The sequence below is a fragment of the Actinoallomurus acanthiterrae genome, assembly GCF_054775715.1.
The window spans coordinates 6,110,947-6,223,681 of record NZ_BAAHCO010000001.1; the positions used below are offsets into that span (position 1 = coordinate 6,110,947).

The 112,735-nt window shown below is 70.4% G+C and carries 108 protein-coding genes, 2 pseudogenes and 1 riboswitch (2 of these 111 running past the window's edge); of the genes and pseudogenes, 51 read left to right on the forward strand and 59 right to left on the reverse strand.

The window, feature by feature from the left end; all coding sequences use genetic code 11:
• Positions 1-209, reverse strand: the 5' end (the start) of a protein-coding gene (locus ACYVF7_RS29025) for a PadR family transcriptional regulator (RefSeq protein WP_460346993.1). 430 nt of this gene lie to the left of the window's left edge; the window shows 209 of its 639 coding nt (coding positions 1-209); it begins with the start codon at positions 207-209; its stop codon lies off the left edge, out of view.
• Positions 210-297: 88 nt separating this feature from the next.
• Here ACYVF7_RS29025 and ACYVF7_RS29030 point away from each other — a divergent pair, with 88 nt between their 5' ends.
• Positions 298-1,128: a MerR family transcriptional regulator gene (locus tag ACYVF7_RS29030; protein WP_460346995.1), complete on the forward strand. Its 831-nt coding sequence runs from the start codon at positions 298-300 to the stop codon at positions 1,126-1,128.
• Between the two features lie 38 nt (positions 1,129-1,166).
• Here ACYVF7_RS29030 and ACYVF7_RS29035 read toward each other — a convergent pair whose 3' ends face one another.
• Together ACYVF7_RS29035 and ACYVF7_RS29040 are read right to left on the reverse strand one after the other, a co-directional pair.
• Entirely contained in the window at positions 1,167-1,532 is a 366-nt protein-coding gene (locus ACYVF7_RS29035; RefSeq protein ID WP_460346997.1) for an alpha/beta hydrolase family protein, read from the reverse strand.
• A gap of 123 nt (positions 1,533-1,655) precedes the next feature.
• Entirely contained in the window at positions 1,656-2,033 is a 378-nt protein-coding gene (locus ACYVF7_RS29040; RefSeq protein ID WP_460346999.1) for a DUF6069 family protein, read from the reverse strand.
• A 131-nt stretch (positions 2,034-2,164) separates the two neighbouring features.
• On the opposite strand from ACYVF7_RS29040, the gene ACYVF7_RS29045 reads away from it, so the two are divergent.
• Together ACYVF7_RS29045 and ACYVF7_RS29050 are read left to right on the forward strand one after the other, a co-directional pair.
• Positions 2,165-3,289, forward strand: coding sequence for a sensor histidine kinase (locus ACYVF7_RS29045; RefSeq protein ID WP_460347001.1), 1,125 nt, complete (start codon positions 2,165-2,167; stop codon positions 3,287-3,289).
• Positions 3,277-3,930 carry a response regulator gene (locus ACYVF7_RS29050; protein ID WP_460347003.1) on the forward strand — a complete coding sequence of 218 codons (654 nt, stop codon included), beginning with the start codon at positions 3,277-3,279 and terminating at the stop codon, positions 3,928-3,930. Before ACYVF7_RS29045 ends, ACYVF7_RS29050 begins: the two co-directional genes overlap by 13 nt.
• A gap of 21 nt (positions 3,931-3,951) precedes the next feature.
• Here ACYVF7_RS29050 and ACYVF7_RS29055 read toward each other — a convergent pair whose 3' ends face one another.
• Positions 3,952-4,506: a carboxymuconolactone decarboxylase family protein gene (locus ACYVF7_RS29055; RefSeq protein WP_460347005.1), complete on the reverse strand. Its 555-nt coding sequence runs from the start codon at positions 4,504-4,506 to the stop codon at positions 3,952-3,954.
• A 58-nt stretch (positions 4,507-4,564) separates the two neighbouring features.
• Here ACYVF7_RS29055 and ACYVF7_RS29060 point away from each other — a divergent pair, with 58 nt between their 5' ends.
• Positions 4,565-5,041 (forward strand): MarR family winged helix-turn-helix transcriptional regulator, encoded by a 477-nt coding sequence (locus ACYVF7_RS29060; protein ID WP_460347007.1) that lies wholly within the window; start codon positions 4,565-4,567, stop codon positions 5,039-5,041.
• Between the two features lie 35 nt (positions 5,042-5,076).
• On the opposite strand, the gene ACYVF7_RS29065 is transcribed toward ACYVF7_RS29060, so the two are convergent.
• The 5 genes from ACYVF7_RS29065 to ACYVF7_RS29085 form a co-directional block, all read right to left on the reverse strand.
• On the reverse strand, positions 5,077-5,829 hold the full coding sequence (locus ACYVF7_RS29065; protein WP_460358168.1) for an amino acid ABC transporter ATP-binding protein: 753 nt from the start codon (positions 5,827-5,829) through the stop codon (positions 5,077-5,079).
• Positions 5,830-5,858: 29 nt separating this feature from the next.
• Positions 5,859-6,722, reverse strand: coding sequence for an amino acid ABC transporter permease (locus ACYVF7_RS29070; protein ID WP_460347009.1), 864 nt, complete (start codon positions 6,720-6,722; stop codon positions 5,859-5,861).
• Positions 6,723-6,816: 94 nt separating this feature from the next.
• Positions 6,817-7,755, reverse strand: a complete 939-nt coding sequence (locus tag ACYVF7_RS29075) for an ABC transporter substrate-binding protein (RefSeq protein WP_460347011.1) — start codon at positions 7,753-7,755, stop codon at positions 6,817-6,819.
• Between the two features lie 12 nt (positions 7,756-7,767).
• Complete coding sequence (locus ACYVF7_RS29080) at positions 7,768-8,559, reverse strand: nitrilase-related carbon-nitrogen hydrolase (protein ID WP_460347013.1); 792 nt, start codon at positions 8,557-8,559, stop codon at positions 7,768-7,770.
• Positions 8,556-9,500: a substrate-binding domain-containing protein gene (locus tag ACYVF7_RS29085; protein WP_460347015.1), complete on the reverse strand. Its 945-nt coding sequence runs from the start codon at positions 9,498-9,500 to the stop codon at positions 8,556-8,558. Before ACYVF7_RS29085 ends, ACYVF7_RS29080 begins: the two co-directional genes overlap by 4 nt.
• A gap of 130 nt (positions 9,501-9,630) precedes the next feature.
• On the opposite strand from ACYVF7_RS29085, the gene ACYVF7_RS29090 reads away from it, so the two are divergent.
• Entirely contained in the window at positions 9,631-10,977 is a 1,347-nt protein-coding gene (locus ACYVF7_RS29090; protein WP_460347017.1) for an aminotransferase class I/II-fold pyridoxal phosphate-dependent enzyme, read from the forward strand.
• 70 nt (positions 10,978-11,047) lie between these two features.
• Here the strand turns inward: ACYVF7_RS29090 and ACYVF7_RS29095 are convergent, their stop codons facing one another.
• From ACYVF7_RS29095 to ACYVF7_RS29105, 3 genes are all read right to left on the reverse strand, one after another.
• Positions 11,048-11,839, reverse strand: coding sequence for an isocitrate lyase/PEP mutase family protein (locus ACYVF7_RS29095; protein WP_460347019.1), 792 nt, complete (start codon positions 11,837-11,839; stop codon positions 11,048-11,050).
• Between the two features lie 133 nt (positions 11,840-11,972).
• The gene (locus ACYVF7_RS29100; protein ID WP_460347021.1) at positions 11,973-12,419 is read right to left on the reverse strand and encodes a PaaI family thioesterase; all 447 of its coding nucleotides are present in this window, start codon (positions 12,417-12,419) and stop codon (positions 11,973-11,975) included.
• Positions 12,420-12,459: 40 nt separating this feature from the next.
• Positions 12,460-13,077 (reverse strand): LysE family translocator, encoded by a 618-nt coding sequence (locus ACYVF7_RS29105; protein WP_460347023.1) that lies wholly within the window; start codon positions 13,075-13,077, stop codon positions 12,460-12,462.
• Between the two features lie 111 nt (positions 13,078-13,188).
• Here ACYVF7_RS29105 and ACYVF7_RS29110 point away from each other — a divergent pair, with 111 nt between their 5' ends.
• Positions 13,189-13,641, forward strand: a complete 453-nt coding sequence (locus ACYVF7_RS29110) for an Lrp/AsnC family transcriptional regulator (protein WP_460347025.1) — start codon at positions 13,189-13,191, stop codon at positions 13,639-13,641.
• A gap of 3 nt (positions 13,642-13,644) precedes the next feature.
• Here ACYVF7_RS29110 and ACYVF7_RS29115 read toward each other — a convergent pair whose 3' ends face one another.
• Positions 13,645-14,682: a phosphodiester glycosidase family protein gene (locus tag ACYVF7_RS29115; protein WP_460347027.1), complete on the reverse strand. Its 1,038-nt coding sequence runs from the start codon at positions 14,680-14,682 to the stop codon at positions 13,645-13,647.
• Positions 14,683-14,899: 217 nt separating this feature from the next.
• Between ACYVF7_RS29115 and ACYVF7_RS29120 the strand changes: the two genes are divergently transcribed.
• Entirely contained in the window at positions 14,900-15,664 is a 765-nt protein-coding gene (locus ACYVF7_RS29120; RefSeq protein ID WP_460347029.1) for an SDR family NAD(P)-dependent oxidoreductase, read from the forward strand.
• A gap of 74 nt (positions 15,665-15,738) precedes the next feature.
• On the opposite strand, the gene ACYVF7_RS29125 is transcribed toward ACYVF7_RS29120, so the two are convergent.
• Positions 15,739-17,361, reverse strand: coding sequence for a DHA2 family efflux MFS transporter permease subunit (locus ACYVF7_RS29125; protein WP_460347031.1), 1,623 nt, complete (start codon positions 17,359-17,361; stop codon positions 15,739-15,741).
• Between the two features lie 384 nt (positions 17,362-17,745).
• Here ACYVF7_RS29125 and ACYVF7_RS29130 point away from each other — a divergent pair, with 384 nt between their 5' ends.
• Entirely contained in the window at positions 17,746-18,009 is a 264-nt protein-coding gene (locus ACYVF7_RS29130) for an SRPBCC family protein (RefSeq protein ID WP_460347033.1), read from the forward strand.
• A gap of 72 nt (positions 18,010-18,081) precedes the next feature.
• On the forward strand, positions 18,082-21,384 hold the full coding sequence (locus tag ACYVF7_RS29135) for a DUF4132 domain-containing protein (protein ID WP_460347035.1): 3,303 nt from the start codon (positions 18,082-18,084) through the stop codon (positions 21,382-21,384).
• Between the two features lie 71 nt (positions 21,385-21,455).
• Here ACYVF7_RS29135 and ACYVF7_RS29140 read toward each other — a convergent pair whose 3' ends face one another.
• The 6 genes from ACYVF7_RS29140 to ACYVF7_RS29165 form a co-directional block, all read right to left on the reverse strand.
• The gene (locus tag ACYVF7_RS29140) at positions 21,456-22,334 is read right to left on the reverse strand and encodes an arylamine N-acetyltransferase family protein (RefSeq protein WP_460347037.1); all 879 of its coding nucleotides are present in this window, start codon (positions 22,332-22,334) and stop codon (positions 21,456-21,458) included.
• 85 nt (positions 22,335-22,419) lie between these two features.
• On the reverse strand, positions 22,420-24,237 hold the full coding sequence (locus tag ACYVF7_RS29145) for an alpha/beta fold hydrolase (RefSeq protein WP_460347039.1): 1,818 nt from the start codon (positions 24,235-24,237) through the stop codon (positions 22,420-22,422).
• Positions 24,234-24,836 carry a TetR/AcrR family transcriptional regulator gene (locus tag ACYVF7_RS29150; protein WP_460347041.1) on the reverse strand — a complete coding sequence of 201 codons (603 nt, stop codon included), beginning with the start codon at positions 24,834-24,836 and terminating at the stop codon, positions 24,234-24,236. Before ACYVF7_RS29150 ends, ACYVF7_RS29145 begins: the two co-directional genes overlap by 4 nt.
• A gap of 123 nt (positions 24,837-24,959) precedes the next feature.
• On the reverse strand, positions 24,960-26,207 hold the full coding sequence (locus ACYVF7_RS29155) for an alpha/beta hydrolase-fold protein (protein ID WP_460347043.1): 1,248 nt from the start codon (positions 26,205-26,207) through the stop codon (positions 24,960-24,962).
• A gap of 42 nt (positions 26,208-26,249) precedes the next feature.
• The gene (abc-f, locus tag ACYVF7_RS29160) at positions 26,250-27,860 is read right to left on the reverse strand and encodes a ribosomal protection-like ABC-F family protein (RefSeq protein WP_460347045.1); all 1,611 of its coding nucleotides are present in this window, start codon (positions 27,858-27,860) and stop codon (positions 26,250-26,252) included.
• 169 nt (positions 27,861-28,029) lie between these two features.
• Positions 28,030-28,665, reverse strand: a complete 636-nt coding sequence (locus ACYVF7_RS29165; protein WP_460347047.1) for a TetR/AcrR family transcriptional regulator — start codon at positions 28,663-28,665, stop codon at positions 28,030-28,032.
• 73 nt (positions 28,666-28,738) lie between these two features.
• Between ACYVF7_RS29165 and ACYVF7_RS29170 the strand changes: the two genes are divergently transcribed.
• Together ACYVF7_RS29170 and ACYVF7_RS29175 are read left to right on the forward strand one after the other, a co-directional pair.
• Positions 28,739-29,671 carry an ATP-binding cassette domain-containing protein gene (locus tag ACYVF7_RS29170; RefSeq protein ID WP_460347049.1) on the forward strand — a complete coding sequence of 311 codons (933 nt, stop codon included), beginning with the start codon at positions 28,739-28,741 and terminating at the stop codon, positions 29,669-29,671.
• Entirely contained in the window at positions 29,661-30,398 is a 738-nt protein-coding gene (locus ACYVF7_RS29175) for an ABC transporter permease (RefSeq protein ID WP_460347051.1), read from the forward strand. The genes ACYVF7_RS29170 and ACYVF7_RS29175 overlap by 11 nt, the downstream gene beginning before the upstream one ends.
• On the opposite strand, the gene ACYVF7_RS29180 is transcribed toward ACYVF7_RS29175, so the two are convergent.
• Positions 30,379-31,356, reverse strand: a complete 978-nt coding sequence (locus tag ACYVF7_RS29180) for an EamA family transporter (RefSeq protein WP_460347053.1) — start codon at positions 31,354-31,356, stop codon at positions 30,379-30,381. The genes ACYVF7_RS29175 and ACYVF7_RS29180 overlap by 20 nt on opposite strands.
• A 91-nt stretch (positions 31,357-31,447) precedes the next feature.
• On the opposite strand from ACYVF7_RS29180, the gene ACYVF7_RS29185 reads away from it, so the two are divergent.
• A complete protein-coding gene (locus ACYVF7_RS29185) occupies positions 31,448-33,985 on the forward strand; it encodes a hypothetical protein (protein ID WP_460347055.1) in 2,538 nt (845 codons plus the stop codon).
• Positions 33,986-33,990: 5 nt separating this feature from the next.
• Here ACYVF7_RS29185 and ACYVF7_RS29190 read toward each other — a convergent pair whose 3' ends face one another.
• The gene (locus tag ACYVF7_RS29190) at positions 33,991-35,226 is read right to left on the reverse strand and encodes an MFS transporter (protein WP_460347057.1); all 1,236 of its coding nucleotides are present in this window, start codon (positions 35,224-35,226) and stop codon (positions 33,991-33,993) included.
• A 112-nt stretch (positions 35,227-35,338) separates the two neighbouring features.
• Between ACYVF7_RS29190 and ACYVF7_RS29195 the strand changes: the two genes are divergently transcribed.
• Together ACYVF7_RS29195 and ACYVF7_RS29200 are read left to right on the forward strand one after the other, a co-directional pair.
• Complete coding sequence (locus ACYVF7_RS29195; RefSeq protein ID WP_460347059.1) at positions 35,339-35,719, forward strand: ArsR/SmtB family transcription factor; 381 nt, start codon at positions 35,339-35,341, stop codon at positions 35,717-35,719.
• A 65-nt stretch (positions 35,720-35,784) separates the two neighbouring features.
• On the forward strand, positions 35,785-36,600 hold the full coding sequence (locus tag ACYVF7_RS29200; RefSeq protein ID WP_460347061.1) for an alpha/beta fold hydrolase: 816 nt from the start codon (positions 35,785-35,787) through the stop codon (positions 36,598-36,600).
• A gap of 130 nt (positions 36,601-36,730) precedes the next feature.
• Here ACYVF7_RS29200 and ACYVF7_RS29205 read toward each other — a convergent pair whose 3' ends face one another.
• Genes ACYVF7_RS29205 through ACYVF7_RS29215 form a run of 3 tightly spaced genes read right to left on the reverse strand, consistent with a single transcriptional unit; the run spans position 36,731 to position 40,753 of the window.
• A complete protein-coding gene (locus tag ACYVF7_RS29205) occupies positions 36,731-37,312 on the reverse strand; it encodes an SWIM zinc finger family protein (protein WP_460347063.1) in 582 nt (193 codons plus the stop codon).
• Complete coding sequence (locus tag ACYVF7_RS29210) at positions 37,312-39,270, reverse strand: DEAD/DEAH box helicase (protein WP_460347065.1); 1,959 nt, start codon at positions 39,268-39,270, stop codon at positions 37,312-37,314. Before ACYVF7_RS29210 ends, ACYVF7_RS29205 begins: the two co-directional genes overlap by 1 nt.
• Positions 39,263-40,753 carry an MFS transporter gene (locus tag ACYVF7_RS29215; protein ID WP_460347067.1) on the reverse strand — a complete coding sequence of 497 codons (1,491 nt, stop codon included), beginning with the start codon at positions 40,751-40,753 and terminating at the stop codon, positions 39,263-39,265. The genes ACYVF7_RS29210 and ACYVF7_RS29215 overlap by 8 nt, the downstream gene beginning before the upstream one ends.
• 105 nt (positions 40,754-40,858) lie before the next feature.
• Between ACYVF7_RS29215 and ACYVF7_RS29220 the strand changes: the two genes are divergently transcribed.
• The 3 genes from ACYVF7_RS29220 (at position 40,859) to ACYVF7_RS29230 (ending at position 43,408) form a co-directional block, all read left to right on the forward strand.
• Entirely contained in the window at positions 40,859-41,398 is a 540-nt protein-coding gene (locus tag ACYVF7_RS29220) for a MarR family winged helix-turn-helix transcriptional regulator (RefSeq protein WP_460347069.1), read from the forward strand.
• A 312-nt stretch (positions 41,399-41,710) separates the two neighbouring features.
• Positions 41,711-42,325: a MarC family protein gene (locus ACYVF7_RS29225; protein ID WP_460347071.1), complete on the forward strand. Its 615-nt coding sequence runs from the start codon at positions 41,711-41,713 to the stop codon at positions 42,323-42,325.
• 327 nt (positions 42,326-42,652) lie between these two features.
• Positions 42,653-43,408 carry a nuclease-related domain-containing protein gene (locus ACYVF7_RS29230; protein WP_460347073.1) on the forward strand — a complete coding sequence of 252 codons (756 nt, stop codon included), beginning with the start codon at positions 42,653-42,655 and terminating at the stop codon, positions 43,406-43,408.
• A gap of 55 nt (positions 43,409-43,463) precedes the next feature.
• Here ACYVF7_RS29230 and ACYVF7_RS29235 read toward each other — a convergent pair whose 3' ends face one another.
• From ACYVF7_RS29235 to ACYVF7_RS29260, 6 genes are all read right to left on the reverse strand, one after another.
• Positions 43,464-44,258: an SDR family NAD(P)-dependent oxidoreductase gene (locus ACYVF7_RS29235; RefSeq protein ID WP_460347075.1), complete on the reverse strand. Its 795-nt coding sequence runs from the start codon at positions 44,256-44,258 to the stop codon at positions 43,464-43,466.
• Positions 44,259-44,310: 52 nt separating this feature from the next.
• Positions 44,311-45,429 (reverse strand): acyltransferase family protein, encoded by a 1,119-nt coding sequence (locus ACYVF7_RS29240; protein ID WP_460347077.1) that lies wholly within the window; start codon positions 45,427-45,429, stop codon positions 44,311-44,313.
• A gap of 108 nt (positions 45,430-45,537) precedes the next feature.
• Positions 45,538-46,326, reverse strand: a complete 789-nt coding sequence (locus ACYVF7_RS29245) for a methylated-DNA--[protein]-cysteine S-methyltransferase (protein WP_460347079.1) — start codon at positions 46,324-46,326, stop codon at positions 45,538-45,540.
• Positions 46,313-46,888: an RNA polymerase sigma factor gene (locus tag ACYVF7_RS29250; protein WP_460347081.1), complete on the reverse strand. Its 576-nt coding sequence runs from the start codon at positions 46,886-46,888 to the stop codon at positions 46,313-46,315. Before ACYVF7_RS29250 ends, ACYVF7_RS29245 begins: the two co-directional genes overlap by 14 nt.
• 325 nt (positions 46,889-47,213) lie before the next feature.
• Entirely contained in the window at positions 47,214-47,417 is a 204-nt protein-coding gene (locus tag ACYVF7_RS29255) for a DUF3040 domain-containing protein (protein WP_460347083.1), read from the reverse strand.
• A 128-nt stretch (positions 47,418-47,545) separates the two neighbouring features.
• Positions 47,546-49,111: a glycoside hydrolase family 10 protein gene (locus tag ACYVF7_RS29260; protein ID WP_460347085.1), complete on the reverse strand. Its 1,566-nt coding sequence runs from the start codon at positions 49,109-49,111 to the stop codon at positions 47,546-47,548.
• A gap of 77 nt (positions 49,112-49,188) precedes the next feature.
• Between ACYVF7_RS29260 and ACYVF7_RS29265 the strand changes: the two genes are divergently transcribed.
• Positions 49,189-50,292 carry a site-2 protease family protein gene (locus ACYVF7_RS29265; protein WP_460347087.1) on the forward strand — a complete coding sequence of 368 codons (1,104 nt, stop codon included), beginning with the start codon at positions 49,189-49,191 and terminating at the stop codon, positions 50,290-50,292.
• Here ACYVF7_RS29265 and ACYVF7_RS29270 read toward each other — a convergent pair.
• On the reverse strand, positions 50,237-51,187 hold the full coding sequence (locus ACYVF7_RS29270; RefSeq protein ID WP_460347089.1) for a DMT family transporter: 951 nt from the start codon (positions 51,185-51,187) through the stop codon (positions 50,237-50,239). The two genes, ACYVF7_RS29265 and ACYVF7_RS29270, sit on opposite strands and share 56 nt — an antisense overlap.
• Positions 51,188-51,295: 108 nt before the next feature.
• Here ACYVF7_RS29270 and ACYVF7_RS29275 point away from each other — a divergent pair, with 108 nt between their 5' ends.
• Positions 51,296-52,159 (forward strand): LysR family transcriptional regulator, encoded by an 864-nt coding sequence (locus ACYVF7_RS29275; protein WP_460347091.1) that lies wholly within the window; start codon positions 51,296-51,298, stop codon positions 52,157-52,159.
• Here the strand turns inward: ACYVF7_RS29275 and ACYVF7_RS29280 are convergent.
• Positions 52,156-52,755, reverse strand: coding sequence for a DUF4865 family protein (locus ACYVF7_RS29280; RefSeq protein WP_460347093.1), 600 nt, complete (start codon positions 52,753-52,755; stop codon positions 52,156-52,158). The genes ACYVF7_RS29275 and ACYVF7_RS29280 overlap by 4 nt on opposite strands.
• Positions 52,756-52,877: 122 nt before the next feature.
• Here ACYVF7_RS29280 and ACYVF7_RS29285 point away from each other — a divergent pair, with 122 nt between their 5' ends.
• Positions 52,878-53,738, forward strand: a complete 861-nt coding sequence (locus ACYVF7_RS29285) for a hypothetical protein (RefSeq protein ID WP_460347095.1) — start codon at positions 52,878-52,880, stop codon at positions 53,736-53,738.
• Between the two features lie 71 nt (positions 53,739-53,809).
• Here ACYVF7_RS29285 and ACYVF7_RS29290 read toward each other — a convergent pair whose 3' ends face one another.
• The 4 genes from ACYVF7_RS29290 to ACYVF7_RS29305 all read right to left on the reverse strand — a co-directional run bounded on the left by ACYVF7_RS29290 (position 53,810) and on the right by ACYVF7_RS29305 (position 58,669).
• A complete protein-coding gene (locus tag ACYVF7_RS29290) occupies positions 53,810-54,487 on the reverse strand; it encodes a hypothetical protein (protein WP_460347097.1) in 678 nt (225 codons plus the stop codon).
• On the reverse strand, positions 54,484-54,978 hold the full coding sequence (locus ACYVF7_RS29295) for a sigma-70 family RNA polymerase sigma factor (RefSeq protein WP_460347099.1): 495 nt from the start codon (positions 54,976-54,978) through the stop codon (positions 54,484-54,486). Before ACYVF7_RS29295 ends, ACYVF7_RS29290 begins: the two co-directional genes overlap by 4 nt.
• A gap of 37 nt (positions 54,979-55,015) precedes the next feature.
• Positions 55,016-57,163, reverse strand: a complete 2,148-nt coding sequence (locus tag ACYVF7_RS29300; RefSeq protein WP_460347101.1) for a SpoIIE family protein phosphatase — start codon at positions 57,161-57,163, stop codon at positions 55,016-55,018.
• Positions 57,164-57,346: 183 nt separating this feature from the next.
• Positions 57,347-58,669 carry a purine-cytosine permease family protein gene (locus ACYVF7_RS29305; RefSeq protein ID WP_460347103.1) on the reverse strand — a complete coding sequence of 441 codons (1,323 nt, stop codon included), beginning with the start codon at positions 58,667-58,669 and terminating at the stop codon, positions 57,347-57,349.
• 122 nt (positions 58,670-58,791) lie between these two features.
• Here ACYVF7_RS29305 and ACYVF7_RS29310 point away from each other — a divergent pair, with 122 nt between their 5' ends.
• From ACYVF7_RS29310 to ACYVF7_RS29320, 3 genes are all read left to right on the forward strand, one after another.
• Positions 58,792-61,107, forward strand: coding sequence for an ATP-binding protein (locus ACYVF7_RS29310; RefSeq protein ID WP_460347105.1), 2,316 nt, complete (start codon positions 58,792-58,794; stop codon positions 61,105-61,107).
• Positions 61,108-61,113: 6 nt separating this feature from the next.
• A complete protein-coding gene (locus ACYVF7_RS29315) occupies positions 61,114-63,213 on the forward strand; it encodes an ATP-binding protein (RefSeq protein WP_460347107.1) in 2,100 nt (699 codons plus the stop codon).
• 76 nt (positions 63,214-63,289) lie between these two features.
• Positions 63,290-65,323, forward strand: coding sequence for an intein-containing Rv2578c family radical SAM protein (locus ACYVF7_RS29320; RefSeq protein WP_460347109.1), 2,034 nt, complete (start codon positions 63,290-63,292; stop codon positions 65,321-65,323).
• Positions 65,324-65,517: 194 nt separating this feature from the next.
• Here the strand turns inward: ACYVF7_RS29320 and ACYVF7_RS29325 are convergent, their stop codons facing one another.
• From ACYVF7_RS29325 to ACYVF7_RS29340, 4 genes are all read right to left on the reverse strand, one after another.
• A complete protein-coding gene (locus ACYVF7_RS29325; protein WP_460347111.1) occupies positions 65,518-66,531 on the reverse strand; it encodes a tannase/feruloyl esterase family alpha/beta hydrolase in 1,014 nt (337 codons plus the stop codon).
• A complete protein-coding gene (locus tag ACYVF7_RS29330) occupies positions 66,474-67,289 on the reverse strand; it encodes a tannase/feruloyl esterase family alpha/beta hydrolase (protein ID WP_460347113.1) in 816 nt (271 codons plus the stop codon). Before ACYVF7_RS29330 ends, ACYVF7_RS29325 begins: the two co-directional genes overlap by 58 nt.
• A gap of 228 nt (positions 67,290-67,517) precedes the next feature.
• Entirely contained in the window at positions 67,518-68,765 is a 1,248-nt protein-coding gene (locus tag ACYVF7_RS29335) for a GDSL-type esterase/lipase family protein (protein ID WP_460358171.1), read from the reverse strand.
• A 42-nt stretch (positions 68,766-68,807) separates the two neighbouring features.
• A complete protein-coding gene (locus tag ACYVF7_RS29340; protein WP_460347115.1) occupies positions 68,808-70,397 on the reverse strand; it encodes a cellulose binding domain-containing protein in 1,590 nt (529 codons plus the stop codon).
• 926 nt (positions 70,398-71,323) lie between these two features.
• Here ACYVF7_RS29340 and ACYVF7_RS29345 point away from each other — a divergent pair.
• From ACYVF7_RS29345 to ACYVF7_RS29360, 4 genes and pseudogenes are all read left to right on the forward strand, one after another.
• Positions 71,324-72,121: pseudogene (locus tag ACYVF7_RS29345) on the forward strand (non-reducing end alpha-L-arabinofuranosidase family hydrolase); the annotation flags it as partial.
• 106 nt (positions 72,122-72,227) lie between these two features.
• Positions 72,228-72,701, forward strand: a complete 474-nt coding sequence (locus tag ACYVF7_RS29350) for a non-reducing end alpha-L-arabinofuranosidase family hydrolase (protein ID WP_460347117.1) — start codon at positions 72,228-72,230, stop codon at positions 72,699-72,701.
• A gap of 257 nt (positions 72,702-72,958) precedes the next feature.
• A complete protein-coding gene (locus ACYVF7_RS29355; protein ID WP_460347119.1) occupies positions 72,959-73,660 on the forward strand; it encodes a hypothetical protein in 702 nt (233 codons plus the stop codon).
• 206 nt (positions 73,661-73,866) lie between these two features.
• A complete protein-coding gene (locus ACYVF7_RS29360; protein ID WP_460347120.1) occupies positions 73,867-75,900 on the forward strand; it encodes a protein kinase domain-containing protein in 2,034 nt (677 codons plus the stop codon).
• 86 nt (positions 75,901-75,986) lie between these two features.
• Here the strand turns inward: ACYVF7_RS29360 and ACYVF7_RS29365 are convergent, their stop codons facing one another.
• The 3 genes from ACYVF7_RS29365 to ACYVF7_RS29375 are packed head-to-tail and all read right to left on the reverse strand — an operon-like array spanning position 75,987 to position 77,443.
• Complete coding sequence (locus ACYVF7_RS29365; protein WP_460347121.1) at positions 75,987-76,193, reverse strand: hypothetical protein; 207 nt, start codon at positions 76,191-76,193, stop codon at positions 75,987-75,989.
• 35 nt (positions 76,194-76,228) lie between these two features.
• Complete coding sequence (locus ACYVF7_RS29370; RefSeq protein ID WP_460347123.1) at positions 76,229-77,077, reverse strand: hypothetical protein; 849 nt, start codon at positions 77,075-77,077, stop codon at positions 76,229-76,231.
• Positions 77,078-77,104: 27 nt separating this feature from the next.
• Positions 77,105-77,443 (reverse strand): hypothetical protein, encoded by a 339-nt coding sequence (locus tag ACYVF7_RS29375; protein ID WP_460347125.1) that lies wholly within the window; start codon positions 77,441-77,443, stop codon positions 77,105-77,107.
• Between the two features lie 380 nt (positions 77,444-77,823).
• Here ACYVF7_RS29375 and ACYVF7_RS29380 point away from each other — a divergent pair, with 380 nt between their 5' ends.
• The gene (locus ACYVF7_RS29380) at positions 77,824-78,861 is read left to right on the forward strand and encodes a DUF2891 domain-containing protein (protein WP_460347127.1); all 1,038 of its coding nucleotides are present in this window, start codon (positions 77,824-77,826) and stop codon (positions 78,859-78,861) included.
• Positions 78,862-79,004: 143 nt separating this feature from the next.
• On the opposite strand, the gene ACYVF7_RS29385 is transcribed toward ACYVF7_RS29380, so the two are convergent.
• The 3 genes from ACYVF7_RS29385 to ACYVF7_RS29395 form a co-directional block, all read right to left on the reverse strand.
• The gene (locus ACYVF7_RS29385) at positions 79,005-79,901 is read right to left on the reverse strand and encodes an aminoglycoside phosphotransferase family protein (protein WP_460347129.1); all 897 of its coding nucleotides are present in this window, start codon (positions 79,899-79,901) and stop codon (positions 79,005-79,007) included.
• Between the two features lie 206 nt (positions 79,902-80,107).
• A complete protein-coding gene (locus tag ACYVF7_RS29390) occupies positions 80,108-80,329 on the reverse strand; it encodes a helix-turn-helix domain-containing protein (protein WP_093903458.1) in 222 nt (73 codons plus the stop codon).
• Positions 80,329-80,820, reverse strand: coding sequence for a DUF2975 domain-containing protein (locus tag ACYVF7_RS29395; protein WP_460347131.1), 492 nt, complete (start codon positions 80,818-80,820; stop codon positions 80,329-80,331). Before ACYVF7_RS29395 ends, ACYVF7_RS29390 begins: the two co-directional genes overlap by 1 nt.
• Positions 80,821-80,986: 166 nt before the next feature.
• Here ACYVF7_RS29395 and ACYVF7_RS29400 point away from each other — a divergent pair, with 166 nt between their 5' ends.
• The 4 genes from ACYVF7_RS29400 to ACYVF7_RS29415 all read left to right on the forward strand — a co-directional run bounded on the left by ACYVF7_RS29400 (position 80,987) and on the right by ACYVF7_RS29415 (position 85,133).
• Positions 80,987-81,088, forward strand: a complete 102-nt coding sequence (locus ACYVF7_RS29400) for a hypothetical protein (RefSeq protein WP_460358174.1) — start codon at positions 80,987-80,989, stop codon at positions 81,086-81,088.
• 545 nt (positions 81,089-81,633) lie between these two features.
• Positions 81,634-82,524 (forward strand): RNA polymerase sigma factor SigJ, encoded by an 891-nt coding sequence (gene sigJ / locus ACYVF7_RS29405; RefSeq protein ID WP_460347133.1) that lies wholly within the window; start codon positions 81,634-81,636, stop codon positions 82,522-82,524.
• A gap of 388 nt (positions 82,525-82,912) precedes the next feature.
• Positions 82,913-84,016, forward strand: coding sequence for a PP2C family protein-serine/threonine phosphatase (locus tag ACYVF7_RS29410; RefSeq protein ID WP_460347135.1), 1,104 nt, complete (start codon positions 82,913-82,915; stop codon positions 84,014-84,016).
• 178 nt (positions 84,017-84,194) lie between these two features.
• Entirely contained in the window at positions 84,195-85,133 is a 939-nt protein-coding gene (locus ACYVF7_RS29415) for an NADP-dependent oxidoreductase (RefSeq protein ID WP_460347137.1), read from the forward strand.
• Between the two features lie 270 nt (positions 85,134-85,403).
• Here ACYVF7_RS29415 and ACYVF7_RS29420 read toward each other — a convergent pair whose 3' ends face one another.
• Positions 85,404-86,861 (reverse strand): FAD-binding protein, encoded by a 1,458-nt coding sequence (locus ACYVF7_RS29420; protein WP_460347139.1) that lies wholly within the window; start codon positions 86,859-86,861, stop codon positions 85,404-85,406.
• A 642-nt stretch (positions 86,862-87,503) separates the two neighbouring features.
• Here ACYVF7_RS29420 and ACYVF7_RS29425 point away from each other — a divergent pair.
• The 3 genes and pseudogenes from ACYVF7_RS29425 to ACYVF7_RS29435 form a co-directional block, all read left to right on the forward strand.
• A pseudogene (locus ACYVF7_RS29425) lies at positions 87,504-87,620 on the forward strand (IS30 family transposase); the annotation flags it as partial.
• A gap of 75 nt (positions 87,621-87,695) precedes the next feature.
• Positions 87,696-88,556, forward strand: coding sequence for an NADP-dependent oxidoreductase (locus ACYVF7_RS29430; RefSeq protein ID WP_460347141.1), 861 nt, complete (start codon positions 87,696-87,698; stop codon positions 88,554-88,556).
• Positions 88,557-88,570: 14 nt separating this feature from the next.
• Positions 88,571-89,035 carry a cupin domain-containing protein gene (locus ACYVF7_RS29435; RefSeq protein ID WP_460347143.1) on the forward strand — a complete coding sequence of 155 codons (465 nt, stop codon included), beginning with the start codon at positions 88,571-88,573 and terminating at the stop codon, positions 89,033-89,035.
• Between the two features lie 59 nt (positions 89,036-89,094).
• Here the strand turns inward: ACYVF7_RS29435 and ACYVF7_RS29440 are convergent, their stop codons facing one another.
• Positions 89,095-89,331, reverse strand: a complete 237-nt coding sequence (locus tag ACYVF7_RS29440) for a hypothetical protein (RefSeq protein ID WP_460347145.1) — start codon at positions 89,329-89,331, stop codon at positions 89,095-89,097.
• A gap of 329 nt (positions 89,332-89,660) precedes the next feature.
• Here ACYVF7_RS29440 and ACYVF7_RS29445 point away from each other — a divergent pair, with 329 nt between their 5' ends.
• Positions 89,661-90,203 (forward strand): dihydrofolate reductase family protein, encoded by a 543-nt coding sequence (locus ACYVF7_RS29445; protein WP_460347147.1) that lies wholly within the window; start codon positions 89,661-89,663, stop codon positions 90,201-90,203.
• A gap of 113 nt (positions 90,204-90,316) precedes the next feature.
• Here the strand turns inward: ACYVF7_RS29445 and ACYVF7_RS29450 are convergent, their stop codons facing one another.
• The 3 genes from ACYVF7_RS29450 to ACYVF7_RS29460 all read right to left on the reverse strand — a co-directional run bounded on the left by ACYVF7_RS29450 (position 90,317) and on the right by ACYVF7_RS29460 (position 92,616).
• Positions 90,317-90,949 (reverse strand): cutinase family protein, encoded by a 633-nt coding sequence (locus tag ACYVF7_RS29450; RefSeq protein ID WP_460347149.1) that lies wholly within the window; start codon positions 90,947-90,949, stop codon positions 90,317-90,319.
• Positions 90,950-91,093: 144 nt separating this feature from the next.
• Positions 91,094-92,269 carry a PucR family transcriptional regulator gene (locus ACYVF7_RS29455; RefSeq protein ID WP_460347151.1) on the reverse strand — a complete coding sequence of 392 codons (1,176 nt, stop codon included), beginning with the start codon at positions 92,267-92,269 and terminating at the stop codon, positions 91,094-91,096.
• Positions 92,266-92,616, reverse strand: a complete 351-nt coding sequence (locus ACYVF7_RS29460) for a hypothetical protein (RefSeq protein ID WP_460347153.1) — start codon at positions 92,614-92,616, stop codon at positions 92,266-92,268. The genes ACYVF7_RS29455 and ACYVF7_RS29460 overlap by 4 nt, the downstream gene beginning before the upstream one ends.
• A 194-nt stretch (positions 92,617-92,810) precedes the next feature.
• Here ACYVF7_RS29460 and ACYVF7_RS29465 point away from each other — a divergent pair, with 194 nt between their 5' ends.
• The 5 genes from ACYVF7_RS29465 (at position 92,811) to ACYVF7_RS29485 (ending at position 97,649) form a co-directional block, all read left to right on the forward strand.
• Positions 92,811-93,704, forward strand: coding sequence for a helix-turn-helix transcriptional regulator (locus ACYVF7_RS29465; RefSeq protein WP_460347155.1), 894 nt, complete (start codon positions 92,811-92,813; stop codon positions 93,702-93,704).
• Between the two features lie 759 nt (positions 93,705-94,463).
• Positions 94,464-94,742: a hypothetical protein gene (locus tag ACYVF7_RS29470; RefSeq protein WP_460347157.1), complete on the forward strand. Its 279-nt coding sequence runs from the start codon at positions 94,464-94,466 to the stop codon at positions 94,740-94,742.
• 37 nt (positions 94,743-94,779) lie between these two features.
• On the forward strand, positions 94,780-95,160 hold the full coding sequence (locus ACYVF7_RS29475) for a BlaI/MecI/CopY family transcriptional regulator (RefSeq protein WP_460347159.1): 381 nt from the start codon (positions 94,780-94,782) through the stop codon (positions 95,158-95,160).
• Positions 95,157-96,089 (forward strand): M56 family metallopeptidase, encoded by a 933-nt coding sequence (locus tag ACYVF7_RS29480; RefSeq protein ID WP_460347161.1) that lies wholly within the window; start codon positions 95,157-95,159, stop codon positions 96,087-96,089. The genes ACYVF7_RS29475 and ACYVF7_RS29480 overlap by 4 nt, the downstream gene beginning before the upstream one ends.
• 391 nt (positions 96,090-96,480) lie before the next feature.
• Positions 96,481-96,618: riboswitch (cyclic di-AMP (ydaO/yuaA leader) on the forward strand.
• 5 nt (positions 96,619-96,623) lie between these two features.
• Positions 96,624-97,649, forward strand: a complete 1,026-nt coding sequence (locus tag ACYVF7_RS29485) for a C40 family peptidase (RefSeq protein WP_460347163.1) — start codon at positions 96,624-96,626, stop codon at positions 97,647-97,649.
• Between the two features lie 98 nt (positions 97,650-97,747).
• Here the strand turns inward: ACYVF7_RS29485 and ACYVF7_RS29490 are convergent, their stop codons facing one another.
• The 3 genes from ACYVF7_RS29490 to ACYVF7_RS29500 form a co-directional block, all read right to left on the reverse strand.
• A complete protein-coding gene (locus ACYVF7_RS29490; protein ID WP_460347165.1) occupies positions 97,748-98,350 on the reverse strand; it encodes a DUF305 domain-containing protein in 603 nt (200 codons plus the stop codon).
• 66 nt (positions 98,351-98,416) lie between these two features.
• A complete protein-coding gene (locus tag ACYVF7_RS29495) occupies positions 98,417-98,611 on the reverse strand; it encodes a DUF1259 domain-containing protein (RefSeq protein ID WP_460347167.1) in 195 nt (64 codons plus the stop codon).
• A gap of 195 nt (positions 98,612-98,806) precedes the next feature.
• Positions 98,807-99,163 (reverse strand): ArsR/SmtB family transcription factor, encoded by a 357-nt coding sequence (locus ACYVF7_RS29500; protein WP_460347169.1) that lies wholly within the window; start codon positions 99,161-99,163, stop codon positions 98,807-98,809.
• 76 nt (positions 99,164-99,239) lie between these two features.
• On the opposite strand from ACYVF7_RS29500, the gene ACYVF7_RS29505 reads away from it, so the two are divergent.
• From ACYVF7_RS29505 to ACYVF7_RS29515, 3 genes are all read left to right on the forward strand, one after another.
• On the forward strand, positions 99,240-100,382 hold the full coding sequence (locus tag ACYVF7_RS29505; RefSeq protein WP_460347171.1) for a cation diffusion facilitator family transporter: 1,143 nt from the start codon (positions 99,240-99,242) through the stop codon (positions 100,380-100,382).
• Positions 100,383-100,519: 137 nt separating this feature from the next.
• On the forward strand, positions 100,520-100,801 hold the full coding sequence (locus tag ACYVF7_RS29510; RefSeq protein ID WP_460347173.1) for a hypothetical protein: 282 nt from the start codon (positions 100,520-100,522) through the stop codon (positions 100,799-100,801).
• A gap of 66 nt (positions 100,802-100,867) precedes the next feature.
• On the forward strand, positions 100,868-102,118 hold the full coding sequence (locus ACYVF7_RS29515; protein WP_460347175.1) for a hypothetical protein: 1,251 nt from the start codon (positions 100,868-100,870) through the stop codon (positions 102,116-102,118).
• Between the two features lie 88 nt (positions 102,119-102,206).
• Here the strand turns inward: ACYVF7_RS29515 and ACYVF7_RS29520 are convergent, their stop codons facing one another.
• From ACYVF7_RS29520 to ACYVF7_RS29535, 4 genes are all read right to left on the reverse strand, one after another.
• A complete protein-coding gene (locus tag ACYVF7_RS29520; protein WP_460347177.1) occupies positions 102,207-103,145 on the reverse strand; it encodes a SulP family inorganic anion transporter in 939 nt (312 codons plus the stop codon).
• Entirely contained in the window at positions 103,106-103,681 is a 576-nt protein-coding gene (locus ACYVF7_RS29525) for a SulP family inorganic anion transporter (protein ID WP_460347179.1), read from the reverse strand. The genes ACYVF7_RS29520 and ACYVF7_RS29525 overlap by 40 nt, the downstream gene beginning before the upstream one ends.
• A gap of 201 nt (positions 103,682-103,882) precedes the next feature.
• The gene (locus tag ACYVF7_RS29530) at positions 103,883-104,722 is read right to left on the reverse strand and encodes a methyltransferase family protein (protein ID WP_460347181.1); all 840 of its coding nucleotides are present in this window, start codon (positions 104,720-104,722) and stop codon (positions 103,883-103,885) included.
• A gap of 44 nt (positions 104,723-104,766) precedes the next feature.
• Positions 104,767-105,696 (reverse strand): LysR family transcriptional regulator, encoded by a 930-nt coding sequence (locus tag ACYVF7_RS29535; RefSeq protein ID WP_460347183.1) that lies wholly within the window; start codon positions 105,694-105,696, stop codon positions 104,767-104,769.
• A gap of 184 nt (positions 105,697-105,880) precedes the next feature.
• Between ACYVF7_RS29535 and ACYVF7_RS29540 the strand changes: the two genes are divergently transcribed.
• The 7 genes from ACYVF7_RS29540 to ACYVF7_RS29570 form a co-directional block, all read left to right on the forward strand.
• Positions 105,881-107,518, forward strand: coding sequence for an APC family permease (locus ACYVF7_RS29540; RefSeq protein ID WP_460347185.1), 1,638 nt, complete (start codon positions 105,881-105,883; stop codon positions 107,516-107,518).
• A 55-nt stretch (positions 107,519-107,573) separates the two neighbouring features.
• Complete coding sequence (locus ACYVF7_RS29545) at positions 107,574-108,719, forward strand: MalY/PatB family protein (protein WP_460347187.1); 1,146 nt, start codon at positions 107,574-107,576, stop codon at positions 108,717-108,719.
• Positions 108,720-108,973: 254 nt separating this feature from the next.
• The gene (locus ACYVF7_RS29550; protein ID WP_460347190.1) at positions 108,974-109,510 is read left to right on the forward strand and encodes a cation diffusion facilitator family transporter; all 537 of its coding nucleotides are present in this window, start codon (positions 108,974-108,976) and stop codon (positions 109,508-109,510) included.
• A 17-nt stretch (positions 109,511-109,527) separates the two neighbouring features.
• A complete protein-coding gene (locus ACYVF7_RS29555) occupies positions 109,528-109,965 on the forward strand; it encodes an ArsR/SmtB family transcription factor (protein WP_460347192.1) in 438 nt (145 codons plus the stop codon).
• Complete coding sequence (locus ACYVF7_RS29560; protein WP_460347194.1) at positions 109,958-110,977, forward strand: cation diffusion facilitator family transporter; 1,020 nt, start codon at positions 109,958-109,960, stop codon at positions 110,975-110,977. The genes ACYVF7_RS29555 and ACYVF7_RS29560 overlap by 8 nt, the downstream gene beginning before the upstream one ends.
• 228 nt (positions 110,978-111,205) lie before the next feature.
• The gene (locus ACYVF7_RS29565) at positions 111,206-112,003 is read left to right on the forward strand and encodes a PaaX family transcriptional regulator (RefSeq protein WP_460347196.1); all 798 of its coding nucleotides are present in this window, start codon (positions 111,206-111,208) and stop codon (positions 112,001-112,003) included.
• Positions 112,004-112,086: 83 nt separating this feature from the next.
• Positions 112,087-112,735, forward strand: the 5' portion of a protein-coding gene (locus tag ACYVF7_RS29570) for a cupin domain-containing protein (protein ID WP_460347199.1). It continues 425 nt past the right edge of the window; the window shows 649 of its 1,074 coding nt (coding positions 1-649); its start codon is at positions 112,087-112,089; its stop codon lies off the right edge, out of view.

Consider the following 112,735-nt stretch of genomic DNA (forward strand, 5'->3'; position numbering starts at 1 on the left):
TGCCGTGTGCTCCCTGCGGCCTCCAGCAGACCGTGCCTGGCCAGGTTCTGCACGACCGTGTACAGCGACCCCCACTTGATCTTCATGTCCTGGTCCTTGCCCCAGGCGCGCAGAGCGGAGGCCATCTCGTACGGGTGCATCGGCCGCTGGGTGACCGCCGACAGGACGGCGAGCGCCAGCAGGTTGCCGACCTTCCGCCGCTTCGCCATCACCATCACCTCGCATCCGAATACTCGCCTACGAGTATATCCCCCCACGACTATGCGTGCCCATCAGCCCACGAGCCATACTGAGCCGGTGACGAGTGACGCCCACGACCAAGAGACGATCGAGGACGCCGGACCGGGCGGCCTCACCGTCGGCCGGGCGGCCGCTCTCGTCGGGGTCAGCGTGAAGACGCTGCACCACTGGGACGCCATCGGCCTCGTGCGCCCGAGCGAACGCACCTGGGCCGGATACCGGGTGTACTCGGGCGACGACGTCGCCCGGATCCACCGGGTCCTCGTCTACCGGGAGCTGGGCTTCCCGCTCGCCGAGATCGGCCGGATCCTCGATGCCCCGGGCACCGACACGCGCCACCATCTGCGCCGGCAGCGGTCACAGCTGATGGAACGCATCGACCGCCTGCAGAAGATGGTCGGCGCGGTCGAACGCATGCTGGAGGCGTCGAAGAAGGGGATGCGGCTGACTCCGGAGGAGCAGGTCGAGATCTTCGGCGACGACTGGCAGCCGGCCTGGGTCGATGAGGCCGAGGACCGCTGGGGCGACAGCGCGCAGTGGGCGCAGTACGCCGAGCGGGCCGACCGGATGACACCGGAGGACTGGAAGGGCATCGCGGCCACGACCGACGCGCTGAACACCGACCTCGCCGCCGCCAAGCGCGCCGGCGTCGCACCCGGCTCCGGCGAGGCGAACGCCCTCGCGGAACGGCATCGCGCACTGCTCTCGCGGTACTTCGACTGCACGCACGCGATGCAGGCGTGCATCGGGCGGACGTTCGTCGACGATCCCCGGTACGCCGAGTACTTCGACACGGCCGCACCGGGCCTGGCCGTGTGGCTACGCGACGCGATCTTCGCGAACGCCGCGGCCCACGGAGTCGACCCGGACTCCGCGATCTGGGAGTGACCGCCCGGCCCGCCTGCGCACACCGGGCGCGGCCGAAGTCACCCGGCCCCTGGGATCTCGCGGTCCGGCGCGGCGGCCCTCGCCTGAGGTCCGGGCGGCAGGACGTGCGCGGCGAAGGCGTCGACGGCGTTGATGACGGCTTCGAAACGCAGCGAGTGGAACAGGTCGAAGGCGTGCTGTCCGCCGGGTAGTTCGGCGTAGATCACCGGCCGGGCCGACAGGGCCCGCAGGCGTTCGGCGAACAGCCGTGCGCTCTGGACGGGGACGAGGGTGTCGTGGTCTCCGTGGACGATGAGGAACGGCGGCGCGTCGGACCGGACGTGGGCGAGGGGTGAGGTCGCCCTGGAGGAAGGCGAGGACGGTGGCGGCCAGCAGCCACGCGAACACCACGAAGGGCAGCTCATTGACGACCACGCCGATGAAGAAGGCGAGCATGGCCAGCGGCCGGGGCCGGCCCGGCGCGGCCAGCGCGAACGCGGCGCAGGCCGCGACCAGGACCAGACCGGTCAGGTATCCGTAGGGCAGGGTCATCGCCGCGCGAGCCCGAGGAGCAGCACGGCGCCGACGACCAGGTGCAACAGGACCAGGACCAGCGCCGCTCCGGAACCGGCGGCGCCGGTGAGCGGGCCGGTGAGGGACAGGGCGAGCACGGCCGCGGCGGTGATCGTCCAGATGCGGCGCGGCCGGGCGGCCGATCGCTCCAGGACGGCCAGGAGTGCCCAGCCCGCGAGCCCGGCCAGCAGGCTCGCGACCGCGACCGGCGCCGGCCCGACCGTGCTGGTGCCGCCGCCCGTACGCACGGTCAGCGTGGTCCCGGCCAACGGCACCGCGAGTGCCCACACGGCCAGGGCCGCCGCGGGCGCGCCGAACACGGTGAGGAGGAGTCTGTTGACGGAGGTGTTCATGCCGGTCAGCCTCGCCCGGCCGCCGGGGCCGCGGCATCGGGCGCGCGGTCGCGTCCGCTCCTGCTCCGGCGGGGGGCGGGTCCGACTTAAGTAGGTACCGGCCCTTCCGCACCCGCGAATAGCCTGGCCCGGTGAATGAGCTGCCCTCCCCGCATCCGATCGCGGTGGCGAGCGTGACCCTCGGGGCGGGCGCGCTGACCGGCGTTTCGCTGTGGGGACGCGGTTCCACGCCCTGGCTGGACGTCGCGGTCGCGGTCGTGAGCGTGCTCGCGGCGGTCGCCCAGCTGTGGTGGCCGGTCGCCGGGGCGCTCACCGCCACCCTCCTGGCCGTGGCCTTCCCCATGGCCACGCCGGCGGCGACGATGGGGGCGCTGCAGGTCGCCCAGCGCAGGCGGTTCTCCGTCGCGGTGGCCGTCGGGTCGGCGGGCATCGCGGCCCACGTGGTCCAGGGACTGTTGCGGCCGAACTCCGGCATCTCCCTGGGCTGGTGGCTGGTGCTGATCTGCGCCGCGTACGGTGCGCTGGTCGGCTGGGGCGCGCTGGCCCGCTCCCGCCGCGCACTGCTCATCTCGCTGCGCGAACGCGCCCGGCGCGCCGAGGCCGAGCAGGGCAGGCGGATCGCCGAGGCCCGCATGGCCGAACGGCGCACGCTCGCCTGGGAGATGCACGACGTGCTCGCCCACCGGCTGTCCCTGGTGGCCACCCACGCCGGAGCGCTGGAGTACCGCCCGGACTCCTCCCCCGAACAGCTCGCCCGCGCCGCCGGAGTGGTCCGCACCGGAGTGCACCAGGCGCTGGAGGAGCTGCGCCAGGTGATCGGCCTGTTGCGCGAGGAGGACGACACCGGCGACGGCATGGAACCCCAGCCCACGCTGGCCGACCTGCCGCGCCTCGTCACCGAGGCGCGCCAGGCGGGGCAGCCGGTACGGCTGCGCGACGAGGTCGCCGACGCCGCCGCCCTCCCGGCGGGCGCCGCCCGGACCGCCTACCGCGTCGCGCGGGAGGGGCTGACCAACGCGCGCAAGCACGCCCCCGGCCTGCCGGTCGAGGTGCTGCTGCACGGCGCCCCGGGCACCCGCCTGGTGATCGACGTCCGCAACCCGCTGCCCGCGGCGGAACCGGCCCCGATCGCGCCGGGCAGCGGCCTGGGCCTGGTCGGCCTCACCGAGCGGGTACGCCTGGCCGGCGGGCGGCTGGACCACCAGATCACCGAGGGGCAGTTCCGCCTCCGGGCCTGGCTACCATGGCCGGCGTGATCCGCGTACTGCTGGTCGACGACGACGCCATGGTGCGCGCGGGCCTGTCCATGATGCTGGACGGCACCGCCGGGATCAGCGTGGTCGCCGAGGCGGCCGACGGCCAGGAGGCCATCACCGCCACCGACGCCCATGCCCCCCACGTCGTGCTGATGGACCTGCGCATGCCGCGCGTGGACGGCATCACCGCCACCCGCCGGCTGCGCGCCCGCGCCCACCCGCCGGAGGTGATCGTCCTGACCACCTTCGACACCGACGAGAACATCCTGTACGCGCTGCGCGCCGGCGCCAGCGGGTTCCTGCTCAAGGACGCCTCGCCGCCGCAGATCGTCGAGGCGGTCACCCGGGTCGCCGCGGGCGACCCGATCCTGTCCCCCCGCATCACCCGGCGGCTCATGGACCGCACCGTCACGCACGCCGGCGCCTACGAACGGGCACGCACCACGCTGGCCGCCCTGACCCCGCGCGAACACGAGGTGGCCCTCGCGATCGCCCGGGGCCGGACCAACGCCGACATCGCCGCCGAACTGGCCATGGGCCTCACGACGGTCAAGGCCCACGTCTCCAGCATCCTCACCAAACTTGACCTGGACAACCGCACCCAGATCGCGCTCCTGGCCCACGACGCAGGCCTGGCGTAAGCATGCCGTGAACCGGAGGCGTCAGGCGGCGTGCCCGGTCCAGGCGAACGGCTCCAGCCGCTCGTCCAGGGGCGCGCCGGTCATGCGGTTGGCCAGGGTCGACATGGTGTAGACGCCGATGCCGAGGACGACCTCCAGGGCGTTCTGCCGGGTGTAGCCGTGGCCGAGGAACTCCTCCATGGCCTTGTCGGAGACCGCGCCGGAGGTGGCCAGGACCTCCAGGACGAACCGCCGCATGGCCTCCAGCGGCGCGTCGTTGAGGGGCCTGCTCTCCCGCAGCGCGGCGATCAGGTCCGGGTCCGCGCCGAGCCCGGTCAGGCCGGCCGTGTGCATGGCCACACAGAGGTGGCAGCCGTTGCGGGTGGCCATGGTCATGACGAGCACCTCCCGGGCCAGCGGGCTCAACGTGGTCGTCTCGAACAGCGCGTTCGCCCGCAGGAAGCCGTCCAGCATCTGCGGGGAGGCGGCGAGGCGGGCGACCGCCGCGGGTAGGTATCCCAGCTTCTTGGCGGCGGCCTCCATGGAGCGTCGGGCGGCGGCCGGTGCGGACTCGATCGTGTGCTCGGTGAACGCCATGAGGGATCATCCCCTAAACTCGGCAACGTGGTTGTCGAAACAGTAAACCAGGTTGACGATGTCTGCAACGGCTGACGACCGGCCGGGCTATGAGCTGCCCCTGCTCCTCATCGCCGGATTCCGCACGCTCATCGACGAGCTCCACGCCGAACTGGCACGTCAGGGCCACCCCGACGTACGGCCCGCGTACGGATTCGCCATGCAGGCCATCGGCCCCGGCGGCGCCACCGCCAGCGAGGTCGGCCGCCGCCTCGGAGTCTCCAAACAGGCCGCCGGCAAGACCATCGACCGCCTCGAGGAACTCGGCTACGCCGAGCGGGTCGACGACCCCGCCGACGGCCGCCGCAAGCTCGTACGCCTCACCGCCCGCGGCATCGACTCACTCACCCGAGCAGCAGCGATCTTCGACGAGCTGCGCTCCCGGTGGGCGGCCACCGTCGGCGCCGACCGCCTCACCGGCCTGGAGGACACCCTGCGCTCAGTGGTCGCCCCCGCCGCCCTCGGCGTCGACACCGTCAGCTGGTTCGCACCCTGAACACCCGGGGGCCGCCTCGCCGGCGGCCCCCGTCGCTACAGCACCCGGCTGAGGAACGCCCGCGTACGCGGATTCGAAGGATCGTCCAGCACCGAAGCCGGCGACCCGGACTCCACGACCACGCCACCGTCCATGAAGACCACCCGGTCGGCGACCTCCCGCGCGAACCCGACCTCGTGCGTCACCACCACCATGGTCAGGCCCTCCTCCGCCAGGCCCTTCATCGTCGCCAGCACCTCGCCCACCAGCTCCGGATCCAGCGCGCTGGTCGGCTCGTCGAACAGCATCAGCTTCGGCCGCATCGCCAGCGCACGGGCGATCGCCACCCGCTGCTGCTGCCCGCCGGACAACTGCCGCGGATAACTCTCCGCCTTCTCCGCCAGCCCGACCTTCACCAGCAGCTCCAGCGCACGCTCCCGCGCCGGACCGCGCGGCTCACGACGCACACCCGTCGGCGCCTCCATGACGTTCTGCAGCACCGTCAGATGCGGGAACAGGTTGAACTGCTGGAACACCATCCCGATCTCCCGGCGCTGCCGGGTGATCTCCCGCTTGCGCAGGTGCCGGACCCGGCCCCCGTCCGCACGGAACCCGATCAGCTCACCATCGACATGGATCGAACCACCGTCGATCGTCTCCAGATGGTTGATGCAGCGCAGGAACGTCGACTTGCCCGACCCCGACGGGCCCAGCACGACGACCACCTCCCCCGCCGCCACATCCAGGTCGATGCCCTTGAGCACTTCTAGATGCCCGAACCTCTTACGGACGTTCCGGGCGCACACCATCGACGGCGCGTCGGTCAGCGGTACGGCGGTCACGACGGCACCTCCGGAGTGGTCGGCGGCGACTGCGCCCGGCGGCGCATCAGCACGAAGTCCCAGAAACCCTGCGGAGCGTTCCGCGTCGCCCCCCGCGCGTAATGGCGCTCGATGAACGACTGCCCCACATACAGCACCGACGTGATCAGCAAATACCACAGGCACGCGACGATCAGCAGCGGAATCGTCTGGAACGTCCGGTTGTAAATCGACTGAACCGTGTACAGCAGATCCGCCAGCGCGATCACGCTCACCAGCGACGTCGCCTTCAACATGTTGATCACCTGGCTGCCGGTCGGCGGCACGATGAACCGCATCGCCTGCGGCAGCACGATCCGCCGGAACGTCCGCGCATCACTCATGCCCAGCGCGTGCGCCGCCTCCGTCTGCCCCGGATCGACCGCCAGCAGCCCACCACGGATGATCTCCGCCATGTACGCCGCCTCGTTCAGCCCCAGACCCAGGATCGCCGCGAACAACGGCGTGATCAGGTGATTGGTCTCCCCGCTGACGAACTCCGGCCCGAACGGAATCCCGAACGACACCCGCGGCAGCAGCGCCGACAGGTTGTACCAGAACACCAGCTGCACCAGCACCGGGATCCCGCGGAAGAACCACACGTACAGCCCGCAGGTCGTCCGCAGCAGACGGTTCTCCGACAGCCGCCCGACCGCCAGCAGCACCCCGCCAACGACACCGACGGCCATCGCGATCACCGTCAGCTCCAGCGTCGTCGCGATCCCCTGCCCGATGATCGACGCGTTGAAGTACCGCCCGACGACACCCCACTCGAAGTTGTCGTTGGTCACCAGAAGGTGCACCAGCTGCGCCGCCAGCACCAGCAGGACGAGCGACGCCACCCACCGCAGCGGATGCCGCGTACGCGCCGCACCGGCGACGTCCACCTCACCCGCCGCGTCCCGGGACGTCTTCTCGGTCACAGCCACGAGAGCCTCACCCCTTCCTGGGCGCCAGGTTCACGCCGGGCTTGTCCAGCACGTTCGCCGACAGACCCCACTTATCCATGATCTTCTTGTACGTGCCGTTCGCCACCAGCTCCCGCAGCGCCTCCAACAGCACGTCCCGCAGCGGCGACCCCTTCGCGACCACCGCGCCCTGGTACAGGTCGGCGAACCCGTTGGGCTTACCGGTGCCCGCCAGCTCCAGCGCCTTGCCCGCCTCCTTGACGAAGTACGTCAGCGGCGCCTGCGAGGAGAAGAACGCGTCCGCGCGCCCCGACCGCACCGCCAGGATCGACGTCGGCTGATCCTTGTACGACTGCACCTGCACGGCCGGCTTCTTCTGCTGCACGCACGTCTGCGCCTGCTTCTTGATCACATCCTCCGCCGAACCGCCCGCCATCACCGCGACGCGCAGCCCGCACGTGTCCGTGATCGAGGTGATGTGCTTGGGATTGCCCTTCGGCACGGCGAACACCACGAACTCCCGCACCCAGTCCACGAAGTCGTTCGCGGCCTCCCGCTCGGGGAAGTCACCGATCGGCCCGATCGCGAAGTCGTAGCGTCCCGCCTTGATCCCGCTCAGCTCACTCGGCAGCCCGTCCACCGTCGCATGCTCGATCTTCACGCCCAGGATCTGCGACAGCGCCGTCGCCACATCGGCCGACGCGCCCGACAGCGTCTTTCCGTCCGAACCGGCGATCTCGTACGGCGGGAACGACCCGTTGTTCACCGAGATCAGCTTGCCTGCCGCCTTCACCTTCGCCGGCAGCTTGGCGTTCAGGTCCTTGTTCAGGGTCTGCTTCAGGTCCACCGGGGCCGCGCCCTGCGCCTTGCCCCCGCTGCCGCCGTCGACCTCACTCGGGTTCGCACCACAGCCGGTCACCGCGAGAACACCCGCCGCGGCCAGCGCGGCAACGATCCGTTTCGACACGATATCTACTCCTTAACGCATTGACGGGTCGACGAAGAAACGCCGATTGGCGAGCACGGGCAACTTCCGGCGGGCCGCGGCCAGCTCCTCACGATCGGCGGAGGCCCACAACAACCCCGGCCCGTCGGCCAGCCGGGCACGTACGATCCCGAGCGGATCCACGACCATGCTCGCGCCGATGTTGCGGCGGCCGCACTCGCCCGACGCCGCGACGTAGCAGGTGTTCTCCAAGGCCCGGGCGGTCACCATGACCTCCCAGTGCCACTCCTTGGCCGGCCCGCGCACCCAGGCCGCCGGCAGCGCCAGCAACTCGGCGCCCCGGTCGACCAGCAGCCGGGCCATCTCCGGGAATCTTACGTCGTAGCAGGTCATCAGCCCGACCTGCCAGCCCGCGCACTCGAACACGACCGGCTCGCCGCCACCCGGGCGCACCCGGTCCGACTCCCGCGCGCCGAACGCGTCGTACAGATGCACCTTCCGGTACGACGCCACCAGCGCGCCGTCGCGCAGCGCGGCGAGCGTGTTGTGGACCTTCCCGTCCCCGGCCGGCTCGTGCATGCCGACGACGACCGTCGTCGACGACCCGGCGGTGCGCTCCAGCAGACCGCTCAGGAACGGACCGGACAGCGACTGGGCCGCATCGACGATCCGCATCGGCTCGTCGATGAACAGCGCCATCGAATCCTCCGGCAGCACCAGCAGGTCCGCTCCCCCGGCCACGGCCTCATCGACCAGCGCCTGGCAGGCCTTCAGGTTGGCCTCCCAGTCCTCCGCGACGGCGAACTGCCCGACCGCGATCCTCATGCGAACATCTCCTCGGCGTCGATCGGATGCGGGGCGATGCCCTGCAGATGAAGCTCGTCACAGAACGCCGCGGTCATCGCGGCGTTGGCGGACGTCCCGTACGGCATCCAGTCCGGCCCGAAGATCTCCGCGCTCGCCTCCAGCTCCGCCAGCAGCCACGGCGTGGTGTCGGCCAGCAGCCGACGCCGCGCCAACCAGACGCGCTTGGACTCCTCGAAGACCTCCTCCAACGCCGCCGGCAGCCACGGGTACCGGTCGACCACCGCGCGCTTGACCGCCAGAAGGTGGATCCCCGGCACGAACCCGGTCGTACGGAAGTAGTCCAGCTCGGCGCCGCGGTGATCCTCGTACAGGTGACGGAACCGGCTGTCCGCGGTGAACAGCTCATCCGGCATGAACGGTGTGAACACGGCGTCGAACCGTCCCGCCGCCAGTCCCTCGACCAGCGACTCGCCCTCCGCCGCCACCGTGACGTTCGGCGGAAGCGGCCGCGGCCCGACCCGGTCCTTGCCGGACTCCCCCGCGACCAGCGGCCCGACCGTCCAGGCGATCCCGTCCAGGTCCACCCCGGCCGCGCGCAGCAGCGCCCGCGTCCAGGTGTTGCCCGAGTCCGGCCAGCCCGTCAGCCCGATCCGCGCCTCGGCCAGGTCCTTCGGCGACGCCAGGTCGCTGTCACGCCGGACGAGGACGCAGCGGTGCCGGAACCCGCGCATGACGAACACCGGGAGCCCGATCAGGCGGTCGTCGCCGCGGGCCCGCCCCAGCGCGTAACGGCTGAAGGAGGTCTCGCCGCCGTCCAGCTCAGGCTCGGCGAGCACGTCCGGCGTCACCGGCCGGGACTCCACCTCCAGCTCGAAGTCCCGTGGGCGTACCCGGCCGGTCACGAGCGGGACCAGATGATCCCAGTCGCGCAGGGCCAGGCGAATCCGTGGAACCGACACATCGCTCCATTCGCTCGACATCCCTCGATGGCGACCGACGATATGTTCACCCCGAAGCAAGTACAATACTCACTTTGTTACTGCACAAAGATTTATCACAACGAAACCGACAGAACGGCAGGTGGGGACCATGCCCGAGCCCTCAGTGGACGCCCAATGGCTCGCCGACCACATCGGCGACCGCAGCGCCCGCGGCATCGCCTCGGCCGTGACCGACCTCATCCGCGGCGGACAGGTGCCCGCCGGGACACGCCTGCCCACCGTCCGCGGCCTCGCCACCGAACTCGGCGTCAGCCCCGCCACCGTCGCCGACGCGTGGGCGACGCTCCGCCGGCACCGCGTCATCAGCGCACAACGCCGCCGCGGCACGATCGTCGTCGGACCGCCCAGCGTCCCCCACCCCGTCCGCTACGAACGGATCGGCCACTTCGGCGGCCACCTCGCCGTCGACCTCGCGATCGCCGCCCCCGACCCCGCCCTGCTCCCCCCACTGGAGAAGGCCCTCGCCGCCGCCGCACACGCCGAACGCCTCAACGACTACGCCCGCGAGACCATCACGCCACGCCTGCGCCGCGCCGTCGAACCCACCTGGCCGTTCCCCGCCGGCGCCTGGCTCGTCACCGGCGGCGGCTACGAAGGCGTCCAGCTGACCTGCCAGACCGCCGCCCTCCCCGGCGACCGCATCGCCGTCGAAGACCCCACCGGCGCCCGCCTGCTCGACATCTTCGAAGCCCTCGGCACCGAGGTGATCCCCGTCGCCTGCGACGAGGCGGGCCCGCTCCCCGACGCCCTCGCCGAAGCCCTGGCGACCAACCCGGCCGCCTTCGTCTACCAGCCCCGCGCCCACACCCCCTGCGGCCACGCCCTGACCCGCGAACGCGCCGCCGAACTCGCCGCGCTGCTCGCCCCCACCAGCACCCTCGCGGTCGAGGACGACGGACTCGGCGAGGCGTCGACCACACCGGCGGTCAGCGTCGGCGAGCACCTGCCGGGCCAGACGGTCCTGATCCGGTCATACTCCAAGTCCCACGGACCCGACCTGCGCGTCGCCGTCCTCGGAGGCGCCGAGGAGACCATCGAGCGGGTCCGCGTCCTCCGCAGCTACGGCACCGGCTGGACCAGCCGCATCCTGCAGGACGCCCTGGCCCACCTCCTCGAAGACCCCGACGCCCGCGCGTCCGTCGACCACGCCCGCACCGTCTACACCCGACGCCGCGAACGCATGGCCGAGGCACTGGCCGCCCAGGGCGTGGCGACCCACAACAACGACGGGCTGATGCTGTGGGTGCCGGTCGCCGACGAGTCCGCGGCCCTCGTCACGCTCGCCGCGCACGGTGTGGCGGCCGCCCCCGGCAGCCGCTACCAGGTACGGCCTTCCGACCCGCACATCCGCATCGCCACCGGACAACTCCCCGACGATCCCGAATCCCTCCGCCAACTCGCCGACCTGGTCGTTCTCGCGGCCGGACGTCCTTGAGGAAGGTTGGTTCTTTGTTATTTAAGGATTTTCAACAAACCAGCAGCCTTTACATAGTAAGTTTCAGTCGTTAAAACCGGCTGATCAACTCGACGACGTCGGCATAACCGGGCAGGCCGGCGCCCGCCGGTTCTCCGGCTCGGATCGCCCGCGCCGTCTCCACCGTCGCGTGCAGCGCGGCACGGAACAGCAGCGACCCCAGGCTGATACGGCGGACTCCCAGCTCGGCCAGACCGGCGACCGTATGCCGTCCCGGCAGGAACAGGACGTTCACCGGAACGGCGCTGCCGGCGACGAGCGCCGAGATGTCCGCCTCCGCGGCGACCCCCGGCACGAACACCCCATCGGCCCCTGCCTCGACGAACGCCGACGACCGGCGCAGCGCCTCCCCCATCGGCTCGGCGACTTCCAGCCAGAACGCGTCGGTTCGGGCGTTGACGAACATGCCGGGAACCCGTGACCGGATCGCCCTGATCACCTCGGTCTGCCGCGACAGATCCGCCAGCGTCCCGTCCGGCCTGCCGTCCTCGAGGTTGATCCCGGCGACTCCCAGATCGGCCAGCTCGCCCACGACGGCGGCGATGCCGTCCGGGTCGGCCCTGAAACCGCCCTCGATGTCCACGCTCAACGGGCACGGCAGCCGGGACGCCGAACGCGCCAGCCGCAGCGTCTCATCCAAGGTGGCGCCTTCGGCGTCCGGCCGCCCGGCGGCCGCCGCCACACCCAGACTCGTCGTCCCGACCGCCGCGAACCCGGCGTCGGCGAGCGCGGCGGCCGACGCGTGATCCCAGGCGTTCGGCAGCAGCAGCGGAGCGGCGGCATGGTGCAGCGCCCGGAACTCGGCGCAGCGATCCACGGTCATGCGATCACCCCCAACGTCGACGCTAATGCCGGAACACTTCGACACCCGGCGAAGCGTTCCGGCAGGTCGCAAGCGTTATCCAGCCGATGGCCTTTACGTAGTAAATTCAGGCCAATTCAGGCGGCCCGCGAGTTCACTGCTCGCGCCCGTTGATACGGATCAGTGTCTGCTGGCCGTTGGCGACGAGCGACCGCCGGCCGTCCTGGACGCCGAACACCTCCAACCGGCACACGGTCAGCGTGCGCCCGGACTTCAAGACGGTTCCGATCGCCTCGATGTGGTCGCCGACGGCGGGCGCGAGCAGGTTGATCTTGTACTCGACGGTGAGCACATCGGTGTTCTCGGGGAACAGCGTGAACGCCGCGTAGCCACCGGCGCTGTCGGCGATGGCGCTGGTGGCGCCGGCGTGGATGTAACCGTGCTGCTGAGTGACTTCGGGCCTGCGGGGCAGCACGATGTGCACGCGGCCAAGGGCGATGTGGGAGATGCGGGCACCGAGGTGACTCATCAGCCCCTGTCGGTCGAAGCTCGCCCGGATGCGCTTCTGCACCTCGGGGCTCGCCTGTTCGTGGTCTTCCACGTGCTCTCCTTGCCGGGCGGTGAGCGGATGGGCGGGGTCGTCAGCCGGCCAGGCGTTCCACCAGCAGGAGCCCGCCGATGACGATCATCATGACACCGGAGGCCCGGGTGACCGCCCTGGCCACCGAGGGCCGGGTCGTCAGCACGGTGCGGGCCAGGACGCCGACGGCGAGGTAGACGACCGCGCAGGCCGTCATGTGGAGCGCGCCGAGCAGTCCGGTCTGCGCGGCGACGGGCCAACCGCCCGCCGGCTTGATGAACTGCGGAAACAGCGAGAAGTACAGCAGCAGCGCCTTGGGGTTCAGGCCGCTGATCCCGGCTCCCCTGAGCATGATCTGCAGGCGCGTGGAGCCCGTGTCCTCCGTGGCCGCGGCCAGAGTGGAAGGCTTCCTCAGCACCCCCCAGCCCAGCCACATCAGGTAGACGGCCCCAAGAACGGTCAACGCGGTGAGCAGGCTCGCCGAGCTCGCCACGATCACCGCCAGGCCGGCCACGGCGAGCAGCGTGTATCCCGCGTATCCGGCGATCAGCCCGGCGACCGCAGGGACGACCGACCGGTCCCGCAGCCCCGCGGCGATCGCGTACGCCCAGTCCGCGCCGGGGGTGAACACCAGCAGCAGATCCATCGCCAGGAAGGCCGCCACCGTCGTCGTATCCATGGATCGATCCCTCTCACGTTCATGCTCCGAGAGGGAAGATTAGGCGTGAAGCGCCAGAAAGTGTTGCTGTCTTTACTCCTCTATCGTCCAATATGAGGGAGGATCTTCTCCATGGACGCCCTGGACCGGAAGATTCTTACTGAACTGCAGCTGGACGGCCGCCTGACGGTGACCGAGCTCGCCGCCCGCGTGAAGCTGAGCGTCTCGCCCTGCCACCGCCGCTTGCGCGACCTCGAGCGAGAGGGCGCGATCCGCGGCTACCGCGCGGTCGTCGACCCGGCCGCCCTCGGTCTGGAGTTCGAGGCCCTGGTCTTCGCCACCTTGCGCTGGTCGGACAGCGACACCGTCGACGCCTTCGAGGAGGCCGTGGCCGCGGTGCCGCACGTGATCCAGGCCCAGCGCCTGTTCGGCGAACCGGACTACCTCCTGCGCGTCACCACCGCCGACCTCGTGGCCTTCCAGCGGCTCTACGACGAGCGGCTGGCCAAACTGCCGGGCGTCCAGCGTCTGACGTCCACCCTGGTCATGAAGAACGTCGTCCACGACCGCCCGCTGCCGGAGTAGCCGTCAGCGCGGGACGGCCACCAGCGCCATCGGCAGGGCCCACCGTCGAAAGTCGACCAGCGACCGCAGCAGCTGAAGCCGGCCGCCGTGCACGGCCAGCTCGTAACGCCCGCAGAAGTCCCGCCGGTATCCGCCGGCCGACACCTTCTGGCAGGCGACCGGCCCGCCGTCCAGGTTCAAGGCCAGGCGCAGGTCGAGCCCGGCACGGGGAAGGAACGCGGCGAGCGAGGGCAGGGAGAAATACGCGTCATGGGTGGTGCCGACGATGATCCGCCCGGCGCCGTCCTGCCCGAGGAAGCTGCGGTTGGCCAGCCATCGTTCGTCCGCTCCCCCGGTCCGGCCGCGTCCGTCGGCCCCCAGCAGCATCGGATAGGACACCATCGCCTGGCTCGCCCCGTCGGTGACCCTCCGCCAGTCGAGACCGGCGAGGTCCACCAGACGGGCGCCATCCCCGCCGACCACGAACGCACCGTGGGTGGCCTGGTACGACGCGGGGCCGAGCCGGCGGCCGTCGCTGACCACGGGCGTGTCCGGCGGCCCGTCGTGGGCGTAATAGCTGCCGTTGACGACCAGCGACGCTCCCGTGGCCGCCATCCAGCCGCCGACGTCCCGGTCGCCGGCCGCGCGGTTCAGCACCCGGAACCGGTAGCGGGCCGGGTCGACCCGGCTGAGCAACAGCGCGTCCACCGGTCGCCCGCCCACCCGGACGGGCAGCTCGGCGACCTCCAGCCCGGCGGCGACGTGGCGCCAGCGCACCGGTTCGGCCGCGTCAGGCGTGCGCTGCCTGGCCAGCGACAGCTTGATCCCCGGAGACAGCCGACGGTCGTCCGGAGCGACATCGACCCAGATGCTGGCGCCGCGACGCAGCATCACGTTGACGCCGTACCAGCCACCCTCCCCGTACGCCACCGTCCCCGCCAGCAACGCCACGAGGACCGGTGCCAGGGCCAGCGCGACGAGCCACCGCCATCGCCGCGGCCACCGCCACGGTCGCAGGATCCCCCGCCAAGGACGGCCCGGCTCCGACTGCTCCCCCGCCATCCAGTGGATCATGCCAGACCAGCCTCATCGCCACCACGAGAACACCAGCCCGGACGCGCCCCTCATCAGCCCGTTGCTCCCGGTTTGCTAGACGGAGGATGCTCCGCTTATCTTAATCGGAGGATCCTCCAGTTCGAGGTGCTCGCCCAGTCGGGCGGCGTACCGGCGCGAGGAACAGCGATCGAGAGCCTTCAGGGGCTGTGAGTGAGGCAGGACCATGTCGAGCGTTCTCAGTGGCACGGTCGCGCTGGTGACCGGCGCGAGCAGCGGCATCGGGGCGGCCACCGCGCGCGCCCTGGCGGCGGAGGGCGCCGCGGTCGCGGTCGTGGGACGGCGCCGCGACCGGCTGGACGAGGTGGCGGGGGACATCACCGCGGACGGCGGTTCGGCGCTGACAGTCCAGGCCGACCTCACCGACGCGGCCCAGGCCGCCGGAGCGGTACAGCGCGTGGTGAGCGAACTCGGACGCCTGGACACCGTCGTCAACAACGCCGGGCTCATGCTGACCGGGCCCGTCGCGGACGCCCCCGCCGACGAGTGGGAGCGCATGCTGGCGATCAACGTCAACGCGCTGCTGGAGGTCACCCGCGCCGCCCTCCCCCACCTCCGCAAGGCCGCCCAGGACTCCCCGCGCCGCGTCGCGGACCTGGTCAACATCAGCTCGACGGCCGGTCGTGTCGCACGCCCCGGCACGGCCGTCTACAACCTCACCAAGTTCGGCGTCAACGGCTTCACCGAGGCCCTGCGCCAGGAGGTCATGCGCGAGCGCGTACGGGTCAGCGTGGTCGAACCCGGCACCGTCGACACCGAACTCGGCTCGCACATCCGCGCCGGAATCCGCGAACAGATCGCCCGGATGACCGAGGACCTGGAGATGCTCCGCCCCGAGGACATCGCCGACGTCGTCACCTACATCGTCACGCGTGACCGGCGGGTGGCGGTCAACGAGATCCTCGTTCGCGCCGCCGAACAGACCTGGTGACGAGGCCGCCGACCGTCGCCGACGGGAGTCGGCGGGCGATGGCCGCGGCCTGGTGGCCGCGACCATCGGGGGAGTCAGTCCTGCGGCGTGGTCTCGGCCTGCCTCCTCCGCGCGCGTACGGTCGCCGGCCTGCTGGACGGGCTGAACAGGAAACACAACAGGACGGCGGCCACGAGCACCACCGCGCACGCCACGAGGGCGGTGTGCATCGCATTGACGAAGCCGGCGGCGAACGCGTCGGTGGTGACACGCTCGTACAGACCGGTCGTGGCGGGGCTCAGGCCGCCAGGCGGCGTGGGCGGACCGTAGTGTCGCGCGGCGTCGACGCTGTCGCCGATGAACCGGGCGCGCAGGCTCTCCGGCAGCCAGGCGCGCTTCTCTGCCTCGCCGCGCAGGGTGGAGGAGAGGCGGGCCGACAGCAGGGCGCCCAGCACGGCGGTGCCGAGGACGCCGCCGACCTGCCGGGTGGTGCTGGAGACGCCGGAGGCCGCCCCGGCCAGCCGCGGATCGACGCCGTCCATCGTGGCCTGCTGCAGTGGCGCGAACGTGGCGCCACCGGCGATCCCGATGATGGCCAGACCGGGCAGCAGGCTCCACGCGCCGCTGGTGGGGCCGGCCACGGCGACCAGCACCAGCAGGCCGATGGCCAGCAGCGTCATCCCGGCCATCAGGACGTACTTGCCGCCGAACCGGTCCGACAGCCGTCCCGCGTACGCCGAGCCGACCGCGGTGAGCACGGCGTTCGGCAGCACCACCAGGCCCGTCTCCAGCGCCGAGTATCCGCGCGCCATCTGCAGGTACAGCACCACCACGAACATGATGCCGATCATGCCGAGCTGGAACACGAACCCGACCCCGTTACCGACCGCGAAGTTGCGCGCTCCGAACAGGGCCGGCGGCATCAGGGGCTCGTCCCGCCGCAGATGCTGCCAGAGCACGAACACCGCCAGCAGCACGACGCCCGCGACGATGACCGAGGCGATGCTGACCGGCCCGGCGATGGTGCCCCAGTCATAGCGTTCTCCCTCGATAAGGCCGAACACGATGCCGCTCAGCCCGGCGGTGGCCAGCGCCACGCCGACCAGGTCGAGCCGGTGGGTGCGGCCCGAGCGCATGGGCGGCGCGAGGGTCAGCGCCAGCACGGCGGTGACGATCCCGATCGGGACGTTGACGAAGAAGATCCAGCGCCAGCCGAGGTGGGCGAGCAGAAGGCCGCCGGCGACCGGGCCGACGATCGGGGCGAAGCCCACGATCGCGCCGAACAGGCCGAACGCGCGGCCGCGCAACTGCGGAGGGAAGATCGTCAGGATCGACGAGATGACCTGGGGGAACAGCAGCGCCCCGCCCAGCCCCTGCAGCGCCCGGGCGGTCAGCAGCCGGCCAGGTGAGTCGGCCAGCCCGCACAGCGCCGAGGCGATGGTGAAGGTGATGACGCCGATCACGTACAGCCGGCGGTATCCGAAGATGTCCCCCAGTCGCCCGGTGGTGATCAGCGGCACCGAGAAGACGAGCAGGTAGCCGTCGACGACCCACAGCACCTGGTCGTACGAGGCGCCGACGCTGTGGATCAGCGTGGGGATGGCGACGTTGACGATGGATCCGTCGAGCAACGACATGAAGAAGCCGATGCACATGATCCCGAGAACCAGCCACGGACGCTGCGTGGCGGATTTCTCGGTGGATTTGACTTCCGGCACTCCGGAGCCCTCCCTGAGGAACCGGCTGTGCTGGATGGTGACGCGGACCAGGCCGCTGACGCCAGAACACGATCCCTGGCAGATCCCCGCACGTCGCCACCACCACAGAACACCCTTTTCCAGGATGTGGTGAGCGACTTCCACCTTCCCCACGTCATCGGGACCCGGGTGAAGCTGGTTGGCGAGGCGCAAAGGCCCAACGGTGAGAAGTCGGTTCGGAGATTAACACAGCGGGCTGGTCACCGAGCGCAAGAGCGGCCGCGAGCGCCACCACCGGCTCGAGGCCGGGCCGCTCGTCGAGCTCCAGGACTGGCTCCACCCGTACGAGCGGTTCTGGCGTGAGCGACTGACGGCCCTGCGCAACGTCCTGGACGAGGAGAACCCGTGACCGACCCGAACGACCCGTACGCCATCCACGTCGACGAATACCTGCTACACCCGCCCGCCAGGGTGTGGCGAGCGCTGACGGATCCCGACCTGATGGCCCGCTGGCTCATGCCCAACGACTTCAAGCCGGCCATCGGCCACGCCTTCACCTTCCGCGCCGACCCCATCCCGCAGGCCCTGGTCTCGCGCCGGTTCATGGGCAGCGGCTGGCCGGGCGTCCTCGCTCGGATCACCAAGGTGATCGACGAAACACTCGTCTGACCGCCGGCTCGTAACGACGATTTCCAGGGGTGTGCAGCGGTCTGTCAGGCTGCTGCCCTACGGTGTGCCGGCATGAACGTCCGATCCACCGCCACCTCCCGACGGCCCGACGAAGACGCCCTGAACCTTCCCGCCGCGTGGAGAGAGCGCCGGCATCCGCGGCGGGGCGACGCGCCGGTCGCCGCGGTGGACGAGCACGCGCCGCGCACGCTCCTCTCGCCAGAGGCCCGTGCCGAGATCGAGCAGGTGCTCCGCGCCCCGGGGTCCGATCCCGAATTGGCCGATCGGGGGCTCGCCCACCTTCACGGCGCCCCGAACCCGCTGGGCGCGGCGGTGGGCGCGTCGATCAAGGTGCACCGGTCCGTCGGAGGGGTCGCCTGGCCGTTCGCCGACGCCTGGGTCGCCGACCATGGCCTGCCGTTCGCCGCCTGTGCGTACGCCGAGTTCGGTTCCGCCGCCGTCGAGTCGACCCCCGGCACCGGGGAGCTCCGGGTGGTCGCCGCCTCACGTTACGGCCGGCACACGCACGCCTGGTGGAGGGACGAGTACGCGTCGCGCCGGCTCCGCACCCGGCTGGCCGCCGCCGACGACGAGGTTTACGCCGAGGCCGTGGAGCGGCTCGCGGGCTGCCGGCGCGACCCCGCACAGCGGGCCGTCGTCTCCTACCTTGTGCCGGACCGGCGCGACTGGGTGGACGAGTGCTGCGCCGCCCCTCCGGACGATCCGATTCGATGGATGCTGCTGCTCGCCTTGAGCTCGGCCGACCAACTCGCCGCGCTCGGCGACCGGGTGCCGCCACGATGGTGGGACTTTCCCACGGGCGTCGTCGCCACCATGGTCGACGGGCTCGGTCCGGCGATGGCGCCGCTGCTGACCGATGCCCTGGACCAGGACCTCTCCGTGCCCGAAACCCGCACGATGCTCGGCGCGCTCGCCCTGCTGCCGTCGGACGAGGCGTTCCAGGCCCTGGTGGACCGCGTCGGCCGCAAGTACGTCCAGCCCGCGCTGCTCGGCGCGATGAAACGCTTCCCGGTCCGCGCGATCCGGCTGCTCGCCCCCGCGACCCGCGGATCATCGCGCGCGGCCGGGCTCGCCCGCGAGCTGCTGGCCGGGCACCTGCTGGCCGCTCCGGCGCGTACGGCGGCCGCGCTGCCGGATCTACCGCCCGACGTCCGTTCCGTCATCGAGTCGCTCACCGCGGCGAACACGCGGGCGCCGGACGCCCCGGCCGACGCCCTCCCACCGGTGCTGGTCACGCCACCGTGGACCCGGAGGCGCACGCCGCCGGAGCCCACCGTCCTGGCCGGGCTGACCCCGCCCGCCCGACAGGCGGTGACCTGGGCCGACGGCGAGCGGGAGCGGTGGGCGGAGGCCACGCCGGGCACCTACGGGTACCAGCGTCGCGAAATCGCGATCAAGGCCATCGAGGAGTACCGGGCCGGAAGGACGACCGACCGCGACCCCGCGCTCTTCGTATGGGGCCCCGAGGAGTTGCTGCGACCGCTGGTCGGGAGCTGGCGACCCGGGCACCTTGCGGGGGCGGCGACGTGGATGCCGGCTATCGTGGCGCGGTTCGAGCTCGACGCCCTCTCTCTCGCGCTGTACGCCGCCCGGTCGAACCCGTCCGGCGCCGCGGCCGTTCTCCTGCCGTTCCTGGACACCGAGGCCGCGCTGCTGGCGGCCGGCTGGCTGGCGCGGCTGAACTCGGTGCGCGAGGCCGCCGCCAACTGGTTCGGGCGGCACGGCACGGACGCCGTGCCCTACCTCGTGCCGGCCGCGCTCGGCGAGCCCGGAAAGCGGCGGAAGGACGCCGAGGGCGCCCTTCGTCACCTCGTGTCCGAGCACGGCGCCGATGCGATCGTGGCCGCCGCACGCGTGTGCGGGGACGAGGCCGCACGCGCGATCGAGCGGTTCCTGGCGGTCGATCCGATGGAGCTCCTCCCGGACCGGATGCCGGCGATCGGGCGGTGGGCCGGGTCCGAGTTGCTCCCGCAGGTCCGGCTGCGCGACCGCACGCGGGCGCTGCCGCGCGAGGCGACCGCCCACCTCCTGACCATGCTCGCGATATCGAGGCCCGCCGCGATGTACCCGGGGATCGGGCCGGTCCGCGAGGCCTGTGACCCGGCCTCCCTGGCGGAGTTCTCCTGGGCGCTGTTCCGTAGCTGGCAGGCGGCCAGCGCGCCGGCCCGGGACGGCTGGGCGCTGACCCAGCTCGGCTGGCTCGGCGACGACGAGACGGTGCGGCGGCTCGCACCGGTGATCCGGGCCTGGCCGGGCGAGGGTGGGAATGCCAAGGCGGTCAAGGGCCTGGACGTGCTCGGCGAGATCGGCACCGACGTCGCGCTGATGCACCTGAACGGAATCGCGCGGACGGTGCGGTTCCCGGCGCTCAAGGCGCGGGCCCGGGAACGGATCGATGAGGTCGCCGCACGGCTGGGGTTGACGCCCGAGCGGCTCGCCGACCGGCTGGTGCCGGACTTCGGGCTCGACCCCGACGGGACCCTCATCCTCGACTACGGGCCCCGGCGGTTCGTCGCCGGTTTCGACGAACAGCTCCGCCCGTACGTCACCGACGAGCACGGCAAACGGCGCAAGACACTGCCGAAACCCGGAGCCAAGGACGACCCCGAGCGTGCTGGGGCGGCGTACCGAAGGTTCGCCGGGCTCAGGAAGGACGTCCGCACGGTCGCCGGCGACCAGGTCCGCCGGCTCGAGACCGCCATGGTGGCCCGGCGCCGCTGGACGCTCTCCGAATTCCGGGACCTGTTCGTCGCACACCCACTGACCTGGCACATCACGCGCAGGCTGGTATGGATCGCCGAGGACGGCGACCGGACGACGGCGTTCCGGATCGCCGAGGACCGCACCCTTGCCGGCATCACCGACGGCGCGCTGGACCTGCCCGGACCGGCCACGATCCACATCGCGCACCCTGTCGACCTCGGCCGCGACCTGCCGGCCTGGTCCGAGCTGTTCGCCGACTACGAGATCCTGCAGCCCTTCGGACAGCTCGACCGGACCGTGCACACCCTGACCGAGGACGAGCGGTCGAGCGGCCGGCTGGAACGCTTCGAGGGACGCACGATGCCGATCCGCGGCGTGCTCCGGCTGATCCGGCGCGGCTGGGAACGGGGAGAGCCGCAGGACCGCGACGTCACGCGCTGGATCTCCCGGGAGATGGCGGCCGGCCGTCACCTGGTGGTCGGTCTCGATCCGGGCATCGTGGCCGGGGCCGGTATCGACGACCCCGAGCAGAAGATCCCGCACGTCCGGCTCGACGGTCCCTCCTGCGACCCCCTGGACCCGGCGATCATCTCCGAGGTCCTCGCGGACCTGACCGAAGCGTTCGAGGAGACAGCGTCAATGATCGTGTGACCGGTGGTGGTGGAGCCTTCCAGAAGCCCCGGGCCTTTACATAGTAAGTTCGGCGTGGTGAATCGAGGTGATCAGTCGTTCACGAGGTCGCGGCCGGCGCTCCAGTCCTCATGGGCGCGGCGGACGCGACTCCACAGGGCCGCCCGCGCGGCGGTGTCCAGATCGGGCAGCGCCAGTCCGAACAGGTCGGTGAGCACGGCGTACCACTCCTCCTGGGAATCCAGCACGCGCTTCCGGTCCGGGCCGGAGCCGATCCGCCGTAGGACGCACCCGGTGAGCGCGTCGACGCCGTCGGCGTCTCGCCGCAGAACGGTGCACGTGCGCACGTATCCGGACTCCGGCGACGTCGACAGGTGGTGATGCCGGTCGAGGAACTCCCCCACCACCGCCGTCCGCAGACCGAAGTCCATGCCGATGAACGAGCCGCGGGGGTCGTGGTCCAGCCGCCACCCGCCGGGTTCGACCTCCGACGGACGCAGCCGGAACCGGAACGGCCCCTGGACGTACTCCCCCGTGCGCAGCGGAAGCGGCTCGTGCAGCCCGTCGCCCAGCCCCGCGTCGACGAGCCACCGCCCTTCCGGGCAGTCCTCGGCGGGCAGCCCGCGCACGGTGAGCGCCAGGTGGTTGGCGAGCTGCACGCCCGGGGGCTCGGGGAAGTGCCGGGCCTGCACACCCGCCCGATGCCAGGACACGTCGTACCCCAGCGCGCCCAGCAGGAGGGAGAACGCGCCGTTGAGGTGGTAGCAGTATCCGCCGCGGCCGGACACGATGCGCTCCGCGGAGTCGTACGGGTCGATCGACGTGAGCCGGCCGAGCTGAACGTCCAGCGCCTCATAGGCGACGCGCTCGACCTGCGCGGCGTGCAGAGCCCGCAGGCCGGTGACGCTCGGCGGTCCGGGGTCGGCCAGACCGAGCCGACGGAGATATTCCGACACGTCGAACCCGGTCATGTCGCCCACCCCCGCCGCGCATCATAACTCCCGGCCGATCACTCGACGGGCGGAAGCATCAGAGCGGTCGCCGGCGGCCCCGCACTCAGAGCGTCATCCCGGTACGCGTCGAGGCGTGGTCCCGGATCGCCTGGGCCAATTCCGCCTCATGGGTGAGGTGAGGATGGTGGCCCGCTCCGTCGATCGTCGTCACCCTCGCCCGTGCGCCGAGCCGGTCCACCAGCGCCCGGCCCTCGTCGGTCAGTCGGTCCTCGGCTCCCACGACCACGTGCACGCGTCCCGGGTAGCGCTCGAGCCCGGCGCGAAGCTCGCCGCGCCACCGCTCGCGGGCGGCGTCGGCCAGCAACCGCGCGACGTGGGCGGCGACGCGCCCTCGGTGCAGGTCCTCGACGCTGGAGGCGAGTTTCTCCGCATGGGCGGCGTCCCCGGTGAGCAGCCGCGACAGGGCCTCGGGACCCACCCGGCCGAGATACCAGCGGCTCACCGGCGCGACCCGGACGGCGAGCCCGGCGCGTGCCTGCAGGAAGAAGGGCGACACCAGGGTGAGTTGCTCGACCAGCTCCGGGTGCGCCACGGCGGCCCGCACAGCGGCGGCGGCGCCGATGGAGTGACCGACCAGGTGTACCGGCCCGGTCTCCTCGACCAGAGCGGTCGACCAGGCGGCCAGGTCACCTGGACGACCGGCGCTCATTCCGAGGCCCGGAAGGTCGACCACGCGCGCGTCGCCGAGCGCGCCGCCGACCGGCGCCCAGGTGTCGGCGTTGACCGGCAGGCCGGGCAGTACCAGAGTCCGGGCGCCCGGCTCGCCGATGCCGAACGTCCGTACGCCCGCGTGCAGGGTGAACCGCCGCGCGGGTCGCCGGGCGGACACGGCGCCGAACCGGTGAGCGGCCAGGTGGTCCGCCCACCGCAGGATCGACTCGGTCGTGCCGGGGAGTTCGAGCCCGTGACGTTCGGCGAACGCGCGGGCCGGTCCGGTGGGATACCGGTCGGACGACAGGAAGGTCAGCGTCTCCCTGTCCGCCTTGGTCAGCGCGGTCGGCAGGCGCCGGACCAGCGACACGGGGACCCTCAGCCGCGGGACCTTCACCTGGTAGTGCCGGCCCACGAGCGAGAGAAGGTCCGGCAGCGGCGGAGTGTCGTCGTCCAAGACCCAGTACGCCTCCCCCTGGGCGGCCGGATCCTCCGGGAGCAGCGTCATGAACCGCGCGAGGTGGTCGACCGGAACGACGGGGACGAACGTCCGCGCGTCCCCGGGCAGCGCGGCGACCGAACCGTGCCAGATATCCCGCAGGCTCGCGGCCAGCCCGAGCTGCTGGTCGGACTCACCGCTCGCACTGACCCCGATCACGGCGGAGGGATTGACGATGGACCATGGCACGCCCAACCGGTCGGCGTCGGCCTGGACGACGGCGTCGGACTCGACCTTGGACGCCTCGTACGCGCCGAGGCGCTGATACGTGCGCCGCACGACCTCCTCGCTCCACGGCACCGTCGCGGGGCCCTGCCCTCCCACGCGGTAGCCCGAGACGTGCACGAGGCGCCGCAGGCGAGGCAGCCGCGCCGCGAACGCCACGATCGCCTGGACGCCGTCGACGTTGGCGTGACGCGCCTCCTCGACCGTCATGCCCCACCGGTAGGCCCCCGCACAGTTGTAGACGTCGGTCACGTCCTTCCAGTCCGACGCGTCGCCTTCGAGCAACGCGGAAGCGTCGAAGTCGACACGGACGCAGGCGGGAACGGCCCGGCACCCGCGCTCGGCGAGCCAGTCCCGCAGGCCGGGAGCGGACCCGCTGTCGCGGATCGCCGCGGTGACGCGAACCCCGGTCTGGTCCAGCGCGAGGATCAGGTGCCGGCCGATGAATCCGGTGGCACCGAAGACGAGAGCGTGCGGCCCGTTCATGAGTTCCCCTCCGCGACGCCGGCGGGCGGCTGGTCGACAAGATCTCCGAATACCTGGGCGGCGCTGCGCAGCGCCTCCACATCACGCCGGGCACGGGACACGATCATCGCGCCCTCCAGGCCGCTGACCACCGTCGTGGCCAGACTGCGCGCCGTGGGACGCGGGTGACCGAGGCCGACGAGGTACTCGGTCACCGGCGCGATCCACGACTCGAAGGCGACCGCGCAGGCCGTGCGCAGCCGCTCGCTGTGCGCGCCCATCTCCAGGGCGACCACGGAGACCGGGCAGCCGAGCTGGAAGTCGCTGTCGGCGAGGAGCCCGATCAGGACGTCGACGACGCGCCGGAGAAGGTCTCCAGGGCTCGGGGCCTCGCCGGCGATCTCGGCGAAGAGTGTGCGGAACCGGTCGGCCGCCAGCTCGACGGCCCTCTCCCCCAACGCCTCCTTGCCCTCCGGGAAGTGGAAGTAGAGCGACCCCTTCGGTGCCCCGGAGTGCTCCACCACCGTGTTGAGACCCGTGCCGCTGTAACCGCGTGCCTGGATCAGCTCGAGCATCGACTCCACCAGCCGCGCGCTGGTCCGCTCACCTTTGGTGATCACGAGGGCAAGAATAGACTGGTCTACATATTTTCGCCAGCCAACGTCCTTTACAAAGTAAGTTCCCGGTAGGCCGCACGGTCGCCTCGGGGTGCCAGGTCCTGGCGCCCCGAGGCGAGCCTCCCGTCACCCGGGCAGAAGGGTCAGCAGTCCGCGCACCGCGCTGCGGCGGAAGGTCGCGAAGTCGTGGCCGCCGGGCGCCTCGTGGAAGGTCACGTCGTTGCCCTTGGCGGTCAGGACGGTCCGCAGGTGCCGGTTGGCGGCCCGCTGGTCGACGCCGGGAGACAGCGGGGACGCGCCGGTCTCCAGCCGGCCGACGTCGATCCAGAACCGGACCGGCTTGTACGGCGCGGCGGCGAACCGCCGGGTCAGCCACTCGGGTTCGTCGTCCATGCCCCACCCGCCCGGACCCGGCCGGTAGCCCCACCAGTGGCTGCCCGACGTCGACAGCACCGCGGTGAACACGTCGGGGCGTTCGTACGCGGCGAAGGCGGCGGCCAGCCCGCCGAGGCTGTTGCCGCCGACGATCACCTCCCCCGTCAGCGGGTAGTGCGACCGCAGCAGCGGCAGGAGTTCGTCGGTGAGCATCCGGGTCGTCGCGGAGTGGCAGGCGAGCTCGGTCATGCGGGCGGTCATACCGTCCGGCGGATTGTCGACGAACGCGACCACCGCCGGGGCCATCGCACCGCTCGTGATCAGCTTGTCCACGGCGACGTGGAGACGCGCCACCGACAGCCACGACTCTCCGTCGAGCAGGATCAGCAGTGGATGCGGCCCCTCCCCCGGCGGCGCGTACACCGACACGGTCCGTTCGTTGCCGAGCGCCTCGGAGACGAGACGGTGCCCGGTCACAGGAGGCTCGGCGCCGTCGAACCAGGGCGCCGGCTCCAGACCGGGCAGCTCCAGCACCGAGTCCCATTGCTCCGGCGGCGCGGAGTCCACGCCCGCGATCTTGGCGGCCTGCGGGAACAGCCGGCGCGGGTTGAACGGGTCGGCGAACGACCGGTCCCGCGCCTCGGCCACCAGCCGTCCCAGCAGCGCCAGGTCGGTCTTGTCGGCGTCCAGGAACGGATCGTCGACCAGGTACTGGTACACCGTGGTGACGCCGCGCGGGGCGAGCACGCTCAGGTACCAGACGTCCGTGCCGTCGACGTGCCGCATCGGATGCGACATCGCGTTGCGGTCCTCGAACAGTTGCGCGCCGCGTACCGAGACCTGCCGCTGCGGCCCGATCCACACGAACGTCACCAGCACGTCATCGCCGCCGGCGTCCTCGACGAGCGGCCCGCCCACCGCTCGCAGGTCCGCGGTCAGGCGCTCCACGTCCCGCGTCCGGCGGAACTCCTCGATCCGGGCACTCTGCACAGCATTCATCACGAAGTCCTTTCTGCAGGGGATGGTCCGTACGGCGGGCGGTCAGGCGGCGATGCGCCCGTCGCGCATCTCCAGCCGCGGGCCCGGGAAACGGCGCCGCAGCGCCCGGTCGTGGGAGACGACGACCAGCGCGCCCCGGAAGTCGTCGAGCGCCTGTTCCAGCTCCTCGACGAGGACCAGGGACAGGTGGTTGGTCGGCTCGTCGAGCAGGAGCAGGTCGCTCTCCGAGGCCACCAGCCGGGCCAGGGCCAGGCGCCGCCGCTGGCCGACCGACAGCGCGCCGACAGGCGTGGCCAGGGCGTCGGGATGGAACAGCCCGTACGACAGCAGCCGCGCGCGATGCTCCTCCGGATCGCCGGTCCGGCCGTCGGCGAACACCGCCAGCACGGATCGCCGTGGATCGGGGAACTCGACCTCTTGGGGCAGGTAGCCGACGCGCCCGCGCCGGCGCACCGTCCCGGAGTCGGGGTCCTCGCCGGCGAGGACCCGCAGCAAGGTGGACTTGCCCGCGCCGTTCGGCCCGTGGACCAGCAGGTGATCGCCGGCCCCCACCGTGAGGGACACCGCGCGCAGCCGGTCGCCGACCGTCACCTCGTGGAGGTCGGCGAGCGTCCCGCCGTGGTCGCCCTCGCGGAACAGCCCGTCGAAGCGCAGCGGCTCGGGCGGCTTGGGCACCGGATCCTCCCGCAGCCTGCGCAGTCGCTCCTGCGCCTGGCGGACCCGCCCGGCGATCGAGCTCTGCACCCGGCCCGCGTCCCGGTCGTAGGCGAGTTTGTTGCCGTCCTTGCGCGCCCGGCCGGGCGCGACCCGGCGCGCGGTGGTCGCGGCGTGGGTCTCGACCCGCTCGATCTCCTCGCACCAGGCGACGTACGCCTGCTCCCAGCGCACGCGGGCCGCCGCCTTCTCGGCGAGGAACCCGGTGTAGCCGCCGCCGAAGCGGCTCACGGAGCCGTCCTCCACCTCGTAGATCACGGTCGCGACGCGGTCGAGGAAGAGCCGGTCGTGGGAGACCACGACGACGGTGCCGTGGTGGGCGCGGAGGCGGTCCTCCAGCCAGGTCATCGACGGTTCGTCGAGGTGGTTGGTGGGCTCGTCGAGCAGCAGGATCTCCGGGGAGGCCGCCAGCACGCAGGCCAGCGCCAGCCGGGCCTCCTCACCACCGGAGAGGGTGCCGAGCGCGCGATCCCGGTCCAGGTGCGTGAGTCCCAGGCCGTGGATCGCCTTGTCGACGCGGGCGTCGGCCTCGTAGCCGCCCCGCGCCTCGTACGCGGCCCGCAGCGCGGCGTACTCGTCGAACCGGTCCTCGGTGAGGTCGGCCTCGAGCTCGCGCATCCGGCGCTCCATCGCCCGCAGGTCGGCGAGGGCCGCGTCGATGGCCTGCTGGACGGTGCCGCCGATCGGCAGCTCCCGCGTCTGGCCGAGGTGGCCGACGCCGCCGTCGGCCATGACGGTCGCCTCGCCGTCGTCGGGCCGCTCGGCGCCGGCGATCAGCCGGAGGAGCGTGGACTTGCCGGAGCCGTTCTCCCCGACGAGGCCGGCGCGCTCGCCGGGCCGTACGGAGAAGGAGACGTCGGCGAGGACGCGGTGGTCACCGTAGGACTTGGCGACGTTCCGCAGGGTGAGCTGAGTTGACAAGAAGGGCCTCCGATACACGGCGTGGGTTCCAGAAGGACATCGCGGTGTTCGGGGCCAGGCCCATGGCTACGGCTCTCCTCCGTTACGGTTAATCGCAACATTTGTTGCGTTAAGAGGATGACAGACGGGCCTCCCCGAGCGCAACAGGATTTCCCGACGCCGGCCGGGCCGTCGACGCCGACCCGGGTCAGGCGGGATAGTCGCCGATGCCGGACCGCAGCAGCTCGAAGCCCTGGTCGACGGCGGCACGCAGCGCCGGGAGGATCGCCGCGTGGCTCTCGCCGGCCCGGAGCCGCTGGAGGTACTCCATCGAGATCGCGTGCGTCAGCGCGACCACCAGCGCGGCGACGACACGCGGCGCGGGGTCGTCGGGGTCGGCGTCGGTCTCCTCCGCCAGGACCCGAGCCAGGTACTCCTTGCGCAGCTCGCCCATCTCACGCATCCGCGCCTTCAGTGACGGGCTCTCCATGACCATATTGAAGAAGTCGTCGGCGCCGTTGACGATGCCGTAACGCCAGTCCCGCTCGTCCAGCGCCTCATAGAAGTCGCGGCGCAGCGCGTCGACGACCGACTCCCCCTCGCGCCGGGACGCCACGACGCGGCCGAGGCTCTGGACCGCGGCGTCCTGACGGTCGAAGAACAGGTCCTCCTTGGTCTTGAAGTAGTTGAAGACAGTGTTCACGGACACGTCGGCGGCGTGGGCGATGTCGGCGACCGTGGTCCGGTCGAAGCCGCGCATCATGAACAGCCCCATGGCGACGTCGGCGATGCGCTGTCGCGTCTCGCGCTTCTTGCGCTCCCGCAGTCCGAGCTCCTCCGCCATGAGGGCCATGGTATCCGCGCTGGTGTCGCATAAATTTTGGTGTGACACCAAATTTGTGGTTACTCTATCCGGCATGGACCATGTCATCGAGGCGCACGGCCTCGCCAAGTCCTTCTCCGGGACCGACGCCGTACGCGGCGTCGACCTCACCGTCCGCGCCGGGGAGATCGTGGGCTTCCTCGGGCCGAACGGCGCGGGCAAGACGACGACCCTGCGGATGCTCACGACGCTGCTGCGGCCCACCGCCGGCAGCGCGACCGTGGCCGGGCACGACCTGATCGCCGACCCGGTCGGCGTACGGCGCCGGATCGGCTACGTCGCCCAGGGCGGCAGCACCAATCCCGCGTGCACCGCCCTACAGGAGCTGGTGCTGCAGGCCCGGATTTACCGCGTGCCGGACGCGCTCTCCCGGTCCCGCGATCTGCTCGCGGAGTTCGACCTGGCCGACCGGGTGATCGGAGCGATGTCGGGAGGGCAGAAACGCCGGCTGGACATCGCGCTCGGCGTCGTCCACCGGCCGGCGGTGGTGTTCCTGGACGAGCCGACCACCGGCCTCGACCCGCAGAGCCGCAGCGCGCTGTGGGAGCACATCCGGCGGCTGCGCGACCGGCACGGCACGACGGTCTTCCTGACCACGCACTACCTCGACGAGGCCGACGCGCTGTGCGACCGGATCCTCATCATCGACCAGGGGCGCATCGTCGACGAGGGCTCACCGGACGACCTGAAGGCCCGGCTGGCCGGCGACGTCGTCACCACCGAGATCGCCGGGGATCCCGGCCGGGCCAAGAGGGCGCTCGCCGACCTGGCCTATGTCCGGGAGGTGCGCGTCACCGGGCGGACGCTGCGGCTGACCGTTGAGCCCGGCGACCGCATCCTGATCGAGCTGACGCGTGCCCTGGACGCGGCAGGCGTGGAGCCGCTGTCGATCCAGCACACGCGCCCGACCCTCGACGACGTCTTCCTGGCCCTCACCGAGCGAAAGGCGGCCGCCAATGCCGCGTGACATCTGGCTGATCTTCCGCCACCAGCTGCGGCTCACGCTGGGCGGGTGGCTCGGGCTGGTCTTCGGAGTGCTGCAGCCCGTCCTGAACCTCGCCCTGTTCGGACCGCTGCTGGGGACCTATCTCGGGCACGACAGCTGGCAGATCTTCGTGCCCGGCGTGCTGATCCAGCTCTCCCTGCTCAGCGCGGGCCTGGCCGGGTTCGGGATCGTCTTCGACGCGCGGTTCGGCGTCCTCGAACGGCTCCGCGTCACGCCGGCCTCGCGCCTGGCCCTGCTCCTCGGCCGGGTGCTCACCAACACGGTCGTCCTCCTCGGACAGGCCGTGATCGTGATCGCGGTCGGCGTCGCGTTCGGCTTCCGGGTGCCCGTCGCCGGGCTGCTGATCGGCCTGGCGCTGCTCGTGCCGCTGGCCGCCGGCCTGGCCGCGCTGTCGTACGCGTTCGCCCTGACGCTCCGGCGGCAGGAGCTGTTCGCTCCGTTGTCCAGCTCGGTCGTGGTTCCGCTACTGCTGCTCTCCGGCGCGCTGCTGCCGATGTCGGCGGCGCCGGGCTGGCTCGACGCGGTGTCGCGCGCGACGCCGTTCCGGTACGGCGTGGAGGGGCTGCGGGCGGCGTTCGCCGGGCACTACGCGTCGGTGACGCTGGCGGCCGGTCTCGGCGTCTCGGCGGCGTTCGCCGTGGCCGCGTTGGCGGTCGGCACCCGCACGTTCACGCGTCAACACTCCTGACGCCCGCGCCCTCCAGGGCGGGCACGTGCTCCACGACGGGCTCGTCGGGGGCGACCGACCGCTGGGCGACGAACGCGCCGACCAGCACGATCGCCCCTCCGGCGAGCTGCGTGGGGCTCAGCCGCTCGCCGAGCGTGATCCAGGCGAACAGGCCCGCCGCCACCGCCTCGAGGTAGGCGACGCCGCCCGCGACCGGGGCCGACAGGCGGTGGACGGCGGCGACCCCGGCGAGGTACGCGACGACCGTGCTGACCACGATGATCCACGCCACCAGGAACCAGCCGGGGGCGAGCCGGTCGCCGAACGGCACGCCGGTGGTGAGCACGTGCCACGGGATCCCCGACGGCGGCGCGACGACGGCCAGCACCACCGCGCCGACGGCGGAACCGGCGGCCGTCATGACGAGGGGATCGGCCTCGTCCCCGACCTGGTCGATGATCAGGAAGTAGGCGGCCTGGCAGGCCGCGGCGCCGAGCCCGGCGAGCAGCCCGAGCAGGTCCATGCTCAGGCCGGACCAGACCTGCACGACGCACGCGAGGCCGACCAGGGCGATCACGACGCCGACCGCGGCGGTCCGGGGCACCCGGGCCCGCCGGACGAACCGCAGCCACCCGACGACGAGGACGGGCCCGGTGAACTCCAGCAGGATCGCCACGCCGACCGGAAGCCGGGACGCCGCGACGAAGTACAGCGACTGACAGCCCGCCACGCCCATCAGCCCGTACAGCAGGAGGAGCGGCCACCGGCCCCGGACCGCGCGCCCGGCGGCACGGCCGCGCAGCAGGAGGGCGAGGGGCACCAGGATCAGCGTGGTGCCGGCGACTCGCGTCCACGACGCCTGCATCGGCGAGTAACCAGCGTTGATCAGTGCCTTGCCGAGCGGCCCTGACGTGCCGAAGGCGATCGACGAGACGATCGCGAAGCCCAGTCCGGACGCCTTGAGTCGCGCGGAGTCCACACCCCCACCCCCTCCCATTTCAGGAGTCAACCTACATTAGGCTCCTTACGCCCTGCAAAGGTGTCGTATGTGACGCACTACGATGCGCATCGTGACTTGGCAGGCCCCGGCCGCTCCCCCGAACGACCCGTTCGCGGCCATCGAGACAGACGTGCGCGGCATGACCTCCTCCCCCTGGTGGATGGGCGCGCCGCCGCCTGCGCGTGCCGAGGCGATCACGTCACGGATGCTCGCCGGGGCCGGTGAGTGGTGGTTGTTCGGAGCGTGGGGCCGCTGGTATCGCTGCGGACTGGACGGCAACTGGCACCTGTGCCCGCCCCCGTTCGACCCCGCCGTGCGCCAGGCGGTCATGCCCGCCCCGCCGGGTGCCGGCCGGCCGCCGGTGCCGCCCTCGCTGCTGACGACAGGCCCGGACCTCACCCCGGGGCCACTGGCCGGCGACGGCCTGTTCGGCGCGCCGCCGGCCCCCGCCGTGCTCGGCCGACTCCAGCAGACCGTGGCCGCGGCGGCCAGCGCGAATCCCGCCCAGTTCCCGATGCAGGATCCGCTCTTCGCGCCGGGCACCCCCAGTCCCGTGGCGGCGTCCTTCTTCGCGGTGCTGTGGTGCGCGGGCGCTCCCGCCTCCGACACCGACCATCCCCTCGTCGGGCTGTACGCCCGTCACCTGTCGCCGGCCGCGCACGGCCCGCGCTGGTTCCTGGAGCCTCCGCTCGCGTTGATCATCGGCGCCTACACCGAACGGCTGCGGGCCAACGACCCCATGGGCGCCTCGTACGTCGCGCGTGCCCTGTGGGAGACCGCCGAGGCCCTGCGCGGCGAGCCCGCCTTCCGGCCCCGCGCCGACGCCCTCGCGGCGATGGCCGGCACCGCCCTGCGGATGGTCCCCAGCGACCACGCCGGCGTGCGGTTCGGCGACCAGGCGATCGTGCAGGAGTGGCTGCGCCGCTGCCCGCCGGAGCTGCGGGTGACGCTGCTGCGCGACACGGCGCCGGGCGACCACTTCCGGCTCGCCTGCTACGACCTCGCCGCCGCGGCGGCCGCGCTGCCCGCCGCCGCGGCCGGACCGGCGGAGGCCCGGCGGGTCGCCTTCGCCCTGCTGGCCGCCGACCTCGACGCCGCCCCCGGTACGGCGGCCGCGGTGCTGCCCTGGCTCGACCCCGAAGGCGTCCGCACCCTGCAGACGATCGGACAGCCGGGAAACCCGCTCCGGGAGCTGTGGCCGGTCGACGGCACGCTGCCCGGCGCGGTCTCCGGCGCCGACCCGCAGATCCTGCGGAGTCTGCTGGCCGCGTCCTACGCGGCCGCGCTGTCATCGTGCCGGCTCGCGGGCGTGGCACCGCCCCGGCCCGGACTCGCCGTCCCGGCGGCGCTGATGAAGACGGTCGCCGCCGGGCCGGATCCAGGCCCCGGTGAGTCGCTCACGCCGTGGGAGATCATCGAGGCCGCCCGCGCCCACCTCGCCGAGCAGCGCAAGGCCGACTCTCCTCCCCCGGCGCAGCCGGCGACGACGGCCTGGCCCTCCTCCGAGCCCCTCCCCTCGGCCTCCGGCCCTTCGTCCGATCCCGGGGTGTCCGGACCTTCTTCCAATCCGCCCAGCTCGAACCCTGGGGCACCCGGCCCCGGGGTCGTGCCGGCCTCTCCTGCCGTGGGCCCGGTCCCCGAGCCCACCGCGGTCGCGCCCGATCCCACGGCTCCCTTCTCGGCCGCGCCGCCCACCTCGGTCACGCCGGATCCGGTGCCCCCCACCTCCATCTCTCCCGGTGATCAGGCGGCCGGGGGATCGACGCCGCCGCCGTGGCCCGACGCGGCGGCGTACCGGCCCGATCCCGGCCCGCAGCTCGTGGAGGCGTACGGCATCAGCTTCCTGCCCGGCCCCGACGACGTCGAGCGGCTGCTGACGGAGCTGCGGCGACGCGGCAGCTGGGCGCTCAGCCTCCGCGGACAGGAGGTCTCCAGCGCGTCCTGGCCGTCGGTGCTGCTGGTCGGCGAGCTGTCCTCCGGCCAGCGCCGCCTCACCCGCATGATCGCCCGGGCGCTGGCCGAGGTCGGTGCGGGCAGCGGCGAGGTTCACACGCTGCTCGCCGACGAGCTCGCCGAGATCGACCCCCGGCGGCTCCGCGAGCGCCTCGCCGAGTACAACGGCCAGACACTCCTCATCGAGGGTCTGGACACGGTCGTCCTCGACGACGACCGCGGCGCGGCGTACGCCTCCGCGCTCTACCGGGCGCGGGTCGAGGGCGTCAGCGAGACCACCCTCGCGGCCACCTGCGCACCCGGCCGGCTGCGCGAGCTGACCGACGCCACCCCCGAGCTGATCACCGATTTCCGCACCGTACGGCTGCCCGACCTGTCCGACCCCGGGCTCCGCGTGCACCTCGCGGCGCTGCTGGCCGCCGAACGCCGCCTGAAGCTCGCGCCTGAGGCCTGGCAGGTCGCCCGGCGAGACCTCGCCACGCTGCGCGGGCGCGGCCGGCTCACCAACGCCCGGCTCGTCGAGGCCTACCTCGACCGGGCCTGCAACCACCACCTCAGCCAGGCGGGTGAGGAGACCCACGTGTTCAAGGGCCAGAACACCCTGACCCTGTCCATCGAGGACTTCCAGGGCGTCGCCGCCGAACTCGAGCCCTGACGGGGTCACCGGATCCGGCGGCGGCCGGCGAGGACGATCAGGCCTCCGGCGGTCGCCAGGGCCGCGAGCACGGCGCCGAAGATCGTCGCGCCGGCGGTCAGCCCGATGGCGTCGCTGAGGTAGCCGGCCGCCACGGGGAGGGCGCCCGCGGGAACGTAGCCGCCCACGTTGAGCGCCGCGTTCGCCTCGGCCAGCCGCTGGGGCGGGACGCTCGAGTTGAGCAGTGACAGGCCGCCGAGCTGACCCGCGCCCTGGCCCATCCCGGCGAGCACGGCCGCGGCGACGAGCGGCGGGACCGATGAGGTGTGCACCGCCGTGATGAGAGCGGCCATCGCGGCGGTCGTGCTGACCGCTCCGAGGAGCAGGATCGTGGGCCTGCGCAGGCGCCGCACCGCGAACTGCACCCCGGTGGCGGCCAGGAACATCCCGAAGGCCATGGCCCCGGCGAGCGCCCGGTCGGTGGTGTGCAGCAGCCCGCCGAGCAGTGACGGGCCGAGGGACAGCACGAAGGACGTCGCCGTGATGCCGGGGCCGAACACGGCGATGCCGAGCATCAGCCGGACACCGTCGCCGCGCGGCACGCCGGGCACGCGTATCCAGGCGCGAGCGCCCGGCACCGGAACCGTCGGGCGGCGGAGCGGCATCCGCAGCACCGTCAGGAGCGCCGTCGCCAGCAGCGCCGCCTCGACGATGAAGACGGTGACGGTCGGCGCCGGCAGGGTCTCGGACAGCACACCCGCCAGGAAGGGCCCGAGGCCCGCGCCGAACACCATCGCGGTCGAGGCGAGCAGCGCCGCGAGCCGCTTGCGGTGCGGCCCGGCCACGTCGGTCACCGCGGCCATCCCGGCGGAGACGACCGCGCCGACCGCGATGCCGGTGAACAGCCGGGCCACGACCAGCGCGGCCACCGTCGAGGCGGTCGCAAAGATCAGGCACGCCGCCATCGCCAGGGCGAGCGCGGGCAGCAGGACGGACCTGCGGCCGACGCGGTCGGACAGCACGCCCGAGACCAGCAGCGATCCGAGCAGGCCGACGATGTAGAAGGCGAAGATCACCGTCAGCGTGCCCTTGGAGAAGCCGATGTCGCGCTGCCACAGGACGTACAGCGGCGTCGCCGCGTTCGACAGGACGAACACCGCCGTCACCGGCCATGCCGCCGGCCACACCCACCAGGTGGGAGGGCTCCCGGGCGCTCCCTGGGTGGGCGCCGCGTCGACGCGTGCCGGATGGGTCCTTGCCATGGAGATTCCTCTCGCCGAGCATCAGTACGAGTTAAGTCGTACTTGTACGAGCAGAGTCGAACATAGCAGGCTGTACGATTCAACTCGTACAAGAGCGAAGGGGGAACCACCGATGCCCGTGACCGCACAGACGAGGGCGAACGTGACGGTGATGCCGGAGCCGCCCGGCACGCCGCTCCCGCTGCCCGAACCGGCCGTCGAGGACCTGCGCCTGGAGACGGTGCTGGGCGCGCTGAGCGACCCGCTGCGGTTGCGTATCGTCCGCAAGCTCCTGCTCGACCGCGAGGAGTTCGACCACACCTGCGGCTGGTTCGGCCTGGACCGGCCGAAGTCCTCCCTCACCCACCACTTCCGGGCGCTGCGCGAGGCCGGCGTCATCAGGCAACGCCAGTACGGCCTCGAACGCCGCAGCCACGTCCGCGTCGAGGACCTGGACGCCCGCTTCCCCGGCCTGGTGGACCTTGTGATCGCCTGGTCCCCGGAGTCCGGCTGAACGCCTCGGGAGAAGTGAGCACCGTCATAGTGACCGAACGGTAACTTCCGGCTTACGCTCGGCGCGTGGACATCGTCTTCGAACGACGGGGCGACGGCCCGCCCCTGCTGCTCATGCACGGCATCGGCCACCGCTGGCAGGCCTGGGAGCCGGTGATCGACCTGCTCGCCAAGGAACGCGACGTCATCGCGGTGGACCTGCCCGGCTTCGGCGCGTCGCCGCCGCTCCCGCCCGGCACCCCGTACGGCCTCGACAGCGTGGTCACCGTGCTGCGAGAGTTCATCGACCGGCTCGGCCTCGACCGCCCACACGTCGCCGGGAACTCCCTCGGCGGGCTGTTCGCGTTGGAGGCCGCCGACCGCGGGCTCGCGCGCTCCGTGACCGCGCTCTCCCCCGCCGGGTTCTTCACGCCGCTCGAGCTCCGGTACGCGGCGCTCGTGCTGCGCGCGTGCCGCCTCGGCGCCGGGATTCCCGCCGCGACGGTGCGCCGGCTGGCGCGCTCGCCGCGGCTGCGCACCCTGATGTTCGGGATGATCTACGGTCGGCCGGACCTCATCGCGATCGACACGCTGCTGGCCGACGCCGCCGCGCTGCGCGGCGCGCCCGGGTTCGAGCCGACCCTGCGCGCCGGCCGCCGGTCGACGTTCCGCGGCAAGGTCCAGGACGTCCCGGTGACGATCGCCTGGGGAACCCGGGACCGGCTCCTGCGGTCCGGCCAGGCCGTCCGCGCCCAGCAGACGCTGCCGCACGCCCGGTTCGTCTGGCTTCAAGGGTGCGGGCACGTCCCGATGGCCGACGACCCGCGACTGGTGGCCCGGGTACTCCTTGAGGGCAGCTCGGGCCGCCCGGCGCAGGCCTCGTTGGAGAGTAGCTCCGGCTGACCGGCTCGAATTCTGCGGACAGGCGGCTCGGGCCGATCGGCCCGGGGTTCGTTGCAGGGCGGCCCCGGCCGCCCAGATCCCGCTGGAGGGCGGCCCCGGCCGACCCAGGGGGCAGGCCCGGCCGACCGGCTCAGGTCCCGTTGACGGGCAGCTCCGGCCGACCGGTTCGGGTTTCGTAGAAGCCCTCGACCGGGACGTCGCGCAGCGGGATCCAGTCCGGATCGGCCGCCGCCTGGAAGGGCGCGCGGCAGCGCAACGCGACGGCGAGCGCGGGCGTCTCGTCGATGCGCTGGACCAGTGCGTACAGGACGGCCAGGACGTGCGCGCACGGGCCGTCACCCGCCCCGCATCCGCAGTCGGCGACCCGATCACCGGTGGGAGCCGCGATGTCGGCGCCCCGATTCGTCAGGGCCGCCTCGAGTCCGACGGGCAGGTCCCCGGGCACCGGTGCCGCGTCGGCCACGAGACCGGCGACCTCGGCGCTCAGTTCGTCGTTCCAGCAGGGGAACTCGATCGCGACGCGGTGGACGACGCCACGGGCGCTCACCTCCGCGTCGAGCCGTCCGGCCTCGGCCGTGCGGAGGGTGACGGCGGCGTTCCGCGCGAGGCTGCGGGCCCTCGGCAGCAGCGGGTTCGGCCGGGCGACCGTCGTCGGCTCGACCGTCCGCAGCCAGGCCCTCCCCCACGGGGTGGCGCCGAACTCGGCGGGCATCAGAGCACCCCCTCCTCTCCGAGCGCCAGCACGGCCCGGAGGCGCTCGTCGGGCAGTTCGGCGAGGGTCGCTGCGGCGTCCCCGGACACGGCGCCGGCGAGCGCGCGTTTCGTGTCGTGCAGGCGGGCGATGTGCTCCTCGACGGTGCCTCCGGTGACGAGCGTGTGCACGGTGAGCGGCCCGCGCCGGCCGATGCGGTGGGCCCGGTCGGTGGCCTGGTCCTCGACCGCCGGGTTCCACCATCGGTCGTAGTGGACGACGTGTCCGGCCCGGGTGAGGTTCAGCCCGAAGCCGGCGGCCCGCAGGCTCAACAGCAGGACGGGCGGCGCGGCGTCGTCGGACTGGAAGGCGTGGACGAGTGCGTCGCGCCGCCGTACGTCGAGGCCTCCGTGCAGGAACGGAACCGGCGTCCCGAGAACGTCGGTGAGGTGACGGACCAGGAGTTCGCCCATCACGCGGTACTGGGTGAAGACCAGAGCACGGTCGTCGTCCTCGACGATCTCCGACAGCATCTCGGTGACCCGGTCGAGTTTGCCGGACCGGCCGGCCAGTTCTCCGTCGTCGCCGAGGAACTGCGCCGGATGGTTGCAGATCTGCTTGAGCGAGGTGAGCAGGGCCAGCACACGACCCCGGCGTGCCACCCCTGTTCCCAGGCCGTCCGCGAACGCCCGGTCCACGGCGTCCCGGTACAGGCGCGCCTGCTCCCCGGTCAGCGAGCAGGCGACCGTGACGAACTGTTTCGGCGGCAGGTCGGCGGCGACGTCGGACTTCGTGCGGCGCAGGACGTACGGTGCCACCAGGGCGCCGAGCCTCTTGGCGGCCGGCGCCGAGCGGCGCTGTTCGATCGGCACGCCGAACCGCTGCCGGAACCGCGCCCGGCCGCCCAGCAGTCCGGGATTGGTCACGTTGAGGATCGACCACAGCTCGTCGAGGCGGTTCTCGACCGGCGTGCCGGTCATCGCCACGCGGAGCCCGGCCGGGATCCGGGCGGCGGTCCTCGTCGCGAGGGCCTCCGGATTCTTGATCTGCTGCGCCTCATCGAACACCGCGACGTCCCAGGAGATCTGCGTCAGCGTCGCGGCGTCGGCGCGCAGGACGCTGTAGCTGGTGATGACCGCGGTGCCCGGCGGGACCGGATCCGGCAGTCCGCGCCCCGGACCGTGATGCCCGATGACCGGGATCGCAGGCGCGAAACGGGCCAGCTCACGCGCCCAGTTGCCGACGACCGAGGTCGGGCAGACGATCAGGTGCGGGCCGGTCGCCCGGGGTCCCTGCCGGGTCGCCAGCAGGCAGATGGCCTGCAGGGTCTTGCCGAGCCCCATCTCGTCCGCCAGGATCCCTCCCCCGCCGGTCTCGGGGAGCGCCCGGAGCCAGGCGACGCCGGTGATCTGGTACGGCCGCAGGTCCGCCCGTACCGCCGCCGCACCCAGCTCGCGGTGGGTGCGGACCATCTGCCGGAACCTCCGCAGCAGGGCCGGTGCCGAGCTGATCGCCGTGCCGTCCGCGTCCAGCACGCAGTGCGCCGCCGTGGGCATGCGGGCGGCCAGCGCTCCGAACTCGTCCTCGTCCCGGTCGTCGCCGGCCAGCAGCGCCGCGTCCCGCCACGCCCATACGGAGGCGCCGAGAGCGGTCTCGGCCCGGTGCCGCCGATCGAGTGCGCGCAGGGCCGGAAGCGCGCCGTCGAGGTCGGCGAGGCGTACGGGCACCTCCCGCGGGGCGATCGCCGTCGCCGCACCGTCCGTGACGGGGACGGCGAACCGGCAGACCGCCGGCCGCCCGGGCGGGAGTCCGGTCTCCGCGAGCAGGTCCGTCGATTCTCGCACGCCCCACCAGGCCATGGCGCTCTCTTCAGGGATGAAGGTCGCCTGGAGGACGCCGAGACGACCCGCCTCTCGCGTGGACGCGTGGCGGGAGCGCCGCGCCGCCTCGCGAGCCGCTCCGCCCACCAGATCAGTCATCGGACGGCGCACCTCCGCTCGGAGCCACGCCGCTCGGCCGGCGCGGCAGCAGGAAGGTGGCGGCGAACGCGACGGCCAGCAGACCAGTCGCCAGCCAGAGTGAGGCCGCCAGCGCGTCGCCGAAGCGATCGGCGAGAACGGCGCGTGGGCTCACGCCGTTCAGGCCGCGGACACGGGCGAAGAAGAACGTGCCGATGATCGCCACGCCCACGGCCGCCGCCAGCTGGGTCACGGTGTTGAACAGCGCGGACCCCGACCCCGCGTCGCCGACGGGCACGTCGCCCAGCGTCAGCTGGGCCAGCGGCGCGACGATCAGTCCCATGCCGGCGCCGCCGATCACGACGCCCCAGATGAGGTCGGTCCACCCCGTATGGGAGGTGGCCCCGCCGGCCACGACGGCGATCGCCGCGAATCCCCCTGCCAGCACGACGAGCCCGATCTGCACTGTGGCACGCCCGATCCTGGGCAGGAGCACCGCCGCGGAGACGCCAGCCAGGACCGCCACCGCGACCGACCAGGGCAGGATGGTCAGCCCGGCCGTCATGGGCCCGGCTCCGAGCCCGACCTGGAGGAACTGCATGACGACCAGGAAGAAGCCCATGGTCGGAATGAAGAAGAGCAACTGCACGAGCAGGCCACCCCACACCGAACGGAACCGGAACAGGGAGACCTGGGTCAGCGGATCTCCGCCGCGCGCCCCGACACGGCGCTGGTGCGCCCAGAACCCCGCCAGCGTGACCGCACCCGCCGCGATCGACGGATACGTCCACACCGGCAGATCTCCCTGGTCAGAGGCTCCGATGAGCGGGTAGAGCACCAGCAGCAGTCCGACGGTCGAGACGATGACGCCGGTGACGTCGACGCGCACCGCGTGACGCGCACGGCTCTCGGGCAGCGACCTGAGGCACGCGATGACCGTGACCACGCCCACCGGAACGTTCACCCAGAACACCAGGCGCCATCCCAGCCCGCCGAGGTTCCAGGTGAGGAGCGCGGGCCCGAGTATCGGCCCCACCGTCGCGGCCAGTCCGGAGAGCGCGGAGAACGCCGCCATCGCGCCACCCCGTTCATGCGGCGCGTACATCACCTGGATCTGCGAGAGGACCTGCGGAATCATCATCGCCGCGGCAAGGCCTTGGAGCACCCGCGCCGCCACGAGGAGGTCCGGGCCGGGCGCCATGCCGCACAGGGCCGACGCCGCCGCGAATCCGCTCACGCCGATGAGGAAGACCTTCTTGTGCCCGAGGATGTCGCCGAGCCGGGCCCCGGTGATCATGCCCAGCGCCAGGGCCAGGCTGTAGCCGCTGAGCATCCACTGCAACTGCGCCGGGCTCGCGCCGAGATCCTTCTCGATCGAGGGCAGCACCACGTTGAGGATCGTGACGTCGATGAGATCCATGAACGCCGCGAGCAGAAGCGCGATCAGGGCCAGAGTCCGTCCCTGCGTGGCCCGGGACGGGGCGGGGGCGGTCGTGGTCGGCATGGGCCGGCTCCTCGTGGGATGAGAGCATGGGCGTGCGTCGCACACTTGTTGCGCCGCACAATGATTGCGTCGCGCAACATAGTCTAAGAATCGAGTCGCCTCCAAATGACCAAGCGGGAACCGGGCCTTGGCGCCCGGACGGACGCCGCCGGCGCGGCCGAACGGATCGTCCACGCCCTGCCGGACTGGGTGGACGCGATCGTCCAGCTCAACGACCTGATCGCCGAGCGGATGGGCGTCGTGGCCAGCGACCTCCACTGCCTGCACGCCCTCAACCGGGGCGGGCCGACCACCGCCGCCGTCCTCGCCGAGCGGGTCGGCCTGACGCCGGGGTCGGTCTCGCGCATGATCGACCGGCTGGACGCCGCCGGCTGCGTACGCCGGAGTCCCGACCCCCGAGACCGGCGCAAGGTGCTCATCGAGCCGACGCCGGAAGGCCTGAAGCGGATCGCCGACTACTACGCCGGACTGACCGACCGCACCCACGAAATGCTCGCGACCTTCGACGACGCTCAACTGCAGTCCCTGCTGACCTTCGTCGAGGCGGGGCGCGAGAGCGCGCGAGCCGAGGTCGCCAGGTTGCGGGCGGACACCCGCCGGCCTCAGGGCGGTCCGGGGTCTTCCGTTCCGGACGCCCGCGAGTGACGATGAAGGCGTGACCCGTCCTCGCGCGGCCACCGGCTCGTGATGAAGGGCGGGCGCGGCCCGGCACCGCTGTGGGCGCGAGCGCTCACCGAACGGCTGGCGGTCGACGCGCGGACCGGCCAGCGGATTTCGCCGTAATGGCCCGCAGCGGCCTGCCGGTCCACATGGCGTGACGCCACGCACGGCGTGACGGCCCGGTGTGACGGTCCACGCGGCCCGCCGGTCCGTACGGCGTGACGGCCTGCACGGCCCGCGCGGCGCGGCGGTCGCCCTGGAGGTTTGCGCACGCCCCCGACCAGGCATGACGCCGGGATGTGGCGCTTGGACCTCTGGGACGTCTTCGCCGTCCTCATCGCGGTGGCCGGACCCCCGAAGGTCGTCCTGAGCTTCGCCCGGCTCGCCGAGGGCCGCGATCGCCGCGCACTGCGTCACCTGGCCGTACGGACCACCGTCACCGCGATGCTGTGCGGCGTCGTGGTGGCCATGACCGCCGACCCGTTGCTGCACCTGTTCCACATCGGGCATGCGGACGTCGAGATCGCCGGCGGTGCGATCTTCTTCGTGTACGCCCTGCGGCTCGTCCTCGACGGCCACACCGAAACGCCGGCCGGGTCGCCGGCCGACGGCTTCATGGCCCTGCTGCTCCCCTACGTCGTCAGCCCGCTCGCGATGACGTCGATCATCGTGCTGGCGGTCACCCATAAGGGATGGGTCTGGTCGGCGCTCGTCGCCTCGGCCTATGTGGCCGTCGCCGCGAGCAACCTGCTGACGATGCTGGCCCTCACGTACGTGCTGCACCGAGTGCCGCGTACCTGGATCGAGGTCGCCGGCCGTCTTCTCGGGCTGCTGCTGGCGGCCGTCGGGGTGGAGTTGCTGATCGTCGGCCTGGAGGGAATGGGCGTCATCGCGCGATCGAATCGTCCCTGAGTCGCCGCCGAATCGGCGGCGGCCGTCGGGATCGCCCGCCTAAGAAACGGCGATATTCCGCTGATCTCAGGACCGCTGCATTCGCCGGACAGAATGGCAGTATGCTTTCGTCTTCATCGTCTGCCACGGCCGTCCGGGACCGTACCGCAATCGACACCCCGGCACCCGTCCATGCAGCTGAGACCCGAGCTGCAGGTTGCATGCAAGCCCACCCGCACGCTGTCATGAAATTTTCATTTGTTACTTTTGTATTGAACGTTGTCACCCATCTAGTTCGCCCGCTCGGATCACGGGATAATAAACTCCCACGAGCGAAAGGGTCGCGCGATGTTCGGTCGGTCGATCTATGTTCCGGACAACCCGGCGCTGACCGGCGGGTCGCCCCAGGCGGTGCACGAGCAACTCTGGGCGCAGGGGAAGCGGCGGCGGCTCCAGGTGCGCGGCGGGCTCGCCGCCCTCGGCCTGGTGGTCGGCACGGTCCTCGTCGACGTCTGGTTCGGGCTGGTGGCCGCCGCGGTGATCGCCCTGGCGGACGCCCTCTACTACCTGCGTCAGCGGATGGCGTCCAGCGTCTGGCGTAAGGGGCAACGCGGCGAGCGCCGCACCTCCACCGTCCTGCGCCTCGCCCTCGACTGGCGCGGATACCGCGTCCTGCAGGGCAGGAAGATCCCAGGGCGCGGGCAGATCGACCATCTGGTGATCGGCCCCACCGGTGTGCTGCTGATCGACAACCGGGCCGTCTCCCCGGACACCGACATCGCCGCCTACCAGGACACCCTGTTCGTCGACAAGCGATCCGGCACCAAGATGGCCGCCGCGCTGCGCGAACGCGCCGACGCCACCGCCACGATGCTGGCCGACCGGCTCGGCGGCGAGGTCGTCGTCGAAGCCGTCGCCGTCATCCACGGCGGTCATCTCGCCAAGCGCCTCGTCGAGGCCGAGGGCGTCACGCTCATCCGCCTGCACCGTCTGCCCGGCTGGATCCGGCGCCAGCGCATCCGCTTCTCCCCCGAGCAGGTGGCGACCATCGCCGAAGCGGCGCATCGACTGCCGATCAGCAGCCAGGCGATCGTCGTCCGCTGACCGCCGCCCGGCGAGGTGTGCCACGCGCTTCCCAGCGGCGCCGGGCCGGTCGTGTTCAGGGCAAGATCGAGTCGACGTAGCCGCCGTCGGCGCGGACGGCTCCGCCGGTCGTGGCCGAGGCGTACTCCGAGCCGAGGTAGACGACGATGGCGCCGATCTCGGCCGGCTCGATCAGCCGCTGGATGAGGGAGTCGGGTCGGTGCTCGCGCATGAACCTGCGCTGGGCCTCCTCCCAAGGCAGGTCCTCGCCGACGAGTTCACCGACGAACGTCTCGACACCCGGCGTGTGCGTGGGACCGACGATGACCGAGTTGACCGTGACGCCGCTGCCGGCGGCGGCCTTGGCGAAACCCCGGGAGACCGCCAGCAGCGCGGTCTTGGTCATGCCGTAGTGCACCATCTCCACCGGGATGACCACCGCCGAGTCGCTCGCGATGTTCATCACCCGCCCCCAGCCGCGGTCCATCATGCCGGGAAGGTACGTGCGCGTCAGGCGGACCGCCGACAGGACGTTGACGTCGAAGTAGCGCCGCCACTCGTCGTCGTCGACCTCCAGCACCGGTTTGGCGCCGAAGATGCCGAGGTTGTTGACGAGGATGTCCACCTCGGGCACCCGCTCGTGCAGCTCGGCCGCGCCCTCGGCGGTCGACAGGTCGGCGGCCACCGCGGTCACCTGCGCGTCCGGTAGCTGATCGGTGATGGTGGCGGCCGCCTGCTCGGTCCTGTCCTTCCCACGCCCGTTCACGACGACGGCGGCACCGGCGCGGGCGAGCTCGGTGGCGATGGCCAGGCCGATGCCCTGGTTGGATCCGGAGACCAGGGCACGGCGGCCCGACAGATCGATGTTCATCGCTTCATCCTTTCCCGGCCGCCCGCCCCCAACCCGGCCGGTACAGCCGGCTTCAGTCCGGCCGGCCGTCCGCTGCCGGCCGCCGGGCGGCGGCCGTGCGGAACAGCCAGTCCATGCGCGGCTCCACCGCCCACCGGAAGCCCCGGCGCACCGTGCCGCCGGACAGCACGACCGCCAGCAGCGCGCAGCCGGCGGTCACCAGCGCGACCTGCGCCCCGGAGATGCCGTAGTACCAGTCCTGGTAGGACAGGTACAGCGTGACGAAGCCGTGCAGCAGGTAGGCGTACATCGTGGCCGAGCCCAGCCGGGTGAACCACGTGCGCCGCGGGGGCACGACCGCCAGGAACGCGACGGTCAGGATCAGCGCCGCGGCCATCGCGACGACCCGGAATCCCAGGCCCGCCGACGCGCCGACGCCGAGCTGGCCGAAGCTGCGCCGCCAGTGCACCCACTCGGGGTCGACGTTGAGCGCGAGCAGGTAGGCCGTGAGGCCGCCGAGGAGGAGCACGGCCACGCCGGCGAGACGGACGGCCCGGCGGTGCAGGAACGCGAAATGGTGCGACCGCAGGGTCAGCCCGAGCACGAAGAACGGCAGGAAGGACAGGACCTGCGCCGCGTTGAGCATGCTCGGCAGGGTGACGAACCCGGCGAGCATCGAGACCACCACCGCCACCGCGACGGGGTACCGGATCTGCTGCCACAGCGGCGTGGACAGCCGCCACAGCAGCAGGGCGGGCAGGAACCACGTCAGGTAGTACGGCTCCAGGGGGTCCCAGCCGACGTGGTCGCCGGACAGCAGCCCGGCCCACAGCGGGTACGCGACGCTGAACAGCACGTAGGGCACCACGATCGCGGCGACGAGCTTGCGGGTGCGTCCGCGGGCGGCCGGGAAGCCGCGCGAGAAGTACCCGCACATGACGATGAAGGCGGGAAGGTGGAAGGCGTAGATGAACGTCTGCGCCGCCTCCAGCAGCCGCCCGCCGACGTTCGCCCCGCGGAGGGGCTCCCAGGCGTGGCCGATGACGACGAGCACGACGGCGAGGAACTTCGCGTTGTCGAAGTACGGGTCGCGGTCGGCGCGGGCAGGATCGTGGCGGGCGGACGGGTGGCCGGCAGGGTCGCTGCGGACAGGCTCGGTTCGGGTACGGGCGGCGTCGGTGCGGAGGCTCAAAACGAGTAACCCTGGTCGGGGACAACGGCTGACCGGATCAGTCAACCTGGTCTTTCTGAACGAAGCCTCAAGACCGCCTGAACTGCCCGCGACCGGCACGGCGGGTGCTCAGGACACGGCGGCTCCCGGACGGCAGTGGCGGCAGGGCCGGTAGCCGGCGCTCTCGGCCTGTGCCAGGGTACGGAAACCGTGCCAGTGCGGCGGGGTGATCCGCCGCGCGTCGCGGCAGCTGGGGAAGCACACGATCCGGGTCGTGTCGCTGCCGACGAAGTGGATGTTCTTCCCCGCCAGCGTGCCGATCTCGTCGAGGTTGACGTCCTCCATGCGCAGCAGCCGCTCCTTGGCGGGGGTGCCGAAGACGTACTGGCCGATCTGCCCGTCGGAACGGATCACCCGATGGCACGGGATCAGCAGCGGCACCGGGTTGTGACCGAGCGCCGTGCCGACGGCCCGGACGGCCTTGGGCCGGCCGATCCGCGCGGCGATCCAGGCGTACGGCCGCATCTCCCCTCGGGGAATGTCCGCGGCGGCGCGCAGCACGGCCTCCTCGAAAGGCCGCAGCCCGCGCAGATCGAGGCGGACACCGGTGGGACGTCCGGTCTCCAGCGCCCGTCGCAGGGCCGGCGGCGGGGTGCCGCCCGGCAGCAGCGGACGGGCGAACCGGCCGCGGAACGAGGCGACGAAATCCTCCTCGTCCTGCCCGGTGCGCAGATAGGCGACGCCCTGGTCGGTCATCGCGACGTACACGCCGCCGACCGCGGCGTCGACGCGCACCCAACGCGCCGCGACCCGGTCGAGCAGCCCCGCCGGCGCGTCGGCGGCCAGTGCGGACAGACCGGCGACCAGCGGGTCGCTTCGGTCGAGACCCTGCGGATCGATGGGCTCAAGAGCGCTCATCGTACCTCCCCGGGTAGAGCAGGCGGAGTCGCTTCAGACCCCGCGAGATGTGGGACTTGACCGTTCCTTCAGGGGCGCCGAGCACCGACGCGATCTCGGCGATCGGCAGGTCCGCGACGTGCCGCAGCACGACCGCGAGCCGTTGTTCCTCGGGGAGCTCGCCGAGCAGCGCGGCGAGCTCCCGGCCCGTCTCGGACCGCTCGGCGACCCGCTCGGTCGGCTCCCCCGGATCGACCGTCTCAGGCGCGTCGTCGAGCGGTGCCGGTGGCGGGTGCCGGGCGGCCGAGCGCACGGTGTTGCGCCAGAGATTCGCCAGGATGGTCATGAGCCAGGGACGCGGTTGCAGCGTCGCGATGCGCTGCGGCTCATAGCCGGCCAGGGCGCGGTAGGCGCGCAGGAACGCCTCCGCCGTGAGGTCCTCCGCGTCGGCCCACCGACCGCAGAGCCGCAGCGCGGCGGAGAACACGACATTGCGGTAGCCGTCGAACAGCTCGACGAATCCGGTGTCGAGGTCGTCCGCGAGTGCGGTGACGATCGGAAGGCGGATATCGGTTTCGGTCACGTTCGTAGAACACCGGCCGGGGTCATCGGGTTGCGGACATGACTCCCATCCTGCCGCCTTTACATTGTAGATCAGCACCCTGCCGGGACGCGCCACGCCGAGACCGCCCGCTCCGGCCATGCCGAGGAACCGCTGGGATCGGTTAGGCTGGTGGGGCCGGTGTGGCATGTGTCCCCGGGCCGCACCTACCGCCTTCGCGGAATACCGTCCGGCCTACGGTCGGAGCAGGAGCCGCGTTGTGCTTTTCGCCGAGAGGCGACCACCACACCGGCCCAGGCGTGCGCCGCCCCCGCGAAGAGACCTTCGCGGGGGCGGCGTTGTTCTGTCAGACCGGCACGGTGACCAAGGCCGCAGCCAGCAACGAGCCGATCACGAGCACGGCGACCACGACCGCCACGGCGGCCCGGATGCGCCGCCGCCTGCGCAGGCGGCCGAAGTTGGACAACCGGTCGGCCAGGCGAGGGTCTTCCTGGCCGAGTTGAGATGCGATCTCGGTGAGGATTCGCTCCTCCTCCATTGAGAGCGCCACGCCGCACCTCCAGGGGGTCACAGATTTCCAGGAATCATCCCCTGTTTGTTAAGCCTGGGAAACCTCAAAAGGCTAGCGAGCATCGCCTTTTACGGCCACATGTGGCAGCGTCGCGGCGGAATCCCAGGTCAGCCGCCCTCCATGGTCATGTGGGCGCCCCGGGTCGGGAGGCTCTCCCGGTGGCGTCCGTCCAGGGCCGTCACGTAGTACGTGTAGACGTGACCGGATTTCGCGGTGTGGTCGGTGATCTGGGTCGTCTGCCCAGGTACGACCGTGAGGAGCTCGCGCGGGTCCGGCGACGCACAGGACGGGCCCTTGGCCGGCGAGCGGTAGACGGCGTACGCCATGGCCCCGGAGCCCGTCCAGCTCAGCCGGCGGTCCTTGGCCTCCAGACCCGTGGGCCCCGACGGCGGCTCGCCGGCGGTGCGCGGGCTCGCCGGCGCGATCGCCGGGCGAGCGAAGTGATCGCGGACCAGCCGGGAGGCGAACCCCCGCCGATCCTGCCGCAGATCGGTCGCGCTGAAGATCGCCTCACCGGTGACCTGGGGGTGATTCGCGTCGAGCGCCAGATGCCGGGACATCTCCGCCGTGGCGTTCCACGGGCCGCCGTGCCCGACCTGGTAGCCGGCCTGTCCGATGATCAGCTGCACGCGCGTGCCCGCCACCTGCCGGGCCCACCAGGCGACGAGCGTCCGGTAGTCCGCGGGCGGGTACCCGATGGGCCAGTACAGCTGCGGAACGACGTAGTCGATCCAGCCGCTCTTGACCCACTTACGGGTGTCGGCGTAGATGTCGTCGTAGCTCTGCAGCGCGTGGGTCGCCGAGCCGTTCGAGTCCTCCGACTTGTTCCGCCACACCCCGAACGGGCTGATGCCGAACCTCACCCACGGCTTCGCCTGGTGGATCCCGGCCGACAGGCCCTGCACGAGCACGTCGACGTTGTGCCGGCGCCAGTCGGCGACGCTCTTGAAACCGGCGCCGTACTTCTTGAAGGTCGCCTTGTCGGGGAACTCCTCCCCCGGCAGCGGATACGGATAGAAGTAGTCGTCGAAGTGGACGCCGTCGATGTCGTACTTGCGCACCACGTCCAGCACGACCTTGCTCACCAGGTCCCGTACCTCGGGCAGCCCCGGGTCGTACCACAGGGCGTCGCCGTAGCGGTACACCCAGTCCGGGTGCTGCCGTGCCGGGTTGGTGGTCGCCAGCGCCTTACGGCTCGGCCCGGTGCTGACGCGGTAGGGGTTGAACCAGGCGTGGAACTCCAGCCCTCGCTTGTGCGCCTCGTCGACCAGGAACTTCAGCGGGTCGTAGCCCGGGTCACGGCCCTGCTTGCCGGTGAGATACCGGGACCACGGCTCGTACGGGGACGGGTAGAAGGCGTCGGCGGTCGGCCGGATCTGCACGTAGACGGTGTTGAGGTTCTGCCGCACGGCCATGTCGAGCAGAGCGCGGTACTGCGCCTGCTGCGTCGACGCCGGCAGTCCCGGCCGGGTGGGCCAGTCGCCGTTGCCGACCGTGACGATCCACATCGCCCGGGTCTGCCGCTCCGCGTCCGTTCGCGCCATCGACACCTGGCCGCATTCGGCCGCCCGCGACCGCAAGTGCCGGGACGGGTCGTCGTTTCCACCGCAACCGGCCGTGACGGCTAGGGCCGCGAGTGCCACGATGCTCCTCTTGGCGATGGAAGAACCCACGAGAGGGCATTCTGCCTGAGACTTCGGTGTGCTTTGGCGGGTATCCATTCTTCAGGGACGACAACAAGGCGGCGGCTATGAACGACACCCTCCGGCTCGGCCGGATCGGCGGCGTGCGCGTCGGCGTCAACTGGACCGTCCTGGTGGTCTTCGCGCTCATCACGTACGGCCTGGCCGGCGAGCAGCTGCCCCACACCTACAAGGGCCTGCATCCCATGATGTACGTCCTCGGCGGGCTGCTCACCGCCACGGCGTTCCTCGTGTCGCTGCTCGCCCACGAGCTGGCGCACGCGATCGTCGCGCAGCGCAACGGCCTGACCGTCACGGGGATCACGCTGTGGCTGCTGGGCGGCGTCGCGCGGTACGAGGGTGAGCCCCCCACTCCGGCGGCCGAGCTGCGCATCGCCGGCTCGGGTCCGCTCGTCAGCCTGCTGCTCGCGGTGGCGTTCGGCATCGTCTCCGCCGGCCTGCTGATCACCGGGGCCGACGGCCTGGTGAGCGGGTGCGTCACCTGGCTCGCGCTGATCAACGCGCTGCTCGCGGCGTTCAACGTGATCCCCGCCGCGCCGCTGGACGGCGGCCGGCTCGTCCACGCCCTGCTGTGGCGGAGGTCCGGGGACCGGGTGAAGGCGACGCTGCAGACGACCCAGGTCGGACGCGCCTTCGGCTGGGTGACCATGCTGACCGGCTTCTACCTCTCCATGTGGACCGCGGACGGCCTCTGGCTCACGCTCGTCGGCTGGTTCCTGATCACGGCGGCGGGGCTGGAGGCGGCGCAGGCCCGGGTCCGCGCGCGGCTCGACGGCATCCCGATCCGCCGGATCATGACCCCCGATCCGTTCACCGTGCCGAGCGCGATGCCGGTCGCCGAGTTCCTGCGCGAGATGCTGCCCCGGCACCGGCACGCCGCCTACCCGGTGGTCGACGAGGGCGTCGTCCGCGGCGTCGTCACCGCCGAACGGATCCGCCAGGAGCCGCCCGACACGCCCGTCGGCGCGCTCGTCGAGGACGCCGGGCGCACGACGGCCGAGACGCCGCTCACCGAACTGCTGCCCCGGCTCGCCCGCGAACGCCTCCTCGTCTTCGACGGCGACCGGCTCGTCGGCATCGTGACGCCCCACGACCTCACCCGCGAACTCGAACACCTGGCGCGCGAGGTTCCGGGCTTCCCGGCGCGCTGACATCCCGACCCCGCCTCGACCGGGCCACGATCACCCCGGTCAGGATCACCAGGCCGCCGGCGAGGGTGTTCCAGCCCAGCGGTTCGGACAGCAGCACCGCGCCCAGGAGCGTGGACCACAGCGGCGTCAAGTAGGTGACCGTCGCCGCGACCGTCGGCCCGGCCGCCCGGATCACGCCCAGGTTGAGGATGTACGCCAGCCCGGTGCCGACCGCTCCGAGCACCACCAGGGCCGTGGCCGCGCCCGCCCCGGGCCAGCGAGGCGGGCCGGCCCACAGCGGCGTGACCACGGCCAGCTCCGCGGTCGCGCACAGGATCTGCACCGCCGACAGCACCGCGGCGGACTCCGTACGGCCCGAGAAGAAGCGCCGGGTGTAGGTGAAGCCGGCGCCGTAGCACACGGTCGCGCCGAGGCAGGCGAGGCTGCCGACCAACGCGCCGCCGAGCCCGCGCCACGCCCCCAGGACCAGGAGCACGCCGCCGAACCCGGCCAGCAGCCCCAGCGACCGCCGGAGCGTCGGCCGCTCACCGGGGATCAGGACGACGGCGAAGAGCAGCGTGGTCAGCGGCGTCGTGGCGTTGAACACTCCGGCCACCACCGAGCTCACCCGGGTCTCCGCGTACGAGAACAGCGCGAACGGGACGGCGTTCAACAGCGCGGCCACCACCAGCGCGTGCGCCCACAGCCACCGGTCGCGCGGCGGTGCCTCCCGCCGGACGACGCAGACCACACCCAGCGCCGCCAGGCCGAACAGACACCGCCAGAACGCCACCCACATCGGCGGGACCCCGGCCTCGATCGCCACCTTGATCAGCGCGAAGCTCGCCCCCCAGATGACCGACAGCACCACGAAGCCGGGCACCCATCGCGCGGTCTCCCCAGGCCGCTCCGTCATGGTCTCCCACCTCACCGTTCGAATCCCGGACACCGGTCACCGGAATCCTCGGTGCACCAGGCAAGATGAGTCCAACAAGTGACCGCACCAGACCCATGAGAAGAACTCATGACCCTCAACATCAGCCAGCTGCGGGCGTTCGTCGCCGTGCTCGACCACGGCGGTTTCGGGGCCGCCGCCGATCGGCTCGGGGTGAGCCAGTCGGCGGTCTCGCACTCCGTCGCGTCGCTGGAACGCGCCCTCGGCAGCGCCGTCCTGACACGCCATGGCCGCCCGCTCCCCACCGCGTTCGGAGAGCGGATCCTCGGCCACGCCCGCGCCGCCCTCGCGGCCACCACCGCGATCGCCGACCTCGCCGCCCAGCAGGACGGCCTGCCCACCGGGACCGTACGGCTCGCGGCCCCCACGACCGTCTGCCAGGGCCTGCTGCCCGGCCTGATGGCCCGGTGGAAGGCCGACCTGCCCCGGGTCGAGGTGGCGCTGTTCGAAGGGGAGGACGACGAGGTCGCCGACTGGCTCGCCGGCGACACCGTCGACCTGGCCGTCCTCGTCGACCCGCCGCCCGGCCCCGGCGTCACCCTCGCCGACGACGCCTTCCACGCCCTGCTGCGCGACGACCACCCGCTCGCCGGAGAGAAGACCATCGGCGTCGCCGACCTGGAGGACGACCCCTTCCTGCTGTCCTGCGGCGGATGCGAAAGTCACATCCGCGAGCTGTACCGCCGGGCGGGCGTACCGTTCCGGCCGGCGCACCGGATCCGTGACGTGGGCACCCTGCTGGCCATGGTCAGCGCCGGGATCGGCGTCACGGTCGTGCCCGGCCTGACGGCCGCGATGCTCGTCCCCCGCCTCGTGATGGTGCCGGTGGATCCGCCGATCGCCCGGCGGCTGGTCCTCACGGGTCCGGCCGACCGGCCCTGGCACCCGGCCGCCGCCGCCCTCGTGAACGCGACCGCCGTCGTCGCCCCCTAGGGAAGATCCGCCAGACCGGGCGCGGACATGTGCAGCACGTCGTACCGCTCGGTGGCGTCCTCGTCGGCGGGCACGGCGTCCTGCCACAGGACGAACCTGACCAGTCGCCAGTCTCGCGGATCGAGGGCGAGGGCGGCGGTGTGCACCGTGTCGCGCCTCGCGAGGGCGCGGAGCTCGGCGACCTCGTGCTCGATGCGGGCGGCGAGGTCGAGGCCGGTCTCATCCGCGGCGGCGGCCGGCGGGACCGCGGTGAGGCGGCGTGAGGCGGCCTTCGGCGCCGTGCCACGGGCCGGACCGGCGACGGTGGCGATGCCGGTCCAGTGGTCGACGGCGGGGCGGCCGAAGAAACGGATGATGTTCTGGAACCGGCCGCTGCCGGTGACCAGGAAGTCGGCCATCGAGCTGGTGTCGTTCCACAGGTAGAAACAGGCGTACTCGTCGACCGGCGATCCGCCGGCCCGCTCCCGGAAGAGATAGGCCTTGAGACCCAGTCCGGCCCGGTCGTCGAGGCTGTGCATGGCGAGTCCGATCCGGTCGCGGAGACCGGGCATGTCGTAGCCGGCGGGCAGGGGGAACGCGTACTGCATCGCGTACATGAGCCGTCCTTCAGGTCGTCTGTCCGTACAGACTAGTAGGTACAGAACGGGTTCGCCATTCGGCCGCTCAGCGAGGCATCCGGCGCGGGCACCGGCTCGGGGCGGCGCGTACCCTTTGGCGGATGGCAGCCCGGTCCGATCGCCTCCCGGTCCGCGTCGTCCTGCGAGGTGGACCGGACGGCTGGCAGTACACGATCTTCGATCCGTCCGGCGCCGAAGAGCATGTGGATCTCGGAGCCATGGCGGCGAGCCGATGGCCGCCCGCCACCCGCCGCGGCCACGACCCGGAATGGTGGGACGCGGCGGACGCACAGGTCGCCGCGCACCTTCGCGAGTACCTCGACCTGCTCGTCACCGACCGCTGCTTCGACCTGTTCCAGATGGAGGCGTCCATCGAATGGCAGGGGGGCGGGAGCGGACCGTGGGAGGGCACGGTCACGCTGGCCCCACCGGATCCGGGCCGTTTCCCCGGACGCGTCCCGCCGTTCGCCGTACGCCTCCTGCCCGGCCGGGGCGCGGACGTCGACGGCACGGACCTGCCCTTCGGAACGCCCGCGACGCGTGCCTGGTCCGTGCTGACGCGAGTCGCCGACCGCCTGGGCGGCCGCCCGCACGCGTCGTTCATCTGTGGCTGGGCGGACCACCGGAGCGTACGGATCGGCCGCGGCCAGTTGTCGATCTGCACCCTTCGCGACGGCGACGGCGTGGAGCGGATCGGCCAGATATACGCCATGCGCCCGCCCGGGTGGGGCGGCTCCCCCACCCTGCGGGCCGATCTCGACGGCATCGACCTGCTCGGCGAGACCGCGGGCGACGTCCTGTGGTTGCTCGGCGAGCTCGGTCTGGAAACCGTCCGCCGCGCCGGCTTCGTCCGCGTTCCCGACGCCGGGCTGCTCCTCTACCGGGAGGACCCGGCCGACGACCGGTTCGCCTCCGTCGCCGTCGAACGCCCCATACGGACGACTTCGCCTGAGCGCGGGTGAGGGACGCCGTCGCCCCCCTCACCCGCTCCGTTCAGCCGTGATGCTCGGCGTGCTCAGTACCCGCCGGATCCCTACCCGCGCGGTCCCGGCGGCGGTGCCTGGGTCGTGCACGTCAGTGGAACCCCCACCGGGACCAGGCGCTCGACGGAGCCCGGCCGTCCGTGCGTGACGGCCAGCTGCGACGGGGTGAGATAGCCGATGAAGAGCTGTTTCCCGGCGGGCATCGCCGCGCGGTCGAAGACGAGGGTGACCCTGCCGTCGTTCCGCCGCTCCCCCGTCATGACGCGGCGGACGCCGGGCCCGCCACCGCTGGGATCGAGGCGTCCGTCGTCCTGCGGCCCCTTGCAGAAGACGCCCTCCTTGACGATCACCGGGAAGCCCGCCTGGCGCAGGGCCCGTTCGAGGCCTTGGTGGTCCTGGAAGTACCGTGCCTTGTCCCAGGTCACGCGGACGGTGCCGTGGCCGTCGCTGTCCAGGGTGAACGCGGCGGTACGGATGTGCACCGAGCCGGCGCCGGTGGTGAGCCTCGCCTGGGGCGGCGCGGTCGACGGGTGGCTGAGCGCCGGCACTCCGACCGCCAGACCGGCCACCACCGTGGTGCCCACCGCGGCACCGACGAGGCCGCGCCGACGGCGCCGTACGCGCCCCGCCGCCACGATCCGCTCGACCGGGGTGTGCATGCTGACCTGCTCGAACGAACCCTTCAGTGCGTCCAGCACCGCTGAGGTGTCCCTGTCCTGACTGCTCATGATCCGACCTCCCGGTCGTCGACGGTGATGAGATGGCCGCGAAGCGTCGTGACGGCCCGCGACAGGTGGGCGGTGACCGTTCCCGGGGCGATGCCGAGGATCTCGGCGGTGGCCCGGGTGTCGAGGTCGAGGAAGACCCGGAACGCGATCACCTCCCGCTGCCGTTGCGGCAGCCGGCGCAGCACGGCGAGCAGCGCGGGATCCAGGCCCGCCTCACCGGCCGAGACGTCGGCGACCTCGTGGTCGCGCTCCAGCGCGACCTCCCGCCGCCGGCGACGCCACCACGAGACCCGGGTGTTGAGCGCGGTACGCACGACCCAGGCGGTCGGCGCGGGATGCCGGCTGACGCGGTTCCACGACCCCCAGGCCCGCGTGAACGCCTCGGCGACCAGGTCCTCGGCCAGCTGCCGATCGCCCACGCCGGCCAGAACCGCCCGCAGGCAGACGTCCCGGCTGGTTCGATAGAACTCCTGGAACTCCAGCTGCTTCACACCTGCTACACGCTTCGAGCGCCCGATCCGCTTACCTTCAGATCGCGGTGATGACCAGTGCGGCGCGGTCGTCGTCGCTGTCATCGCAGCCCGCGGTGAATTCGCGGAGGCCGCCGGTGATGGCGTCCAGGACGCCCCGCGCGGTGAGCGCGCCGGACCCGCGGGCGGTGAGGGTCGCGACCAGGCCCTCCTCACCGAAAAAGGCGCCGTCGGCGGAGCGGGCCTCGGTGATCCCGTCCGTGACCATGATCAGGCTCTCACCGGGCCCGAGGCTGATCTCGTAGGGTTCGATGTCGAGGTCTGGGCCGATGCCCAGGAGCATGCCGGGGATGTCGAGGGTGTCGACGGTGCCGTCGGCGTGCTGGTGCAGCGGAGACAGATGACCGGCTCGGATGAGCTCCCCGCACAGCCGCCCGTCTGAAGTGTCCAGCTCTCCGTAGACCAAGGTGACGAAGCTCACGTCGTGCTGCGCGACGCGGTCCAACAGCGCGGCGTTGACCGCGTCCGCGACGGCGACCGGATCGCACCGCAGGCGGGCGACGGCGCGAACGGTGTAGCGGACCAGCCCGGTGATGGTGGCGGCCACCGCACCACGGCCGCAGACATCGCCGATCATGAACGCCCAGCGGTCGTCGCCCACGCGGAACAGGTCGTAGAAGTCACCGCCGATCTCCAGCCCCTCGCCGGCGGGCTCGTAGAAGGAAGCGACGGTCGCGCCGGGCGGCTCGGGCAGATCCGGCAGGAGAAGGCCCGCCTGCAGGTCACGGGCCAGCCCGACCCGCTGGGTGTACTGGTACGCGTTCGTGGCGCTCGCGGCCGCCCGGCGGGCCAGTTCCTGGGCCAGTGCCACGCTCCGGCCGTCAAGGGGCCGTTCGGCGGTGGCCAGCAGGGTGAGGGCGCCCCAGATGCGGCCGCGGTCGGCGAGCGGCACGCGCACGTGGCCGGTCACGCCGAGTCGTCGCCAGGGGCCGGGGTCGGCGGGAGGACGCAGGGTCACCTCGGTGGTCGCGCCGGCCGGCAGGCGGGCCACCACCTCTTCCTCCACGGGGCTCCAGGCGGAAAGAAGGTCTTCCTCGGCCTTCGTCCGCGCGGCGGTCGCGGCCCTGCGGATCCGCCCGGCGCACATCACGTCGACCACGCACATCGGTGCGAGTGCGGGCACCGCCAGCCGGGACAGGTGCTGCAGGGTCTCATCCACGTCCAGATCCCGGGCCAGCTCGGTGCTCGCCTCCAGGATGAAGGCGAGATCCTGGCGGGCGGCCCGTTCCATGGCCTCGGCCGCGACGCGCGCCTGCTGGACGCGGTGGCGCTCGATCGCCAGCGCCGCGGTGCGGGTGAAGGCCGCGCTCAGTGCGAGGTCGACGTCCTGTGGGACGCAGGGACGCCGGTGGTACATCGCGAAGGTGCCCAGGAGCCCGCCGTCGGTCCCGAGGATGGGGGTGGACCAGCACGCGGCCAGGCCGGCTGCCTCCGCCACCTCCCGGAAGTCCCGCCAGCGGGGATCGATGCGGATGTCGGTGACGATCACCGGTTCCCGGCGGTAGGCCGCGGTGCCGCACGAACCGACGCCTTCACCGACGCGGATGCCGTCGATGGCCTCGTTGTAGAAGTTCGGAAGGCTGGGGCCTGCGCCGTGGCGCAGATGCCGCCCGTCGGGATCGGCCAGCAGTACCGAGACGATCAGGTTCTGCGACTGCCCCTCGATGACGCGCGCCATCCCTTCGAGTATCCGCTCGAGCGGCTCGTCGCGGGCGATCTGTTCCAGCAGCGCGTGGTGCTCGGCGGCCAGCCTCTGGGCGTATTTGCCCTGGGTGGTCTCCACCCCGACCGCGGTGATGCCCACGATCTGCCCTGTGTCCCCTCGCCGGGGCTCGTAGACGAAGTCGAAGAACGCCTCACGGGGTCTGTCGCCATCGGCCAGCACGACGCGCGCGTCGGTGGCGGTGTAGGCCCGGCCCGTACGGTAGACGTCGTCCATCAGCGCGATGAAGCCCTGCTCCGCGAGCTCCGGCATCACCTCGGCGATCGGCACACCTGTCCGGGCGTGGTCGGACCCGACCGTCGCGAAGAACGCCGGATTGGCCGCCTCGAGCACGTGCTCCGGGCCGGAGAGCATGCAGAACAACGCGGTCGACCGGCCGAACACGGACGTCAGGTCCTGCCAGCGCCCTGGCCGATCGGCCAACGCCGGCCTCTTCACCGACTTCTGTGGCGCTGTCACCGCCTCAACTCCACTCTGACCTGGGCATATGACCCCACGAATTGCCGTCAAATACCACCATGCCACAGCAATAAACCTTTTCGGCATGACACGACCCGTCCGCCCGGCGGGCCTACCAGGGGCCGGACACCGTGTCCGCGGCGGCGCTCACCTGGCGGTCCCGCGTCCCGCCCCTGGGCGCGTCAGGCCCATCTTGCTGAGGGCGATATGGCCGGCGAAGGCCACCACGAGCGCGTTGAGGGCGGGGATCCCCACGTGGACGAAGTAGCCGGCGGCGCCAGCGCCGGCCCAGGAGATCAGGCTCGCCGGAACCCACTCGGGAGCGTCGGCGGGGAGACGTCCCCGCTGCCGGGACGCGTCCAGTTCCGCGCGCCAGGTGCGGACCACGTAGTACTCCGCGATCATGATGCCGGCCACCGGCGGGATCAGGATGCCGAGGAGGGTGAGGAAGCCGATGAAGTGATGCAGGAGCCCGGTCGCCGACAGAGCCGACCCCAAGGCGCCGATCAGGACCGTCAGCAGACGGCGGCTGACGCACCGGCGGACCAGGACGTCGATGACGTTGACCAGTCCGAGCGTGGAGGAGTACAGGTTCCAGTCGTTGATCTTCAAGACGGACGCGGTCAGGACGACGGTGCCCCAGAGGCCGCTCGTCGTCGTGATGATCGCGACGACGTCGACGGTGTGCAGTGCGTGGGCCAGCAGCACACCGATGAGTCCGATGAAGAACTCGCCCACGGTGATCCCGACCAGGGTCTGCCTGACGACGTCGCCCACGGTGCGGTTGTAGCGGGTCATGTCCGGCGTCATCACAGCTCCGACGATGAACCCGCCGGCGACGAGCGTGGCGCCGGCCGCGAGCGAGAGCGGCCTTCCGACCGGCTGGGACCAGACGAGGTCGTGCAGCGAGAACCTGGCCAACTGGTGTCCGACCGCCCAGACGGCCAGGGCGACGAACGCGGGCACCGTGACGTACGCCGTCCAGGCCATGCCGTTGAAGCCGAACATCACGATCGAGGTGACGCCCAGGCCCCCGATGAGCGACCAGGCCGCCACGGACGGACCGCCCAGCAGCGAATGCAGCCCTTCGGCGAACACCGCGTTCTGCACACCGAACCAGCCGATCAAGCTCACCGCGATCGTCAGGCCGACGATCGCGGAGCCCTTGGCGCCGAACCCCGCCCAGCGCGCGAGCACGGACGTCGACAGTCCCTCCAGCGTTCCCGCGATACCGACGAAGATCGAGACGATCTCCAGCAGCACCGAACCCAGCGCGATCGCGAGTACGGCTCGCCAGAAGGTCATCCCCAGCCCCAAGGTCACCCCGAGCAGGAATTGGGAGAGCGCGGAGAGCTGGCCGAACCGCTGGGTCGCCACCGACCACCAGGAGTAACGGGCCGAGTCCGGCACCCGGTGGAGGGAGTAGTCCTCGGCGGCCGCCGACTCCTCCAGATGCGCCGCGGGTTTCATCACCGTCCTTCCCACCGCAGGGCTGATCACTTCGGATCCGCCACGTGGCGCCCACCGCCTTATCGACGTTTCCGCAGTTCACGTACGGACTGGGCACTATCCGGCAAGCCTATGATTGCGACATGGGCCGGGCAGATTCGGGGGGCCGAGGCCATCGAAGCAACCTTCCCCAGCATCTGACGACCTTCATCGGTCGGCGGGACGAACTGGCGCACGTCAAGGGCCAGCTCGCGGCTAACCGTCTGCTGACACTGACCGGAGTGGGAGGGGTCGGCAAGACCCGCCTCGCCCTCCAGACCGCGGGAGACCTGAGCAGGCGCTTCCCTGACGGGGTCCTGCTGATCGCCCTGGACCGGCTCCAGAACCCCGACCTGCTCCTCCACACGATCACGGCCGCCCTCGGCCTGCGCGACGAGGCCGGCGAGTGGGATCTGCCCGCGCTCGTGACCCGTCTGGAGGACGAACGCCTCCTCCTCGTTCTGGACAACTGCGAGCACCTGCTCGACGCCTGCGCGTCGTTCGTCACCGCCGTGCTACGCCGGACGCAGAGTGTGCGGATACTCGCCACCAGCCGCGAGGCGCTGGGGGTCGCCGGGGAACGGATCGTCCCGCTGCCACCGTTGTCGCTGCCGGATCAGAACGGTCCGCCGGTCCCGCCGAAGTCCCTCGCCAAGTACGACAGCGTGCGGCTTCTCGTCGACCGGGCGGCGCTGGTGAGCGCGGGATTCACCATCGACGAGAACAACGGCGCGGTGCTGAGCGAGATCTGCCGACAGCTGGAGGGGATCCCCCTCTCCATCGAGCTCGCGGCGGTCCGGCTCCGTGCCATGTCGCCGGAGGAACTGCTGCGCAGGCTGGACCGCTTCCGGCTGCGCGCGGCCGGATGGCCTGGCATCCCTCCCCGCCAGCGGACCCTTCACGCCCTCATCGACTGGAGTTTCCAGCTGTGCACTCCCCTGGAGCAGCGCGTCTGGGCACGGTGCTCCATGTTCAGGGACGGGTTCGAACTGGAGGCCGCGGAGGCGGTCTGCTCGGACGGCGACCTGGAGCCGGACACGGTGCTCGAGGCGCTGAGCGGACTGATCGACAAGTCCGTGCTGTCCCGGGAGGAGAGCCGGGGCCGAAGCCGCTACCGGATGCTGGAGACGCTGCGCGAGTTCGGCCTCGGCCGCCTCGCCGAGTCCGGTGACACCGATGAGGTGCAGAGACGGCACTGGGATTGGTATCGGCGCCTGGCGGGGCAGGTGGCGGAAGGATCGTTCGGGGCCGACCAGCTGATCCTGCTCTCCCGGCTTCGCCAGGATCACGCCAACCTCCGCATCGCGCTGGAGTACGGCCTGACCGACCCCGATCGGGTCGAGACCGCGCAGCGGATGGCCGCGGGCCTGAGCTACTACTGGCAGGTGACGGGCCTCCACGGCGAGGGTCGTCGGTGGCTGGACCAGTCGCTCGCGTTCGACGCCCGCCCGACCCGTACGCGCGTGAGGGCCCTGTGGGCCGATGCCTGGCTCGCGCTCCTGCAGGGAGAGCTGAGCACCGCGCGCCTGCTGTTGAAGGAGGGTGGTGCGCTGGCCGAAAAGCTGCACGACGAGAGCGGCGGCGCCTGGGTGACCCAGCTCACCGCCTACGCCGACATGAACGACGGCCGGCTCGCCGAGTGCGGACCCCTGTACCGGCAGGCGCTCTCGGTCCACCGCGCCCTGCACGACGAGCCCGCCGTGGTGCTCACCCTGATCCGGATGGCGATCCTGGCCGTGCTCACCATGGACATCGAGGCGGGGATCGACCACTGCCGGGAGGGACTCGAATGGTGCGAACGCAACGGTGTGCGCACCCTCAGCTCCAACCTGCTCTGGGTGCTCGGCATCCTGCGCTGGCGATCCGGCGACACCGCCGGAGCCGTCGTGGCGGAAAGACACAGCATCCGGCTCGCCCTGCCGTTCGATGACCCCATGGCCCTGGCCCGTGCCCTGGAGGTCCTCGCCTGGGTCGCCGCCACGGACGGAGAGGCCGAGAAGGCCGCCACCCTCCTCGGCGCGCTGGACGGACTGTGGCGTTCGTTCGGCGGCGAGCCGTTCCTCTACCTGCGTGGCTTCCACGACGAGTGCGAGACGCGGACAGGCTCCGCCCTCGGCCCCGCCGCGTACCGCTCCTCCTTCGCGCGAGGGGCGGCCATGTCGTACGCCGACCTGCTCGGAGACGCGCTGGAAGAAGCGCCGCACCCACCGGAACCACAGGCTCGCCGCCTGTCACCCCTCACGCACCGCGAAACCCAGATCGCCGAACTCATCTCCCAGGGCATGAGCAACAAGGACATCGCCGCCAAGCTGATGATCGCTCCACGCACCGTCGAGGGTCATGTCGAGCACATCCTCACCAAGCTCGACTTCACCTCCCGGGTCCAGATCGCGGCCTGGACCGTGGCGGAGGGGAGGTGAGCCGCCATGCCGGGTTCGGACTCGATGTCCTCGGCGGGAAACCTCCCCGTGGAACTGACCAGCTTCGTCGGCCGCAAGCATGAGATCGGCGAGATCAAGCGGCTGCTCCGGCGCAACCGGCTGGTGACCGTCATCGGCGGGCCGGGCGTCGGCAAGACACGACTCGCTCAGCGGGCGGCGGGGCAGCTGACGCGCAGGTTCGCCGACGGCGTGCGGCTGGTGGAGCTCGCCGCACTCGCGGACGGGCGCTTCCTGGCCCGGGCGATCGGGGACGCGGTCGGGATGCCCGGCGAGTCGGGGTCCGCCGCGCCGGAGGCCCTGGCATGGTTCCTGGCGGACAAGGATCTGCTGCTGATCCTGGACAACTGCGAGCATGTGATCGACCTCTGCGCGTGCCTGGCGGCCGATCTGCTGCGGGCCGCGCCCCGCGTACGGATCCTGGCGACCAGCCGGCAGGCGCTGCGCGTGACCGGGGAATGGCTGGTGGAGCTGGCGCCGCTGCCGGTGCCGCAGGAAGAGCAGCCGCCGGCGCGCAACGACGCGGTGCGGTTGTTCGCCGAACGCGCGGCGATCGCGCTCCCCGGCTTCGCCGTCACCAACGACAACCGGGCGAAGGTGGCCGCGATCTGCCGGCGCCTGGACGGCATCCCCCTGGCGATCGAGCTGGCCGCGGTACGGGTACGGGCGATGCCCGTCGAGGCGATCCTGACCCGCCTGGACAAGTACTCTCTGGAAGTCCTGGGCGCGGGCGCGCAGGTGGGCATGCCACGACTGCAGACCCTGCGCACGGCGATCGACTGGAGTTTCGACCTGTGTTCCGCTCCTGAGCAACAATTGTGGGCGCGGGCGTCGGTCTTCAGCGGCGGCTTCGACCTCGACGACGCCGAGCAGGTCTGTTCCGACGCCGGAATCGACGACATCGATGTGCTCTCCCTCGTGGACGGGCTGCTGGACAAGTCCGTGCTGACCCGTACCGTGTCCGAGGACGTCTCCCGCTACCGGATGCTGGAGGCGATCCGCGAGTACGGCGCCCACCGCCTGACTCGGTCCGGCGAGGCCACGGCGGTGCGGACGCGTCACCGAGACCACTTCGCCGAAATGGCCCGGCAAGCGGAACGCCAGTTCCTGAGCCCGGGAGAGGTCGAGGGGTTCGACCTGCTGGAGCGCGACTACGCCAACGTGCGAGCCGCGCTGGAGTTCTGCCTCAGCGAACCCGGCCAGGCCGACTCCGGGCTACGGATCGCCGACTCCCTGCGGCACTACTGGACCATGTCGGTCCGCCACCGCGAGGGACGGTACTGGCTCGATCGGGCGCTGACCCTGAACCCGGACCCGAGCCCCGCCCGCGCCAAGGCCCTCTGGATCGACGGATGGACCGCCCTTCTCCTGGCCGAATGGGACGCGGGACTGTCGCGGATCGACCAGTGCCTCACGCTCGCCGAACACCTGGACGACGAGCCGGCCCGAGCCCACGCCGTCATGCTCCGCGGCGTCCACGCGTTCTTCTGCGACGACCTGCACCGCGCCGTCGCCTTCTTCGAGGACGCGCTCGCCCGGCTGCGTGTCCTCGACGACCGCGCGGACGTCTGGATGACCCTCCGTTACCTGACCTACGCCACCGCGCTTCTCGGCGACACGGACCGCTCCCGTGTCTTCGGCGAGCAATGCCTGGAGGTCGCGGAAACGGCCGGCGCTCCGTTGACCCGCGCACGTTCGCTGGGGCTGTACGGGATCGCGCAGTGGCTGACCGGCGACCGCGAGCGGGCGATCGAACTGGTCCGGGAAAGGCTGCGGGTCTCCCCCTACATCGACGGGTGGGGCATCGCCCACTGCCTGGAGGTCCTCGCCTGGGACGCCGCCGAATGCGACCCGGAACGCGCCGCCCGACTGCTCGGCTGCGCCCACGCGATCTGGCGTTTCACCGCCGCTCCCCTGACCCAGCGGCATCTGGCCGCCGGCCACCGGCTCTGTGAACGGCGCGCCCGGACCGCCCTGGGAGACGAGACCTTCGGCAAGGCCTTCGAGGAGGGCACCAGACTTCCCATCGACCAGGCCGTCACCTACGCGCTAACCGACGTGAGCGGGGCGACGCCCGGGCCGGAGTGACACCGGGCGTACCGTGGCCGCCCGGGCGCCGCCCCGCCGATACGCGATCATCGAACGCATGTTCTAAAGTGGGGGCATGCGTTGGGATGCGTTGTCGCTGGACGGCGAGGAGCCGGGCCTGTTCGGAAGCCCCGTGACGATCGACACGCCCGAGTTCCGCGGGATCACCTTCCACGAGATCAGAGCCAAGTCGATCATCAACAAGGTCCCCGGCGCCTCCCGCGTGCCATTCCAGTGGACCATCAACCCCTACCGGGGCTGCAGCCACGCATGTGTGTACTGCCTGTCCGGCGAAACCCCGATCCTCATGGCGGACGGACGCACGAAGCCACTCCGCGACATCCGCCCCGGCGACGAGGTGTACGGCACCGAGGTGGTCGGAAGTTACCGCCGCTATGTCGTCACCGAGGTCCTCGCACACTGGAGCACCCTCAAGCCCGCATACCGCATCCGCCTCGAGGACGGGACGGAGTTGATCGCGAGCGGCGATCACAGATTCCTGAGCGATCGCGGCTGGAAGTACGTCACAGGCACCGAGCACGGAGCCGGCCGACGTCCACACCTGACGCGCGACAACAAGTTGATGGGTGTGGGATCGTTCGCCGAGCCGCCCAAGAAGAACGCGGATTACCGGGCCGGTTACCTGTGCGGGATGATCCGAGGCGACGGTCAACTCGGCTCATACTCCTATCTCAGTGGCGATGTTCACCGCTTTCGGCTGGCGCCGGTGGACCGGGAGGCCTTGGACCGCTCACGTCTCTACCTTGACGGCCTCGATGTTCCGACGATCGAGTTCACGTTCCAGAATGCCGAGTTCGGACGTCGGCAGATTTCTGCCATCCGCAACCAGAGCAAGGCGGGTAACGCGGCCATCAGGCGGATCATCACATGGCCTACGGAGGCAACGACGGAGTGGCATAAAGGTTTTCTTGCCGGAATTTTCGATGCAGAGGGAAGCTGCTCGAACGGTGTTCTCCGAATATCGAATACCGACCCGGAGATCATCAGGCACATCGGGGAAGGCCTCGAGCATCTAGGGTTCGAATACAGGGTTGAGCAGCCGAAGAATGCCGTGGGCCTGCCGATCACTGTGATCCGGCTCCTGGGCGGCATCGCCGAGCGGCTCCGCTTCTTCCATACGGTGGATCCGGCGATCACGCGGAAGCAGAACATCGAAGGTCTCGCGATCAAGACGGCCGCCCGGCTTGGTGTGACTTCTATCGAGGCGACGGGCTTGGACCTGCCGATGTACGACATCACCACCGGGACCGGAGACTTCATCGCCAATGGCGTCGTTTCACACAACTGCTTCGCCCGCCGCACGCATGAATACCTGGACTTCGACTCGGGCCGGGATTTCGACTCGCAGATCGTCGTGAAGGTGAACGCTCCTGAGTTGGTGCGCCGGGAGCTCGCCGCGCCGAAGTGGGCGGGTGAGCACATCGCGATGGGCACCAACGTCGACTGCTACCAGCGGGCAGAGGGCCGCTACCAGCTGATGCCCGGCATCATCGAGGCGCTACGGGACGCCGCGAACCCGTTCTCGATCCTGACCAAGGGCTCGCTGATCCTGCGCGACCTGCCGCTGCTGGAAGAGGCCGCAGACCGCACCGAGGTCGGCGCGGCGGTTTCCGTCGGCTTCGTCGACAAGGACCTGTGGCGACTGCTCGAGCCGGGCACGCCCAGCCCGCTCAAGCGCCTCGAGGTCTGCGCCACACTCAACGAACACGGCATCGAATGCGGCGTCCTGATGGGCCCGATCATCCCCTACCTCACCGACAGCCCACGCCAACTGGAAGCCTCCGTACGCCGAATCGCCGAGACCGGCGCGACCTCCGTGTCGGCCATCGTCTTGCACCTACGCCCCGGCGCCCGCGAATGGTTCACGGCCTGGCTACACGAACACCACCCCGAACTCATCGCCCCCTACGCTCGCCTGTACGGCCGCGGCGCCTACACGCCAAAGGACTACCAGCACCGCATCGCCCAACGCGTCAAAGACCTCGCCGACAAGTACGGCATCGGCGGACGCCGCAACGTACGCCGCATGCCTGCCCCGGCCCTCTCCCCCATCCGGCCTCCCGAGCCCGAACAGCTCACCCTGCTCTGAACGACCCGACTGACGATGGCAGAACGCCACGCCGAGTATCTGCGCCGCATTACGGGCACCCCCACGGTCCGGCGCCCTCGGTCGTGAGGGCGCCGCTTTGCTGTGGTGCGGCGGGGTGGAGCGCGAGCGGGGCGGCGACGCGGACCAAGTGGCCCTGGCCGCGGTTCGGGAGTAGGACGCCAAGCCGCCCAAGCTCAGCTCGGCCGTCGCGCCGGGGTGCAGGACCAGCGGCCGTCGTGCCAGCCGCAGGTCTGCTCGTAGCCGGAGCGGAACGACCCGAGCCAGGGGATGTCGTCCTCGTAGCGCGTGGGCGGCGGCGTCGGTGCGAAGTTCGCCGCGTCGTCGATGCTGCCGCTCCCGTCGTAGCGTGCGACGGTCGGATAGGGGTAGACCGGCCGGGTCCGTACGACGGTGTCGTCCTGGCGCTTCGTGGCGACGAGCCGGTCGGGTGCGACGCCGTTCTCGACCCAGGCGAGGGTGGGGGTGAGCGCGTCGATCGCGTCCGGTCCCTGACCGTCACCGCAGTGGGCGACGCCCGGCAGCATGAACAGGCGGGCGAACCGCTGCGTGGCGTCCGTCCCGCCCATGCGCTCGGTGAGGGCGTGGTAGTAGGCGATCGTTCCGTACGGCGAGATTGCCTGGTCTGCCCAGCCGTGCCAGAGGAGGAGCTTCCCGCCCGCGGCGTGGAAGGCCGTCAGGTCGGGGTCACTCGCGTCGTAGACGCCAGCCCGCTGGTAGATCTCGCGGAACGTCGCCGAGTCGTAGTGCAGGTCGTGCAGTGTCGCCGACGGCCGGGCGGACGGGTAGGCGAGGTACTTCAGCGCGTTCGTCGCGTTGCCCTCGGCCACGGCCGGGTCGCCGGTGGCGGTCGGGGTGACCCAGCGGGCCCAGTTCGCCTCCGAGCCCACGGGCTCACCCCCCGGGTACATCCGGCGGCCCCGCTCGTCGCGTGGCCCGTCGTACAGCTTGCGTACGGCACCGATCTGCGCGTCGGTGAGGCAGCCCGCGCTGTCGGTTCCCGTCGCGCAGCGCAGGCTCCGCGGATCGAACGCGCAGGCACGCGGGTCGTCGATCTGGCCGTCGGCCAGGCCGTCCCGTGCGTCGCACTCGCGCATGACGGCGGCGTGCAGCGCGGGAAGCTTGGCGGCGGTCAGGATGGGCCGGCCCGCGCGTCGGTGTTGGCCGTGGCGTGCCAGCCCGCGGACCACACGATGAGCGACGTGAGCAACGACGCCGGGGCGCCGGCGACGATGCCGTCGAAGTCACGCGGGTACCGCTGCGCCTCGGTCAACCCCTCGTGGCCGCCCTGCGAGCAACCGTCGAAGTAGGAGTAGCGCGGGCCTTGTCCGTAGTAGAGCGCGATGAGCCGCTTGGCGACGAGCGCGACGACGTGGTCGGACCGGTAGCCGAAGTCGACCCGGAGCTGCGGATCGGCACCGAACGTGCCGTCGAAGCCGGAGACGCCGACGTGCCCCTCGTTGTCGGTGGCTATGACGAAGTCGCCGCGGGTCAGCGGCACGCACCCGTCCGTCGCGTCGGCGTAGATGTCGACGCTCCCGCAGAACGCCCCGCACCCGGTCTGCAGATACCGCTGCCGCCACGTCTTGGTGGGGAGGAGCACGTCGAACTGGATCTGCGGCGCCGCGGTTCCCTTGACTTCGCAGGCCGCCCAGCCGTCCGGCGAGGTCGTCGCGGTCGCGGACCCGATGACCGCCGGAGCGCCGGGCGTCCCCGACAGGTCCTGCCCGGCGAGGGCCGCGCAGCCGGTTTTCGGCAGCACCACGGGAGGGCCGGAGGACGAACCGCGCACCTCGGCGGGCACCCCGGCCACGGCCGTACGGGGCGCGGCCTGGCCACCACCGGCCATCACGAGGACGGCAAGGACGGCGAGGACGACCGGTAGCGCCCGGACTCCGGCGGTGCGGCCTGCGCGTCCCGGCGTCCGGCCCCGTACACGAGCACGCATGCGTGTCCTCCCCGTTTCGCGGCGTACGCGTGATCGCGAGATCTCGGCGACGCCTGCGACCTCACGACACGAGCACCCGGAAGCTAAATGTGCCGCGAGCACGTGTCAATAACCGAACCTGACGTCCGGAAATCGCGCCTGATCCCGGCGAAAACCACCACGCCCTCTGACCGGCGCGATCGGCCGCTTTCGCGGAAGAGCAGGGCGACGGGGGGGTGGCCGCGCCGTTCAGTGGCGGGTGGACAGGTCGAAGGCGGACAGGTCGATCGATTCGCCGAGCCGTCTGTCGCCGGTCGCGTTGGGGTGGTAGCAGTCGTGGCGCCAGGGCTCGTAGATCACGGTGGGGTCGTTCGGATCGCGCAGCACGGCGTCGAAGTCGAGGACGGCGTCGAACGTTCCGGAGGTCCGGATCCACTGGTTGACCGCGAGCCGGGCCGTTTCCCGGGCGCTGCCGGCGGCGTTGCACATCGGCAGGATGGTGGCACCGACGATCTTGTGCCCGGACGCGTGCACCCGGGCCGCGATGCCGCGCATCGCGGAGATGACCTGCTGGGCGGGGGCGGGCGGTGCGTAGTCTCCGCCGCCGATGTCGTTGGTGCCCTCGAGCAGCAGGACGTAGCGGACGCCGGGCAGGGACAGCACGTCACGGTTCAGGCGTTCGGGAGCGGGCGGGCCGCAGCACTGGTTCGTCGGGTCGTAGGGGTTGGGCTGGACGCTGACGGTGTTGCCGCTGATGCCGGCGTTCGCGATGGAGAGCCGGCGTCCTGGCGGCAGGGCGTTGATGCGCTCGGCGAGCACGTCCGTCCACCGCGGGCCGCCGCCGTCCGCGTGGTAGCCGTCGGTGATGGAGTCGCCGAGCGTGACGATGGTGCCCCGCGCCGGGGACGCGGCGCTCACCGCGTCGACCCACCACAGCGTTCCGGGATTGAACGCGCCGAAGGCGGACCCGGTCGCGTCCGATCCGCTGTCGCCGGCGGCCGTCGACAGGAACGAGCCGGGAGTGTCGGACTGCGGCGGTGGGAAGGTGTGGTCGTCGATGGGGGCGCCGGGTGCGTACACGCTCACTGAGACGTGGTCGCCGGGCCGGACGCGGATGGGGAGCGGGTCCGTCCAGACACTGGCGCCCGGGGCGATGCCGACGCTCGGCGAGCCGTGGATCGTGGCGCGGTGGTTCGAGCCCGGCGTGAGCGCCGGTGAGCTCGGAGACGGCTGGAGCCCGACCCACACCGACCGGACGGCGACGGCGCCGCTCCCGAACGGGTTACTCAGCCGCACCCGCAGCCGCGCACCGGGCGCGGTGACGGTCAGGACGTTGCGTACGGTCGCGTCGGGCGAGGTGCCGTGCACGCCCTCCAGCGCGGACTCGGTCACGGTGATCGGTGAGGATGGGCGGGGACGCGGATCGGCGTTCGCCGCAGTGCCGCCGGCCAGGGCCAGGGCGCATGTCGCAGCGAAGGCGGCGGCCAGTCGATGCATCGTCACGGTGCTCTCCATCCGCGAGGGGCTCCACACTGGGTTTCAGCCGGTTGTGCAGGTGGTGCCGTTGAGGGTGAAGCCGGTCGGGACGGCGTCATCGCTCGTCCAGGTTCCCTGGAATCCAAAGGAGGCGTCGGCCCCGGCGGCGATGGTGCCGTTGTAGGAGACGTTCTTGGCGGTCACCGTCGCCCCGCTCTGGGTCACCGTGGAGTTCCAGGCATTGGTCACCTTGGTGTCGCCGGGGAAGGTGAACGTCAGCGTCCAGCCGTTGATGGCGCTGTCGCCGGTGTTGGTGATGGTGACGTTCCCGGTAAGGCCGCCTGACCATTCGCTCTTCGTGTAGCCCACCCGGCAGGAGGCGCTGCCGCCGGTGCCGCCGCCCGTGCCGCCTCCGCCGCCGCTGCCTGGGTGCAGCTGGACGACGACCACCGAGTACGCGGGGATGACCTGGCTGGTGGCGGTACCGGCGGTGGTGGAGGTGATGGATGTGGCGTTCTTGGCGTAGGTGTAGACGGTGGGTGCGGACGACGAGGGGGTGAACCCGCTGTAGGAGATGTTCGCCGTGTACGCGTTCGACGGGTCCTTGTTGATGAAGAGCAGGTCCACGTCCCCGTTGGTCCGTTTGACCGCGTGCGCGGTGAGGAGGGACTGGCTGCTGTCGGCGTGCACGAGGGTGTCGCCGGGTGCGCCGAGCTTGGTCATCATCTGGATGCCGTAGTAGGGCGCGAACGGTGTCTCCGCGGGCGGCTCGCTGCCCGAGGCGCTGGAGAGCACCCCTTCGTCGTTGTAGTCGGTGGCGCCGTCGACGGTGCTGGTGCCGTTGGAGCCGTTGTGGAGGTTCCACCAGTCGATGTTGAACGCGCCGTTCTCCAGCCAGGTCAGGTAGTCGTCCGGCGCGAACAGCGCCGCAGGATGGGTGTCCTTGTCGATGGTGGAGTTGGTCTCGGTAACGGCGATGCCCACATTGGGGGCATTGGCGCCCGCGTACTGGTTGATCAGCGACCGCAGCGTGCCGGTAATGGTGCCGATCTGAGCCTGCGGCTTGGTCAGCAGGTCGGCGGGGCTGTTGCCGCCCGGGTACCAGTGCACGACCACGAAGTCGATCTTCGAGCCGGCGATCGACATGACGGTGTGATTCCAGTCTGCGCTGTCACCGGCTCCGGTGATGCCGTCCGGCCAGCTCCCGGGCGTTGTCAGTACCGCGCCGATCTTGATGCTGGGGTCCACGGCCTTCATCGCCGACGCGTACTCCAGCAGGTTCGTGGCATAGGTGGTCGCGCTCTTGCTGGAGTGGTTGTCGTGCTCCCACGAGGAGCCGTACTCCCCGTTGCCGTATACCTCGTTGCCTATTTCCCAGTACTTGGCGCCGTATCCTTTGGTCACGTTGGCGTACCGCACCCAGTCCGCGGCCTCCTGCGGAGTGCCGGACCCGTAGTCGGCGATGATGATGGGCTGCGCGCCCGCCGAACGGACCGTGCCCATGAACGAGTCGAAGTCGGTGCCCGGCGCGACGTATCCGCCGTCGGCCGTGTTGGTCTTCCAGTGGTAGATGTCGGCGTAGGAGCCGCCCGGATAGCGCACCGCGCCGATACCGGCCCCTTTCAGCAGTCCCGGAATCGGAGAATCGTTCATCCGCCCGTCGTACACGGCCACGTTCATGCCGAACGCGGCTGTCGGTATCGAGGCCACGGACCGGCCGGCGTCCACCGATACGGTGGCGGCCACGGCGGCTGACGCTGGTGTCGCAGCGATCGGGGTCAACGCCGCCGCGGCCGACATTACGGCCGCGGCGAGCATCCGGAGGAGAAGCCGAGTCGTGCCTGCTGCTCTGAGTCGTCCCATGATTACTCCTGTCGGGCGGCGCCGGCCTGTCAACAGCAGCCGGAACCGTGTCGTTCTGCCTGCGGTGGCGTCGATAACGGCCGCCCGCAAGCCGTCGCCGCCCGCGTTGGGTCCTTTCGAACGTCGACTGAGATCCCGGACGTGGACTTAGGCCGGAGTATGGGAGAAGGGACGGCCGTGTCAATCGATTCGATGACTCGGCCGTGCAGGCTCTGCGACGACGCACGTCACAGCCGGAGAAGGCCGGCAGGAGACGAGTGGTCTTTCATCCGCTTTCAATGGACCTACGATCGCGAACGAGGCGGCCCGGCGGTGCCCGGGGCCGGCACGCCACCCGCATGCCGATGACACCGTCCATAGCCTTGGCCCACCCACCGGCCACCCGCGCGGCCGAATCGGGAGCCAACCTGTGCGCGGACCAACAGCGCCGAACTCAGACGCCAGTTCGGACTTACCGCTGACACGCAGCCACTGGAGCCCTGGCGATGACATAATGGCGATTCATCGCCGCGCCATTTTCATCTGTTTTCATCGATGCTTATCGAGTCGCCGGTCATTGCATTCGCCTTGCCAGCCCCGTTGTGCATGACTCCGGCGCCGCGGTGTCGAGCGCCTTGACTTGACCGCTCCGCCGCTCATACTTCCCCCCTGAATCACAATCCCGTATTTCGCGTCGCGTTCGGGATACCGAACACGAGCTCCTCGCGAGGAGAACCATGGATCGTCTGCTCGGACGCCGCCGGTGGCGAACCGCCGCCCTGGCCTCATCGGCCGCCGCACTGGCCGCGGCGGCCATCGTCCTCCCCGGAACGGCGAAAGCGGCCGTCGGCTGCCAGGTCAACTACACGATCAGTTCGCAGTGGCAGGGAGGTTTCGGCGCGAACGTGTCCGTGACCAACCTGGGCGACCCGATGTCGAGCTGGACGCTGACGTGGTCGTTCGGTGCCGGACAGCAGGTCACCCAGGCCTGGAACGCCACCGTCACGCAGAGCGGGTCGAACGTGACCGCTCGCAGTGCGAGCTACAACGGCTCGCTGACCACCGGTGCGAACACCAGCTTCGGCTTCAACGGTTCCTGGAACGGCGGCAACCCGGTACCGACCGACTTCGCGCTGAACGGAGTCGCCTGCACGGGCGGCGTCTCGGGCGGCGGCACCCCGACGCCCACGCCGACACCGACCGACGGCACGTGCTCTCTTCCGTCGACGTACCACTGGACGTCGACGGGCCAGTTGGCGACGCCGCAGCACGGGTGGGTCTCGCTCAAGGACTTCACCAACGTCGTCTACAACGGCAAACACCTGGTCTACGCCTCGAACGTGTCCGGATCGTCATACGGCTCGATGGCCTTCAGCCCCTTCACGAACTGGTCCGACATGGCCTCCGCCGGCCAGACCGGGATGAGTCAGGCCACAGTGGCACCCACACTGTTCTACTTCGCACCCAAGAACATCTGGGTCCTGGCCTACCAATGGGGGGCATGGCCCTTCATCTACCGGACGTCGAGCGACCCCACCAACCCCAACGGCTGGTCCTCACCACAAGCACTGTTCACCGGAAGCATCTCCGGCTCCGGGCACCGGCCCGATCGACCAGACACTGATCGGCGACGGTTCGAACATGTACCTGTTCTTCGCCGGCGACAACGGCAAGATCTACCGGGCGAGCATGCCGATCGGGAACTTCCCCGGCAACTTCGGCTCCTCATACACCACCGTGATGAGCGACTCGACCGCCAACCTGTTCGAAGCCGTCCAGGTCTACAAGGTCCAAGGCCAGAACCAGTACCTGATGATCGTTGAGGCGATGGGAGCCAACGGGCGATACTTCCGCTCATTCACCGCCTCCAGCCTGAACGGTTCATGGACTCCACAGGCCACCAGCGAAAGCAACCCGTTCGCGGGCAAGGCCAACAGCGGAGCCACCTGGACCAACGACATCAGCCACGGCGACCTCGTCCGCAGCAACCCCGACCAGACCATGACCATCGATCCCTGCAACCTCCAACTCCTCTACCAGGGCAAATCCCCAACCGCCACCGGCCCCTACGACCAACTGCCATGGCGTCCGGGTCTGCTGACACTGCAGCGCTAGCCTGAGTCCCTCCCGCAAAAGGAACCGACGGTGTCGAGTCGACCAGGTTCCCGCACGGGAGGGGCACCTTCGCAGACGGGTGCCAGCCGAAACAGGTCGCGTTCGTAACGTTGCACATCAGAAGCACCACAACCGATGCAACAACGACACTGCACCGCTACTTGACTCCGGGCAGCGCGAGACCTGACCCGTAGTCATGCGTGGCCTGAATCGGACACCCTGCGATCTTCCAGCGTCTGCCGAGCGTCATAGTTCGCATGAGGAGACTTCTCGCCGTTTCCACGGCGGTTGCCGCAGGGGCCGTCGCCGTGCCGGCCGTCGCCTACGCGTACACCGGTGGCAAGCTGCCGACCTGCACCGCCACTTTTACGAACCACCCTGAGAACTCCTCACCGCCGTGGGCTCTGGACGCGTTCACGCGGACGACGACGTTCGCACCGGGCAGCACCGACGGCACGTGGACGGTGCACATCCGCGACACCGGGCACTTCACGACCGTGCCGGGAACGAAATCCGACTCCGGCGACACGATCGCGAACAAGGTGGAAGGCCGGTTCAACGGCAGCGGCGACTACACCGTGACGAGTACGACCGCACCACACTGCGTCGATGGCGAGCAGTACGACGGCACCGCCGACCCTTCGACCGGTCAATGGCCACTGCACTACTTCGGCAAGGACGCGACCACGACGGGGATCAACCCGTGGCGGTGGGTGTATCGGACGTACTGCGAGCGGATGGTCGAGGACTCCCAGTACGCGCATGTGCAGGGCGGTATCGCCGGGAAGGACTGCCCGAAGCCGACCCCAACTCCGACACCGACGCCGACCACGGACTCTCCTGAGCCGTCTCCATCGGACAGCGCCCCGGAGCCGTCACCGAGCGACACCACGTCTTCCCCAGCAAGTGAGGCCCCTGCAGCATCCCCGGTGACCAAACAGCCGAAGTTCACTGGCTGAGCAAAAACAGCAGAAAGCCCCCTGGAATGGATCCGATGCTAGGAGAGCGGGACTTCTCGCTTGGGCTCCACCAGACCACCGAGGCGCATTGACCAGACCACCTTGCCGCGGCTCGCCGGGTTTGTCAGTGATCGCTAAGGTGGCCCGGAAAGCCTGGTGCCACCTTCGGGTGATCGCATGCGTGTGGGGGTGTGGTGGAGTCACTCGTGCCGGGAGATCCCGCGCACATCGGCCCGTACGCGTTGGTCGGCCGTCTTGGCGCGGGTGGGATGGGGCGGGTCTATCTCGGCCGTGACGTCGACGGCCGGCAGGCGGCCATCAAGGTCGTACGGGCCGAACTCGCCGAGGAGCGGGACTTCCGCCGCCGGTTCGCCCGGGAGGTCAAGGCCGCCCGCGCGGTCGACGGCCGGTACACCGCAGCGGTCCTGGACGCCGACCCCGATGCGGAGACCCCGTGGCTGGCCACCGCCTACATTCCCGGTTCTTCCCTGGCCGACCACATCGCCGATCACGGCGCGACGGACGAGGGCGAGCTGCGTCGCCTGGCCGCGGGTCTGGGCTACGCGCTGAGCGCGATCCACGCCGCCGGGCTGATCCACCGCGACTTGAAGCCGTCCAACATTCTGCTGGCCGCCGACGGCCCCCGCGTCATCGACTTCGGCATCGCTCGGGCGGCCGAGGCCAGCGCGTTGACCCGCACCGGCACGACGATCGGGTCCCCAGGCTACATGTCCCCCGAGCAGATCAACGGACAGCCCGTGGAGACACCCAGCGATGTCTTCTCCCTCGGCGCGGTGCTCGCCTACGCCGCCACCGGCCGCTCCCCGTTCGGAGCGGGGGCCACCCCCGCCCTGCTCTACCGGGTCGTGCACAACCCGCCCGACCTGACCGGCGTCCCCGCCGCGTTGCTACCGCTGATCACCGCCTGCCTGGACAAGCGTCCGGAGGCCCGGCCGACCGTCCAGCAGATCCTGGCCACCGTCGTACCACCGGTGATGGTCGCCCCGACCATCACTGAACAGCCCGACACCCACGTCGAACAGCCCGACACCCACGTCGCGACCAGAACTCTGCCCACGAGGCCAGTGCTCAGTCGGCGGCGCGTCCTGGCCGCCGGCGGCACCGCCGCGGTCGCCGCACTCACCGTCCCCGCGCTCCTGACCGGGCCTCGGACGAAACCCCGTACCAACGGCCCCAGCCCGGCTCCGGTCGACACGCACCCGGTCAACCCGCCGCGGACCCTGTGGCAGCTGACCGTCAACACCGGAATCAACGCGGTCGAAACCAGCGCGGCCGCCACCCGGGATACCGTCCTGGTGGCCGAGAATGCCGAGACGGACGATGGCGAGGTCAACGGGACGCTGTCCGGTCTAGATCCTAAGAACGGCGCTCACCGTTGGAAGTGGACCGCGCCCAACATGCCGGAGATCCGCACGGTCGCCCAGGATCACAACACGCTCTACGTGGCCACCGAGTCCCGGCTCTACGCGCTCGAGGAGTCCAGCAGGAAGCGGCTATGGTCCGCAAAGGCGCCTTTCTCCGTGTTCGAGGTGGTGAACACCGCGGTGGCGGGCTGGACTGATGACGTTTCCGGCTCCTCGACCTTGATCTGCCTGGATCGGGTCGGCGGCCATCAGCGATGGACTTACAGCGCCGGCGCCGCCGACACGGACTGGATCAGCGTCTCCGACACGACCGTGGCCTTCGCCGACGGCTCGGACATGACCGCTCCGAACGTCTACGCCATGGACACGGTCACGGGCAAGCAACGCTGGCAGTTCAACGCCGGCAGGTATTTCGGCCATCCGCTCGCCACCAACGACACCGTGTACGCGGGCGGTCAGGGATCATCGCCGTTCTGCGCGCTGGACGCCAAGACCGGTCAGGTCCGCTGGAAGGCCGCGTTCGGGCAGACCGACGCGGCACCGGTGGCCGACCAGTCGACGGTGTACGTCATCGACGCCAGTGCCAACACCCTGCACGCCCTCAATATCACCGACGGCTCCGAGCGGTGGAAGTTCGACGGCACGACCTTCCGGGGCGTGTGGGGCCCGTTCAGCGGCATCGTCTACGTGACCGGCTACGACATGACCTACGCCCTGCACGCCGAAACCGGACGCCTCCTGTGGAGCTACCACGCCATCACGCCACAGCAGGTCGCCACCACCGGCGACGGCACCCTCATCCTCAGCTGCTCCCCGGCCGTGGGGAAGAACACCCTGTACGGCCTACACACATAGCAGGCCCGTCGCGGGTCACCAGCCGCTCGCCAACGAACGTTGGTCGGGTTCGACCTCCGGAACGCCGCCGAACACTGACGCCTGTGCTATCCGCCCATCCGTTCGGCACCGATGGATTCGACGGCCCAGCGCAGGTACTTCTCGCTGAGGATGCCGCTGGGGTGACGAACACGTTGGTGCGCGGCCGGTTCGACATCGCCGAGTTCGGCCTCACCCACTGCCTGCGCGCACTGGACGTCGGCACCGACCTCCTCGCCATTCCGATATTCGGTTGTCGCGCGGGAGGAGACCATCTCGGATGATGGTCAGTTGTGTTGTTGCGACTGGCCTACAGCCCGGTCCAGAAGTCGGGGTCTTCAGTAAGAGTGCTCGTGCGGCTGCGCTCGGAGCGGTTACCGGTGGGCCCAGCCATCGGCATCAAGGGCATGCCCTCCCCCATGGCCGCCGCTTCGCTCGCCTGGATGGCACCTGCTTCGCTCGCCTGGATGATGCCCGCTTCCTCGGCCGCCCCGATGACTCCGGTCATGAAGGGGCTGAGGGTTGGAATGCCGTTACTCGGTCCGGACAGCACCGCGCCGGTGAGGGCCGGATTGGGCGTGAGGCTACCAAGGAGATGCGCGGGATCCAGCAAACCGGCCAGGTTCGTGCCATTGCCCGCAGTGGTGCTGTGTGCCGAGGTGGCGGACTTGGCCGACGTGCCGGACTTGGTCGAGGTGCCGGGCTTAGCCGATGAGCTCGCCTTTTGTTTCGCGATCGGCATCATCTTGAGTACAGCCGCGCCGATCTCAAGGGCCGCAGCGGCAGAGGCGGCCCCGGTGATCACCAGGTCCGCAGCCGCCTCGGGATCGCGCGACCCCGGGACAGGAGTGGGATACACCTTTCCTTGGAAGGGCTTCAGCGCCGCACCGTACGTGACGAGAGTGTCGCCGATGGTACTGAGTGCACTCTGAATACTGCTGCTGGACACCGTCAGATCGGCCATGGTGCCCTTGGCGTTGCTCGCCGCGACCCCGCTCCACGCCTTGTCACCCGTGAACAACTGCTGATGGGCGGTGTCGATGGTGGAGCCCAGGGTTCCGTACAGGCTTGATATTGCCTTGATGGCGCCACCACACCCGATGATCGCGTCCGAGTCGATCGCCGCGAATAGCGACTCCGCAACTTCCGCGATTGGCACGAGCGAACCTCCTTGGAGCCGTTCGTCTTATGGGTTGGGGATAACGGACTTCAGGTCCGATATCATGGCGTAATTCTCAGCCTCGGCCGCATGGTACCGTTTCCCGGCCTCGGAAAGATTGTCGACGGCGGCCTGGACGCTTTTGGTGTGATTCTCGTGCGCCGCAGCTGCGACTCCAAGCGCCATTCCGATAGCGGCTGCGAGCTCTATTCCAGTGGGCCACATGCCGACGAGAGCTTCGGAAATTCCGAGACCTGCCAGCTGATTCGAAGTGCCGGCAAGCGGTTCGAGGCCGTTTGACACGGTGCTCGCCGCGCCATCGAAGGCCGACCGATCCGGAAACTGCAGTTTTTCGCCTTCACTCATCGCGTCATCCTCGGGTGATCATCAGCTCCCGCTGGGACTGCGCCTGCGTTCCAGAGGCCATCGTAGTCTCTAACATACAGTCTTGTCTGTAAGAGAGTGGCCGACACAGGCCTTCGAGTGATGGCCCTCGCCATACCCAGGCAGTCCCCCACGGCTCGCACCCCTGAGTCACCTGGTCGCCTAAGAGCTGCGGGGACTCGTGCGTAGGCGGTCTGACCTTGCGATACTCCGGAGAGGAATCTCTCTGGGAGGTGGGGCAGCACCGCCCTCACCACACTGCCGCCGATCGACCGATCCCTTCCCGACCCCTTGGCCTGGTTGCTCGGATGCCACGAAACAGGCCGTCACCCGGCGGCACGAACCGGCAGCGAAGAGAAGACATGATCCAGCATCACGAACGGCGCAAGCAGTTGGCCGAATACGCCAGTGACTTCGCCGAAGCCGCCTTGGCCAACATCGGGCGGGAGTATCCCCACGTCATGCTGCACACGATGACCGGCCCGGAAGATCGACCGCAGCCTCGGGAGATTCATCCGGCGTTCTACGGCAGCTTCGATTGGCACTCCTGCGTGGAGATGCACTGGCTGCTGATCCGCCTCCTGCGCACCGCACCGGAACAGGTTCCCGAACAGCGGATCCGCGCCGCGCTCGATCAGCACCTGGCCGCCGAACCGCTGGCGGCCGAAGCCGCCTACATGAGCGACCCCGGCCGCAGCATCTACCAGCGCCCGTACGGATGGGGCTGGGCCCTATGGCTTATCCACGAAACAGCCACCTGGGACGACCCCGACGCCCGCCGCTGGACGACCAACCTCACCCCGCTCGCGGACGTACTCACCAGCAACTACCTGCGATGGCTTCCCAAAGCGACCTACCCGGTCCGCTACGGCGTCCACGCCAACACCGCCTTCGGGCTCTCCCGCGCCCTCCCATACGCCCGCCACCGCGCTCAGCACGGCGACGACGCGCTGCTCACCGCCATCACCGAAACCGCCCATCATTGGTACGAGAACGACCGTGACTACCCCGCCCAGTGGGAACCCTCCGGCGTCGACTTCATATCACCAGCCCTGGTCGAAGCCGAACTCATGACACACCTACTGCCACACGCCCGATTCGCGGACTGGCTCGAGCGTTTCCTCCCGCACATCGCCGACCGGCAGCCGGCGAACCTGTTCACCCCGGCCATCATCTCCGACTCCACCGACGGCTACATCGCCCACCTCCACGGCCTCAACCTCGTCCGCGCATGGTGCTGGCGCCGACTCGCCGAAACCGTCGGCGACACCGACCCACGCACCCCACCCATGCTCGAAGCCGCCCAACGCCACACCAACGCCGCCCTCACCCACGCCACCGGCAGCCACTACGCCGTCGAACACTGGCTCGCCTGCTACGCCGTTCTGCTGCTCACCTGAACACCCGCCTCAGACCCGGACGCCAACTCATACGGAAGGTGTCTATCGGCATCTGCGCACGCGCCTTCCAGACCCCATGCATTCATGAGCACGCTTGCCAAGATGCTCGCTCCTGATCGAGAACAAGTTCAAAGAAGCGTGCATCAAACGCCCGTCAGAACACGATCAAGTGCCGCCCGGCCTGCAGGTCCCCAGTTCGGCTTGCCGCCGGGAAGGCCCCGATCTCCGTTCTGCCCCATGAGCATCAGGAAGAGGCTCTTCATAGCGGCCAGCCCGCGGGCGCGCCGGATCGCCGCCTCGTCTGCATGCGCGTACATGTCGAAGAACCGTGAGGCCGTTCCCGCGGGTAGCAGCACCCATGCGGCGGCGAGGTCCCACGCCGGATCGCCGGCGAACATGCCACCGAAGTCGACGATGCCCGAGAGCGTTCCGTCCGAGACGACGACGTTCGCGGGATGGAGGTCGCCGTGCACCCACACCGGCGGGCCCTCCCATGCGTGGGCCGCAACGGCGTCGTCCCAGACGGCCCGGACGTCGGCAGCGATGTCGCCGGGGGCAACGGCCTGGAAGAAGTTCTCGAAGCCGTCCGTGCAGTTCCTGGGATGGGCACCCCGGTCCGTGGCGATCGGGGCCTCGGCGGGCGCCTCCACATGGAGTGCCCGGAGGAAGCCCGCCAGCGTGTCGGCCGCGTGGGCGCCGCGGCTGATCGAGCCGTGGTCCAGCGGCTCGCCGGGAACCCACGTCATCACGGTCCAGTGCTTGGGGAAGCGCTCGGACGGTTCGCCGAACCGCACCGGGGTCGGCACCGGGAGCGGCAGGCGGGGGGCCAGCACGGGTAGCCACCGCCGCTCCTTGAGCTGGAGCTCCGGGGTGGGGTCCATGCGCTGCATGCGCACGGCCAACTCGTCCCCGAGGCGCCACATTTGGTTGCCCCAGCCGCCCGCCACCTCGCGGATGGCCAGCCCTGCAAGGTCTGGATGTTGCTCCTGCAGCAGGTCGCGGACCAGGTCTGCGGTGATCTCGATCTCGGTGTCGGTCATGCGCAGTCACCGTACTGAGGCGACCGGTGGAGCGGCTCTCGCCCCTCCGGCGCCACCTTCACCGAGCGGGGCAACGCCAACCGGACCACCCCCATAGTTACTAGCTGGTGACGGAATGGAAATCGTCATTCTCATCCAGTCGGTACGGCTGTCGCCGAACGCTGGCCGGTGAAACGTCCGTTAAAGGCACCCGGCCCTGGGGCACGTCATCCGCCCGCGGCGTCCTCGGCCTCCCAGCGCAGCAGGTCGCCTGGCTGGCACTTGAGCACCTCGCAGAGCGCGGCAAGGGTCGTGAAGCGCACGGCCTTGGCGCGGCCGTTCTTGAGCACCGCCAGGTTGGCGGGCGTGATCCCTACGCGGTCCGCGAGCTCGCCCACCGACATCTTCCGTTTGGCCAGCATCACGTCGATGTCGACGGCGATCGGCATCAGATCACCTCGTCCAGCTCGGCCTGCATCTGCGCCGCTTCGACGTCGCGCGCGACGGCTTGGGCGAGCAGCGTCCGCAGCACGAGAACGATGAGCGCGACCCCCAGGATGGCCATGCCAACCCCGCCCATGATGACGGTGACGCCCGGGTCGTCCCGCTGGCCCGGCGCGTTGAGGGCCGTGACCGTGAACCACACGAGCGCAGCCGCCACGATCGCGCCGATGATGACGTCCACGTACCGGAAGGCGGCGTGGGAGAACACGGTTCCGCGTCGCACCATCGTCACCAGCCGCCACACGCAGACCCCGATGACCTGGACTGTCCCGATGCCCAGGATCGTGATCACGCGCAGCGCGGTCAGCGGGAGCGACCCGTCCTCCGGGTCGCTCCCGCTGACCAACGTCCACACCATCAATGCCTGTACGGACACGGTGCCGACGAGCCCCACCACGAGCACGGCGCGCAGCGCGCGCACTGTCAGCTTTCCCATAGCTCACCCTTCCATCGAGTCGCGATGGAAATCTATCGAATTTCGATAGGTGAAGCAAGAGCTAGGCCGAAGGGGCGGGCAGCGGGTTCGCACCGTGGCGGGGGGCCGACCTGGCATGGCGGTGCGCGAAGCGTCTTGGATCTCCCTTTACCGGATCAACGTCCGCATGGTGGACCGGTACCGGATCGGCCGGGTGTTCCTGGCCGGCGACGCCGCGGGAAGCTGGAGGAGATCCGCGAGCAGCAGCGGGCGAGGAGCGAACGGCTGATCGACACCTGCCGCACCGTGCTGGAACACCACAGAAGCCACGGCTTAGATGTTCGAGAGCCGCGCTCCGTATATTTCTGGGAACTCACGCATGATCCCTGTTACCGTCCGCTCGGGCGTCATTCCCGTGCTGTCGACCGCGACGTACCGGTAGCCGTCCTGATAGTGGACTTGCCCGCGCCTTCCTGCCCCGAGACAAGGATCAGCCGACGGGTGGCCGACCCGCTCGGATGCGCGGTCTCATCGGAGCTGGTCACGATCCACCAAGTTCCCACAGGAACCCTGTGTCCCGCACCGGCCCTGAAGACCAAAAGCACCGAAAATGGACCTACCCCAGTCGTCGCGGTGGACGACCACCGGTAGCCACCGAGATCCGGTCCCTGCTCATATTGCTGTGGTCCGAGTAGGAGCGTCGGGCGTGTTTTCCCTGTTCATAGGGTTGTGGTCATGGAATCGGGGGGCGAATAGTTGGTCTTAGGGTTCCGTGTGGAGCCGGCAGGCGGGCTGACCGAGCGCCCTCGAAAGTTGGAGGAGGTCGCGATCTGTATGGGTGACGGGCACGGGCCCGGACGGTCTGAGCAGGAGGACCCGCTCGGAGCCGATTGGGAGAGGCACCGGCCTGCGGTCTTCGGTGTGGCCTACCGGCTGTTGGGGAGTGTGGCCGATGCCGAGGATGTGACCCAGGACGTGTGGCTGCGGGCGGCCGGAGCCGATCTGCAGGGCATCGATGATCTGCGGGCCTGGCTGGTGACGGTGGCCGCGCGACGGTCGTACGACATTCTCAAGAGTGCCCGTTTCCGCCGGGAGACCTATGTCGGGCCGTGGCTGCCGGAGCCGCTGCTGACAGGGCCGGACGCGTCGAAGCCGGTACTCGTCGACGAGTCCGTCAGTTCGGCGATGCTGCTGATTATGGAAGAGCTGAGCCCGCCGGAGCGGGTGGCCTTCGTCCTGTACGACGTCTTCGGTCTTGAGTTCGGCCGGATCGCCGAAGTGCTGGATGTCTCTGCACCGGGTGCCCGGCAGCTCGCCTCGCGGGCACGACGGCGGGTGGCCAAAGCGAAGCAGTCCACGCCGCAGGCGTCGAAGTCGGAGCGTAAACGCGTCCTCATGGTCTTCCGCGCTGCCTACGAGGCCGGGGACCTGGCCGGCCTGGTCAGGCTCCTGCACCCGGACGCCGTCTACGTCACCGACGGCGGCGGCGAGGTTTTCGCGGCGCGCAAGCTCATCCACGGCGGTGAGCGCGTCGCCGAGGTCATGGTGCGTGTGGGCCGCCAGTGGCGCCCGGACCGCATCGACTTCGCCGAGGTCGGCGGTGAGCTGGCCCTCGTGTTCCACCGGGAAGGCCGGGTCTACTCCGTCGACACGGTTCAGATCACAGACGGTCTGATCACCGCATACCGCAGGGTCATCAACCCGAACAAACTTGTGCGCGTCTGAGCTGTCACATCCGGAGGGGCTACCTCGTCTCCCTGATGAGAACGCAAAACGGGGTGACGGAATGCGCCCGAGCAGGTGAGATCGATCATGCGCAACGGAATACATCCACCTGCTGCATCGCCTCGATGACGAGCCGCTATGAGTCCTGCGTGTGCAGGGGCCGCGCGCTCGAATCGTCCCCTCCCCAGTAAGGACCTGTATACGAGCCATCACTGTTCGAGACCGTGACGCCGGTCTTGCGGGGTTGTCCCCGACGGACATGCCCTACCCTCACGCGGCCGAGCCCGCGTCGCCCGGCCGAGCGCCCTAACCGTCGAAGAGAGCTGATATGCACTGGTTTGGTCCTGCCGCCCTGCCGGGGACGCGGATACCGAGACAAGCACTGATCGTGATCCCCGTGCTCCTGGTCCTGTCCGTCCCGGCGATCGACCATGTGATGCCGCCCTACGTTCATCTCGCTCCGACACTGTTCGTGGCGGCCGCCATGACCGCGACCTTCGCATCGGCGCTGGTCACCGCGTTGATCGGCGTGGGGGCGGTCGCTGCGGTGATCGTCGCCGCGCTGGACCGCGGCACCCTGACCACCGAGGAGGTGATCGTGCAACTTGTGGCCCTGATGGTGCTGTCGGGGTGCATGGTGCTGTTCTGTCAGCTGCGGAAGCGGTACGAGCGGGACCTGGTGCGAGTGCGGTCGATCTCCAAGGCCACGCAGCGGGTGGTCCTGCGCCCGTTGCCGGAGCGGTCCGGGCCGGTCTCGATCGCGTCGGCGTACCACGCAGCCGAGGCCGACACCGACCTCGGCGGTGATCTGTACGCCGTCACCCGCACCGCGGACTCCACCCGGGTGCTGATCGGCGATGTACGCGGCAAGGGACTCGCCTCGATCAGCGATACCGCGATCATGCTGGAGGCCTTCCGTGCCTCCGCGCGGCTCCGGACGTCGCTCCAGGAGATGGTCACCGACCTGGAGGAGAGCATCCGCTGGGGAATGGCGGAGTTCTCCGGCACCGGCGTGGACGCCGGCGAGCGGTTCGTCACGGCGGTGGTGGTCGACATACCGGACGACGAACCCGTCGTACGCCTGGTCAGCCGTGGGCATCCGCCGCCGTTGCTGCTCCACCACGGTAAGGCGTCGCCGTTGCAGGTGTCCCAGCCCGCGCCGCCGTTCGGGCTGGGGGACCTTGACTCCTACACCGTGGAGGCCTTTCCCTTCGGAATGGGCGACCTGCTGTTGCTCTACACCGACGGCCTCACCGAGGCCCGGAACCTGGACCGGGCCTTCTATCCCCTGGCCCAGCGGGCCGCTGCCTGGTCCGACTGCGATCCGCAGGCTCTCGTACAGAAGATCGCGGCGGATCTGGCTGAGTACGTGCCCGGCGCGTTGTCCGACGACATGGCGATGATCGCGATTCGGCGCGAGGAGCCACCAACAGCCGGGGCGGCATCGCTCGTCTCCGGAACCGTGTCCGAGGGACGCCGGGCCTCGAGGTGATGATGCCGGTGAACATTCGCGGGCGAGGCGGACCCCGCCCACTGGCGCCCGTCTCAACACGAGCCGTTGTCGCCGGCGACGTTCAGTCCGACCGAGCGGATCAGCGGGCAGACGATCATCAACGTTCGTCCGTGAGCGACACGCGCCCATCGATGCAACATTTCCACCAAAGAGACAAATGACCGAGGAGACAATTCCCATGAAGGCGATTGTGGTGAGGGACCAGGCCGCGGGAACGGCCGGGATGGCGCTGGTGGAGCGGCCCGAGCCGCCGGCGGCGATAAACGACGTCGTTGTGCGGGTTCATGCGTCGGGGTTCGTCCCGACTGAGATGGCGTGGCCCTCGACCTGGACCGATCGCGCCGACCGTGACCGAGCACCGTCGGTCCCTGGGCACGAGCTGGCCGGGGTGGTCACTGCTCTCGGCTATGGCACGACGGGGCTGTCGGTGGGACAGCGGGTGTTCGGCCTCACGGACTGGCATCGTGACGGCACTCTGGCGGAGTATGTGGCCGTCGAGGCACGCAACCTCGCGCCGCTGCCGGGCGACGTCGACTTCACGGTGGGCGCGAGCCTGCCGATCTCGGGTTTGACCGCGTGGCAAGGGTTGTTCGAGCATGGCCGTCTTCGGGCGGGGCGGAGCGTCCTCGTGCACGGCGCGGCCGGCTCAGTCGGGTCGATGGTGACGCAGCTTGCACGTGAGTTCGGCGCCTACGTCATCGGCACCGGACGTGCGGCCGACCGTCAAAAGACGCTCGACTTCGGCGCGCAAGAGTTCGTCGACCTTGAGAACGACGCGCTGGAAGACGTCGGCAGCGTCGACCTGGTGTTCGATGTCATCGGCGGTGACATCCAGAGGCGGTCCGCGGGCTTGATTCGAGCCGGAGGAACGCTGGTGTCCGTCGTCGGGCCGACCGAGGCGCGGCCCACCGATGGCCTGGCGGTCGACTTCGTTGTCGAGTCCGATCGTGCCCAGCTGGGTGAGATCGTCCAGCGAGTCCGGGACGGACGACTGCGGACCAACATCGGCACCGTCACGACCCTCGACAACGCCGTCGCGGCCATCAACTCAACCGAGCGCCGCAAGGGGAAGACGATCATCAACGTTCGTCCGTAGGGCACTGCGGGCGCGGCCTCCGGGGGCTCGCCGATATTGATCTTGCACCGGCACCACGCCTGGTGCCGGTGTGAATGGTCTTGCTCGTGACAGTTGACCGCAGTTGTTCGCCGCGTGTGACCGCGGCCCTGTTCCGGTGAAGTCGTTGTTCGTGAGTTTTGACCCGCACGATGTCGGCGGCACTCGGAACCAGCGTCGGCAACGCGAAGGTCCTGCAACACCGTGCCCTTCGCCTTGCGGCGAAGGGCACGGGTGATCCGGTTGCGGACTTCACGGTCCCGGAGGGAAGACGCCCTGGCCCGGAGTGAGGATTCCGTCGGGGTCGTAGCGTTCACGGGCTGCCTTGAAGGCGGCCCATGCGGGGCCGTAGTGGGTGCGCCACTCCTCATGCGTGGTGGGTATGGAGCCGACCGGGTACTGGTAACCCCCGACGGCTTGGGCGCGCAGGTAGAGGGAACGGTTGGCCTCCACCATGTCCTGCGGGTTCTCGGCTCCGGGTGAGGCGGTTCTGAGCAGCGTGAAGAGGAAGACCGTCTCCTCGTCGGGCAGGCGCAGCAAGGGCAGGTGCAGGCGGGCGCGAGGGAAGGGATAGAGCAGGACCACGCCGCTGACGCCGACCTCGGTCTCGGTCAGGTCCTTGATGGCGGCCTTCACGAAGGCGTCGGTGCGGCTCGCGGGCAGGAGCATGTTCCACCAGGGATGCGGGCGGTACCACTCGCCGGTGGACTTCAGATAGGCGACGCCTTCGGCGAGCCGGTTGAGGAAGTCGAAGTAGGACATGTCCTGGATCTGCCGGTCGCCGGGCTTGTCGCGCAGACCGTCGAGAAGCCTGGCGTCGTCGGGCGGGGTCGTGCCGTTGAAGAAGGCGACCGCTTCAAGCTGGTGGCTCCAGCCGGCGGAGCCGGTCGGCAGCCCGAGCTCTCCCTCCACGTAGGCGAAGCGGCCGTCGTTGACCACGCGCCGCTGGTCGGCGGTCAGCACGGCGACGCTCGGGTAGGAGAGCAGGTAGTGGCGGACCGTCGCGGGGGCGGGCAGCAGGCGCAGGGTGGCCTTGGTGATGATGCCGCACTGTCCTCTTCCGGCCAGCGCCGCGTGGAAGAGGTCGGGGCGCAGCTGTGCGGAACACCTCCTCAGGCCGGCCTCCCCCGTGACGACCTCCAGCTCCACGACGCTGTCCACCTGGGCTCCGTGGTGGTGGGTCTGGCCGCCGAGACCGCCCACCGCGAGCGTGCCGCCGACCGAGAGCTCCAGGTAGTCGGTGAAGACCGGAGGGGTCAGGTTGTGGGCCAGGGTCGCCTGCGCCACGCTGCTCCAGAGCGCGCCCGCCTCCACGACGGCCGTGTCCTCCCGCACCTCAACCGCGTTGAGCGGGGTCATGTCGATGATCAGACCGCCCGCGACCTGACCCTGACCGAAGGTGGCGTGTCCCTGGCCGCGCGCGGCCACCTGCAGGCCGTGCGTCCGGCAGTACTTCATCATCAGCATGATGTCCGACACGGCGCCGGGCTCCAGCACGGCCCCGGGGGTCCGATGGACCAGGTGCCCGAAGTCGTCGGCCGCCTGGCCGCGCGAGGCGGGATCGGTCACCACCTTGCCCTTCAGCGGCGGCAGGTCGACCATCCCCTGAGACTGGGCGGCGTCGGTGACCCACGTGCGCGTGGACGGGTCGAAGCCGATCACGGCCGCCCCCGCCGTGAGTAACGCCTGTCTCCACGGATGCCACGTCATATCCGATCCTTTCGCAACACGGGTCACGTCGCGTCGATAGTCGCCGACGGCACCCGGCGGCGCTACCCGCACGAAACCCGATGACAGCCACAAAAGGGTTACTACGGCGCTCAGTTCCCACGAGGAAAACCAATGTGAACGATGGGTGGTGCCAATTCGAGACCGCGGTCGGCTTCACCTTTTACGACAGCGCCCCGACCTCGGACATTCGCTGGGTCAGCATCGCAGTCCGATGCACGACCGACGGACTCGTTGGCTACTGCGCGAGCTGGAAGATCGGCTACGGCCCGTCACGCCACCTGGTCGACTCGGTCTGAACAGCAGATTCCCGCTTCACGCTGCTCCCCGCGCACGCGGGGGTGGTCCCGTCCAGAGCCGACCATGCCCGACGATGCCTGGGAAGACACAGGCCAAGGGTCCGTCATGGGCTCCGCGTCCACGTGTCAGGCCGCGAAGCGGTCCGGCATCGCCGCCGGCCGGGTCGCGGCTGCCGACCCGCGACGGGACCGCAACGGGGTGAAACGTCCGGCCGGTAGCGGCAGGCGCCGAGCGTCCCCGGCGGTCACCGCTCGCACCGTGGCGGCCGCTGGGCGGCGGCAGGGCTGTGGGTGACTTCGTACGGACGGTGCCCGGCCCCGAAAGTACCTGCAGTCCGTGGCCGACGAACTCGGCGACCGCCCCCGCTCCATCTCCGGGTTCAAGAAGCCCAAAGAAGTATTCGCCGAGCTACTGACCAGCGGAGTTGCTTTCACCGGTTGAGGGCAGGAGGTCTGTATGCAGGCCATCACTGTTCGAGATCGGGACGCCGGTCTCGCAGGGTTGTCCCTGACGGACATGCCCTACCCTCACGCGGCCGAGAACGACGTCATCGTGCGGGTGTACGCCGCGGGCTTCACCCCTGGCGAGCTGGACTGGCCGGGCACGTGGACCGATCGCGCCGGCCGCGACCGGACGCCGAGCGTGCCCGGGCACGAGCTGTCGGGTGTCGTCGCGGAGTTGGGGTACGGCACCACCGGCCTGAGTATCGGCCAGCGGGTGTTCGGCATGGCCGACTGGACCCGCAACGGCTCACTCGCCGAGTACACCGCGGTGGAGGCCCGCAACCTCGCGCCGCTGCCGGCGGACATCGACCACACCCTGGCCGCCGCACTGCCGATCTCCGGGCTGACCGCCTGGCAGGGCCTGTTCGACCACGGCCGCCTGGCCACTGGCCAGACCGTCCTGATCCACGGTGCTGCGGGCGGCGTCGGCTCGATCGCGGTACAGCTCGCCCGCGAGGCCGGCGCCCGTGTCATCGGCACCGGCCGGTCCGCCGACCGGGACAGGGCGCTCGCCCTGGGCGTCGACACCTTCCTGGACCTGCAGACCGAGAAGCTGGAGGACGCCGGCGAGACCGACGTCGTGTTCGACGTGATCGGCGGCGACATCCTCGACCGCTCGGCCGCCCTGGTCCGGGCCGGTGGCACGCTCGTCACCATCACCATGCCGCCCAAGGTCCTGCCCAAGGACGGGCGGGCGGTCTTCTTCGTCGTCGAACCCGACCGCGCCCGGCTCACCGATCTCACCACTCGGTTGGGGGACGGCCGGCTCAAGCCGGTCATAGGTGCTGTGCGGCCTCTCGCCGAAGCACCCGCCGCGTTCACCTCCGGCAAACGCATTCCGGGCAAGACGATCATTCGCGTCACGGAAGACTGAACAGGAGACCATTCGTGATTGGAACACGGATCGCCGGTGGCCTCCTGGCCGCCGCCACACTGACTGCGGCCGCGGCCTGCTCGACCTCGGACCAACCCGCCCATGCCAAGGAGCCGACCGCGACTGTGGCATCGACGCGCCCCTCCGAAACCCTCAAACCGCTGCTCCAGCAGGCCCTTCCGAATGTGAAGGGCAAGACGTTCACCTCGGCGATCGTCGACTTCCCGCCCAACGCACGCGCGATGCCACACCGCCACGGCCAGGCGTTCGTCTACGCCTACGTCCTCGAAGGCACCGTGCGCAGCAAGCTCGACGGCAAGCCCGTGGGCACCTACCACCAGGGCGAGAACTGGGTCGAGCAGCCGGGCGCCCACCACGTCCTCACGGAGAACACCAGCCGGACCAAACGGGCCAGGCTTCTGGTCATCTTCGTCTCCAACACCGGAGACAAGCTCAAGGTCGACGACCCGAGGTCGTAGCCCGGGGCACGCAGCGGGCGGCAACGCTCCACCCGAACTCTGCCCCCTGCGGGCGGCTACTACCTCACCCAGAGCTCCCAGTACGGGCTGTCCCAGCGGCAGTCGTACTGCGTGTACGGCCCCGCGACGAGGATGGCGGTCGCCCCGTCAAGGCAGCCTTCGAGGGTCCGGTAGGCCCCCTTCCCGACCCAGCCCGTGGTCGAGGCGTCGGCGGGGGTAGCGACGGAGAGGGTGCCGGCGGCGAGGGCACCGGCCACCGCCAACGTCGCGCCGAACCGTGCGGCTTTCTGTCGCATGAGATCGTCCTTCCGGGATGAGCGGCGCGCGCCGCCGTGCGAACGAACCCACGCTAACACCAGTTGATCTTGAATCCAGGATCGATGTCGATCTTGGTTGGGCACGTGCGTGTGCGCCGATGAGAGCCACCGGAGCGGGCGTCGACGACCATCCGATCCACCAGTCCTGGCTGAGGAGGATGTCGTCAGAGTTCCACTGGCTTGTGAACCATCGCTGCCGAAGGACTTGCCGGTCACACCGCAGATACGCGTGCAACTCCCGCCCTCGGCCTCCCTACCGGCCGAACTATGATTCGGCCTCGGGCTTCCAAGATCCGTGGAGAAAACGCATGAGTGGTGTGGGCATCGGCACCGGCAAAGTGGTCGTGAACAGGGCAATGTCGCTGGACGGCTTCATCGCCGGTCCTGGCCACGCGATGGACTGGATCGCCGAGTACCTGACCGCGGACACGTTCCCGGAGGTCATGGCGGCCACGGGCGCCATGCTCGTCGGCCGGGGCACGTACGAGGTCGCCAAGCGTATGGCCGACCAGGACACCACCTACGACGGGGGAGCACAGTTCGTCCTCACCCACACGCCTCCCGACGAACCGGACCCTACCGTCACCTTCCTCACCTGTGGACTCGAGGAAGCCGTTGCCACGGCACGCAGCGCCGCGGGCGACAAGAACCTGGAGATCCTCGGTGCCGACGTGGCCGCTCAGTGCCTGCGGCGCGGGCTCGTCGACGAGATCCTGGTGTATGTCCTACCGGTGCTACTCGGCGACGGCGTCCGCTTCTCGCCCCCAAGCCTCGACAGGATCGACCTGGAACCCTTCAGCAACACCCAGTCGGGCGCCGTCACGATGCTCCGCTTCCGCGTGCGAAAGTAGGCGCGGCCCTCCAATGGCCAGTGCGCTGTCCCTGAGCGTTCGCCGGGCGTGTTCAGGTGGATTGGGGGGCGGACCCGGCGATGCGCCGGGTCCGGCCCTTGTGCGCGTGTGAATCAGAGGCGGGCGGCCGCGAAGGTCGCGGCCTGGCCGGCGTCGCCGCCGTAGCTGAGATGCGCCAGGATGTTGGTCCCGGCGCCGCAGACCGGGTCGCCGGAGGCGCAAAGGTCGAGTGTGCGGGCCTGGTAGGTGCCGGTGACGCTACGGCCGATGGCCCGGATGGGGTTGCCGAAGAGCAGCACGGCCTTGACCTTGGGCTCGATCGTCGCCGGAATCGTTTCGGTGATCGGGCCGCCGACCACCGCGCCGTCGCTGCTGATGCCCATCGAGTTGTCCACGACGTTCGCGCCCTGCGAGTAGCCGCCCAGCACGAAGGTCTGTGCCGGGCAGGCGGCGGCCTGGGCCTTGAGATGGTCGACCAGGTCGGTGTTGCCCTTGCTGGCCGAGCCGCTGGACAGATCCGCGGGGTAGTTCACCGCGTAGGCCGACCAGGACTTCGCAGTGATCTTCTGCTGCAGGGCGGAGTAGACCGGGTCGCCGACGATGGCGCCGAGCGTGCCCGGCTCGCCGGTGCCGCGTGCGTCGACGAACTGCGCGTCGGAGCAGGTGGCGGCGTGCGCGGTGGCGGGTGCGACGGCGGCCAGGCCACTGGCGATGAGCGCTGCGGCCAGGAGTGAGCGGGGATGCATGGGGGCGCCTCCGATGGCGTACGGCCGGACGGGGTTCCGGCGGGCATCCGCATCCTTCGTCGGACCGCATTTGGGTCCTATGGCGCGCGGAGCGCAATCGGGGCGGGGAACTCTGGTCGGCGATGAATAGCCGTCGGACCGAAATCAGGATTTCTGTATGCGCAGATAGGCGTGCAGTGCGAGCATCAGCTCCAGCCGATGCTCGGGCTCGATGGGCGCGCCGTCGAAGAGCTCCTCGAGCCGGTGCAGCCGGTACCGGACGGTCTGCTGGTGCACGGCGAGCCGGTCGGCGGTCAGCGCCGTGTTCTCCCCGCACTCCAGCCAGGTCAGCAGCGTCAGGCAGAGCTGGTGGCGACGGGCCGGACTGAGCCCGAGCAGCGGGGCCAGCCGCCGTTCGATCGCGGCCTCGATGAGGCCGGCGCCGGACGCGGCGACCAGCGTCACCACGTGGTCGACGCTGCGCAGCAGACCCGCCGGGTCCAGCACGCCGGCCCGCACCAGCTCAAGGGTCTGACTGGCCCAGCGCAGCGAGACCGCACCGCCGGTCAGCGGCGTGGTCGGGCCGAGCGCCGCCACGCCGATCCGGGCCAGCGCGGCGGCCAGCCGGTGCTGCCCCGGGCCGTCCGGATCCGGGAAGATGACGTACGAGACGGGGTCGGCCCAGTGCGCCAGCACGGTCGGCGGCAGGATCGGCGGGGCGGACTGCTCGCGCAGTACGGCGGCGACCCCGATGGTGCGGGGTGGTTCCCAGCCCGCCGAACGGGCCAGCGCCACGATGGCCGCCTCGCTCGCGGGCGGATCGGCCACGATCAGATCACGCAGCCGGGCCCGGTCGCGCTCACGGTCCGAGCGGGACTCGTCGGCGAACCCGCGCGCGGCGGCCGCGGAGATCTCGTCCAGGAAGCCGAACAGCATGTCGGTCAGCGCGGCCAGCGTGTCCCTGGACCAGTCCAGCCGATAAGCGTCCTTGATGAGCCGGCGACAGGCGACCCGGCCGCCGGCTCTGATCGCGGTCTCCAGCCGTTCCAGGCTGCCGCCCTGCCGGGCCTCCCGGGCGCCCAGCCCGGCGTACATCTCGATCAGATCGTCGAGCCGCACCGGGCCGTCGGCCGCGGCGGCCTGCATGAAGCGCTCGACGGTCCGGGTGATGTTCTGCCGCATCCGCCGGGCGTACGGGCTGCCCGCGGAACGCGCGTACTCCGGAACCTGGCCGCAGATCTCGTCGGCCATCTCCTGGGTGACGGCGCGCAGGTGCGGCAGCAGCAGCCCGGCCAGGTCATCGGGCCGCTTCCGGCGCAGCGGGACGGGGGCATGGCTCATCCGACGAAGCGCAGCAGCTCGCTGGACACGACCCCGGGACGGCCGCCGTACTGCTGCGGGGACGCGGTCAGCCCCTCGATGTGGTGGTGGTACGGCGCGACCACGACCGTCGCGTTGGGCGGCGTGCTGCCACCGAACCCGATACCGGAACCCGCCTTGATCCGCAGGGCCGGCCGCCGCGCGACGCCGTCCGGGTAGCGGAGATCGGCCAGGAACGACAGGCTGCCGGTGATCGCGTTGGGCACCGGGAAGTCCTTGTCCTTGATGCCCGGACCGTGGAAGAAGCCCAAGCCCGACTGCGACGGGGCGGCCGGCGACACGAGCGTAGCCGTACGGGAGATGCGCATGGCGATTACCTTCGTCGCTGCTTTACTCGCGAGTAAAGATCCTTGACGAGAAGGTACGCATCTCGCACCATGCCGTAAAGGGCCCAATCGGCGGTCAGGACCGACCGTGCTGGGCCGGGGAGCCGCGTTCCGGGGTGTGGCAGGGTCCCCACGTGGCTGTCACGGCCGGTTGCGGGGCTGCCACACTGGGGTGCATGGCACGTGAGCACCAAGGCGGCAGTGAGCTGGGGCGCTTCTTGCGCGCACGCCGCGCCCGGGTCACGCCGTCTGAGGTCGGCCTGTCGGCGGGACCCGGCCTGCGCCGTACGCCCGGGCTGCGCCGCGAGGAGCTGGCGACCCTGGCCGGGGTCAGCATCGACTACTACACGCGGCTGGAGCGCGGCCGGGAGACCAACCCCAGTCCGTCCGTCGTCGATGGCCTCGCCGCCGCGCTGCTGCTGGACGAACCTGAACGCGAACACCTGCGCGACCTTGCCGCCTGCGCCGCGCGCGGTGCCGCGCCGGAGCGGTCGGCCACCGTCCTCGCCCGGACCGTGGATCCCGGCCTTGAGCTGATGCTGGAGAGCCTGCGCCCCCATCCCGCGCATATCGTCAGCCGCACCATGGACCTGCTGTCCGCCAATCCCGGCGGGCTGCGGTTGATGGCCGAGCTGGAGGACTGGCCGGAGAACCAGCGCAACATCGTGCGCTACGTCTTCCTCCACCCCACCGCCCGTGTCCTGTTCGACGACTGGGAGAACCAGATTCGCGGCTGCGTCGCCCGCCTGCGCGCTCTGGCCGGTATCGAACCGGACGCCCCCGACCTGACCGGCCTCGTCGACGAACTCCTCGCGAAGAGCCCCGACTTCGCCCGCCTGTGGGAGCGCTACGACGTCAAAGGCCACAGCCACGGCACCAAGACCTTCCATCACCCCGACGCCGGGACCTTCACCTTCGCCTACCACTCGCTCCAACTGGAGGACGGCTCCGGCCGGCGCCTGGTCGCCTACCACGCGGCACCCGGCACCCCCGAGTACGACGTGATGGTCGCGCTCGACCGGGAGCCGGCCGCGGCAAAGGCGACCACGCGGGAACCCCGGCATCGCTGACCTCACTTCCGGCCGAGCACGCCCGCCCCTGCGGAATGAGCACCGTAGGAGCCGTCGCCTTACGGTTTGACGAGGACCTTCAGCGCCTCACGGTCGGCCATGGCGCGATAGCCGTCCGGTACGCCGTCCAGACCCACGGTGCGGTCGAACACCCGACCCGGCTCGATGCGGCCCTCCAGGACGTCCGGCTTCGGTCATCGCCCACGGATTCCACTCATCCCGGCCGAAGCTCATGCATCCCAGGCCGATGCGGGAGACGCGCAACCCGGACTTTCCCAGCCTCGTGTACTGCATGCGTTCCTCATTCTTCGTGTCGGTGGCTTCCTCCGGCACGCTATTTCCGACCCACAGGGGTTAGGGAGGACGCCTCAGTGCCCCGGTAACGGGACCGCCGGAGGCCACGACGGTGGGGGCCGGACCCCCGGGTTGGAGGTGGATCGCAACCCTAACTCCGACACAATGTAGTAGAAATGCCACCGGAAGCGACAACCCCCTCCATCCCCACCCGAGGTAAGCAAGACATCCACGACGGCCAGCGGCCACCCGCCAGCCTGGATTGCTGCAGCACGCCAGGTCCTACTATCCTTTGTAGGAGATGCTCATCGATCACGTCGGTCCGAGACATCGACCACAAGGTCGCGTGCGCCGTGAACCCCGCCAGGTGCGGCGAAGGAGTCACTCGCCCGTCTGGGCCCTCTCCGGACGTGAACGGCCACTTTCCAGGCATGCACCGACCGGAGCCGGAGTGCCGTGCGGCGCGTGACAGTGACCTTCGACGTGTTCGACGGCGTCGGGCGCCCGACGTGGATCGAGGGCGAAGAGGGCCTCACGTGGCGCGTGGAAGCCGTCATCGATTACTGGCGGCATCCCGATCTCGGCAGGTACCGCTTCGTCCCGGGACATCGAGCCGAAGCGGAACGCTGGCGCCTGACCGTCGTCGGCCCGCTGCCAGCCCGTCCATCGCTCATCGGCGAGCAAGAGGTCGTCCTGCTCACGTTCGGCGAAGGCATGAGCTGGTATATGGATCTCAATCGATAGGTCACAATGGTGCGGGCTCAGGGATGGAGGCGGACAGGTGGCGATCGCAGGGCCGCTCGAGCGAGCGATCATGGAGGCGCTGTGGGATGCCCAGAAGCCGCTGCTCATCCGCGAGCTGATGGAGAAGGTGAACGCCGGATCCGCGAAGCGGTCGGCATACACGACGGTGCAGACCGTCGCTGACCGGCTCGTCCAGAAGGGCTTCCTCGCCCGCACGGCGGACCGCAACGCATGGCGGTACGCCCCGACGCGCAGCCGTGAGGATCACGTCGCGCAGGTGATGGCCGAGGCACTGGCGGAGACCACCGACCGCGGACCCGTCCTGGCCCGGTTCGCCGAGACCATCGACCCGCAGGACGCGCACCGGCTCCTGGTGGAACTCGCCCAGCGTTCGGCCCCCACGGAATCACGTCCGTGAACACCCTCGCCACGCTCGGCGCGGTCACCGTCGCCCTCGGCGCCAGCGCCGGCCCGCTGCTGAGCCGGAGCGCCTGGTGCCAGCGGATTCCCCGGATCGCCGCACTCGTATGGCTGGGAACCCTGGCGGGCACGCTCGCCGCGCTCATCGGCGTCATCGCGGTGGTGTCGACCGGCCGGCATGGCCTGGTGCACCGCGTCGCGGAACGGGTGGCCGACTGCTGGCACCATCACAACGGAGGCGGCGGTCCGGCCTCGTACGCCTTCAACGTCGCCCTTCTCCTCAGCGCGGTCGCCGCGACGTACGTGGCCGTCAAGCGGTACCGGCGCACCGTGACGCAGCGCCGTCGCCATCAGGAGGCACTGCAGTTCGTCGTGCGGTATCCGGGCGATATCGACGACGTCTGCGTTCTCGATCACCCGATACCGATCGCCTACTGTGTTCCGTCACGGAAGCGCCCGATCGTGCTGAGCAGCGGCGCTCTCGACCAACTGGAGGACACCCAGCTCCAGGCGGTCCTCGCCCACGAACGGGCACACCTGCGCTACCGCCATCACTTGTTCCTCACGGCCGTCGACGCGCTCGGGGCCGCGCTGTTCTGGCTGCCGACCTTCAGTGACGCCCGCCGTTGCCTGCCCATCCTGCTGGAGATGACCGCCGACGACGTCGCCGCCCGACGTTGGGGTCGCCACGTGGTGGCGGTCGCGCTGCGGAAGCTGGCCATCGCGCCGAACCCGATCGGCGGTCTGGCCGCTCACAGTGCCGGTGCGTCAGCCCTCGATCGACGGCTCGCCCGGCTCGAGACCTCGCCCGCCATCGCCGACAACGGCCTCACCCGGCGCCTGACGTGGATCACGGCGATGACCTCCGTCGCCCTGCCGACCGTGATCTCGGCGAGCTGGCTCGCCACGACGCCGTTCTTCTGCTGACCAGCCCAAGCGCCGCCACGTACGGCACGCGCGGCAGCCCTCTCGCCAGAGCCTAACTCCTACCTGACATAGGAGAGGTCCGGTCGGACATCTCCCCCGGCCTCCGATCCGCTCCATGACGGCGAGAAGTCCGCGCGGCAACGGCGGGATCGGAGGATGGTCGAGGCGGCAACCCCCGCACCGATGCGATCAGCGCCGCCGGCCTCGTCGGACTCACACCGACACCCGCCATCATGGCGTCCGGCACCGAGCCCCGCTCCCCGACGTACGCCGCATGCCGAGGTGTCACGCTTGGTCAGAGGACGCATCCGCTCGGTCCGACAGGTGGCAAAGCGCGCCAAAAATCTCCTACACTCCGTCAGAGATCGGCCGCCCCATGCTTCACACGAGGCACGGCCGACCGCCGAATCCCACGAGGGAACCGGGGACCCGAGATTTGAGGGGCGAATCCGGAGCGTACGACGCTCCGGTAGGGCTACTCCGGCCCGAGCCCGACAGCTAACCCGGTAGGCGGCCAAGGAGAGGAGCTCTCACGTGGCGTTCTATCGCCCGGTCACGAACGCGTACGCCGCAGGTCACCTGCGGCGGCCTCGATCGCTCAGGCTGTACGCGGCGGTCTCGCTCACGGTCACCGTGGCCCTCATGGCGGCCCCGGCCGAGGCCGCGCCCAAGCCGTCGGCCGCGGCGGCGAAGAAGGAGCTGGAGAAGCTCAACGGCCAGGTCGACAAGATCGTCGATCAGTACAACAAGGCCAAGACCGAGCTGGACGCCGCGAAGAAGAAGCTCAAGGCGCTCAACAGCCAGGCGAAGAGCGAGAGGCGCGTCTACGAACGACTGCACGCCCGGGTCGCGCAGATCGCCGCCGACGCGTACAAGACCGGCAGCCTCGATTCCACCACCGCCACCGTGCTCGCATCCAAGGACCCGGACGCGGCGCTGAACCAGATGTCGGCGTTCACTCAGCTGTCGAACAACCGCGGGCAAGAGCTCGCGGCGTTCCTGGCCTCCACGCAGCGTCTGCGCCGGGAACAGACGGAGGCCCAATCCGCCTACCAGACCGTCTCGCAGAAGGCGTCCGAGCTGAAGAAGCGCAGGGCCACCGTCGAGAAGGCCATCGCCAAGCAGAAGAGCCTCCTGCGCAAGGCCGGTGAATCCGCGAGCCCACCCGGCCCGGGAGCCGGTGGCACCTACAACGGGCCTGCCTCGGGGCCGGCGCGTAAGGCGGTGGAGTACGCCTACGCCCAGATCGGCAAGCCCTACATCTGGGGTGGCACCGGCCCGAAGGGTTACGACTGCTCCGGGCTGACGATGATGTCCTGGCGCGCCGCCGGTGTGAACCTCCCGCGGGTCGTGCCCGACCAGTACGCCGCGACTCGGCATGTCTCCAAGTCCGACCTGCAGGCCGGTGACCTGGTCTACTTCCTCGGCATGGGTCACGAGGGCATGTACGTCGGCGGCGGGAAGTTCATCCACGCGACGAAGACGGGTGACTTCATCAGGCTCGACAGCCTGTCGAATCCATACTGGGTAGCCCATTACGAGGGCGCCAGCCGCCCGTGACGGTTCTCACGCGGCGGTACCGCGAGTTGTCGGACCGCACCGGAAGCCCTCACGACCTGAATCGTTTGTGGCGCCGGGCCTCGTACGGTCCCCCTGGGTCACATGCCGGTGAGCATGTGGCGCATCTTGGCGATCTCGGCGGATTGGGAGCTGATGATGGAGGCCGCCAGGGCCTTGGCGTCCGGGTTGGAGCCTTGGGACTCTTCGGCCCTGGCCATGGTGACGGCGCCCTGGTGGTGTCTGATCATCATCTGCAGGAACATCCGGTCGAAGGGGCGGCCCGACAGCGTGCCGAGTCTCTTCATGTCCTGTTCGGACATCATCCCCTCGGCCATGTGCATGCCGCCCGGGGACGGCATCGGCGCTCCCCAGTCCCTGAGCCAGCCGGTCATCTTCCGGATCTCCGGGCCCTGAGCCTGCTTGATCTGCGCGGCCAGCGTCTTGACCTGCGGTGAGGAGGCTCTGGTGGCCGCTTGGTCGGCCATGACGATCGCCTGTTGATGGTGGGGGATCATCATCTGCGCGAACATCACGTCCTGGGCGTTGTGGCCCGCGGTCACCGATATGGAGTTAACGGCGACCGCGTGCCCCTCCGCCGCATGGCCGGTCATCGTCTGGTCCGTGTTCGCCGCGCCGCCCCCGCATGCCGCGAGCACGGCCGCGGCGACCATGGCGACGAGCGACGACAGTGCGCGCCTCATCTGTAGTGACCTTCCTGCTGATGGAGTAAGAGTCGTTCCGGGGCCCAGCGGGCATCCACTGTCTCCCTACCCGGTGGCGGCTTTGAGGTTGGTGGCGTCCAGGGCCGGACGGAGTTCCTGGGCGAGGGTGACGCCGTCGCCGGTGGCCCAGAAGTGCATGTAGAACAGGCGGGGTTGCTCGTCGAGGCTGTGGTTGTGGAGTTCGACGATCTCGATCCCGCCCTTGCGGAGCGCCTGGCCATTACCGCCGCCATCGCCCACACGTACGGCGCACCTACGGGGCCGTCAACCCTCCCGACGGCGGAGCCGACGTCTGGATCACCCTGCCCGCCGCGAACCACGGCCCCCGACCTTGACGTCGTGCGGCAGCCAATATGGCGAAGCATGGTGTCTGATTCGCTACATATCTGTCACCACTCGGGCATACCCGCGCCGATCGCGCGCTCCCCGGCGAGGTCAGTCGTGGGCCGGCAGATGACCGATCTGATGGTCGGCCACGCTCAGCGCCTCGTCGACCAGTCGCCGCAGATGCCCGTGGCCCAGGCTGTAGATCACACGGCGGCCCTCTTTGCGGGTCGTCACCAGCCCGGCGAGGCGTAGCCGGGCGAGATGCTGGCTGACCGAGGTACGCGACGCGGCACACGATTCGGCCAGCGTCGTCACGTCGGCTTCGCCTTCACCCAGACGCCGCAGCAGGGTCAGGCGGGTGCGGTCGGCGAGCAGTCCGAGCACCTCGACGGCCACCGTTATCCGCTTGCCATCATCTGGTTCCTGCGAGCCGTGCGCACCTGATAGATGCATGCGTGCGTTCATATGCACATAATGGAGGCGTCGCGACCCGAAGTCCAATCCCATCCCCCGCCCCGAGCCGCGAAAGGTGCAACCGCCCGTGAGCCAGCACACCGACACTCACGAACCCCACCGCCACGACCAGCACGACCACGCTCACGACGAGCACCACCACGGCCACGGCCACGGCCACGGCCACGGTGAGCGTCAGCACGCTCACGACGACCATGGCCATGACCACGATCACGGTGATGGCCGGTGGGCGCGGATCCGCCACCAGCTCGCGCACTTCGTCACTCCGCACAGCCACGAGGCCATGGACAAGGTCGACACGGCGATGGAGACCTCCCGCGAGGGCATGCGTACGCTGTGGCTGTCGCTGGGCATCCTCGGGCTTACCACGGTGATCCAGGCGACGGTCGTCGCACTGTCGGGATCTGTGGCTCTGCTCGGCGACACCATCCACAACGCGGCCGACGCGCTGACGGCGGTTCCGCTCGGCATCGCCTTCGTGCTCGGCCGAAGGGCGGCCAACCGCCGCTATACCTACGGCTACGGCCGCGCCGAGGACCTGGCCGGCATCGCCATCGTGGTGACCATCGCCGCTTCTTCGGCGCTGGCCGCCTATGAGGCCATCGACCGCCTGCTGAACCCGCGCGACATCGGTCACCTGTGGGCGGTGGCCATCGCCGCGTTGATCGGGTTCATCGGCAATGAGTGGGTCGCCCGGTATCGCATCCGCACCGGACGCCGCATCGGGTCGGCCGCGCTGATCGCCGACGGCCTGCACGCCCGGACCGACGGCTTCACCTCCCTCGCCGTCCTGCTGGGCGCCGGTGGCGCGGCCCTCGGCTGGAGTGCCGCCGACCCCATCGTGGGCCTGCTCATCACCGCCGCGATCCTGCTGGTGCTCAAGGACGCCGCCCGCGAGGTCTACCGGCGGCTGATGGACTCGGTGGACCCGGGCCTGGTGGAGTCCGCCGAGACCGCGCTGACGGACATCGACGGCGTGCGCGGCGTCGGGCAGGTGCGGATGCGCTGGATCGGCCACGCGCTGCGCGCCGAGGCCGACATCGTCGTCGATCCGCACCTGACCGTCGTCGAAGCCCACGAGCTCGCCGTCGCCGCCGAGCACGCCCTCATCCACGCCGTTCCCCGGCTCACCGCGGCCACCGTCCACACCGACCACACCGACCACGGCGAGGACCCGCACCACGAGCTCGCCCACCACGGCGCCCACTGATCGGCTCCCCCGCTCCCCCGCTCCCCCGCTCGCCCGGTCGCCCGGTCGACGCGACGGCCGACGCCCTTCAGGATTGAGCGCAACTACGACTGCAGGCCAGAGCATCGCGCCAGATCTACGAACGGGTCGCGCCCGTCTTGAACATCGTTCGCGGTGCCGCCACCGCCGATCCCGACATCGCCGAATTGTGGGAGACCAACAACACCCAGCGCGCCACCGTGCAGGAACGTCTCATCACCACCCTGGCCGACAAGACCTCGCTACATGACGGTCTGGATGTCGCGACCGCGGTCGACATCGCGCTGGCCATGCAGACGCCAGAGATGTACCAGTTCCTGACGGCGCGGCGCGGCTGGAGCCCGCAGCGATGGGAGCAGTGGACCGCAGACGCGCTGGTCACTCAACTACTCGGTCCCTGACGCCGACGGGGTTCCTCGCCTCGGCGGGCCACGATCCGTTTCTCCCGAGATCCGTGTGGAACGCGGATGTCGCTGAGCGCGTCGTACACGGCACAGGAGATCATCGGCGGTGGGAGAGAGATGGCGGACAGTCCCGGGTTGCTGACCCGTGTCGTGGCGGGCTTCAAGAAAGAGGTCCCGGCCAAGACACTGGAGTCGATCCAGAAGGCCGGGATCGGGGTGTACCGAGCGCTCGACGACGCCGAGGCGGTACGCCGCGACTTGGTCACCAAGGGGATCGACGCGTGGGGCGCCCCGGTCTCGGCGGGCGCACAGCAGCTGTTCGCCTGGAACGCCTACGTCCTCCAGACCCTGGGCGACAAGATGATCGAGGCGGACTACCGGGCCGACACGCGTACGGTCGGCTACCTGCCCAAGGTGACCGCCGAACAGGTCTGGGCGTTCTTCGGCCAGGTCGAGCACTGGCTGTCACTGACACGCCAGGCCGCGGCCAATCCGGCGTACCGGTTGGATGACGCGGTGTCCCTACCCGCCGACCTGCCGGGCTGGGTGGAGATCGAGCCGTGCCCGGCCGTACACCTGGAAGCGATGATCGCGGCCGGCGCCGCCATCCGCGAACACGCCGACGTGGCTCTGGGCACGTTCGAGACGACCTGCTCCGACGACGGGCATCAGGCCGACCTCGACCGGCTACGGCAGATCGCCGCGGAGGCCTCGTCGTCGGCCGACTACGCCGCCAACGTCTTCGAACCGGGAGCGAGCCAGGAGCTCCACGAGATCATCGAGCAACGCCTGCAGCACGCTCTGGAGACCTATTACCACCTCGGGCAGCTCATCGCGATGCCGAGCCTGCTAAAGACCTACCGGAACGCGGGCACGGCCAAGAACGGAGCCTCGGCCACCAGGCTCCCGCTGCCCGGGACGAGCGGTTTCGACCCCTGGTGCCTGACCGACCGGGGCTCCCTGTCCCGCTGGAAACGCGACGCGCAGGCGCGCAGGACGATCGACGAGATGTGGCGGCACGACCCCAACCCCGGCAAGACGCTGCGGATCCAGGAGCAGATCAACGCCGCGCGCCAGCGCGGTGACATCGCGCCGACCGACTCGATGTACTTCTGCTCTCCGTGGGCGTCCATCTACCGGGTCAAGAAATCCGTCGTGATCGGCAGGCGGCGGCTGCAGCCCGGCCAGGAGTTCACCTACGAGGTCTCCGCCGAAGAGATCCTCGACAGCGGCCGGTTCATCCGCCAGATCATCACCGGCCCCTTCCGGGCCACCTCACAGATCGAGTACGACGACCCGGGCGACGACCACTGAGAGCCGGTATGCGTCCGACGCGGGACGCATACCGGCCATCAGGCCGGCGGCCGTGCCGGCACACCGTGTTCGGCCGCCGGCCTGCCGATCAGGCGGCCAGTGGAGTACCGAGATCACCGGATACGTGAACCTGCGGCCCGCGGCTGTTGCGTTGTGCCGTCCAGGTGTGGAGCGCGGTGCGGCACGCGCGGTCGAGGTGACGGAGCTCGGAAAGGTCCAGTTCGACCGTTCGGTCGTGCGGTAGGGCCTCGAGGGTGTCGAGGATCCGGGGAAGCCGCAGGAACGTCGCGTTGCCGACCAGCCGGATCCGCAGCAACTCGGCGTTCTCGTCAACGTGAATCTGGATGTGAGAGACGTCCCAGGCGGTCTTCATCACGGCCAGGAGCAGCCCGACCAGAACGCCTTCGAGAAGGTTCGTGGTGACGATCGCGGCCATCGTGACCGTGAGGATGAGCGCTTCGCCGCGTTCGATCCGCCATTGGCGAGCCAGGTCCCGCTTGGGGATCAGTTTCCAGCCCGAATGGATCAGCACGCCGGCGAGCGCCGCCACAGGGATGACGCCGAGGGCCGCCGGCAGGAACACGGCGAACAGCAACAGCCAGCCTCCGTGCATGATCCGTGAGACCTTGGTGCGCGCCCCGGCCTGGACGTTGGCGGCGCTTCGTACGATCACGGCCGTCATCGGCAGGGCGCCGAGCAGACCGCAGACCGTGTTGCCGACCCCCTGGGCCATCAACTCCTTGTCATAGTCGGTGCGTGGTCCGTCGTGCATCCGGTCGACGGCCGCCGCGCTGAACAGGCTCTCGGCCGACGCGATGAGAGTGAACGCGACCACCGTGCCGAGCACGCCGACTTCGGCGAGGCGGCCGAAGTCTTCCGGTCCCGGCGGCTGCAGGACACCGAGGACGCCTTGGACGTCGATCTTCTTGACGGGCAACAGCGCGGCGGCACCGGTGGCCAGGACCACTGCGGCCAGCGGCGCTGGGATCACCTGTAGGCGTGTGGGAACGAAGCGCCACGAGGCCATGACGACGATCGTCGCGACGCCGATGCCGGCCGAGGCCAACGCCGCGGGCTCGCCGGCGGCTTTGACCAGCGTGCCGGGAAGGCCGCTGAGACCCTCCAGGCTGCTGCCCGGGGCCGGCCGAGCGCCACGTATGTTTGGCCGACCACCAGGACCAGCCCGATGCCGCCGAGCATGCCGTGGACCACCGAGACGGAGATCGCCCGGAACCAGCGACCGGCCTTGAACACCCCCAGGACGAGCTGCAGTAGCCCGGCGGCGAGAACGATCGCGCCGAGGCTCGCGGGCCCGTACGCCTTGACCGCCCCGAACACCAGGACCGTCAGGCCGGCGGCCGGGCCGCTGACCTGAAGGCTGCTGCCGGGGAGGACACCGACGAGCAGTCCGCCGACGATCCCCGTCACCAGCCCGGTCTCGGCCGGCATGCCCGAGGCGACGGCTACGCCCAGGCACAGCGGCACGGCGACGAGGAAGACGACGAGCGATGCGGACAGATCCCGTCGCAGGGTCTGCCGATCCGATAGGTAGGCGGAGAACATGGATTTTCGTTCGATCAACGACTGCACTACGTGTATCTCCTGGATCTGCTGACCGCGCTCAGCGCGGAAAACGGCTCGTAGACCGGTGAATGCGTACGAAGCGGGACACGGCCAGGCCGCGATGGCGGCATGCACGCCGGATCCCCGAGCAAGGCTCGAGGGCCGTCGTCGGGCCGCCTCCCGCTCGTACGAGCGGAACGATCAGCAGCGGAAGACTTGGAGCGCGGCCTGCCGGCGGCCGTTGGAGGGTTCGTCACGCGAGACGTCCCGGGGGCGCAGGCTCGGGCCCGCCGGAGGCGGGCCGCAGTCGGCGATGGGAGTCGCCGCATGGTCCGGCAGTGACATCTCCGTGGAGGTACGCGCGACATCGTCCCGGCACTCGACGATGTCCCGGTGGTGCAGCGACCCGTCGGCCTGCGTCTCCTGCGGTACGACGCACGCCTGCCCGGACGCCGGCGCCGCGGAGGACGACGTGACGGCAGACGATGCCGCCGCCTCGGCCCGCGAATGGTCGAGGCTCATGACGCCGAGCGCATGCAGGAACGCCAGGGCGGCCGCCAGCACGCTCAACGTGCAGGCCATCCTGAAGTTCCTGCCCACCTCGACCCCTCCCCGAAGATCAACCTTGTCCTGACGCAACGAGTCATCGCCCGCACCGGTTCCCGCTGAGCGCGGCTCCGGCACGGGCAGCCGCCAGGCGAGTCCCCGGTAGCGACCGATGCCGGGCAGGAACCGGCCGACCGACGCGGAGTAGCAGCGGTAGCGTTCACCGTGGACGCGATGCAGGTAGGGCTCTTCAACGGCGCGGACCTGAAGCTCGATCGCCACGACCGCCAGGGCCAGTCCCGCGACGGCGATGAGGTTCGGCACCATCGCCACCAGCCCGATCGCCGTGGCGATCATCGCGGTGAAGATGGGGTTGCGGGCCAGGGCGAACGCACCGGTGGTCACCAGGTCGGTGCGCTCGGCCTCGTCCACGCCCACCCGCCAGGACGCGCCCATCGACCATTGGGCCGCCATCGTGGCCGCCGCTCCGAGCACGGTGACCACTGGAACAAGGCCGAGCGGGCTCGGGTACGTCCAGGTCAGGCAGGGACCGCGGCAGCGGTGACGGCCGGGAGTTCTTGGAGCAGCCGCCGGAGACCCGCGTGGTCCTCGGAGTCCGCTCGGTGGGCGAGCCAGATCTCCAGTTGCCAGTTCGGCAGCGTCAGCGGGAGCAGGCGGACGCGTCCGGCGTTCAGTGCCTGTGATGCCGCGTACAGCGGGACGACGGCCACGTAGTCGGCGTCGGCGGCGAGTTCGACGGCGACGTCGGGAGCTCCGACGAGTTGGACGGGATGATGCCGGTCGCGTTCGGGGTGGGCGAACAGGTTCGCGAGTTCGTCGGCGGGGTCGCTTCCGGCGGCGGGTCGCGGGAGCGCGTGCACGGTGTAGTGGACCGCGACCTTCGTCGCCGTGAGGTCCTCAGGGGAGAGCCCGTCGCGTTCGGCCAGCGGATGGTCCGGCCCGCAGACCGCGACGAAAGGTGAGCGTGCGACGAGCCGCGACTGCAGGCTCGCGGGCAGTACCCGATGCACGACGAAGGCGGCGTCGACGGCTCCGTCGAGCAGGAGGGTGATCGCTTCGTCGCTGGTCGCGACCCGGCAGCGGACGTCGAGGGGGTGCTCGGCCAAGGCCTTCAGAATGGGCCGGAACAGCGTGGTGGCGAGGCTGGCGGGCGCGGTGAGGGTGAGCCGGCTGAGGTCCTGCCGGCGTACGGCGAGGCGGGCCTCGTCGAGGAGTTCCAGGCATCGCCGCGCGTAACCGAGGAAGCGCGTGCCGGCCGGGGTGAGCGTCGTGCCGCGCGCCCCTCTGGTGAACAGTTTCGCCTGGAGTCTGCGTTCCAGAGCGGACATGCGGGTGCTCACCGAGGGCTGGGACAGCTGGAGTTCCACGGCCGCGCCGCCGAAGCTGCCGGTCCGGGCGACGGCGTCGAAAACCACCAGATCGGCTGTTTCTATGCTTTCCAGTGGCATAGGCGCAGCTTAGGGCTAGGTCCAGGCAAACGCCGTCTACTCGGCGGTCGGCCCGTACGGCACGGTACCGGTACAGGCCCTGACCTTGGGTTTGAGCAGTGAAGTCGAGCCGGCGACCGGCGATTCCGGTCGCCACCTCTCGCCGGGGGTCCTGCCGACCGTGCCGAGCACAGAAGGAGCACACATGCCCGACCGTGACGCGGCGCCGCAGACGTCCGGCGTCTCACCCCGCGACGACCAGCGGCTCCACCGCAGCCTGGGAACGCTCTCACTGACCGCCATCACCTTCTCCAGCGTCATCGGCTCCGGCTGGCTGTTCGCCGCCTACAAGGCCTCGAAGCTGGCCGGGCCCGCGGCCCTGATCTCCTGGGTCGTCGCCGGGCTGGCCACGCTGCTGATCGCGCTGGTCTACATCGACCTGTCGTTTCGCCGGCCGCTGTCCGGAGGCAACGTCCGGTGGCCTCAGCTCGCCTCCGGCCCGCTGGTCGGCACGGTGATCGGCTGGGCGGTCTTCCTGCAGGCCGCCTACGCCGGACCGAGCGAGGCGACCGCGGTCGCCCAGTACTCCGGCCGATGGCTGCCGTGGCTGGTCTCGGGTGAGGCGCTCACCATGCCAGGCCGCCTGTGCGCGGCCGTCCTGCTCATCGTCGTGTTCGCCCTCAACATGATCGGCATCGGCTTCGTCGCGCGGGTCAACAACGCCGTCACCGCGGTGAAGTTCATCGTCCCGGCGCTGACGGTGGTGTTGCTGCTGGCCAGCGGGTTCGACACCAAGAACTACGCGGCGGGAGGCGGTTTCGCGCCCAACGGCTTCGCGGCGTCGCTGACCGCGATCGTCGGCGCCGGGCTGATCTACTCCTTCACCGGCATCAACGCCGCGGCGGTGCTGTCCGGGGAGGCGCGCGATCCCCGGCGTACGGTGCCCCGCGCGACGCTGACCGCCCTGGCCGTCTCCTTCGTCATCTACCTGGGCCTGCAACTGTCCATGCTGTTCACCCTCCCCACCGGCCTGCTCGGCTCCGGATGGCGCGGCGTCAACCTGACCTCGCCACTCGCCCAGCTCGCGAGCCTGATCGGCATGGGATGGCTGTCGTGGCTGCTGCTGGCCGACGCCGCCTTCTCCCCGACCGGAAGCATCCTGATCTCCGCGTCGGTCAAGGGCCGCTACACCTACGGCGCCGCCCAGAACGGCATCCTGCCGCGATTCTTCGCCGCCGTGCACGAACGCACCGGTATCCCGCGCCGCGCCCTGATGCTGAACCTCAGCATCGGCGTGGTCATCGTCCTGGCCCTGGGCAACTGGTCCGACATCGCCAGCTCCCTCAGCTTCTACTACGGGCTCAGCTACGCGGCCGTGTCCGTCGCGGTCACGGTCCTGTACGCGGCCGGCGACCGCACCGGCGGCTGGCTCGGCCGGTGGAGTCTCCCGGTCGGTGCGAGTTCGTTCGTCCTGTCCGGTCTCATCCTGTACTGGTCGGGCTGGGAACGCGTCCGCGTCGCCGCCCCGCTCTTGCTCATCGGCCTGGTCGTCTACGCCTTTCAGGGCATGGGCGGCCGCGCATCCCGTACGCGCCTGTCATACCGGACCGGTGCGTGGCTGATCGTCTTCCTCTGCGGACTCGGCCTCATGTCCTTCCTCGGCAGCTTCGAGGGCCGCGGCGTGATCGCGGCACCGTACGACTCGCTGCTCGTCGGCCTCGCCAGCCTCGCCATCTGGAGGGCGGCCTACCGGTCCGGGCTCGGCTGGCACCGGTCGGCGAGCGCCGAGACCGGGAGCGAACCGGCGGCTCCCGCATCAGGCTCACCGATCCCCGCGGAATGACCTCAGACGTGACCGCGCCGAACCGGCGGCCGAGCAACCGAACAGGAGAACCGAATTGCTGAACTGGGACGTCTCACGCTCACGGGCGCGCGGCTGCAAACGCTGGTCGAACCACGGGCCGGACGTGCTCGATCTCGGCGTCGCGGAGATGGACCTGCCGATCGCCGACCCCATCCTCGCCGCCGTCCGCGAGGCGACCGAGCGCCAGGCGTTCGGCTATCCGGTCGACGACCGTCTCAGCGGCGTCCCCACGGCGACGGCGGCCTGGCTCGGCCGGCAGGGACTCGCGGTGACCCCGGGCGACATCCGGCTCATCCCCGACGCGATGCGCGGCATCCTGCTCGCGATCCGGCATCTGACCGAGCCGTCGTCCCCGGTCGTCGTACCCACCCCCTCCTATCCTCGCTTCTTCGAGGTCGTCGCGGTCACCGGCCGCCCCTGCGTGCAGGTCCCGATGCGCCGCGAGGCCGGCCGGTACCGCCTCGACCTGGAGGGAATCGAGCGCGCCCTACGGGCCGGGGCGGGCTCGGTGATCCTCTGTCACCCCGCCAATCCGGTGGGACGCGTCTTCACCGCCGACGAGCTCGGCGAACTCGCGACGATCGTCGACCGGTACGGCGCCCGCGTCATTTCCGACGAGGTCCACGCACCGATCCGCTATATCGAGTCGTTCACGCCCTATGCGGCCCTCAGCGAGACCGCCCGGCGGCACGCGATCACCGTCACCAGCGCGACCAAGGCGTGGAACTTCCCCGGGCTGCGATGCGCCATGGTCGCGCTGACCAACGACCAGGACCACGCGATCTGGGACGGCATCCTCCACGTCGAGAAGAGCGGCATCAGCCCGCTCGGGATGATCGCCACCAGGGCCGCACTGGACGAAGGCGGACCATGGTTCAAAGAGGCCCTGACGTTCCTGGACGCCAACCGCCGTCTGGTCGCCGAGTTCCTGGCCGGAGCCGAGCCGCCCATTCGCGCCGACGCCCCTGAAGCGACGTACTTCTCCTGGCTGGACCTGACCGCCTTCGACCTCGGCGATCCGGCTGCGTTCCTCCTGGAGCACGCCGGCGTCGCCACCGGGGCGGGCCCGTCCTACGGGCAGGGCGGTGCCGGGCACGTCCGCCTGAACTTCGCCACCCCACCACCGGCCCTCCTCGATGCCCTGGAGCGGATCACCACGGCCCTGATCAAACGCCTGTGATCGGCTCTTGGCTTACGCAGGCCTTCGCCGTTAACGTATGAGCAATAGTTCAGATGAGCGGCTATAGGCACTGAAGCGAGAGCAGGACCATGCCCCTTCCACCCCGAGACTTCGATGCCGGAGCACCGACGGGCGAGGCGGCATGCGACGACGGCTGTTGCACCCCGATGGCCTCCCCGGGCTCCGTCCGCGACGAACACTGGTTGCGGGCTGCCCGGTGGGCCAAAGCGCTGTCCTGGGCGAGCCTGGTCTGGATGACCCTCGAAGGTGCGGTCGGTATGGCCGCAGGTATCGGGGCCGCCTCGATCGCCCTGATCGGCTGGGCGCTGTCCTCGGTCGTCGAGGGGCTGGCCAGTGTCATCGTGATCTGGCGCTTCACCGGGTCCCGGACCTTGTCCCCGACCGCCGAACACCGGGCGCAAAAGGCGGTCGCCGCCTCTTTCTGGCTGCTCGCTCCGTATGTCGCCGTGGAGTCGGTCTCCAACCTCATCACCGGACGGCACGCCGGCACCACCACCGTGGGCATCGCCGTGACGGCCGCCAGTCTGGTGGTCATGCCGGCGCTCGGCAATGCGAAACACCGTCTCGGCGCCCGCCTCGGCTCCGGAGCGACCACAGGTGAAGGCACCCAGAACCTGCTCTGCGCCTACCTCGCGGGCGCGGTCCTTCTCGGCCTGGCCGCCAACTCCTGGTTCGGCTGGTGGTGGCTCGATCCCCTGATCGGCCTCGCCGTGGCAACCGTCGCCGTGAAGGAAGGCCGTGAGGCATGGCGCGGCGAAGACTGTTGCTAGCCGGTACGGTGAAACATATGAACGATGGTGCAGATGTCACGAAGAGCGTGATGGGTCTGGGCGATTGCAGCGTGCGCATCGTCGACCGCGACCGGGTCGCCATCGTCGCGGCGGCGATGCCCGCCGAGGGTGATGTCGCGGAGCTGGCCGACATATTCGGTCTCCTCGCCGACCCTGGGCGGCTCCGCGTGCTGGTCGCCCTGCTCGAAGGCGAGATGTGCGTATGCGACCTCGCCGCGGTCGCCGGCGCGAGCGAGTCGGCGGTCTCGCACCACCTGCGGCTCCTGCGCGCGCACCGAGTCGTTCATGTGCGCCGTAAGGGGCGGATGGCCTATTACCGGCTCGCCGACGCGCACGTACGAATGTTGCTGGACGTGGCCCTCACCCACATCGGGCACGCCCCCGCAGCCGCCCACCCCGAGCATGGTCCGACAGTGGAGAACACTAATGAGTAGCAAGCCCGCGGACACGCACGCCGATCACGATCACGATCACGAAGGCGAAGGCGGCGGTCACCCAGGCCACTCCCACGGAGTGAGCGCGGACGCCGACAAGCGCTACCTGACCGGCGCGCTCGCGCTGATCGTCGCCTTCATGGCCGGCGAGGTCGTGATCGGCATTGTGGCGAGTTCGCTGGCCTTGATCTCCGACGCCGCCCACATGCTGACGGACGCCGCTTCCATCGTGCTGGCGCTGGTGGCGATGCGACTGGCCGCCAAACCGCCCGCGGGCGGCTACACCTATGGGCTCAAGCGCTCAGAGATCCTCTCGGCCCAGGCCAACGGACTGTCGCTGCTGCTGCTATCCGCATGGCTGGGATATGAGGCGATCCGCCGGCTCTTCGCACCACCGGAAGTCACCGGCGGACTGGTGCTGGGCACGGCACTGGTCGGCGTCGCCATCAACGTCGCGGCCACCTGGATGATCAGCAAGGCCAACCGGTCGAGCCTCAACGTCGAAGGCGCCTTCCAGCACATCCTCACCGACCTGTACGCCTTCATCGCCACCGCCATAGCCGGGTTGATCATGGTGCTCACCGGCTTCGCCCGCGCGGACGCGATCGCCTCCCTCGTCGTGGTCGCCCTGATGCTCAAGGCCGGCGTCGGACTGGTACGCGAATCCGGTCGCATCTTCCTGGAGGCCGCCCCCGCCGGGCTCTCCCCCGAGCGCGTCGGCCAGGCACTCGCCGCTCGCCCTCACGTCACCGAGGTACACGACCTGCACATCTGGCAGATCACCTCCGGCATGCCGGCCGCATCGGCGCATGTCCTGGTCGCCTCGGGCGAGGACTGTCACGCCGTACGCGCCGACCTCGAAGCCGTCCTGGCCGCCGAATACAAGATCACCCACACCACGCTTCAGGTCGACCACACGCAGGATGCGCTGCTGTCCATCGCCACAGGTGACGCGGCAGGCGAACACTGCGACGAGTCACACGGCCCCGTGCACCGCCCGAACGGTTCGTAGGCCGCCCGCAAGCTCCGTCAAGCGACAGACGCGGCCGTCGGCGACCGGGTGGTAGCACCAGATCCTCGGTGCCGAGGACGTAGGCGGCCGGCACGCCGAGTGCGGCCGGATCGATGGGGGCGAGATGCGGGCGACCGTCTCGGTGAAGAAGCGCAGCGGCTGTGAATATTGAGCTAACTTGAGGACGACCGTCATGTAGATGACACACTTAGATTTCGGGAGGCTCTCGTGAAGCCGCGGTCCCTGGTCTTCGACCTGTTCGGCGACTACCTGCGCTACCGCGGCGGCGCGGTGCGGCTGCGCGGACTGGTCGCACTGATGGAGTGCTTCGACGTCCCGGAGTCGACCGTGCGGGTGGTGGCCGCACGGATGCGCAGGGAGGGCTGGCTGGAGACGAGCCGCGAGGGCAGGGAGACGGTCTACGCCCTGACCGAGGCCGCCTGGCAGCTGCTCGACGAGGGCCGTGCGCGCATCTTCGCGCGCGAGCAGGGACCGTGGGACGGCCGATGGCACATGGTCATCTACTCGGTGCCCGAGTCCGAGCGCGCGCTGCGCGAGCAACTGCGCAAACGCCTGTCCTGGCTGGGATACGGCCTGCTGTCGGCGTCGGTCTGGATCAGCCCGCACGACAGGGGAGAGCAGGTCACAGCCGACTTCGCCGACCACCCTTCAGCCCGGATCGACATTTTGCAGGCGCGCTCGACCGGGCTTGCTGCCGACCGGGACATGGCCGCCCGGTCCTGGGACCTCGCGACCCTGGACGAGGACTACGGCGAGTTGCTCGCCCGCTACCGGCCCCGCCTGGCTCGCTATCGGGTCGGCGAACCGCTCGGACGCGAGGCGCTGGTCGAGCGGATGCGGTTGATCCACGACTACCGGATGTTCCCGTTCCGCGATCCCGACCTGCCGCCCGAACTGCTGCCGGAGGGGTGGACCGGCAGGGACGCCCACGAGGTTTTCCTTGAAGCCCACGGCCTGCTGCGCGGCGAGGCGGAGGCCTGCGTGGACCGGTTGATCTCCGGCTAGTGCGCGTCAAAATCTAGACGACCGTCTTTCAAGTGACGTACTTTGACGGAAAGGAACCCCGCAAGCCTTAAAGAGGAGGGACCGTGACGGTCGGGGAGATGGAGGAGCGCGCCGCGTTGGAGCGGCTGTACGCCGACTTCGCCGCCGCGCACCTGGCGCCCTTGTGGACCCAGCGCGAGGGCCTGATGCCCGAGGAGCCGCTGTCCGACGCCGTGCCGGCCCTTTGGCGCTGGTCGGTGCTGCACCCGCTGGCCGCGCGCAGCGGGGAGTTGGTGCCGGTGGGGCGGGGCGGGGAGCGGCGGGCCATCGCGCTGGTCAACCCCGGTCTGCCGGGCACGGCCTACGCCACGCCGACGTTGTGGGCCGCCATCCAGTACCTGGGCCCCGGCGAGGAGGCCCCCGCGCACCGGCACTCACAGACCGCGTTCCGCTTCGTCGTGGAGGGCGAGGGGGTGTGGACCAACGTGGAGGGCGACCCCGTCGCGATGCGCCGCGGCGACCTCCTCCTCACGCCCGGCATGCACTTCCACGAACACCACAACACCACCGACCGCCCGATGGCCTGGATCGACGGTCTGGACATCCCGCTGGTCAGGCACCTCGACGCCGGATTCTTCGAGTTCGGCCCGGATGAGCTCGGCACCCGCGCCACACCGGCCGTGTCGCGCAACGAGCGGCTCTGGGGCCACCCCGGGCTGTACCCGGTCGGCGCGCCCACGCCCGCGGCCTCGC

Coding starts and splice junctions, on each gene's coding strand:
- ACYVF7_RS29430 (WP_460347141.1), top strand. CDS start 87,696: ATGCCCTACCCTCACGCGGCCGAGAACGACGTCATCGTGCGGGTGTAC.
- ACYVF7_RS29105 (WP_460347023.1), bottom strand. CDS start 13,077: ATGGATACGACGACGGTGGCGGCCTTCCTGGCGATGGATCTGCTGCTG.
- ACYVF7_RS29315 (WP_460347107.1), top strand. CDS start 61,114: ATGCCGGGTTCGGACTCGATGTCCTCGGCGGGAAACCTCCCCGTGGAA.
- ACYVF7_RS29090 (WP_460347017.1), top strand. CDS start 9,631: ATGCCCGAGCCCTCAGTGGACGCCCAATGGCTCGCCGACCACATCGGC.
- ACYVF7_RS29225 (WP_460347071.1), top strand. CDS start 41,711: ATGTGGCGCTTGGACCTCTGGGACGTCTTCGCCGTCCTCATCGCGGTG.
- ACYVF7_RS29305 (WP_460347103.1), bottom strand. CDS start 58,669: ATGAAACCCGCGGCGCATCTGGAGGAGTCGGCGGCCGCCGAGGACTAC.
- ACYVF7_RS29220 (WP_460347069.1), top strand. CDS start 40,859: ATGACCAAGCGGGAACCGGGCCTTGGCGCCCGGACGGACGCCGCCGGC.
- ACYVF7_RS29145 (WP_460347039.1), bottom strand. CDS start 24,237: ATGAACGGGCCGCACGCTCTCGTCTTCGGTGCCACCGGATTCATCGGC.
- ACYVF7_RS29380 (WP_460347127.1), top strand. CDS start 77,824: ATGATCCAGCATCACGAACGGCGCAAGCAGTTGGCCGAATACGCCAGT.
- ACYVF7_RS29175 (WP_460347051.1), top strand. CDS start 29,661: ATGCCGCGTGACATCTGGCTGATCTTCCGCCACCAGCTGCGGCTCACG.
- ACYVF7_RS29365 (WP_460347121.1), bottom strand. CDS start 76,193: ATGGTCTCCTCCCGCGCGACAACCGAATATCGGAATGGCGAGGAGGTC.
- ACYVF7_RS29050 (WP_460347003.1), top strand. CDS start 3,277: ATGGCCGGCGTGATCCGCGTACTGCTGGTCGACGACGACGCCATGGTG.
- ACYVF7_RS29330 (WP_460347113.1), bottom strand. CDS start 67,289: ATGCGTGCTCGTGTACGGGGCCGGACGCCGGGACGCGCAGGCCGCACC.
- ACYVF7_RS29415 (WP_460347137.1), top strand. CDS start 84,195: ATGACCGAGGAGACAATTCCCATGAAGGCGATTGTGGTGAGGGACCAG.
- ACYVF7_RS29320 (WP_460347109.1), top strand. CDS start 63,290: ATGCGTTGGGATGCGTTGTCGCTGGACGGCGAGGAGCCGGGCCTGTTC.
- ACYVF7_RS29385 (WP_460347129.1), bottom strand. CDS start 79,901: ATGACCGACACCGAGATCGAGATCACCGCAGACCTGGTCCGCGACCTG.
- sigJ (WP_460347133.1), top strand. CDS start 81,634: ATGGGTGACGGGCACGGGCCCGGACGGTCTGAGCAGGAGGACCCGCTC.
- ACYVF7_RS29040 (WP_460346999.1), bottom strand. CDS start 2,033: ATGAACACCTCCGTCAACAGACTCCTCCTCACCGTGTTCGGCGCGCCC.
- ACYVF7_RS29445 (WP_460347147.1), top strand. CDS start 89,661: ATGAGTGGTGTGGGCATCGGCACCGGCAAAGTGGTCGTGAACAGGGCA.
- ACYVF7_RS29350 (WP_460347117.1), top strand. CDS start 72,228: ATGTACCTGTTCTTCGCCGGCGACAACGGCAAGATCTACCGGGCGAGC.
- ACYVF7_RS29215 (WP_460347067.1), bottom strand. CDS start 40,753: ATGCCGACCACGACCGCCCCCGCCCCGTCCCGGGCCACGCAGGGACGG.
- ACYVF7_RS29120 (WP_460347029.1), top strand. CDS start 14,900: ATGTCGAGCGTTCTCAGTGGCACGGTCGCGCTGGTGACCGGCGCGAGC.
- ACYVF7_RS29390 (WP_093903458.1), bottom strand. CDS start 80,329: ATGCCGATCGCCGTCGACATCGACGTGATGCTGGCCAAACGGAAGATG.
- ACYVF7_RS29055 (WP_460347005.1), bottom strand. CDS start 4,506: ATGGCGTTCACCGAGCACACGATCGAGTCCGCACCGGCCGCCGCCCGA.
- ACYVF7_RS29155 (WP_460347043.1), bottom strand. CDS start 26,207: ATGAATGCTGTGCAGAGTGCCCGGATCGAGGAGTTCCGCCGGACGCGG.
- ACYVF7_RS29500 (WP_460347169.1), bottom strand. CDS start 99,163: ATGAACGCACGCATGCATCTATCAGGTGCGCACGGCTCGCAGGAACCA.
- ACYVF7_RS29460 (WP_460347153.1), bottom strand. CDS start 92,616: ATGCGCATCTCCCGTACGGCTACGCTCGTGTCGCCGGCCGCCCCGTCG.
- ACYVF7_RS29395 (WP_460347131.1), bottom strand. CDS start 80,820: ATGGGAAAGCTGACAGTGCGCGCGCTGCGCGCCGTGCTCGTGGTGGGG.
- ACYVF7_RS29170 (WP_460347049.1), top strand. CDS start 28,739: ATGGACCATGTCATCGAGGCGCACGGCCTCGCCAAGTCCTTCTCCGGG.
- ACYVF7_RS29490 (WP_460347165.1), bottom strand. CDS start 98,350: ATGAGGCGCGCACTGTCGTCGCTCGTCGCCATGGTCGCCGCGGCCGTG.
- ACYVF7_RS29560 (WP_460347194.1), top strand. CDS start 109,958: ATGAGTAGCAAGCCCGCGGACACGCACGCCGATCACGATCACGATCAC.
- ACYVF7_RS29110 (WP_460347025.1), top strand. CDS start 13,189: ATGGACGCCCTGGACCGGAAGATTCTTACTGAACTGCAGCTGGACGGC.
- ACYVF7_RS29420 (WP_460347139.1), bottom strand. CDS start 86,861: ATGACGTGGCATCCGTGGAGACAGGCGTTACTCACGGCGGGGGCGGCC.
- ACYVF7_RS29195 (WP_460347059.1), top strand. CDS start 35,339: ATGCCCGTGACCGCACAGACGAGGGCGAACGTGACGGTGATGCCGGAG.
- ACYVF7_RS29335 (WP_460358171.1), bottom strand. CDS start 68,765: ATGCATCGACTGGCCGCCGCCTTCGCTGCGACATGCGCCCTGGCCCTG.
- ACYVF7_RS29375 (WP_460347125.1), bottom strand. CDS start 77,443: ATGAGTGAAGGCGAAAAACTGCAGTTTCCGGATCGGTCGGCCTTCGAT.
- ACYVF7_RS29275 (WP_460347091.1), top strand. CDS start 51,296: ATGACCCTCAACATCAGCCAGCTGCGGGCGTTCGTCGCCGTGCTCGAC.
- ACYVF7_RS29065 (WP_460358168.1), bottom strand. CDS start 5,829: ATGGTGTGCGCCCGGAACGTCCGTAAGAGGTTCGGGCATCTAGAAGTG.
- ACYVF7_RS29035 (WP_460346997.1), bottom strand. CDS start 1,532: ATGAGCTGCCCTTCGTGGTGTTCGCGTGGCTGCTGGCCGCCACCGTCC.
- ACYVF7_RS29355 (WP_460347119.1), top strand. CDS start 72,959: ATGAGGAGACTTCTCGCCGTTTCCACGGCGGTTGCCGCAGGGGCCGTC.
- ACYVF7_RS29080 (WP_460347013.1), bottom strand. CDS start 8,559: ATGAGGATCGCGGTCGGGCAGTTCGCCGTCGCGGAGGACTGGGAGGCC.
- ACYVF7_RS29455 (WP_460347151.1), bottom strand. CDS start 92,269: ATGAGCCATGCCCCCGTCCCGCTGCGCCGGAAGCGGCCCGATGACCTG.
- ACYVF7_RS29520 (WP_460347177.1), bottom strand. CDS start 103,145: ATGGCCTCGTGGCGCTTCGTTCCCACACGCCTACAGGTGATCCCAGCG.
- ACYVF7_RS29205 (WP_460347063.1), bottom strand. CDS start 37,312: ATGCCCGCCGAGTTCGGCGCCACCCCGTGGGGGAGGGCCTGGCTGCGG.
- ACYVF7_RS29265 (WP_460347087.1), top strand. CDS start 49,189: ATGAACGACACCCTCCGGCTCGGCCGGATCGGCGGCGTGCGCGTCGGC.
- ACYVF7_RS29450 (WP_460347149.1), bottom strand. CDS start 90,949: ATGCATCCCCGCTCACTCCTGGCCGCAGCGCTCATCGCCAGTGGCCTG.
- ACYVF7_RS29210 (WP_460347065.1), bottom strand. CDS start 39,270: ATGACTGATCTGGTGGGCGGAGCGGCTCGCGAGGCGGCGCGGCGCTCC.
- ACYVF7_RS29280 (WP_460347093.1), bottom strand. CDS start 52,755: ATGTACGCGATGCAGTACGCGTTCCCCCTGCCCGCCGGCTACGACATG.
- ACYVF7_RS29550 (WP_460347190.1), top strand. CDS start 108,974: ATGACCCTCGAAGGTGCGGTCGGTATGGCCGCAGGTATCGGGGCCGCC.
- ACYVF7_RS29060 (WP_460347007.1), top strand. CDS start 4,565: ATGTCTGCAACGGCTGACGACCGGCCGGGCTATGAGCTGCCCCTGCTC.
- ACYVF7_RS29290 (WP_460347097.1), bottom strand. CDS start 54,487: ATGAGCAGTCAGGACAGGGACACCTCAGCGGTGCTGGACGCACTGAAG.
- ACYVF7_RS29555 (WP_460347192.1), top strand. CDS start 109,528: ATGAACGATGGTGCAGATGTCACGAAGAGCGTGATGGGTCTGGGCGAT.
- ACYVF7_RS29310 (WP_460347105.1), top strand. CDS start 58,792: ATGGGCCGGGCAGATTCGGGGGGCCGAGGCCATCGAAGCAACCTTCCC.
- ACYVF7_RS29190 (WP_460347057.1), bottom strand. CDS start 35,226: ATGGCAAGGACCCATCCGGCACGCGTCGACGCGGCGCCCACCCAGGGA.
- ACYVF7_RS29440 (WP_460347145.1), bottom strand. CDS start 89,331: ATGCGACAGAAAGCCGCACGGTTCGGCGCGACGTTGGCGGTGGCCGGT.
- ACYVF7_RS29535 (WP_460347183.1), bottom strand. CDS start 105,696: ATGCCACTGGAAAGCATAGAAACAGCCGATCTGGTGGTTTTCGACGCC.
- ACYVF7_RS29165 (WP_460347047.1), bottom strand. CDS start 28,665: ATGGCGGAGGAGCTCGGACTGCGGGAGCGCAAGAAGCGCGAGACGCGA.
- ACYVF7_RS29235 (WP_460347075.1), bottom strand. CDS start 44,258: ATGAACATCGATCTGTCGGGCCGCCGTGCCCTGGTCTCCGGATCCAAC.
- ACYVF7_RS29095 (WP_460347019.1), bottom strand. CDS start 11,839: ATGACCGTGGATCGCTGCGCCGAGTTCCGGGCGCTGCACCATGCCGCC.
- ACYVF7_RS29285 (WP_460347095.1), top strand. CDS start 52,878: ATGGCAGCCCGGTCCGATCGCCTCCCGGTCCGCGTCGTCCTGCGAGGT.
- ACYVF7_RS29400 (WP_460358174.1), top strand. CDS start 80,987: ATGGTGGACCGGTACCGGATCGGCCGGGTGTTCCTGGCCGGCGACGCC.
- ACYVF7_RS29270 (WP_460347089.1), bottom strand. CDS start 51,187: ATGACGGAGCGGCCTGGGGAGACCGCGCGATGGGTGCCCGGCTTCGTG.
- ACYVF7_RS29115 (WP_460347027.1), bottom strand. CDS start 14,682: ATGGCGGGGGAGCAGTCGGAGCCGGGCCGTCCTTGGCGGGGGATCCTG.
- ACYVF7_RS29515 (WP_460347175.1), top strand. CDS start 100,868: ATGTCGCTGAGCGCGTCGTACACGGCACAGGAGATCATCGGCGGTGGG.
- ACYVF7_RS29135 (WP_460347035.1), top strand. CDS start 18,082: ATGAACGTCCGATCCACCGCCACCTCCCGACGGCCCGACGAAGACGCC.
- ACYVF7_RS29230 (WP_460347073.1), top strand. CDS start 42,653: ATGTTCGGTCGGTCGATCTATGTTCCGGACAACCCGGCGCTGACCGGC.
- ACYVF7_RS29340 (WP_460347115.1), bottom strand. CDS start 70,397: ATGAACGATTCTCCGATTCCGGGACTGCTGAAAGGGGCCGGTATCGGC.
- ACYVF7_RS29525 (WP_460347179.1), bottom strand. CDS start 103,681: ATGTTCTCCGCCTACCTATCGGATCGGCAGACCCTGCGACGGGATCTG.
- ACYVF7_RS29245 (WP_460347079.1), bottom strand. CDS start 46,326: ATGAGCGCTCTTGAGCCCATCGATCCGCAGGGTCTCGACCGAAGCGAC.
- ACYVF7_RS29140 (WP_460347037.1), bottom strand. CDS start 22,334: ATGACCGGGTTCGACGTGTCGGAATATCTCCGTCGGCTCGGTCTGGCC.
- ACYVF7_RS29540 (WP_460347185.1), top strand. CDS start 105,881: ATGCCCGACCGTGACGCGGCGCCGCAGACGTCCGGCGTCTCACCCCGC.
- ACYVF7_RS29465 (WP_460347155.1), top strand. CDS start 92,811: ATGGCACGTGAGCACCAAGGCGGCAGTGAGCTGGGGCGCTTCTTGCGC.